At 33.6% G+C, this 115,343-nt stretch carries 102 protein-coding genes and 1 pseudogene; 23 read left to right on the plus strand and 80 right to left on the minus strand.

The window, feature by feature from the left end; all coding sequences use genetic code 11:
* Positions 1–115 precede the first annotated feature (115 nt).
* The 6 genes from HMPREF2864_RS05290 to HMPREF2864_RS05315 are packed head-to-tail and all read right to left on the minus strand — an operon-like array spanning position 116 to position 6,056.
* Positions 116–1,960, minus strand: a complete 1,845-nt coding sequence (locus tag HMPREF2864_RS05290; RefSeq protein ID WP_002459501.1) for a monovalent cation:proton antiporter family protein — start codon at positions 1,958–1,960, stop codon at positions 116–118.
* A gap of 10 nt (positions 1,961–1,970) precedes the next feature.
* A complete protein-coding gene (mgtE, locus tag HMPREF2864_RS05295; RefSeq protein ID WP_371089513.1) occupies positions 1,971–3,350 on the minus strand; it encodes a magnesium transporter in 1,380 nt (459 codons plus the stop codon).
* A gap of 31 nt (positions 3,351–3,381) precedes the next feature.
* Positions 3,382–4,236, minus strand: a complete 855-nt coding sequence (locus HMPREF2864_RS05300; protein ID WP_070544901.1) for an RluA family pseudouridine synthase — start codon at positions 4,234–4,236, stop codon at positions 3,382–3,384.
* Positions 4,233–5,042 (minus strand): NAD kinase, encoded by an 810-nt coding sequence (locus tag HMPREF2864_RS05305; protein WP_002478415.1) that lies wholly within the window; start codon positions 5,040–5,042, stop codon positions 4,233–4,235. Before HMPREF2864_RS05305 ends, HMPREF2864_RS05300 begins: the two co-directional genes overlap by 4 nt.
* 14 nt (positions 5,043–5,056) lie before the next feature.
* The gene (locus HMPREF2864_RS05310; protein WP_002478416.1) at positions 5,057–5,692 is read right to left on the minus strand and encodes a GTP diphosphokinase; all 636 of its coding nucleotides are present in this window, start codon (positions 5,690–5,692) and stop codon (positions 5,057–5,059) included.
* 16 nt (positions 5,693–5,708) lie between these two features.
* Positions 5,709–6,056, minus strand: a complete 348-nt coding sequence (locus tag HMPREF2864_RS05315; RefSeq protein ID WP_002459506.1) for a UPF0738 family protein — start codon at positions 6,054–6,056, stop codon at positions 5,709–5,711.
* A gap of 193 nt (positions 6,057–6,249) precedes the next feature.
* Between HMPREF2864_RS05315 and HMPREF2864_RS05320 the strand changes: the two genes are divergently transcribed.
* The 3 genes from HMPREF2864_RS05320 to yjbH all read left to right on the plus strand — a co-directional run bounded on the left by HMPREF2864_RS05320 (position 6,250) and on the right by yjbH (position 8,107).
* Entirely contained in the window at positions 6,250–6,822 is a 573-nt protein-coding gene (locus HMPREF2864_RS05320; protein WP_037544597.1) for a CYTH domain-containing protein, read from the plus strand.
* Between the two features lie 99 nt (positions 6,823–6,921).
* Complete coding sequence (locus tag HMPREF2864_RS05325) at positions 6,922–7,287, plus strand: truncated hemoglobin YjbI (RefSeq protein WP_002459508.1); 366 nt, start codon at positions 6,922–6,924, stop codon at positions 7,285–7,287.
* 22 nt (positions 7,288–7,309) lie between these two features.
* Positions 7,310–8,107: a protease adaptor protein YjbH gene (yjbH, locus tag HMPREF2864_RS05330; RefSeq protein WP_002459509.1), complete on the plus strand. Its 798-nt coding sequence runs from the start codon at positions 7,310–7,312 to the stop codon at positions 8,105–8,107.
* 587 nt (positions 8,108–8,694) lie between these two features.
* Here the strand turns inward: yjbH and pepF are convergent.
* From pepF to spxA, 4 genes are all read right to left on the minus strand, one after another.
* The gene (gene pepF / locus HMPREF2864_RS05335; RefSeq protein ID WP_002459511.1) at positions 8,695–10,503 is read right to left on the minus strand and encodes an oligoendopeptidase F; all 1,809 of its coding nucleotides are present in this window, start codon (positions 10,501–10,503) and stop codon (positions 8,695–8,697) included.
* Between the two features lie 51 nt (positions 10,504–10,554).
* A complete protein-coding gene (locus HMPREF2864_RS05340; RefSeq protein WP_070544902.1) occupies positions 10,555–11,526 on the minus strand; it encodes a competence protein CoiA in 972 nt (323 codons plus the stop codon).
* A 100-nt stretch (positions 11,527–11,626) separates the two neighbouring features.
* Positions 11,627–12,358: an adaptor protein MecA gene (mecA, locus tag HMPREF2864_RS05345; protein WP_002493121.1), complete on the minus strand. Its 732-nt coding sequence runs from the start codon at positions 12,356–12,358 to the stop codon at positions 11,627–11,629.
* A gap of 220 nt (positions 12,359–12,578) precedes the next feature.
* On the minus strand, positions 12,579–12,974 hold the full coding sequence (gene spxA, locus HMPREF2864_RS05350; RefSeq protein WP_002459514.1) for a transcriptional regulator SpxA: 396 nt from the start codon (positions 12,972–12,974) through the stop codon (positions 12,579–12,581).
* A 287-nt stretch (positions 12,975–13,261) separates the two neighbouring features.
* Between spxA and trpS the strand changes: the two genes are divergently transcribed.
* Together trpS and HMPREF2864_RS05360 are read left to right on the plus strand one after the other, a co-directional pair.
* A complete protein-coding gene (trpS, locus tag HMPREF2864_RS05355; RefSeq protein ID WP_070572125.1) occupies positions 13,262–14,251 on the plus strand; it encodes a tryptophan--tRNA ligase in 990 nt (329 codons plus the stop codon).
* 186 nt (positions 14,252–14,437) lie between these two features.
* Entirely contained in the window at positions 14,438–15,193 is a 756-nt protein-coding gene (locus tag HMPREF2864_RS05360; RefSeq protein ID WP_002493114.1) for a class I SAM-dependent methyltransferase, read from the plus strand.
* A gap of 208 nt (positions 15,194–15,401) precedes the next feature.
* On the opposite strand, the gene HMPREF2864_RS05365 is transcribed toward HMPREF2864_RS05360, so the two are convergent.
* The 5 genes from HMPREF2864_RS05365 to opp3b are packed head-to-tail and all read right to left on the minus strand — an operon-like array spanning position 15,402 to position 21,098.
* Entirely contained in the window at positions 15,402–17,054 is a 1,653-nt protein-coding gene (locus HMPREF2864_RS05365) for a peptide ABC transporter substrate-binding protein (protein ID WP_070544904.1), read from the minus strand.
* 25 nt (positions 17,055–17,079) lie between these two features.
* Entirely contained in the window at positions 17,080–18,021 is a 942-nt protein-coding gene (locus HMPREF2864_RS05370) for an ABC transporter ATP-binding protein (RefSeq protein ID WP_002459519.1), read from the minus strand.
* Positions 18,011–19,093 carry an ABC transporter ATP-binding protein gene (locus tag HMPREF2864_RS05375; protein WP_070544905.1) on the minus strand — a complete coding sequence of 361 codons (1,083 nt, stop codon included), beginning with the start codon at positions 19,091–19,093 and terminating at the stop codon, positions 18,011–18,013. Before HMPREF2864_RS05375 ends, HMPREF2864_RS05370 begins: the two co-directional genes overlap by 11 nt.
* Positions 19,094–19,107: 14 nt before the next feature.
* On the minus strand, positions 19,108–20,172 hold the full coding sequence (opp3C, locus tag HMPREF2864_RS05380) for an oligopeptide ABC transporter permease (RefSeq protein ID WP_002459521.1): 1,065 nt from the start codon (positions 20,170–20,172) through the stop codon (positions 19,108–19,110).
* Positions 20,169–21,098, minus strand: coding sequence for an oligopeptide ABC transporter permease (gene opp3b, locus HMPREF2864_RS05385; protein WP_002459522.1), 930 nt, complete (start codon positions 21,096–21,098; stop codon positions 20,169–20,171). The genes opp3C and opp3b overlap by 4 nt, the downstream gene beginning before the upstream one ends.
* A gap of 234 nt (positions 21,099–21,332) precedes the next feature.
* Between opp3b and HMPREF2864_RS05390 the strand changes: the two genes are divergently transcribed.
* A complete protein-coding gene (locus tag HMPREF2864_RS05390; RefSeq protein WP_002459523.1) occupies positions 21,333–21,707 on the plus strand; it encodes a DUF3899 domain-containing protein in 375 nt (124 codons plus the stop codon).
* A gap of 50 nt (positions 21,708–21,757) precedes the next feature.
* Here HMPREF2864_RS05390 and fabF read toward each other — a convergent pair whose 3' ends face one another.
* Both fabF and HMPREF2864_RS05400 read right to left on the minus strand, forming a co-directional pair.
* Positions 21,758–23,002, minus strand: a complete 1,245-nt coding sequence (fabF, locus tag HMPREF2864_RS05395) for a beta-ketoacyl-ACP synthase II (protein WP_070544906.1) — start codon at positions 23,000–23,002, stop codon at positions 21,758–21,760.
* 13 nt (positions 23,003–23,015) lie between these two features.
* On the minus strand, positions 23,016–23,957 hold the full coding sequence (locus tag HMPREF2864_RS05400) for a beta-ketoacyl-ACP synthase III (protein WP_002459525.1): 942 nt from the start codon (positions 23,955–23,957) through the stop codon (positions 23,016–23,018).
* A 237-nt stretch (positions 23,958–24,194) separates the two neighbouring features.
* Here HMPREF2864_RS05400 and HMPREF2864_RS05405 point away from each other — a divergent pair, with 237 nt between their 5' ends.
* Positions 24,195–24,389, plus strand: a complete 195-nt coding sequence (locus HMPREF2864_RS05405) for a YjzD family protein (RefSeq protein ID WP_070544907.1) — start codon at positions 24,195–24,197, stop codon at positions 24,387–24,389.
* A 153-nt stretch (positions 24,390–24,542) separates the two neighbouring features.
* On the opposite strand, the gene clpB is transcribed toward HMPREF2864_RS05405, so the two are convergent.
* Together clpB and HMPREF2864_RS05415 are read right to left on the minus strand one after the other, a co-directional pair.
* A complete protein-coding gene (gene clpB, locus HMPREF2864_RS05410; protein ID WP_070544908.1) occupies positions 24,543–27,152 on the minus strand; it encodes an ATP-dependent chaperone ClpB in 2,610 nt (869 codons plus the stop codon).
* Between the two features lie 228 nt (positions 27,153–27,380).
* Complete coding sequence (locus tag HMPREF2864_RS05415) at positions 27,381–27,689, minus strand: metal-sulfur cluster assembly factor (RefSeq protein ID WP_002459529.1); 309 nt, start codon at positions 27,687–27,689, stop codon at positions 27,381–27,383.
* A 109-nt stretch (positions 27,690–27,798) separates the two neighbouring features.
* Here HMPREF2864_RS05415 and HMPREF2864_RS05420 point away from each other — a divergent pair, with 109 nt between their 5' ends.
* Positions 27,799–28,617, plus strand: a complete 819-nt coding sequence (locus HMPREF2864_RS05420; protein WP_002478430.1) for a Cof-type HAD-IIB family hydrolase — start codon at positions 27,799–27,801, stop codon at positions 28,615–28,617.
* Between the two features lie 42 nt (positions 28,618–28,659).
* The gene (locus HMPREF2864_RS05425; RefSeq protein WP_070544909.1) at positions 28,660–29,982 is read left to right on the plus strand and encodes a CoA-disulfide reductase; all 1,323 of its coding nucleotides are present in this window, start codon (positions 28,660–28,662) and stop codon (positions 29,980–29,982) included.
* A gap of 186 nt (positions 29,983–30,168) precedes the next feature.
* Here the strand turns inward: HMPREF2864_RS05425 and HMPREF2864_RS05430 are convergent, their stop codons facing one another.
* The 8 genes from HMPREF2864_RS05430 to HMPREF2864_RS05465 form a co-directional block, all read right to left on the minus strand.
* The gene (locus HMPREF2864_RS05430; protein WP_002478432.1) at positions 30,169–30,558 is read right to left on the minus strand and encodes a YisL family protein; all 390 of its coding nucleotides are present in this window, start codon (positions 30,556–30,558) and stop codon (positions 30,169–30,171) included.
* A 486-nt stretch (positions 30,559–31,044) separates the two neighbouring features.
* Positions 31,045–31,947 (minus strand): fumarylacetoacetate hydrolase family protein, encoded by a 903-nt coding sequence (locus HMPREF2864_RS05435; protein WP_002459533.1) that lies wholly within the window; start codon positions 31,945–31,947, stop codon positions 31,045–31,047.
* 156 nt (positions 31,948–32,103) lie between these two features.
* The gene (gene addA, locus HMPREF2864_RS05440) at positions 32,104–35,754 is read right to left on the minus strand and encodes a helicase-exonuclease AddAB subunit AddA (protein ID WP_070544910.1); all 3,651 of its coding nucleotides are present in this window, start codon (positions 35,752–35,754) and stop codon (positions 32,104–32,106) included.
* The gene (gene addB / locus HMPREF2864_RS05445) at positions 35,751–39,218 is read right to left on the minus strand and encodes a helicase-exonuclease AddAB subunit AddB (protein ID WP_070544911.1); all 3,468 of its coding nucleotides are present in this window, start codon (positions 39,216–39,218) and stop codon (positions 35,751–35,753) included. Before addB ends, addA begins: the two co-directional genes overlap by 4 nt.
* A gap of 159 nt (positions 39,219–39,377) precedes the next feature.
* A complete protein-coding gene (gene lepB, locus HMPREF2864_RS05450) occupies positions 39,378–39,947 on the minus strand; it encodes a signal peptidase I (protein WP_002478435.1) in 570 nt (189 codons plus the stop codon).
* A 13-nt stretch (positions 39,948–39,960) separates the two neighbouring features.
* On the minus strand, positions 39,961–40,482 hold the full coding sequence (gene lepB / locus HMPREF2864_RS05455; RefSeq protein ID WP_002459537.1) for a signal peptidase I: 522 nt from the start codon (positions 40,480–40,482) through the stop codon (positions 39,961–39,963).
* Positions 40,483–40,486: 4 nt separating this feature from the next.
* Positions 40,487–41,062, minus strand: a complete 576-nt coding sequence (locus HMPREF2864_RS05460) for a TVP38/TMEM64 family protein (protein ID WP_002478437.1) — start codon at positions 41,060–41,062, stop codon at positions 40,487–40,489.
* Between the two features lie 159 nt (positions 41,063–41,221).
* Positions 41,222–42,553: a glucose-6-phosphate isomerase gene (locus HMPREF2864_RS05465; protein ID WP_002493127.1), complete on the minus strand. Its 1,332-nt coding sequence runs from the start codon at positions 42,551–42,553 to the stop codon at positions 41,222–41,224.
* A 330-nt stretch (positions 42,554–42,883) separates the two neighbouring features.
* Here HMPREF2864_RS05465 and HMPREF2864_RS05470 point away from each other — a divergent pair, with 330 nt between their 5' ends.
* Both HMPREF2864_RS05470 and argH read left to right on the plus strand, forming a co-directional pair.
* The gene (locus HMPREF2864_RS05470) at positions 42,884–44,089 is read left to right on the plus strand and encodes an argininosuccinate synthase (protein WP_070572127.1); all 1,206 of its coding nucleotides are present in this window, start codon (positions 42,884–42,886) and stop codon (positions 44,087–44,089) included.
* Positions 44,079–45,461, plus strand: coding sequence for an argininosuccinate lyase (gene argH, locus HMPREF2864_RS05475; protein ID WP_070572129.1), 1,383 nt, complete (start codon positions 44,079–44,081; stop codon positions 45,459–45,461). Before HMPREF2864_RS05470 ends, argH begins: the two co-directional genes overlap by 11 nt.
* A 215-nt stretch (positions 45,462–45,676) precedes the next feature.
* Here argH and HMPREF2864_RS05480 read toward each other — a convergent pair whose 3' ends face one another.
* From HMPREF2864_RS05480 to HMPREF2864_RS05510, 7 genes are all read right to left on the minus strand, one after another.
* On the minus strand, positions 45,677–46,042 hold the full coding sequence (locus HMPREF2864_RS05480; RefSeq protein WP_002478440.1) for a hypothetical protein: 366 nt from the start codon (positions 46,040–46,042) through the stop codon (positions 45,677–45,679).
* 296 nt (positions 46,043–46,338) lie between these two features.
* Entirely contained in the window at positions 46,339–46,620 is a 282-nt protein-coding gene (locus HMPREF2864_RS05485) for a hypothetical protein (protein ID WP_070544914.1), read from the minus strand.
* 28 nt (positions 46,621–46,648) lie between these two features.
* Positions 46,649–48,271 carry a poly(glycerol-phosphate) alpha-glucosyltransferase gene (locus HMPREF2864_RS05490; RefSeq protein WP_070544915.1) on the minus strand — a complete coding sequence of 541 codons (1,623 nt, stop codon included), beginning with the start codon at positions 48,269–48,271 and terminating at the stop codon, positions 46,649–46,651.
* 370 nt (positions 48,272–48,641) lie between these two features.
* A complete protein-coding gene (locus HMPREF2864_RS05495) occupies positions 48,642–49,886 on the minus strand; it encodes a Glu/Leu/Phe/Val family dehydrogenase (protein WP_002459545.1) in 1,245 nt (414 codons plus the stop codon).
* Between the two features lie 539 nt (positions 49,887–50,425).
* A complete protein-coding gene (locus tag HMPREF2864_RS05500) occupies positions 50,426–51,556 on the minus strand; it encodes an NADH-dependent flavin oxidoreductase (RefSeq protein ID WP_002478443.1) in 1,131 nt (376 codons plus the stop codon).
* A 197-nt stretch (positions 51,557–51,753) separates the two neighbouring features.
* Positions 51,754–52,134, minus strand: coding sequence for a S1 domain-containing post-transcriptional regulator Ygs (ygs, locus tag HMPREF2864_RS05505; RefSeq protein WP_002478444.1), 381 nt, complete (start codon positions 52,132–52,134; stop codon positions 51,754–51,756).
* A 282-nt stretch (positions 52,135–52,416) separates the two neighbouring features.
* Positions 52,417–53,010, minus strand: coding sequence for a peptidylprolyl isomerase (locus HMPREF2864_RS05510; protein WP_002459548.1), 594 nt, complete (start codon positions 53,008–53,010; stop codon positions 52,417–52,419).
* Positions 53,011–53,078: 68 nt separating this feature from the next.
* On the opposite strand from HMPREF2864_RS05510, the gene kapB reads away from it, so the two are divergent.
* The 9 genes from kapB (at position 53,079) to HMPREF2864_RS05555 (ending at position 60,645) form a co-directional block, all read left to right on the plus strand.
* Positions 53,079–53,459 carry a sporulation phosphorelay system protein KapB gene (kapB, locus tag HMPREF2864_RS05515; protein WP_037544620.1) on the plus strand — a complete coding sequence of 127 codons (381 nt, stop codon included), beginning with the start codon at positions 53,079–53,081 and terminating at the stop codon, positions 53,457–53,459.
* Positions 53,460–53,588: 129 nt separating this feature from the next.
* On the plus strand, positions 53,589–56,006 hold the full coding sequence (locus HMPREF2864_RS05520; RefSeq protein WP_070572131.1) for a Na+/H+ antiporter subunit A: 2,418 nt from the start codon (positions 53,589–53,591) through the stop codon (positions 56,004–56,006).
* Complete coding sequence (locus tag HMPREF2864_RS05525) at positions 55,987–56,415, plus strand: Na(+)/H(+) antiporter subunit B (protein ID WP_002459551.1); 429 nt, start codon at positions 55,987–55,989, stop codon at positions 56,413–56,415. The genes HMPREF2864_RS05520 and HMPREF2864_RS05525 overlap by 20 nt, the downstream gene beginning before the upstream one ends.
* On the plus strand, positions 56,415–56,762 hold the full coding sequence (gene mnhC1, locus HMPREF2864_RS05530) for a Na+/H+ antiporter Mnh1 subunit C (RefSeq protein WP_002459552.1): 348 nt from the start codon (positions 56,415–56,417) through the stop codon (positions 56,760–56,762). Before HMPREF2864_RS05525 ends, mnhC1 begins: the two co-directional genes overlap by 1 nt.
* Entirely contained in the window at positions 56,749–58,245 is a 1,497-nt protein-coding gene (locus HMPREF2864_RS05535) for a Na+/H+ antiporter subunit D (RefSeq protein WP_002478448.1), read from the plus strand. The genes mnhC1 and HMPREF2864_RS05535 overlap by 14 nt, the downstream gene beginning before the upstream one ends.
* A 2-nt stretch (positions 58,246–58,247) precedes the next feature.
* A complete protein-coding gene (locus HMPREF2864_RS05540) occupies positions 58,248–58,727 on the plus strand; it encodes a Na+/H+ antiporter subunit E (RefSeq protein ID WP_037543131.1) in 480 nt (159 codons plus the stop codon).
* Positions 58,724–59,014, plus strand: coding sequence for a Na(+)/H(+) antiporter subunit F1 (locus HMPREF2864_RS05545; protein WP_002459555.1), 291 nt, complete (start codon positions 58,724–58,726; stop codon positions 59,012–59,014). Before HMPREF2864_RS05540 ends, HMPREF2864_RS05545 begins: the two co-directional genes overlap by 4 nt.
* On the plus strand, positions 58,992–59,348 hold the full coding sequence (gene mnhG1, locus HMPREF2864_RS05550) for a Na+/H+ antiporter Mnh1 subunit G (RefSeq protein WP_002478451.1): 357 nt from the start codon (positions 58,992–58,994) through the stop codon (positions 59,346–59,348). Before HMPREF2864_RS05545 ends, mnhG1 begins: the two co-directional genes overlap by 23 nt.
* 127 nt (positions 59,349–59,475) lie before the next feature.
* Positions 59,476–60,645: an NAD(P)-binding domain-containing protein gene (locus HMPREF2864_RS05555; protein ID WP_070544917.1), complete on the plus strand. Its 1,170-nt coding sequence runs from the start codon at positions 59,476–59,478 to the stop codon at positions 60,643–60,645.
* Between the two features lie 31 nt (positions 60,646–60,676).
* On the opposite strand, the gene HMPREF2864_RS05560 is transcribed toward HMPREF2864_RS05555, so the two are convergent.
* The 19 genes from HMPREF2864_RS05560 to HMPREF2864_RS05650 all read right to left on the minus strand — a co-directional run bounded on the left by HMPREF2864_RS05560 (position 60,677) and on the right by HMPREF2864_RS05650 (position 88,708).
* Positions 60,677–61,051 (minus strand): PaaI family thioesterase, encoded by a 375-nt coding sequence (locus HMPREF2864_RS05560; RefSeq protein WP_002459558.1) that lies wholly within the window; start codon positions 61,049–61,051, stop codon positions 60,677–60,679.
* A 21-nt stretch (positions 61,052–61,072) separates the two neighbouring features.
* Complete coding sequence (locus HMPREF2864_RS05565) at positions 61,073–62,392, minus strand: Na+/H+ antiporter family protein (protein WP_002478453.1); 1,320 nt, start codon at positions 62,390–62,392, stop codon at positions 61,073–61,075.
* Positions 62,393–62,706: 314 nt separating this feature from the next.
* On the minus strand, positions 62,707–64,185 hold the full coding sequence (locus HMPREF2864_RS05570; RefSeq protein WP_070544918.1) for a M17 family metallopeptidase: 1,479 nt from the start codon (positions 64,183–64,185) through the stop codon (positions 62,707–62,709).
* Positions 64,186–64,400: 215 nt separating this feature from the next.
* Positions 64,401–65,609: an NAD(P)/FAD-dependent oxidoreductase gene (locus HMPREF2864_RS05575; RefSeq protein WP_002459561.1), complete on the minus strand. Its 1,209-nt coding sequence runs from the start codon at positions 65,607–65,609 to the stop codon at positions 64,401–64,403.
* Between the two features lie 283 nt (positions 65,610–65,892).
* Positions 65,893–66,930, minus strand: a complete 1,038-nt coding sequence (locus HMPREF2864_RS05580; protein ID WP_070544919.1) for a saccharopine dehydrogenase NADP-binding domain-containing protein — start codon at positions 66,928–66,930, stop codon at positions 65,893–65,895.
* The gene (locus HMPREF2864_RS05585; RefSeq protein WP_002459563.1) at positions 66,931–68,664 is read right to left on the minus strand and encodes an ABC transporter ATP-binding protein; all 1,734 of its coding nucleotides are present in this window, start codon (positions 68,662–68,664) and stop codon (positions 66,931–66,933) included.
* A gap of 24 nt (positions 68,665–68,688) precedes the next feature.
* Entirely contained in the window at positions 68,689–70,443 is a 1,755-nt protein-coding gene (locus HMPREF2864_RS05590) for an ABC transporter ATP-binding protein (RefSeq protein WP_002459564.1), read from the minus strand.
* Between the two features lie 23 nt (positions 70,444–70,466).
* Positions 70,467–71,927 carry an ABC transporter ATP-binding protein gene (locus tag HMPREF2864_RS05595; RefSeq protein WP_070572133.1) on the minus strand — a complete coding sequence of 487 codons (1,461 nt, stop codon included), beginning with the start codon at positions 71,925–71,927 and terminating at the stop codon, positions 70,467–70,469.
* Positions 71,927–72,652 (minus strand): energy-coupling factor transporter transmembrane component T, encoded by a 726-nt coding sequence (locus HMPREF2864_RS05600; RefSeq protein WP_062078763.1) that lies wholly within the window; start codon positions 72,650–72,652, stop codon positions 71,927–71,929. The genes HMPREF2864_RS05595 and HMPREF2864_RS05600 overlap by 1 nt, the downstream gene beginning before the upstream one ends.
* The gene (locus tag HMPREF2864_RS05605) at positions 72,649–73,227 is read right to left on the minus strand and encodes an MptD family putative ECF transporter S component (protein WP_002491936.1); all 579 of its coding nucleotides are present in this window, start codon (positions 73,225–73,227) and stop codon (positions 72,649–72,651) included. The genes HMPREF2864_RS05600 and HMPREF2864_RS05605 overlap by 4 nt, the downstream gene beginning before the upstream one ends.
* A gap of 16 nt (positions 73,228–73,243) precedes the next feature.
* On the minus strand, positions 73,244–75,997 hold the full coding sequence (locus HMPREF2864_RS05610; RefSeq protein WP_070544921.1) for a condensation domain-containing protein: 2,754 nt from the start codon (positions 75,995–75,997) through the stop codon (positions 73,244–73,246).
* 5 nt (positions 75,998–76,002) lie between these two features.
* Positions 76,003–76,695 (minus strand): VOC family protein, encoded by a 693-nt coding sequence (locus HMPREF2864_RS05615; RefSeq protein WP_002491932.1) that lies wholly within the window; start codon positions 76,693–76,695, stop codon positions 76,003–76,005.
* 2 nt (positions 76,696–76,697) lie between these two features.
* The gene (locus HMPREF2864_RS05620; protein ID WP_070544922.1) at positions 76,698–78,806 is read right to left on the minus strand and encodes a bifunctional Gfo/Idh/MocA family oxidoreductase/class I SAM-dependent methyltransferase; all 2,109 of its coding nucleotides are present in this window, start codon (positions 78,804–78,806) and stop codon (positions 76,698–76,700) included.
* A gap of 2 nt (positions 78,807–78,808) precedes the next feature.
* On the minus strand, positions 78,809–84,832 hold the full coding sequence (locus HMPREF2864_RS05625) for a non-ribosomal peptide synthetase (protein ID WP_070544923.1): 6,024 nt from the start codon (positions 84,830–84,832) through the stop codon (positions 78,809–78,811).
* Between the two features lie 28 nt (positions 84,833–84,860).
* The gene (locus HMPREF2864_RS05630; RefSeq protein ID WP_070544924.1) at positions 84,861–86,444 is read right to left on the minus strand and encodes a (2,3-dihydroxybenzoyl)adenylate synthase; all 1,584 of its coding nucleotides are present in this window, start codon (positions 86,442–86,444) and stop codon (positions 84,861–84,863) included.
* Positions 86,441–87,106, minus strand: a complete 666-nt coding sequence (locus HMPREF2864_RS05635) for a 4'-phosphopantetheinyl transferase family protein (RefSeq protein WP_002491926.1) — start codon at positions 87,104–87,106, stop codon at positions 86,441–86,443. Before HMPREF2864_RS05635 ends, HMPREF2864_RS05630 begins: the two co-directional genes overlap by 4 nt.
* Positions 87,107–87,128: 22 nt before the next feature.
* The gene (locus HMPREF2864_RS05640; protein ID WP_002459574.1) at positions 87,129–87,860 is read right to left on the minus strand and encodes a thioesterase II family protein; all 732 of its coding nucleotides are present in this window, start codon (positions 87,858–87,860) and stop codon (positions 87,129–87,131) included.
* Positions 87,861–88,099: 239 nt separating this feature from the next.
* Complete coding sequence (locus tag HMPREF2864_RS05645) at positions 88,100–88,459, minus strand: HesB/IscA family protein (protein ID WP_037540859.1); 360 nt, start codon at positions 88,457–88,459, stop codon at positions 88,100–88,102.
* 12 nt (positions 88,460–88,471) lie between these two features.
* On the minus strand, positions 88,472–88,708 hold the full coding sequence (locus tag HMPREF2864_RS05650) for a YuzB family protein (protein ID WP_002459576.1): 237 nt from the start codon (positions 88,706–88,708) through the stop codon (positions 88,472–88,474).
* Between the two features lie 324 nt (positions 88,709–89,032).
* Here HMPREF2864_RS05650 and HMPREF2864_RS05655 point away from each other — a divergent pair, with 324 nt between their 5' ends.
* Entirely contained in the window at positions 89,033–90,097 is a 1,065-nt protein-coding gene (locus HMPREF2864_RS05655) for an NAD(P)/FAD-dependent oxidoreductase (RefSeq protein ID WP_002492328.1), read from the plus strand.
* A 171-nt stretch (positions 90,098–90,268) separates the two neighbouring features.
* On the opposite strand, the gene HMPREF2864_RS05660 is transcribed toward HMPREF2864_RS05655, so the two are convergent.
* Positions 90,269–90,595, minus strand: coding sequence for a YuzD family protein (locus tag HMPREF2864_RS05660; RefSeq protein WP_002459578.1), 327 nt, complete (start codon positions 90,593–90,595; stop codon positions 90,269–90,271).
* 103 nt (positions 90,596–90,698) lie between these two features.
* Between HMPREF2864_RS05660 and HMPREF2864_RS05665 the strand changes: the two genes are divergently transcribed.
* Positions 90,699–90,941 (plus strand): NifU family protein, encoded by a 243-nt coding sequence (locus HMPREF2864_RS05665; RefSeq protein ID WP_002433501.1) that lies wholly within the window; start codon positions 90,699–90,701, stop codon positions 90,939–90,941.
* A 222-nt stretch (positions 90,942–91,163) separates the two neighbouring features.
* On the opposite strand, the gene dltD is transcribed toward HMPREF2864_RS05665, so the two are convergent.
* The 8 genes from dltD to HMPREF2864_RS05705 form a co-directional block, all read right to left on the minus strand.
* The gene (dltD, locus tag HMPREF2864_RS05670) at positions 91,164–92,354 is read right to left on the minus strand and encodes a D-alanyl-lipoteichoic acid biosynthesis protein DltD (protein WP_070544925.1); all 1,191 of its coding nucleotides are present in this window, start codon (positions 92,352–92,354) and stop codon (positions 91,164–91,166) included.
* Positions 92,351–92,587, minus strand: coding sequence for a D-alanine--poly(phosphoribitol) ligase subunit 2 (gene dltC, locus HMPREF2864_RS05675; RefSeq protein WP_002459580.1), 237 nt, complete (start codon positions 92,585–92,587; stop codon positions 92,351–92,353). Before dltC ends, dltD begins: the two co-directional genes overlap by 4 nt.
* A 15-nt stretch (positions 92,588–92,602) precedes the next feature.
* A complete protein-coding gene (gene dltB / locus HMPREF2864_RS05680; protein WP_002459581.1) occupies positions 92,603–93,817 on the minus strand; it encodes a D-alanyl-lipoteichoic acid biosynthesis protein DltB in 1,215 nt (404 codons plus the stop codon).
* Positions 93,814–95,271 (minus strand): D-alanine--poly(phosphoribitol) ligase subunit DltA, encoded by a 1,458-nt coding sequence (gene dltA, locus HMPREF2864_RS05685; protein WP_070544926.1) that lies wholly within the window; start codon positions 95,269–95,271, stop codon positions 93,814–93,816. The genes dltB and dltA overlap by 4 nt, the downstream gene beginning before the upstream one ends.
* A gap of 18 nt (positions 95,272–95,289) precedes the next feature.
* Positions 95,290–95,439, minus strand: coding sequence for a teichoic acid D-Ala incorporation-associated protein DltX (locus tag HMPREF2864_RS05690; RefSeq protein WP_002459583.1), 150 nt, complete (start codon positions 95,437–95,439; stop codon positions 95,290–95,292).
* 316 nt (positions 95,440–95,755) lie between these two features.
* Entirely contained in the window at positions 95,756–96,721 is a 966-nt protein-coding gene (locus HMPREF2864_RS05695) for a 2-hydroxyacid dehydrogenase (protein WP_070544927.1), read from the minus strand.
* Positions 96,722–96,748: 27 nt separating this feature from the next.
* Complete coding sequence (locus tag HMPREF2864_RS05700) at positions 96,749–97,528, minus strand: TIGR01457 family HAD-type hydrolase (protein WP_002459585.1); 780 nt, start codon at positions 97,526–97,528, stop codon at positions 96,749–96,751.
* A 2-nt stretch (positions 97,529–97,530) separates the two neighbouring features.
* Complete coding sequence (locus HMPREF2864_RS05705; protein WP_002459586.1) at positions 97,531–97,962, minus strand: DUF86 domain-containing protein; 432 nt, start codon at positions 97,960–97,962, stop codon at positions 97,531–97,533.
* Between the two features lie 101 nt (positions 97,963–98,063).
* Between HMPREF2864_RS05705 and HMPREF2864_RS05710 the strand changes: the two genes are divergently transcribed.
* Positions 98,064–98,330, plus strand: coding sequence for a DUF3055 domain-containing protein (locus HMPREF2864_RS05710; protein WP_002459587.1), 267 nt, complete (start codon positions 98,064–98,066; stop codon positions 98,328–98,330).
* Between the two features lie 151 nt (positions 98,331–98,481).
* Here HMPREF2864_RS05710 and HMPREF2864_RS05715 read toward each other — a convergent pair whose 3' ends face one another.
* The 18 genes and pseudogenes from HMPREF2864_RS05715 to HMPREF2864_RS05805 all read right to left on the minus strand — a co-directional run bounded on the left by HMPREF2864_RS05715 (position 98,482) and on the right by HMPREF2864_RS05805 (position 115,110).
* Complete coding sequence (locus tag HMPREF2864_RS05715; RefSeq protein WP_002492322.1) at positions 98,482–98,880, minus strand: YutD family protein; 399 nt, start codon at positions 98,878–98,880, stop codon at positions 98,482–98,484.
* 152 nt (positions 98,881–99,032) lie between these two features.
* Positions 99,033–99,956, minus strand: a complete 924-nt coding sequence (lipA, locus tag HMPREF2864_RS05720) for a lipoyl synthase (RefSeq protein ID WP_002459589.1) — start codon at positions 99,954–99,956, stop codon at positions 99,033–99,035.
* Between the two features lie 83 nt (positions 99,957–100,039).
* A complete protein-coding gene (locus tag HMPREF2864_RS05725; RefSeq protein ID WP_070544928.1) occupies positions 100,040–101,359 on the minus strand; it encodes a bifunctional metallophosphatase/5'-nucleotidase in 1,320 nt (439 codons plus the stop codon).
* Between the two features lie 20 nt (positions 101,360–101,379).
* Positions 101,380–102,207 (minus strand): sulfite exporter TauE/SafE family protein, encoded by an 828-nt coding sequence (locus HMPREF2864_RS05730; RefSeq protein ID WP_070572135.1) that lies wholly within the window; start codon positions 102,205–102,207, stop codon positions 101,380–101,382.
* Positions 102,208–102,219: 12 nt separating this feature from the next.
* The gene (locus HMPREF2864_RS05735) at positions 102,220–103,068 is read right to left on the minus strand and encodes a DUF72 domain-containing protein (protein WP_070544929.1); all 849 of its coding nucleotides are present in this window, start codon (positions 103,066–103,068) and stop codon (positions 102,220–102,222) included.
* A 79-nt stretch (positions 103,069–103,147) separates the two neighbouring features.
* Complete coding sequence (locus HMPREF2864_RS05740) at positions 103,148–104,221, minus strand: NAD(P)H-dependent flavin oxidoreductase (RefSeq protein WP_070544930.1); 1,074 nt, start codon at positions 104,219–104,221, stop codon at positions 103,148–103,150.
* 16 nt (positions 104,222–104,237) lie between these two features.
* Entirely contained in the window at positions 104,238–105,281 is a 1,044-nt protein-coding gene (locus HMPREF2864_RS05745) for a hemolysin family protein (protein WP_070544931.1), read from the minus strand.
* Between the two features lie 322 nt (positions 105,282–105,603).
* The gene (locus HMPREF2864_RS05750) at positions 105,604–106,257 is read right to left on the minus strand and encodes a DUF5079 family protein (RefSeq protein ID WP_002478476.1); all 654 of its coding nucleotides are present in this window, start codon (positions 106,255–106,257) and stop codon (positions 105,604–105,606) included.
* Between the two features lie 68 nt (positions 106,258–106,325).
* Positions 106,326–106,988 (minus strand): DUF5080 family protein, encoded by a 663-nt coding sequence (locus tag HMPREF2864_RS05755; RefSeq protein WP_070544932.1) that lies wholly within the window; start codon positions 106,986–106,988, stop codon positions 106,326–106,328.
* Positions 106,989–107,022: 34 nt separating this feature from the next.
* On the minus strand, positions 107,023–107,697 hold the full coding sequence (locus HMPREF2864_RS05760) for a DUF5079 family protein (RefSeq protein ID WP_070544933.1): 675 nt from the start codon (positions 107,695–107,697) through the stop codon (positions 107,023–107,025).
* An 89-nt stretch (positions 107,698–107,786) separates the two neighbouring features.
* Positions 107,787–108,437, minus strand: coding sequence for a DUF5079 family protein (locus tag HMPREF2864_RS05765; protein WP_080606616.1), 651 nt, complete (start codon positions 108,435–108,437; stop codon positions 107,787–107,789).
* 679 nt (positions 108,438–109,116) lie between these two features.
* The gene (locus HMPREF2864_RS05770; protein WP_002459600.1) at positions 109,117–109,323 is read right to left on the minus strand and encodes a hypothetical protein; all 207 of its coding nucleotides are present in this window, start codon (positions 109,321–109,323) and stop codon (positions 109,117–109,119) included.
* A gap of 85 nt (positions 109,324–109,408) precedes the next feature.
* Complete coding sequence (locus HMPREF2864_RS05775; protein ID WP_002459601.1) at positions 109,409–109,780, minus strand: cystatin-like fold lipoprotein; 372 nt, start codon at positions 109,778–109,780, stop codon at positions 109,409–109,411.
* A gap of 221 nt (positions 109,781–110,001) precedes the next feature.
* Positions 110,002–111,213, minus strand: coding sequence for a DUF5080 family protein (locus tag HMPREF2864_RS05780; RefSeq protein ID WP_070544935.1), 1,212 nt, complete (start codon positions 111,211–111,213; stop codon positions 110,002–110,004).
* A gap of 54 nt (positions 111,214–111,267) precedes the next feature.
* A complete protein-coding gene (locus HMPREF2864_RS11875; RefSeq protein ID WP_083300127.1) occupies positions 111,268–112,284 on the minus strand; it encodes a TIGR01741 family protein in 1,017 nt (338 codons plus the stop codon).
* 702 nt (positions 112,285–112,986) lie between these two features.
* Positions 112,987–113,481, minus strand: a complete 495-nt coding sequence (locus HMPREF2864_RS05795) for a TIGR01741 family protein (protein ID WP_070544936.1) — start codon at positions 113,479–113,481, stop codon at positions 112,987–112,989.
* Positions 113,482–113,582: 101 nt separating this feature from the next.
* Positions 113,583–114,389, minus strand: coding sequence for a DUF5084 family protein (locus HMPREF2864_RS05800; protein ID WP_070572137.1), 807 nt, complete (start codon positions 114,387–114,389; stop codon positions 113,583–113,585).
* A 228-nt stretch (positions 114,390–114,617) separates the two neighbouring features.
* Positions 114,618–115,110, minus strand: a pseudogene (locus tag HMPREF2864_RS05805) (TIGR01741 family protein).
* Positions 115,111–115,343 lie beyond the last annotated feature (233 nt).

Consider the following 115,343-nt stretch of genomic DNA (forward strand, 5'->3'; position numbering starts at 1 on the left):
AAATATTGGCAGTAGTTGACTGGATTGAAAATACATTGATACCACGTTTTTTCAATCCTAGTCAACCTTGCCGGGCCAGGACTACAAATTCACATTGAGTAACATTTTCACTCCCTTAATAATAAAATTCTAACTCGCCTTTAAGTTCATCTACATATTCCTTAGACCCTGTTACAATTAAACGATCTTTATAACGCAACTGTGTATCACCATGTGGCACGATAGACTCATTATTTCTAATTATACGTACAAAGATAACATCGCCACCAAATGGGAAATTACGCAATTCTAGATTTTCATATTTATGATTTAACATCTCAATTTCATATAAAGATGTTTCCACATTGCTTAGTAAATTAAGCATATTGGGTGTTTCAATAAGTCCTTTAAGAAAAATTTTATTGCTTAAAAAGTTGCTGAATATTTCTATGCCAGAATTTTTCATTCCCACGTCATCAGTCATTGTCTCTAAACGACAAATCACTCGATTAACACCGTGTTCTTCTGCCATCATCGCAACACGACGATTGATATCATCATCATTGGTTGCACATACGACAATATCATTATCAAATAAACCTAATCGAGTTAATATCGCCTCGTCATAATCATTGATTTCTAGTACAGTAATACTATCAGCCAAATGACGATGATCACTTAAATCTTTTCTAAAATATAAAGACACATTGTAAAGCTGTGATGTTAGATTTTGTGCAATTGGTATGGTTAGTTGGTTTTTCCCAATGAGCGCCACTTCAATACGTCGATTAACTTCATCTGGAATTGGGAATAATTTTTTAAAAACAACAGGTACAAAGACACAAGTAATCACGGCACTGAGGATTAAAATACCAGATGTCTCTGACGATATCGTTTTTAGCTGTTCTGCTATCTTCGCCGCCGCAATAACTAATGACAATGTTGAAGTGAGTAAAAATGCTGACGCAATGGTTGTTTTCGTATCAAACCATCGTCGAATAAATAATACTGGTAAGAGTTTTGATATTAAAAATGCACCTATCAATACCGGTATAATAATCAATAAAGCGGGTTCCTTAATAAGTGATGGTATGTCTAAATCTACACCAACCATAATAAAAAATATCGGTATAAAAAAGCCATAACCAAATGAATCTAATTTTTGCACAAGCTCCTCATCGGGTTTAAGTAATGAAACTACGACACCAGCTAAAAACGCACCTAAAATGTATTCAGCACCCACGCCTTCAGCCAATGCTACTAATAAAATAATTAATGCAAAAATCGCACGGATTCCAATTTGTGTTGTACCTGACATTAATTTTTGTAAAAAGGACATATGTTTGAACAGAATACCAATAATATAAAAAATAGCGGTAAAAACAACTAAAATCGCTGATAACCATATCGAACCGCCACCTTGACCATTTAATGCACCGTATACTGTCAATAACACCATAGTAAACAAGTCTGCTAATACTGCTACTAATAAAATAAACTGTCCAATCGTCGTGCGCATAATATTCATTTCCTTTAGCGTTGGCACGACAACACCTAAAGAAATTGTCGAAATAATAATGATCATCAATAGCACATCATCAACTAAACCTAGCCATTTAAAAGCATAAGCTAAAACAATAGAAATAATCATAATAAAGATAAAAACAGTTAACGCCATATTTAAATGGCTAGGCACATTTTTATCCTCTTGACTTTGCCCCTGACGATTGCGTGTGTCTTTTTTAAAGGCTGAAAAATCAATCTCAAGACCACTTAAAAACATTAAAAAGATAAAGCCAAGCGTTGATAAAATATTGAGCATGCTATCCTTTTCAACTAAATTTAGAAAAGAATTCCCAATAATCACTCCCATTAAAATTTCTGCTACAACAACAGGTAAAAAACTAATATTTAAACGATTTACTAATATCGGCGTAAAAAATGCCGCTACGACAACAATTACAAGTGAGAAAAACTCCATATGCGCCCCCCTAAGTTAAATATGACATAAATGATGTTGCTAATCCGAAATAAATTAACATACTAACAATGTCATTAATTGTAGTAATAAACGGACCGCTTGCTACTGCAGGATCGATGTTTATTTTATTCATTAATAATGGAATCATGGAACCTACTAAAGTACCAACCGTCATAGCTATAGTTAAACTTGCTGCAACAATTAAAGCTAAAAACGGCTGTTTGAAAACAACAACGATAATTAGAAATAAGATGATAGCGCAAACCGAACCAGATAACATGCCACTCCCCGCTTCACGTAATGCAACTCTAAACTTACTTTGTTCATCAATCTCTCCTGTCGAAATATTCCGAACTGAAACGGCTAGTGATTGAGTGCCTGAATTTCCTGACATCCCGCTGATAATTGGAATAAATGCTGCTAATAAAGCAACTTTAGATAAAGTATCTTCAAAATTGCCTAAAATGGTAGCTGTTATCATACCTAAAAATGTTAAAATAATGAGCCAAGGTAAACGTTTTGCTGCTGTTTTTACAATTGAATCATTCGTTGAATCAATGTCAGAAACACCGGCCAAACGAGAATAGTCTTCACTAGCTTCTTCATCCATAACATCTAAAATATCGTCAATAGTTATGATCCCAAGCAGATGGTCCTGATAATCAACAACTGGTAACGCAATAAAATCATAGTCTCTCATTTTTTGTGCAACATGCTCTTGGTCGTCTGCAACGTTCACACTAATTACACGCTCACTCATAATGTCCTCTATATAAGCATCATTTTCAGAAACGATTAAGTCACGTAATGACAGAACACCAACCAATTGTCCTTCTACATTCGTTGCGAAAATAACATAGATGGTCTCTGCATCAGGAGCTTGAGATTTGACAAGCATCAGTGCTTCTTTAACTGGTGTTTCAGCCTCTAATGATATATATTCCGTCGTCATAATCCCGCCGGCTGTATCTTCTTCATAATGCAGTAATGCCTTAATCTCATTGGCATCATCTTTATTCATCAATGTCAGCAAACTTGCTACTTTGGGTTTTGATAACTCATTTAATATATCTACCGCGTTATCGTAGGACATTTCTTCTAAAACTTTACTTGCATATTGTGCATTCATTGTGTCGAATAATTGCTCATAATCCTCATCATCTATTTCTAATTGATCGAAAAATCCAGCAACTTCTTGAGGTGATAACAATTGAAATATTTTATGTCTAATAACATTATCGCTATCCTCAAAATACTCGCTTTGCTCATATGAATGCATTGCGAGAAATTCTTTTCTAAAATCATCAATATCATTGTTATTTAATAATTCATCTAGTAGTGATTGGTTATATACCGCATGTTGATCATTGTCCGCTTTCTCTATCTCCATAGACAATTGGAACACCTCCATTACTGGTTTATTATAGCATGTTATACAGGCATATTAGTTGTTTATAATCAATAGTTATTGATATCGTTTGATGCAAAATAGGATGCTTAAATTGTAATGCCGTACATTGCAAACAATGGTTGTGAATCATACCATGATTTCCACCATATAACGCATCTCCTATCAAAGGATGTCCAATGTATTGAAAATGTACACGGATTTGATGTGTGCGTCCTGTATGTAATGTAACTTCACATAAACTAACGTTTTGTTTGCTATTAAGCGTTCGATAAGTTGATTTAGCATACTTACCAGTGGATGAAACTTGCCGCGTAATAATACTATCATTTGCACGGGCTATAGGCGCTTCTATAATTCCTTCTGGCTGAGTTGCGCCATGACACAGTGCTATATAACGCTTGTTTATTTTGATATGTGACAAGAGATGATGAATGTGACCATGTTTAGCTAATAACACTAAACCTGTGGTATTACGATCCAGTCTTGTCACAATATGTGGTGTAAAATCATTATCATTCTCGTGACAATAAGCTATCACTTGTTCAATTAAACTTTCATGTGGATGCTCCCTCGATGGTGCACAATTTTGTAAACTCGGTTTACATACGATTAATAGATAATCATCTTCGTAAACAATATCAAGTGGATGGTGAAAGGCTTGTAAATTAGCACTTGGAATTTCAGTAGGCAAAATAATCGTGAGCTTATCTCCCGGTTGCAATTGATAACGCACTGTGACCGGCTCATGATTAACAAGTAAAGCGCCATTTTGTTTAATGGCGCTTGTCGTTTTCTTGGAAAAACCTTGTTGTTGTAAAAATGACTTTAGTACATCAGGTGATTTGATTGCATAAGTGAATCTCATCGTTCGTCATCACTTTCAATAAAGGAATCATGGACACGTTTCCAAAATGGGAAAGGTCTAAAACGAGCAAACCTTACTTTTTCATTGGCAACTCTATATTGAATACCGCTGACATTTTTATGTTTAATGCTGACATGATCAATGGTTGTACGAATTGTATCATGGTTTACAGGTGTGATATAACATGTATGGTGCTTAGGCAAGACAAGTGGTGAACCGACCGTACGGAATACTCTATTATTGATTGAGGCAATTTCAGCAATTTGAATTGCTTCAAGGGAAGGATGAATTAATGCCCCTCCCAACGCCTTATTATAAGCAGTAGACCCAGATGGTGTAGAGATACACAAACCATCTCCTCTAAAGCGTTCAAAATGTTTACCACGAATATTAACATCAACAACCAGTGTAGAGCCATTATCCGTTTTCATCGTTGCTTCATTCAATGCCAAGTAACGCGTCTCATAACCATTATCATTATAGCGTACAATCATTTCTAATAATGGGTATTCAATGACTTGAAACTCAGAATTATTAATTTCTATAATTAATTTTTCCACTTCATGAGGTAACCAATCAGCATAAAATCCTAAGTGACCAGTGTGCACCCCTACAAAAGCGACTTGGGAAAGCATATGACTGTATTGATGAAATGCTTGAAGTAAAGTACCATCTCCACCAACAGATATAACTATTTCTGGATTCTCATCATTTTGTGTCATGTGAAAGTCCTTCATATGACTAATCATTTTATGCTTTAATGCATTCGACTTCGAGTCACCTTTGGATAGAATCGTATAACGCATTACTTTACACCTCATTAATTATTATCATGTTTTTTAGCTCGTTTTTGTGAATAATATTTTTGTGCTTCTTGTATTTCTTCTTTAATTTCAGACATTTCTTCATCAAGTAAATAAGCCGCTTCAGCAGCACGTTCTAATCGGTGCTGTATCTCATCTGGATAATCGCCATCATATTTATAACGTAATGTGTGTTCGATCGTAGCCCAGAAATTCATCGCTAAAGTACGAATTTGAATTTCAGCTAAAATCTTTTTCTGACCATCTAATGTCTCAATTGGATATTCGATAATTACATGATACGAACGATAGCCACTTTGTTTTGTATTATTAATATAGTCACGCTCTTCAATCACTCTAAAATCCTGTCTTTGTCGTAACATCTTAACGACAACATCAATGTCATCTACAAATTGACACATCATTCTTAATCCAGCGATATCATACATTTCCTGTTGCAAGCGATCAAAGGGTATACCTCTCTTATTCGCTTTATCGATTATACTAGTAATTGGCTTAACACGGCCGGTGACAAATTCAATGGGCGATGCATGTTCTCCAACTTCATATTGCTTACGTAATCCTTTAAGTTTTACTTTTAATTCATCTACAGCTTGCTTATAAGGTGTTAAAAATTGATCCCATTGATTCATATTACTTCACTCCGCTTCACTCTAGTTCAAAAGTTTTTTCTACTGCTGCTACAAACTCCTTACCATAATTATTATTGCCAACGATATTATCTAGTATAAAATCGAATTCTTCCTGAAAATGTTCTAATTTCAAATCATCATTTACAATAATGGTTTTATCTCTATTTTCATGCAACATTGACCATGTTTCTTCTACAAAAATGAGGTATGAATAGGACTGTCCATCATCTAATATGTAAGCAAATCCATAATTATCACTATCTACAAGCATTTGTCCTACTTCTTCCAAACCATCTGTTGGGTCATCTGAGTAGCAATAAATGCCATCATCTTTAACTTTAATTTCATTTACATAAATACGCATGCCTGTTCCTCCTTATTTTCGTTACTATTTTAACATAAATCTCATACATAACACATGTTTCAAACTAGTACTTGCAAAAGAAACCACAGTGGTTTAATAATATCCCAGCGCACACGTTTACTTTAACTTTTTGATGAATTACTGCATAATATTAATGTTATTATCACAGCATGTGTTAAAGGAGTGTCAATCCATGTCAACAAATCACGAAATTGAATTTAAACAGTTATTAACTGCTTCACAATATGATGATATCCGTCAAAAGTATTTTCAAAATGTTATACCTTTTTCACAAACAAATTTTTATATAGATACTAGCGATTTTAAACTGAAAGCTAACCATAGTGCTTTGCGCATCCGTGTCAAAGATGACAGCTATGAACTTACTTTAAAAGTACCTGCAACTGTTGGATTAACTGAATATAATCATTCCACCAGTCTTATACCTGAAATTGGTAAAACTTTGACATTACAACAATTTCCTGAAGATATTCAACATCAATTGATGCAATTCGGTATAACTGATGATGAATTAAACATTTTAGGTTCCCTAACAACACATCGCATGGAAGTATACTTTAAACATCAACTTCTTGTTCTTGACCATAGTGAATACTTGGGAACTGAAGACTATGAACTTGAATTTGAGGTTAATGATTACGAACAAGGCAAGCAAATCTTTCTAAATTTTCTTCAAGAATGTGCAATTGACTATGTTAAACCTAAGAACAAAGTACAGCGGTTCTTCGATTATAAAGCACAATGATTATATAAATATTAAAGCGTTGTACTGGAAGGCGAAATACTTTTAAATGTAAAAATTCATGTTATATTAGATATATAATTACAAGAAATAGGTGATTACATGACATCAACACCTTACGACATTATAGGTCAAGAAGCGCTATACAAGATGATAGATCATTTTTATACTCTCGTAGAACAAGACGACAGAATTAATCACTTATTTCCTGGAGATTTTCAAGAAACAAGTCGAAAGCAAAAGCAATTCTTAACTCAATTTCTGGGTGGTCCTAATTTATACACAGCTGAACATGGACATCCAATGCTTAAGAAGCGACACTTAAGATTTAAAATTACAACATATGAACGTGACGCATGGTTGGAAAATATGTATATAGCAATCCAAGCCGCACAATTTCCAGCCGGTGTTGGTGAATACTTATATGAGCGACTTCGCTTAACTGCGAACCATATGGTAAATGCTTAACTAGACATTGAAGGTGAAAAACATGGCTGAAGAATTAAAATTAATGCACAATGAGAGTCGTGAAGATGCAAATCTGTCACCTGTAAGCAAAATTGAAATCTATTCATTTTTTGACCCATTTGACTCAGATTGCTTTAAATTATCTGCATTGATTTCTAAACTTCGAATTGAATATAATCAATACATTAGAATAAGACATATACTAAATCCTTCATTACGCGTCTTGACCAAATGCCAAGCTCAAAGTACATCAGAGTTTGATAATATTGCTTTAGCTTATAAAGCTGCAGAATTACAAGGTCGGCTCAGAGCTGAACGCTTTATACATTTAATGCAAAATGAGATTGTCCCTAAATGCGATATTATTACAGAAGATATGATTTGTAATTGTATTAAAAATGCTGGGCTTGATTATGAAGTGTTCAAAGAGGATTTACAAACTAGTAAATTAACTGAAAGTCTGAAAGTAGATCTTCATATTGCTAGAGAAATGGAAATTGAACAATCTCCTTCACTTGTATTCTTCAATGAGAACATTCATGAAGAAGGTCTGAAAGTTGAAGGATTATATCCATACCATATATATACGTATATTATTAACGAATTAATGGGCACTCCGATTGAAAAGCAACTTCCACCTAAATTGGAAATATATATCCAGAAAAAACAACTTGTCACGATGGAAGAATTATTAACCATTTATGAATGGCCAGAAAAATTGCTTAATAAAGAATTGAAAAAACTCGTTTTACAACAAAAAATCGAAAAATTATATTATCCTGAAGGACATTTTTGGAAATCTAAAATGCCAAAATTGTAGGAGATTTTATACTTTATCTACACATATATAAAACCACGCATCTAATACTAGTTGATGTGTGGTTTTTGTATTTACTGATAATAATGTTCGGCTTTTTGCCAACAAAGAAATCAATTAACGCCCTGCTACTTTGATAACTCCCATTTCTGTACATAAAAATATAATTGTTTTTTAAATACCTTACTGGGGCACGTTTTTGTTGAAATACTTGGGCATTTCTCTTTGTTGGGGGCCCTGTTTCCCCAGCTTGCACATTTCTGTTGAATTTCTTACGTAATTTCTTTGTGCTGGGGCCCTGTTCGTTTTTTGTTTGTGTTTTTGGTTGCTTTGTTTGATTTTTTGTGTCTCGTTTGAATGGTTTGTTTTTGGGTATAAAAAAAACGCCGTGTCTGATTACACGACGCTAAACAAAGGGGATGGGAGAAATTTTTCACTTCAAACAAAGGGGTATGTTTGTTATGTGATTAATTTCATGTTCATAATATAACACGCACAACAAGGTGTTTCAATAAGAAATTCTTGTTTCATTCAATTTGTCACAAACTTGACAAATTGTAAGCGTGACCAATACGAACATTCACCACAGCCTATGCTTTTATTAATTTTTCAAATGCATCTAATTTTTGTTCAAATACTTCACATGCTTGTTCGATTGGTTTTGGTGAAGTCATGTCAACACCGGCATTTTTCAATATTTCAATTGGATAATTTGAACTACCTTTTTTCAAGAATTCATTGATATAGCGTTCTACGGCCGGTTTACCTTCTGTCAATATTTGATGACTTAAACTTTGAGCGGCACTATAACCTGTTGCATATTGATAAACATAATAATTCATATAGAAATGTGGAATTCTAGACCATTCTTTACTGATATCTTCATCTGTTTCCACAGTTTCTCCAAAATATTGTTTATTTAAAGCTGCATATTCTTCGTTCATGCGAGTAGGTGTCAATGGTTCTCCCGCTTCTTCAATTTGATGAATCTTGTGTTCAAATTCTGCAAACATCGTTTGACGGAATAATGTTGCTCTAAAACGTTCTAACTCTTGGTTTAATAATAGTAAACGACGTTCGTCATCAAGATGCTTATCCATATAATCACTTAAAAGCGCTTCATTACATGTAGAAGCAACTTCTGCCACAAATATTGAGTAATCACTCGCATTTGAAGGTTGATTTTGTCGACTAAAATAACTATGAGCTGAATGTCCAAATTCATGAATTAATGTATACAAATCCGATATAGTATCAGACCAGTTTAATAAAATAAACGGATTCGTCAAATGCGCACCTGAAGAGTAGCCACCTGAACGTTTACCTTTATTTTCATATACGTCTACCCAACGATTTTCTAAGCCTTCTTTGACGACATTTAAATATTCTTCGCCCATAGGTTCTAGTGCTTTAAGCATCCATGATTTCGCTTCTTCATAAGGCATTTCAAATTTAATATCTTTTACTAATGGTGTATATAAGTCGTACATTTTCAAGTCATCTAAACCTAGTAATTCTTGACGTAATTTAGTGTATCTGTGTAATAACGGTAAATATTTGTGAACTGTATCCACTAAATTGTCATAGACTTCTTCTGGAATATGATTGTTACTTAATGCACGTTGACGTGCAGATTTATAATGATGCGTTCTTGCATTAAATACATTCTTTTTCACTTCACCAGCTAATGTTGCGCCTAACATATTATTATGAGAACCATATGCTTTATAGACATTTTTATATGCTGATTCACGCAACTTCCGGTCATCTGACTCTAGATATTTAATAAATGTACCTTGTGTTAATGGGTGTGTATTACCATCTTTATCAATTGCATCTTCAAATTCCAAATCTGCATTTGAAAACATACCATAGACATTTGACGGTGTTGATAATGCATCTTGAGCTTCAGTTAATAATTTTTCCGTATCTGCATCTAAAATATGTTCACGCTTTTCATTGATTAATTTTAAATCAAACGCGTATCGCTTTAAATTATCATTTTCATCGATGAACGTTTGAATTTTAGCTTCATCAATTTGTAAAATTTCAGGAATTAAAAAGCTCCAAGCTGAGCTAAACTTAATAATTAGTTGATGCGCACGTGACTCGAAACCAGTATATTTATCATTGGCAGTATCTTGGTCCTGTTTTAAATGGGCATAAACATATACTTTTTCAAGTTGACTTCCTAGTTCATCTTCAAAGGCCAAAGCCTCATATAATGTTTGTGCATTATCACCAAGATGTCCTTGATATCGTTGCTCTTCTCCAATTTTATTTTCAACTGATTTAAACGCTTGTTCAAACGCTTCATCACTTTCAAAAATAGTAGTTAAATCCCAAGTATATTGAGGATATTGTTGTTCTTGTTCTTCGCGAGTTAGTTGTTGACTCATTATATATACCTCCTTGTGAATGTGATATTTCTAATTTTCTCACGTTCTAGCTTATTTTGCACGTTTAAACATCGAATCAAATGTTTGTTTATATTGTGTAATTAACATGTTTAAAATATCTTCCTCTGTTACAGTCGAAAAAAGTAAATTCCTAAATTTAACGCTTGATTTAAAGGAATTAAAGTTAATTTTATGTGCTAAATACAACAATAACTGTGCTTGCCATGCGATTGGATGAGAATTGATATAAATTTGATTGGGAAAAATATAACCTAAAAATTGAGTAGCTTGATCATCTGATAGTCGTAATTGATATATTGCACTTAAAGTTGGTTCTAAAACTGAATTTTGTCTTCGACATTGTTGAATATAATATTTTATATGATGATTAGCTAATTTAAAGGAAACTGACGGGCATGGTGATTGTAACTTTAATATATTAAGTGGAGAAGTCTGTGTTTTCCTTGCACTAAAGCGCTTGCCTCCAAGATGTTGAATGTGATGATAACAATAAAATGACTTTTCTCTATCATCCCATTCATAAAGTGTGCGCTGTTCTGGATGGATAAAACTACTTTGAAACTGTGTTAGAGTCAATTGATTTCGGCTAAATTGTAGACCTTGAAGCAACCAAATTACATGCTTTCCTACAGACATTAATCCTTTTGTACGCTGCTTTATGATATTAAATGGAATTGTAGAAAGTTGTAATTCAATAACAAATTTGTCATTTATTAAAAGATCAGGGTATTGCTGAATATCAGTTAAAAAAGGTTCTATTTCTACCTTCTGTCCATGCAAAAGATATGATTGAGCAATGTGATATTTCATTTGATAATGTAATTGTGATTCTCCTTTAGCATGTATACATAAACTGTGGGAACGATGGGCAAAATGTGCCTTGACTTTATAACCTCTCTTTAAAATCACTAACTCCCTACAACTGGGACAATAATAATGCTCGGAATTCATTGCGTCTACTGCCTTTATCAGTTGTCTTTTGTTATTAAATGCACTTAACAAATGTCAACACCTCATAAATATTAAACGTACATTATCTTCAAATTACTTCAACAAAAAAACCAAGACACGCTAACGTATCTTGGTAACTTATAACAACTCATTATTCAGCTGTATCTGGAAAATAACGACGTACTTGAGCAGTTACATTGTAACTCATAATAATTTTTCCATAATCATCTAAATATACTTCAGTCTTATCAGTAGGATAAGCATATTCTAATAATTGACTATAAAAATCATTGATGTCTTCTTGTTCAACCTTCTCATCGAAGTGAATTGCATAATAGTAATTAGAATCAAGCATATAAAGCAAGTCTTCATATGAGTCAGTCGCTTGATTATGATGATAAGCATAATCAATCACATGTTCCAAATCATCAAATTTAACAATAATTGTTCTCATATTGGCACGTTGACTTTGGACAGTATCTGATTTATTAGTAGATTTATTATTGGCACGTTGTTCAAACATATCGTCTGCTTTTTGGTCTTTATCTAACGCACTAGCTGCAAGTAATTCATTTAGCTGCTGGTCAAATTGATCATTTGCATCATCGTCAGACATGTTCATAGCTTCATCCATGGCTTCATCATTTTTAGATTTTGAAATAAGTACTTCTACACCTTTTTCAAATGCATGCACTTGAATCCACAATGGACCTTCGACCACAAATTCTTCTTCTTGATTAATTTCATCCATCATTGACCAAAAGAATTCTTCTCCGCGTTTACGGTTTGTCCATAAATCTTCACGACTAAAACCTCTAGCCTCAATATCACTATAAGTTATAAACAATTTAACAGTTGTTTCATCTACGCGTTCTATTCTCATATCATCTCACTCCTTACAGTCGATGAATCGTAATCATATTGTATTAAAACGTCTGTAAAAATACAATTGATTTGTTCTGAATAATCAAAGCCTCACTATCGATTCCCTATAATAACACATTCCCTAATTTAAGTACAAAAAACAGCACTACGTCACGCAGCGCTGTTGTACATTTAAAATATCATAATTAACACTTTGATAAGTTAAGACCGTTTAAATATTAATCTACTAAACGTTGAGCTTCTTTCAATTGGAAAGTACGAACTTTTCTTGGTAAGAAACGTCTAATTTCATCTTCGTTATAACCCACTTGTAATCGTTTGTCATCTAAAATAATTGGGCGACGTAACAATCCAGGATTATCTTGAATAATAGAATATAAATCTTGTAATGGTAAAGAATCGATATCTACATTCAATTTTTGGTATGTTTTTGAACGAGTAGAAATAATTTCGTCTGTTCCATCTTCAGTCATTTTTAAAATTTGTTTAATTTCATCAATTGTTAAATGTTCAGAAAAAATATTACGCTCCGTATATGGAATGTCATGTTCTTGTAACCATGCTTTCGCTTTACGGCAAGATGTGCAACTTGGTGAAGTAAATAATGTTACCATACATCTCACTCTCCTATAGAATGAATATTATTCATTGATTTTATAATTTAATGATTAAGATATTGCACTTTTTTATCTCTCTTAATCTTACAATACTTATTATAGACATCTAACATTAAAATTAAATGAGAAAATCCTCATTTTTCTGAGAAATCTTTAAATTCTTTCAATATGCCGAAACGTCTTATAAATCAGGTACGTACATAGTTTAACATAACTTTCATTTTAAAGAAATACTGTTATAATAGTTAAAAACGAAATTATTATTTTAGAAAGTAGGCATACATATGGAAACTTTATTTTCTGGAATCCAACCAAGTGGTATACCAACATTAGGTAACTACATTGGAGCCTTAAAGCAATTTGTAGAAGTTCAAGATGACTATGACTGTTTTTTTTGTATCGTTGATCAACATGCAATAACAGTCCCTCAGAATCGTTTAAAGTTACGTAAACAAATTAAACAATTAGCTGCGATTTACTTAGCTTCAGGTATTGACCCAGACAAATCAACGCTATTCATTCAATCTGAAGTACCTGCACACGTCCAAGCAGGTTGGATGCTAACTACAATTGCATCTGTAGGTGAATTAGAGCGAATGACTCAATACAAAGATAAAGCGCAAAAGCGCACAGATGGTATACCAGCCGGCTTACTAACTTATCCTCCATTGATGGCAGCAGACATTGTTTTATATAATACAAACATTGTTCCTGTTGGTAAAGATCAAAAACAACATATGGAATTAACGCGTAATTTAGTTGAACGATTTAACAGTCGCTATAATGATGTGTTAACTAAACCTGAAATTCGCATGCCTAAAATAGGTGGACGAGTAATGAGTCTTCAAGAACCAACTAAAAAGATGAGCAAAAGTGATGATAATCAAAAAAACTTTATTTCATTATTAGATGAACCTCATATTGCTGCTAAAAAAATCAAAAGTGCAGTTACCGACTCTGATGGTATTATCAAATTTGATCGTGATAATAAACCTGGTATTTCTAATCTTTTATCTATATATTCCAGTCTTACAGATGAATCTATTCAAGATATTGAACAGAAATATGAAGGTGAAGGTTATGGCAAATTAAAATCTGACTTAGCGGAAATTGTCAAAGATTTCCTTACTACTTTCCAAGAAAAATATAATGCATTTTATCAATCTGAAGAACTAGATATTATTTTAGATAAAGGCCGCGATAAAGCACATAAAGCGTCAATGAAAACATTGAAAAAGATGGAAAAAGCTATGGGATTGGGACGTAAACGTTAATAACTAAATATAATGTACCCGCTTCAAAGTACTTGAAAACAATCTTGCCGGAGAGAGACTACGAATTCATTATGAATTCGTAGTCTCTCTCCCTTTTATTTTTCATTAAATAGCCATAACCTTTATCAAATTAACGTGATAAAATTTGATTAATAGTAATTATCATTAAGGAGCTGGCTATACATCATGTCAAAAGAACCTGGACACACTTTTTTAGCAAAATTAGGTAAAACACGCTTACGCCCCGGAGGTAAAAAAGCAACAGACTGGTTAATTACTCAAGGACAATTTAGTTATAAAAAACAAGTGTTAGAAGTAGCTTGTAATATGTGTACGACCTCCATTTATTTAGCCAAAACATATCAATGCCACATTACAGCCGTAGATTTAAATAAAAAAGCACTTGATAAAGGTCGTTTAAATGTTAAAAAAGCTCATTTAGAACATCTCATACAGCTACAGCAAGCAAATGCTATCCGCCTTCCTTTCGAAGATAATCAATTCGATATTGTTTTAAATGAAGCGATGCTTACCATGTTACCAATGAAAGCAAAACAACAAGCAGTAGCAGAATACTTTCGAGTGCTAAAACCAGGAGGTATATTACTCACTCAAGATGTTGCTGTTATGAATGATGATAAGGAAAAAGAAGTAATTCAACACCTATCGTCTGCAATCAATGTCAATGTAACACCGCTTACACCAGAGCATTGGACACAACTTTACAAAGAAGCTGGATTTAGTAGCGTACATAATCACTATGGACCTATGACATTAATGACACCAAAAGGTATGATTTATGACGAAGGTATATTTGGTACAATTAAAATAATTAAAAATGCACTAAAAAAAGACAATCGCTCTATGTTTAAACGCATGTTTATCACATTTAAAAATCATAAATCAGATTTAAATTACATCGTACATGCAGCCACCAAATAAGTTATTTGTTGAATTAGCAAGTGAAATTTATAACAAAGAAAAAATGAGATATAATAGCCTTTTAAAACCTGGCATTACAGCTAATAATATAATTAATATGAAAAAGGCGATAATTTAGTCGTTATGACTATTCTCGCCTTTTTCATATTAATTTCACAACTTTTCCTAGTAGAACTTCAATTTATAGGTAATGGTAGGTAAATATTATTTATTTCTTCTTACCTGTTTCTCTATCAATCGATTTATCAATATATACATGTTTTAATGAATAGTTTGGGCCAACTTTGTGGAAGTAAAAGTTTTTCACTTGAGGATTCATCAAGTGTGCTTCTCCTTTTTGATATATTGGTGCTACTGGCGCATCATCTAACAATAATTCTTCTGCTTGCTTCATTGCTTGATATCTTTCATTTGTTTTCTGCAATAAATCACCTTTAGCCGATTTTATCAAACTATCATATTTTTTATTACCCCAGTCTGTATTGTTTTGTGCGTTTCCTGTCGTCATAATTTCTAAATATGCGGTTGGATCGGGATAATCTGCAGACCAACCACCTAATGATGCTTGGAAATTCTCAGTTAATTCTAAATTTACTCTTTGTTTAAATGGCAATTGTTTTATTTTTAGTGTTACACCTGGCAAGTTTTTTTCAACTTGTGATTTTATATATTCAGCTGCTATTTTAGCATCTGGTGTATCCTCTGTGTTCATTGAAAAAGCAATTTGATTTTTTCCTAATTCTTTTTTAGCTTTATCCCAATGTGACTTAGCAGATTTTGGATTATATTTTAATTCTGAATTTATAGTACTTGCAAAATCTTTATTGTTTGGGGATTTTGCAACGCCTTTAGCAGTAAAAGTATTAGCAGGTGTAGAACCGTTGTTTTTAACTGAATCTACAAAGCCTTGTTTATTAATAGATTGTGCGATAGCCAACCTTAAATTTTTATTTTTAAAAGCTGGAAATTCTTTTTCATTCATTTTAATAAAAAAGGTGCCTGAAGTTAAACGATATTTTAAACCACTTGATTTTTTATATTTATTAACTTGATCAGCAGTAATCGTTGTATCATCTATTGAACCCGTATCGTATAAGGAAGCACCAGCCTGTTGATCCTTAAGTACTTTATAATTTACTTTATCTAGTTTAACCTTATCTCTATCCCAATATTTATCATTTTTTGACAACATTATTTTATCTTCTGGTTTCCATTGATCAACTTTAAAAGGTCCGTTATAAACTGCTTTGTTAGCTTTTGTTCCATAACTTTCACCATATTTTTTGGCAATTTTTTCATTTTGTGGATCGAATGTGTTTAAAGCTAATAATTGGTTAATATATGGAATTGGTTTTTCTAAATCTATCTTTAAAGTATGACTATCTAAAGCTTTAATCCCTAAGTCTTTAACTGGCTTTTTTCCTGTATTAATCTGTGATGCATTTTTGATATCATTCATAATATACGCAAATTCTGACCCTGTTTTAGGATTAACTACCTTTCTCCAAGCATAAACAAAATCTTGCGCCGTGACAGGATCTCCATTTGACCATTTCGCATCTTTTTTCAACTTAACTGTCAATGTCTTTCCGCCGTTTGATTTTTTAGGAAAATCTTGGGCTACCCCTAATTCTGCTTTGTCTCCACGTCCAAGTACATATAATCCTTCAAAGGCTTGCGCTGTAACTTCAAATGATATTTCTTCTGTAATTAATCCTGTATCTAGTGAAGACATATCTTGAGTTAAAACTTTTCTAAACACATTTCCTTTGTCGGAATATAAACTTTCTTTATTGCCACACCCAGTAAGTGCAGTGCTTGTAACTAAGAAAAATGCAAGTATCGACATCAACTTTTTCATGTTCTTATTCCCCCTTCCCCTAAATTTAAGTATGACTAACCATTGACTGTGTCTTGAGCTGTTCTGCTTCTTCATTTGTCACAAAAACATAATGTTCTGGCCGTATTTCCATTAATGTTCTATCATTATCAAGGTTATCATCAGCGATATAAGCAACACGTTCTCTTGTTCTTTCACTTTCCGGATCAGGTTGAGGAACAGCTGAAAGTAAAGATTTTGTGTAATCGTGTAGTGGATGATGATATATCTCTTCAGAAGGTCCTAATTCAACTATTTTCCCAAAATACATGACAGCAATACGATCTGAAATATATTTAACCATCGATAAATCATGTGCAATAAATAAGAATGTAATACCTCGTTCTTGTTGTAACTTCAGCATTAAATTTACGACTTGTGCTTGAATAGATACGTCCAGTGCTGATATTGGTTCATCGGCAATAATAAATTCTGGTTCTACTGCTAATGCACGAGCAATGCCGATACGTTGGCGTTGACCACCAGAGAATTCATGTGGATATCTGTTCGCATGTTCTTTACTTAACCCTACCGTTTCAAGCAAATCATAGACACGTTTCTTGCGATCACGTTTATTTACTGCCATTTTATGAATATCTATGCCTTCTGCTACGATATCCATAACTTTTAAACGTGGGTTTAATGATGCATATGGATCTTGAAAAATCATTTGAATTTTCTTATTGAATCGTAGTGAGTCTTTCCTATTTTTTATTTTTTGAATATCTACGCCATCATACATAATTTCACCACTGGTAATTTCATTTAATTTAATAATTGCTTTTCCAGTCGTTGATTTACCACAACCTGATTCTCCAACAAGCCCTAATGTCTCACCCTTATAAATATTAAATGAAATATCTTCTATGGCTCTTACTTCATTTCGTTTACCCTCATTGAAATATTGTTTAAGGTGTTTAACTTCTAGTAAAATATCTTTATTTTTCATTAAACGACACCCTTTCTACTTTTAGTGGCTTGTCGTAATTATTAGGCATGTTATGAGCCCTTTTCTGAACCATTTCTGGTGGTTCAACTTTAGGCGCGCGCTCATCTAACAACCACGATTTCACAAAATGCGTAGGAGAAATTTTAAACCATGGTGGTTCGGCTTTGAAATCAACATCTAATGCATATTGACTACGACGCGCAAACGCATCGCCTTGTGGTGGATTTAATAAGTCGGGTGGAGTGCCTGGAATTGCAACCAATGGTGTATCATTTTTAGTATCTAAATCTGGCATTGATGACAACAACCCCCATGTATAAGGATGTTTAGGATCATAAAATATTTCATCCACATCCCCAGTTTCAATCATTTGACCACCATACATCACGGCAACTCTATCAGCAATATTCGCTACAACACCTAAATCATGAGTAATAAATATAATTGACGTATTAATTTTCTGTTGTAACTTTTTCATTAAATCTAAAATTTGAGCCTGCATTGTTACGTCTAAAGCCGTTGTTGGTTCGTCGGCAATTAATACTTTAGGCTCACATGCTAAAGCGGTAGCTATAACAATTCTTTGTCGTTGTCCACCTGAAAATTGATGAGGATATGCTTTAAATCTTTTTTCTGCATTTGGTAATCCAACTAAATTGAGTATTTCTAGCGCGCGTTTCTTTGCCTGCGATTTACTAAAATGCTTATGCTTAATTAGTGGTTCCATGACTTGTTTGCCTATTTGCATTGTAGGGTTCAGTGATGTCATTGGATCTTGAAAGATCATCGAAATATCTTTACCTCGTAATTTTATCAACTCATTTTCTGACTTTTGTGCTAAATCTTCCCCTAAGAAAATAATTTCGCCCTGTTTAATTCTTCCGGCATCCCCTTGGAACAATTTCGTAATTGCTTTTGTAGTCACAGATTTTCCAGAACCTGATTCACCTACGATGGCTAAAGTTTCGCCCTTATTCAAATAGAAATCTACACCTCTAACGGCTTGCACTTCCCCAGCGATAATATCAAAGGAAACATGCAAATCATTCACTTCTAATACTCTTTCTGACATCTCATATGCCTCCTTTATTTACGCATTTTAGGATCAAATGCATCACGTAATCCATCGCTGAATAAATAGAAGAATAAAATCAATAAACTTAGTACTGTGGCTGGTATGAATAATTCATGTGGATGTATGAGCAACATCGCACGACCATCATTGACTAGTGAACCTAGTGACGTTTGTGGGGCAGGCACTCCAATTCCTATAAAGCTTAAAAATGCTTCAAAGAAAATAGCACTAGGAACTGTAAACATTGATGTAACAACAATAGCTCCTAATGTATTAGGCAAAATATGTTTGAATATTAAGTTGAATTTTGAAGCACCAAGTGTTCTTGAAGCCATCACAAATTCTTGATTTTTTAATTTTAAAAATTCTCCTCGCACAACCCTACTCATGCCTAGCCATCCTGTAATCGACATTGCTAAAATAATCGTCCAAATAGAAGGCTCAAAAATCAATACAAACAAAATAACTACGATTAAATTAGGAATAGAAGCAACAATTTCAAGAATACGTTGCATAACATTATCTACTCTACCGCCAAAAAATCCCGAAATGGCACCATATACAACGCCTATGAAAATATCTAAAATAGCAGCGACAATCCCAATAAACAAGGAAATTTGGGCACCCTTCCATGTACGGGTCCATAAATCACGACCGAGTTGGTCTGTACCAAACCAAAAGTTTTCGTTCACTTTTGCCTTATCATATGCATTTGACCCGTCAGAACCTGTGCCATCAAATGGTAAAAAAGATACTTTATCTAACACTGGAATTTTAGCTGGTAGATTACGGCGATTAACATCTTGTTCCGCATAATCATGATGACTTAACATCGGTCCAATAAACGCAAGTATAACAATGAGAATCAGCCCAATCATTCCTACAATCGCAAGTTTATTACGCTTAAGCTGTGCCCATGCATCTTGCCAAAAATTCTTACTCTCGCGTTGCATTTCTGGTTCTTTGTTCAAGTCGATGTCACGCATAACAAAATCAGTGGCCATAATACCTTCTGACGTATGCGTCATAGCAGCATTAGATTGATCATCAAGTGACTTGTCTATATTTTGTGTCATTGTTTTTTACCCCCTTGAACACGAATTCGTGGGTCTATCATTCCATATAAAATATCCACAATAAATATTGATACTATAAATAGTGTACTAAATAGAATAGTAGTGGCCATAATAACTGAGAAATCATTTGTAGTTATAGATCTAACAAATTGATCCCCTAATCCAGGTACCCCAAAAATATTTTCTATTGTAAGTGTGCCAGTTAAAATCCCAGCTAACATTGGCACAATAATCGTGATAATCGGTATTAAAGCATTGCGTAATGCATGTCCGAAAAGCACACGCATAGATGAATTACCTTTTGCTCGCGCTAACAATATGTAATCTGAGCTTAATACTTCAATCATTTCTGCTCTAATATAGCGCGCTACTGTTGCCATCACACTCGCAGATAATGCAAGAGACGGTAATACGGCTGTTGAAAATCCTTCCCAGCCTGCAACTGGAAACCACCGCAATCTAACTGCAAAAACGTATTGAAGTAATACAGCCAGCACAAAAGAAGGAACTGATACTGCAATAACAGAAATAACTGTTGTTGTGTAATCAACCCATGTATTTTGCTTTGTTGCTGCGGCTACACCTAAAATAAGACCTAACAGTACACCAATAATCATAGCTGTTATCCCCATTTCCATGGATGGAATTAATCGTGGCCCTATTAAATCCCATACAGGCTGATTATGATATTGAAATGAATAGCCAAAATCGCCAGTAACAACATTTTTTAAATAATGTAAATATTGCACCGCTACTGGATCATTCAAACCATATTTTTCATTTAAAATCGCCTTCTGTTCAGCATTTAATTTAGCATCATTAAATGGTGAACCCGGCATTAATTTCATTAAGAAAAAGGTAATCGTGATAATAATAAAGAGCGAAATAAACATATACATTAATCGTTTTAATACATACTTTGACATCTAATCCCCCCTAATTAATTGTCGAAATTAACATTCCCTTCAAAATATTCAGAAATATTTAATAACATTATATATACTTTTTTCATATAATTGCAATATAGTTTCACAATTTATTAAGAAAATCTTTTAACTGGTAACTTTAAATAACGTTAGCTTTTCTAAATATGGATTATGTATTTATCTTTGTGAATAAGTGCGGTAAACTGATATAACATACGAAAGCGGAGTGAAAAGATGAAACAAAAATACACTTTTGGAATGGGACTATTACTTATTCCTTTAATTTCATTCATTGTCTGGTTATGTCGTCAGCACACACTAATCAATTATTTAAATAATTTATTCATCATTGCTACCATATGTTTTATCACGCTATTTCTTCTCTTAATCATTCAAGAAGGCATTTTTGATGCAACAAGTTTTGGATTTAGAAGACTAAAATACCAATTATCTTCGAAGAAAAAGCGTACAATGATTGAAGATGATGAATTTTTCAATCCACAGCACGTAAAAAAAGAAGACTACCCAATATTTGATTGGCTCGTCCCTCTGTTAATCATTTCCCTTATTTATATTATTATTTCAATCATTATATCGTTATTACTATAAAAAGCTTTCTTGCTATTATCTCATAACAAGAAAGCTTTTTATTTTAATTTTTATGCTTCGAATTTTTTAAATACAAGTACAGCATTATGGCCACCAAATCCAAGGCTATTACTCATAGCATGCGTAATTTCTAAATCTTGTGCTTCATTTGGTACAAAATCTAAATCACATTCAGGGTCAGGTGTCATTGCATGAATTGTTGGTGCAACTATAGAGTCTCTAATAGACAACGCTGAGAATATTGCCTCAATGCCACCCGTAGCACCTAATAAGTGTCCAGTCATTGACTTAGTTGAACTTACTTTCAAGTTGTTCACAGCGTCACCAAAGGTATTTTTAATTGCCTGAACTTCAAACAAATCACCTACTGGCGTACTTGTACCATGTGCATTTAAATATTGAACATCTTTTGCTTCGATACCTGCATCATCTAATGCAGCTTGCATTGCTCTTGAACCGCCTTCACCTTGAGGTGCTGGCGCAGTAATATGATAAGCATCGCCAGTTGTTCCGTAACCTACAATTTCTGCATAAATATTTGCGCCACGCGCTTGTGCAGATTCTAATGATTCAATAAACAGAATGCCTGCACCTTCACCCATGACAAAACCATCGCGCCCTTCTTGGAAAGGTCGGCAAGCAGTCTCTCTGTCATTATTTGTTGATAATGCACGGCTAGCGCTAAATCCTGCAATTGCCATGTCAGTTATTGGCGCTTCTGTACCACCAGTAATCATTGCATCTGCATCACCACGTTGGATAATTTTGAATGCTTCACCAATTGAGTTTGTACCTGTAGCACATGCGGTCACTGTTGAACCGTTAGGGCCTTTTGCACCAGTATCAATCGAAACTTGTCCAGTAGCCATATCCGGAATTAGCATCGGTACGAAAAATGGGCTTACACGTCTAGGACCTTTTTCTAATAATTGATTATGCGCATATTCAAACGTTTCCATACCACCGATACCCGAACCAATCCATACGCCAATACGCGCCGCATTATCATCGTTAATTTCATATTGTGCATCTTCCAATGCTTGACGTGCTGCTACAACTGCATATTGGGTGAAGCGATCCATTCGACGCGCTTCTTTGCGATCTAAGTAGTCTTCTATATTAAAATCTTTTAATTCTCCAGCCAATTTCACGTTATACGGGTCGGTATTAATTCGAGTAATTTCATCGATACCGTTTACCCCTTTAAGTGCATTATTCCAAGAAGTATGTGCATCATTACCAATTGGAGATAGTGCACCTATACCAGTGATGACCACTCTATTTTTCTCACTCATACATTATTTCCTCCTATTTTCCCCATTTGATAACCATAGCGCCCCAAGTTAGACCGCCACCGAAACCAACTAATACTAATGTATCATCGTCTTTAATTCTGCCATTTTCTAATTCTTGATTAATACTAAGAGGTATGGAAGCTGCGGAAGTATTACCAAATCGATTAACAGATACACTCATTTTGTCTTTATCGAGACCTAGACGTTCTCGTGCTGATTCCATAATTCTAATATTTGCTTGGTGTGGCACAAACATATCAATATCTTCAGATTTTAATCCTGCTTTTTCAACCACACGTTTTGACGCTTCACCCATAATTCTAACCGCAAACTTAAATACTTCACGACCATTCATTACTAATTTACCATTTTCTTGGTTTAGGTATAAGTATTTTCCACCGCTACCATCTGAACCCATTTCATAACTGATAATGCCTCTACCTTCAGAAACTTCACCAATAACGGCAGCACCGGCACCATCTCCAAATAATACAGCTGTTGAACGATCTGTTAAGTCAGTAATTTTTGATAGCTTATCAGCACCTACAACTAAGATATTATGATAATCTCCTGATTGTATATATTGTTTTGCGGTAATCATTGAATACATAAAACCAGAACAAGCAGCTAATTGATCCATAGTTGGTATTTTACCTGTTTCTAGTTTGTCTTGCAGTATATTTGCTACAGATGGAAAAGGCATATCCCCCGTAGCTGTAGCTACGATAATCATATCTATATCTGACGGTTCTAAACCTGCATCTGCAATAGCTTTTTTACTTGCTTCATATGCTAGATCAGATGTGTCTTGATCTTCTCTAGCCCAACGTCTTTCTTTAATACCTGTCATTTTAGAAATCCATTCATCTGATGTTTCTAAGAATTGCTCAAAATAGGCATTGTCGATTACTTTTTCAGGATAGTATGTCCCAAAACCTTTGATACCCACGTTCATGGATGACACCCTCTTACTTCATTTTTTAATACCAGGTATTAATTTAACATTTGTCTCTATTAAACTCAAGCAGATACCTTTTAAATCATTCAAAATGCGATTATTGCTATCACGTTATATCGAAAATTACATCATTTTATTCAAAAAATGCAACGGTATCATATGATTGTCACTATACAAATAATCAATGATAGACTACAATAGTATTATATATTAAGAGTGGAGGTAAAAACATTCATGAGACACCTCGTAACATTTATTTGGTCTTTAATTTTATTACAAATGGTTAATTTTGTATTGAATAGTTTAAATGGTGGTGGTACGCTAAATTTCATTACACCAGTAATTATTGCAGTTATTTTCACTTTATTTGTAATTCTTATTAGCTCTATGAATGAAGCACCACGTGAAGTAGAACATTCAAAAAAATAATACCGTTATATCTCAATTGTCGACAAGGTTCTGGACTTTGTCGTTTTTTTATACATTATTATTTAAAACTAGCAAATCATCTAATTAAATCTATAATAAAAAAGTCGAGGAAGTGACTTAATTTTCACTTTCTCGGCTTTAATATTTAACTCTTTATTTATCTGTTGGTCGTTGAACATCGAATGTTAATTCTTGTTGGTCATTGATATCAACGTACACGTTTGTACCTTCCGGCATGTGTTCTTTAATCATCATACGTGCTAAAGGTGTTTCAATTTGCCGTTGGACAAATCGTTTTAATGGTCTAGCACCAAACTGTGGCTCGTATGCTTCTTCTCCTAACCATTGTTTAGCCGCATCTGATACTTCGATTGAAATGCGTTGATCCATTAAGCGAATGTTTAATTGCGTCATGATTTTATCAACAATCATACTCATATCACTAACTGATAATGGTTTAAATAATACAATATCATCCATTCTGTTTAAAATCTCTGGTTTAAAGAAAGCATGCAAGCTATCCATAACCGCTTTTTCAGTTTCTTCAGTAATGCTACCTGTGTCTTTTACATTTTCAAGAAGAATTTGGGAACCAATATTACTAGTCATGATAATAATTGTATTTTTAAAATCTACGCTACGTCCTTTAGAATCAGTTAACCGACCTTCATCTAAGATTTGCAATAACACATTAAAGACGTCACTATGCGCTTTTTCAACTTCATCTAATAAAATAACTGAATAAGGATTACGTCTAACCGCTTCTGTTAATTGTCCACCTTCATCATGTCCTACATAGCCTGGAGGGGCACCAATCAATCTAGATACAGCATGTTTCTCCATATACTCACTCATATCAATACGAATCATATGTTTTTCTGAGTCGAATAATGATGCTGCTAGTGATTTAGCTAATTCTGTTTTACCAACACCAGTAGGTCCTAAGAAAAGGAAACTACCAATTGGTCTATTAGGATCTTTAATACCTGCACGTGCTCTTACAACAGCATCTGATACCAAATCAACAGCTTTATCTTGACCTACAACACGTTCATGCAAGATATCACTTAAACTTAATAATTTTTCTCTTTCTGTTTCTACTAATTTAGATACCGGTATACCTGTCCATTGACTTACTATATCGCCAATTTCTTCATCAGACACAACCTCGCGAATCATGCGCTCGCTATCGCCTTGTTCGTCTTGGAAAGCATCTTCAAATTCTTGTAATTCTTTTTCTAGTTGTGGTATTTTACCGTATTGTAATTCGGCAGCTTTTTCAAGATTACCTTCAGTTTGTGCATCTTCTAAAGCTTGACGACTACGATCTAATTCGGCACGTTTTTCTTGCACTTTGGCAATTTTTTCTTTTTCTTGTTCAACACGTGATTGTAATGACGCTTGTTTTTCTTTTTCATTTGATAATTCTTCTTGTAATTCTTCCAATCGCTGTTTACTTGCGTTATCAGATTCGTTTTTTAAGGCACTTTCTTCAATTTCTAACTGCATAACACGGCGATTCACTTGATCTAATTCAGTCGGATTTGATCCCATCTCTGTGCGAATTGTTGCACATGCTTGGTCGACTAAATCTATAGCTTTATCTGGTAAGAAACGATCTGTAATATAACGGTCAGACAATTCCGCTGCAGCTACAAGTGCACGGTCTTGGATTCTAACACCATGATAAACTTCATAACGTTCTTTCAAACCACGTAAAATAGAAATTGTGTCCTCTACGTCTGGTTCGCTCACGCCTACTTTTTGGAAACGACGTTCTAATGCTGAGTCTTTCTCAATATATTCTCTATATTCATTTAAGGTTGTAGCACCAATACAGTGTAATTCGCCTCGAGCTAGCATTGGTTTCAACATGTTACCAGCATCCATGGCGCCATCTGTTTTTCCAGCTCCAACAAGCATATGAATCTCATCAATAAATAATATGATACGTCCATCTGAATCTTTTACTTCTTTTAATACAGCTTTAAGACGTTCTTCAAATTCACCACGATATTTTGCCCCTGCAACTAATGCGCTTAAGTCTAACTCAAAAATCGTTTTATCTAACAAAGATTCAGGTACATCTTTTTTGACTATTCGTTGGGCAAGACCTTCTACAATAGCAGTTTTACCTACCCCTGGTTCACCAATTAATACCGGATTGTTTTTAGTTTTACGACTTAAAATTCGAATTGTATTACGAATTTCTTCATCTCTACCAATAACAGGATCCATTTTACCTTGACGAACTTCTTCTACAAGGTCACGACCATATTTTTCTAATGCTTCATAATTTACTTCAGGATTTTGAGAAGTCACGTGATTTCCCCCTCTAATTTTTTTTATTATTTCTTTAATGACAACTTGTTTATTCTCTATTGTTTGTTGCATGATTGTATCTATATCCATAGCGGCTCTGAGTACATGTTCCATAGAGATATAGTCATCTTCGTATGCTTTCATATAATGTTCAGATTTAGTCATTAATTCATTGGCTTTTGCACTAATATATTGACCATATTGTATATTGTCACCTTGTACACTTGGATAGCTTTGTAACTTTTCAGCATAATCTGCTTCAAGCTTATCAACATCGATATTTGCACGTTCTAAGATGCTTTTGATTAAACTGTCCGGTTGTTCTAATGCGCCTTTTAAAATGGCTTCTATTTCAATATTTTGTAATTCATGTGTTTTACTTAATTCAACAGCACGTTGTAACGCACCTTGAAGTGCGTGTGTCATTTGGTTAATGTCCAATTATTTCACCCCTACATTATCAGAGTTGGCCAAATTTTGACTTTGACTTTCTTTGACCTTAACTATATTATAGTCGCTCTTTTGCCTTTACGCAACTATTACACTCAACTTTTTGGTTTTAATTTTTGCTTGTAGCGTTTGATATCAGTTTTACTAGTATTTAAAGAAAAAGAACACTAACTTCATAACATCAAGAAATTAGTGTTCTTTATTTAATTTATATCTCAATTAACCCACACCAAGGGCAATCTTGGCATAGCGAGACATCATGTCTTTATTCCATGGTGGATTCCATACAATATTAACTTCAGTATCTTGGATTTCTGGAATTTCTGCTAACACGGTTTTAATTTGATCAATAATCTGTGGCCCTAAAGGACACCCCATCGATGTTAAAGTCATTTCAACTGTACATAATCCTTCTTCATCTACATCTACTTTATATACTAAACCTAAATTCACGATATCAATACCTAATTCAGGGTCGATTACCATTTCAAGAGCACCTAGGATACTATCTTTTAAAGCTTCTTCCACGAGTATCACCTCTCAATATTTGTCTGTATACTAATATATCAAATATCCGACAAAACGCCAATAAAATGCTATGATACTAATAAAATGAAAAATGTTTGAGGAGAACTATATGCAACCTTATTTAATATGCCTCGATTTGGACGGCACATTACTAACAGATGATAAAGAAATCAGCCCTTATACAAAGGAAATTTTAACGGAATTGCAAAAGGCTGGACACCATATCATGATCGCGACAGGTCGTCCCTATCGCGCAAGTCAAATTTATTATCATGAACTTAATTTAGAAACACCTATTGTTAATTTCAATGGTGCTTTCGTACATCATCCAAAAGATGCTCAATTTGACACAATTCATGAAGTTTTAGATTTAGACATCGCTAAAAGTGTCATCGAGGTACTACAACAAGCAAACGTAACAAATATTATTGCCGAAGTACAAGATCATGTTTTTATCAATAATGAAGATCCTCGATTATTCGAAGGTTTTTCTATGGGTAATCCTAAAATAAAAACGGGTAATCTATTAAATTCTCTTGACACACCGCCAACATCTCTACTTGTGGAAGCTGAGGAAATTCATATTAATCGCATTAAGCAAATGTTAACACGGTTTTATGCTGAAAATATTGAACATCGTCGTTGGGGTGCACCATTCCCTGTCATTGAAATAGTAAAACGGGGTATAAGTAAAGCACGTGGCATTGATGTTGTTAAAGACTATTTGAATGTGCCAACATCTCGAATTATCGCTTTTGGTGATGAAGATAATGATTTAGAAATGATTAAATATGCGAAATTTGGTGTTGCCATGGATAATGGACTAGATGAATTAAAACATGTTGCAAACCACGTTACTCATGACAACAATAGCGATGGCATTGGTCGTTATTTAAATGAATTTTTTGATTTAGGATATAACTATTAAGGATAATGCATTCAGTACATTATATTTAAGGAGAATGAAGACATGCAAAAAATGATTGTAGTAGGTGCTGTAGCTGGTGGCGCTACCTGTGCAAGTCAAATTAGAAGATTAGATAATGACTGTAAGATTACAATATTTGAGCGAGATCGTGATATGAGCTTTGCTAATTGTGGCTTACCCTATTATCTAGGTCAAATTGTTTCATCTCGAGATCAATTATTACCTATTACCCCAAGCTCATTTAAAGAAGATAAAAACATTGATGTTAAAACATACCATGAAGTTGTCGCCGTCGATACGCAACGCAATATTGTAACCGTCCGAGATCGACAGAAAAATCAAACCTTTGAAGCAGCGTATGATAAATTGATTCTCAGCCCAGGTGCAAATGCTAACAAACTCAACAGCGATAGTCCTATGGTTTTTACACTTCGCAATATGGAAGATACTGACCAAATAGACAAATATATTAAAAACCATCACGCACAACGTGCACTTATAGTTGGTGCGGGTTATATTGCTTTAGAAATTCTTGAAAATTTATATCATCGTGGTTTAGATGTCACATTAATCCATCGCTCTGAACATATTAATAAACTGATGGATAGCGACATGAATCAGCCAATTTTGGAAATGCTGAACAAACATAAAATACCATATCGATTTAATGAAGAAATCGATGATATTGACGGCTCAATCGTTCACTTTAAATCAGGTCACTCTGAACAATATGATATTGTTATAGAAGGCGTAGGAACACATCCAAATTCTAAATTCCTTGAGTCTTCAAATATCCAACTAGATACACAAGGTTTTATTCCAGTAAATGATAAATTTGAGACAAATATTAGCAATGTTTATGCGCTTGGAGATGTGATAAAATCACATTATCGCCATGTAAATCTCCCTGCACAAGTCCCATTGGCTTGGGGAGCCCATCGTGCGGCTAGTATTATTGCTGAACAAATTGCTGGGAATTCAAATATTACTTTTAAGGGCTATTTAGGCTCAAATATTGTTAAATTTTTTGATTATTCATTCGCCAGTGTAGGTATAAAGCCTAGTGAATTGAAGCATTTTGACTATAAAATGGTTGAAATTACTGGTGGAACACATGCTGGCTATTACCCAGGAAATGATAAATTGCATCTACGTGCCTACTTTGATACAAATAATCGTAAAATCATTCGTGCTGCTGCAGTAGGAAAACAGGGTGTGGATAAACGCATCGACGTGCTGTCAATGGCCATGATGAATGACTTAACAATTGATGCACTTACCGAATTTGAAGTCGCCTATGCGCCACCTTATAGTCATCCCAAAGATTTAATAAATATGTTGGGCTACAAAGCACGTAATCTTTAAAAATTTTAGGCAACGATTAATTAAATCTAGCATATAAAGCGAGCCATTATTACGAAGTATTGAAGCTAAAAATAAGCACAAAGATGATGTTGAATTTCAAACCATCTTTGTGCTTATTATCTTGAGATTTATATCCTATCCTGTTTTCTAGAGATAATGTACCAATCTCTTCTATCAAATGATTATTTAACTTAATCCGAACATTTTGGTTAATGGACCAAGTGGTAAAATAATTCCTAAAATGATTGTAATCACAATTAATGCAATTGTCGTCCAAAATAATCCTTGTGTTGATTCATGCTTTTTACGTTTTATGATCGTTACTTCCATTAAAGCAACTACTGCTATGCCACATACCATTTTGAGTGTCAATAACATGTGGTTGCCTCCACCACTTGCAAATTCTTTAATAATTATCCAAAATCCAGAGATTAACGTTAGCAAAATAACAACCCTCAACACCATATGTAATGGTTTAGCTGTAGGCGTCCCACCTTGTGTTTTTGAATAATTAAGATATGTCACTATAAACATTATAATCGCAAGCACCCAGCTTAAAATATGTACATGTAACAAAACTTTATCCCCCCCACTAAAAAATATCAATAATTACTTAAATAAATATAACATATTTATCACTCTACTGTATTCATCATCATTTACATTTATAACAATACATGTGCATCAAATCATAATTAAAAAGGTCTGGCACCTGCAAAACAGCGGAAACAAGCCTTTGAAATCATAGACTAAAGTACAATATTCATGGAACCATTCATTCTACAATTCATCACTAAATACAGAATATGAATTTTTCACGTTAAAACGATAATTTCAATAACAAAAATGTGAGCGGGACACAATTCATAATGAATTCGTAGTCCCGCCCCAGCAAGTTGACTAGGATTGAAAAAAGCTTAGTATAAGCGTATTTTTAATCCAGTCAACGACTGCTAATATATATTTCATAGCCTAAAACATAATGATGTCCCAGACTGATTTGTTATTAAGTAAGAGACGATTTATATCTTAACCTCTATAACTATATGTTTACACACTAACTTATTCTGCAATATATGTTGTTAACGTACCAATATTGTCAATTGTTACTTTTACTTCATCGCCAGGTTGTAAATATTGTGGTGGCTCCATTCCAGCTCCAACCCCAGCCGGTGTACCAGTTGCAATAATGTCACCTGGATGTAATGCGACATATTTTGAAATTTCTTCAATTAATTCATCAATTTTTAAAATCATTTCTCCTGTATTACCATCTTGACGGATATCATTATTTACTTTAGTCACTATATTTACATTTTCCGGTGTTGGTAATTCATCTTTAGTCACAATAAATGGTCCCATAGGGCAACCACCCGTTAAGCTTTTAGATAAAAATGCTTGGTCTTGAGCATCCTGCGCTTTACGATCTGTAATGTCATTGATAATAGTATACCCATAGACATAATCTAGCGCTAAAGCTTTAGGAATTTTCTCACCTGATTTACCAATAACAATACCAAGTTCACCTTCATAATCCAATTGATCTGTAATATCTTTATGATTCGGAATTGTAGCATTATCGCCGATTAACGATGAAGCTGCTTTTGTAAATACATAGAGGCGTTGGACTTCATGATTAAGTTCGCTCGCATGATCTTGATAGTTTCTCCCAAAAGCAATAACATTATTTGGCGGTGTCACTGGTGGTAAAAATGTAATATCTTTGAATGCTATTTTATAATCCTCTGCTCTGCCACTATCTTCTGCAGCAACAACAGCTTTTCGTACTTGTTCTTGAAAATCTAACGTTTGGTTTTGTTGTAAGCCCGCTAATAATGATTTAGGATGAAAATCCCCTTCTGCAAAATCAGCAAATACTTTTGTTAAATCCCAAACCGCATCTTCACGTTTTACTTTCACGCCGTAAGATGTGACGTCTTCATGTTTGAATGACAAGAATTTCATTCATTATCAACTCCTCATCTATATCTTAACTCATATTATAACTATAATTTTCTTAAAATCACAAATATATATGTCCGAAAATTTCAAAAGTTAGCTCATACATTATGACAAACCTTGTTCAAATAATTTCGCTTTAAAAATCTTGATTGGACTGAACTATATGGATAATCTACCAAACTGGAAGAAATATAAAGAACCTTTTACTTCAGTATGGAGCATGGTTTCTAAAGCATTTTTATAATATTGCATTTGAATGCGATATTTTTCTTTAAGTTGTTCTCCTATTTCTTCATCTGTCATACCTTTTCGTCTATTAAAAGCATCTGTCTTATAATCAACAAAGTAATATTGATTATCTTTCTTATAAATTAGATCAATCATACCCTGAATAATCGCTACGTCTTCATGGTTATCTGATATATTATCAACTTTTGCTTGATTTACAACAAAAGGTAATTCACGATAAATTTGTTCAGCTTCTGCGATTTCAAGATATAAATCACTTTGAATAAACGTCATTATTTCTGGAAATTTAATGTCTTTCTTAGCATCATGTTCAATAATTTGTTGTGTGATTAAATGATCAATATATTGCTCCAATGCTTCCTCTGTCATACGCTCAGGTTTGAAAGGCAAATGTTGCATGACAGTATGCATTAATGTTCCTACTTCGTTGGCTTTACGCTTCGTAACATGACGCATAAATCTTGGCCGTTCATATGTCGCAACACCAATGCGATATTGTCGAACGCGATCGTAGTTCGTATTGCTTTCTTCAGTTTCCAGTTGTCGTTTTAATTCAGATACGGATTGCTTAGAAGGCTTAGTGGTATTAATCACGTTTGGATATTTAAACTTAAGCTTTTGCGTAATTTTCGCCTTAATATCATCGTTGCCTGTATCCAACGTATTAAGATCCGAAATAGAACGCTGCTCATTCATATCTTGATGATTAGCTTCAATAATATCTTCAAAATAATCAATAATGATATTTACGTTTGGTCTTATGTTTTCTGCTAAATTTGCAATATCATTTTCGAACATTAAATCCGGTGTCAGTTCATAGGACTTATGCTTCGACAAAATACCATAAATAAGTTCAAAAGGATGTTCTGCCGTCAAACGCTCATTAATAGCTATATGTGAACCTGAAATAGCTAATTTTTCGTACTCTTCAAGTTTTTTTGTGGATTTAAGTCTGCCAATTAAAATAAGTTGTTCCTTTGCACGTGTCAATGCCACATAAATTAAACGCATTTCTTCTGATATCATTTCTTTTTCTGTTATTGCTTTATAAGCAACAGATGACAGTGAAGGATATGCCATATTTTTATCAATATCATAATAATCGATACCTAAACCATATTTTTGGTTTAAGATAACTTGTTCCCGTAAATCTTTCTTATTAAATTCTCTTGTTAATCCTGAATAAATAACAAATGGAAATTCTAAGCCCTTACTGCTATGAATGGTCATCATTTTAACGACGTTATCATTAGGACCTACGATATTTTCTTCGCCAAAATCTTGGCCGCGGTCAATCAGTTCATCTATAAAACGAATAAATTGATAAAGTCCTCTAAAACTAGAATTTTCAAATTCGATAGCCTTATTAAATAATCCATAAAGATTGGCCCGTCGTCCTTTACCACCAATCAAACCACTGAAATATTGGATAACATAATGGTCATGATAAAACTTATCTATGAGTTGGTAAACTGGATTACTTTGACTATAAATCTGATACATTTTAATATCAGCTATGAAATTTTGTAGTTTCTTTACTAATTTTTTATTAGCCAAATCATGGTTAATATAGTTCACAATAGATTGATAGAAATAATCATCATTAGGACTGAAGACACGTATATTAGCTAATTCATCTTCGGTAAATTGATAGATGACCGAACGCATCAATCCTACTAAATAAATATCTTGTAAAGGATTATCTATTGTTCTTAAAAATGATAAAACTAATCGCACTTCCGTTTGTTCGAAATAGCCTTGTCTACTGTTCACGTGAAAGGGTATGTCATGATCTTTAAACGCTTGTTGCAAGTCTCTAGCTTGCGAAAAACTACGTTCTAAAATAACAATATCTTTATATGTTGGTTGACGATAGTGACCCGTTTTCATATCAAATATACGCTTATTTTCTAAAATATCTTTCACCTGTTTAACAATATATTCAGCTTCTTGTTCTGAGCCATTTAGTTCACTATGTTCTTTATTTGCTTCAATCAATGTACGCAGCTCTACTGGATGATCCACCTCATCAAATGGCGCACCATAATATAATTGTGCAGCATCATCGTAACTAATTTCACCAACTTCTTCGTCCATCATGTGCTTAAATAAATAGTTAGTGGTACTTAACACTTCTTTTCTAGATCGGAAGTTTTGCGACAAATCAATGCGTATACCTGTGCCGTTACCCTCTGCATTAAAACGTTGATATTTCTCAATAAATAGACTTGGGTCTGCTTGTCTAAATTTGTAAATAGATTGCTTGACATCCCCTACCATAAATAAATTACCGTCTGCTTCTGAACCGGTCTTAATGCAGGATAATATTTGTTCTTGTACGCGATTGGTATCTTGGTATTCATCTACTAATATTTCAGCAAACTGTTCGCGATACATCTCCGCGATATGAGAAGGTGAGCCATCATCATTTGTTAATATTTGTAACGCAAAATGCTCATAGTCAGCAAAGTCTAGGATATTACGACTTCGTTTTTTTTGACCAAATGCAGTTATAACGTCTTTAACAATGTCTGCTAATATATTTACTCGTGGTGCCAACCTTTGCATATCTCGCTTTAAATCTTGCGCACTGCGTGAGAAATAGTCTGCTTGGACTTTGGATACAAGCGATTTATATTTATCGTAATATGCTTTAGCTTCAACAAGTGCATCACCCATAGTTTCATTTACTTCTTTTATCTTTTTAGTCAATGCAGGAAATCTACTTACAAATTCATGATTTGCAATTACATCACTTTGTATCATATCTCCATCAAAGGCTTTAGTCATAAAAGCCATTTCATCTTCAATGACAGCTATTTGCTTGTCCGTATCTTCAGCTAAAGTAAATATTTCATAGCTTTTACTTAAAGCCTCTTGTGCAGCACGTAAAAAAATACGCGACAAATCTGTCAACAATTGTAACAAGTTGTCTTGTTGTGCTTCATTTTGGTATGGTTTCACTAATTGGGTTAACCATTCAAAAGGATTGGGGTTCGCAATACTAAAGTAATAAAGAGATTTAATGATTGTTCTAAAGTCATCGTCATTTCTATCCTTAGACAATTGCTCTGCTAGTTCAATGAAATCGCTGTTTAACACATCATAGTAGTGTTCTAAAGTTTCATCTATGGTCTGTTCTAACAGTAAGATGTTTTCTGCTTCACTACTCGTTCTAAAATTAGGATCAACATCTAACACATCGTAATGCTGTTGTATTAGCTTTAAACAAAAACTATGCAATGTAGAAATTTGAGCTTGGTGTATCTTTATGCGTTGATTCTTTAAATGCGTATTATTAGGATCTTCAAGTGCTGCTTCTTGAATGCGTTGTTCTACCCTATGTTTCATTTCACGTGCACTTAAATTAGTAAAAGTAACCACCAATAATCGATCAACATCAACATTGTCTCTGATGATACGTTGAATAATTCTTTCTACTAAAACTGCCGTTTTCCCTGAGCCGGCAGCGGCCGCAACTAACACATCTTGACCTTTAGCATATATACTTTGCCACTGCGCATCTGTCCAAATTACCCCTTCGGGCTTGACTGGTATCATGCATCGTCACCTCCATCTTTAACTGCCTCTTTGATTTCTTCAATAGGGTTAATTGTTTCATCAACTGTACGATATCGTTTACTATCAATCATGCCATCAACATGACAAACAGACTGATAGCTACAATATTGACAAGGTAAAGTTTGTTTATATTTTAATGGCGCCACTTCTGTATGTCCTGCCATAATATTAGATGCAGTTTCAATAAAGTTACGCTTATTATGCTCAATAAACTTCATGATTGTCGCTTCATCAGCGACTTGACTGCCTCGCTGATTTATAGTGTTTTTAGCTGTTTTTCCCACGGGTATGATATCAGACACAAATTTTGGTTCCATTCTTAAATCTAAAGCATTTAACACTTCTTCTGAGCTATTTACTAATCCACTCATTCTAAACGCTTTTTTAAAATCTAATTCTAACTGAACATCATCAATATCAGTCCAATGTTTATAATTGATGCGAGGTTCATGCACATGAAAATACAGCAATCCCCCTGGTTTAACTGTGTCTGATAATCCTAACCGTTCATGGTTCTGCAAGACAATATCCATATATGTCATCATCTGCATTTGTAAACCATAGTAAACCTTCTTTAAATCTAGCTTTGCACTTTCTTTTGACGATTTATAATCAATAATATTCACATAACTTTGATCATCTTCAGTGTAGGTATCTATGCGGTCAATTTGTCCTCTTATATTAATCGGAATGCCTTGAGTTGTTTGAAGTGATTCGGCCATAAGGTCATCTTGATGAGGCTTGCGACGAAATCCGGTTTCAAAGCGTTGTGGCTTAAATTTAGAATATCTACTTTGGTATTTTAATGCGCCAAGTGTTGTTTCTATAATGGCGCCAATACGCTGCGATAAATAGCGATAATAAGCTGTAGAATTTAATAAATTAAATTGAACTTTCGGTAAAATTTCTTCAAGTGCTTCAGAAGTCAGCTGTTTGATTGTCTTAGCGTTTAAATGTTTAAAATCACCATTAACTCTGTCAGAAATGTACTTTAATACAGAATGAAAAATGTCACCAAGATCAAAGTTTTGCAATTGATATTTCGTACGCTCATTTAAGCGTAACCCATGAGAAGCATAGTGTTTAAATGGACATTGTTGATATCCTTCAAAACGTGACACACTGGCATTAATCGCTTTACCATATAATTGCTGTGCCAATGGATCACTCAATTGTACAGTGTGATTATCATAAGTTAATGACGTTAATAAATAATCAAGTCCATCATTTAATTGTGCATCATCTCGCATGACTTGATACGTGTCTATCCATGTATCTGCAACGATTTCATCATCAAGCCATGCACGTAAAGCTTCAAATAAATGAATTTTAGTTTGATGGCCATGTTCAACGAGTAATAATGGTTGTTGCGCATGAACATAATTTAAATTATCTATCTGCATGTTTGTATAAAGCTGCTTAATTTGAGACAAAAATGGACTGATTTCTTTTTCATCGCCAGAATTACCCATTAAGCTGTACGAAAAAGTTACTTGTTGTGTCGCACGTGTCATTGCTATATAACATACAAATGCTTCATCCATCTGCAAAACATCTGATGTTGGACTCAACTCAATATGAGTTTGTGTTTCAAAAAATTTCTTTTCTTCATCAGATATTAAGCTCGTAGAAGCAATCGGTTGAGGTATCACGCCATCATTCATACCAACCATAAATACTTTAGCCTTGTTGTCTACTTTAGCTAAATCCATGCTCCCTATTGATACTTGATCTAGCGTTTGAGGAATCATGGCAAATTCTAACTGTTCTAAACCAATATCTAGTACTTCGTTAAAACGTTGTAATGACATCTCAGTCGTTCCAAATACTGTGACTAAATCATCTAAAATTTGAATGATGCCATTCCAAATTTGATCAATTTCTTCTGCTTCTTCATACCGATGATCAGCCTCTAACGTATCACGTATAGTCATTAATTGATTAGGCAGTTCAAAATATTCCATGCTTTCGTAAAATGCCGTAGCATAATCAATGACAGTATGCGCATCATTCATCGCCTGTTCGAAATAGAGAATTTTATGAACCACATCATCTTTTAGTTGCACAACCTTTTCAAAGGTTTCCTGTTCTTCAGGTGTAAGCTGATGTTCTTTACGCCCCATTTTCTGGAAATGTTCTATTTGAAATCGAGATTCATCAAACCAACGTTTCCCAGTGATACCGCGTTCTAATACAAAATTTTCTAATAAATCAATAAGATAACTGCTGTTTTTTATTTGGTATGTTAAGATATCTGTTTTAAATAAGCGCAGCATAGCATCTGTACTCCAATTTGTACGCATGACTTCTATTAATGAACGCACCATTTCCATGATAGGATGATGTGTCATAGATTTCTTTATATCAATATGAAATGGGATGTCAAATTGTGGCAGGACAGATGCTAGTAGATATGCATAGCTTTCATCTCGATACAGTATAGCTATGTCTTGGTACCTTAAGTGTTGCTCACGCGTCGCTTTAATAATTTGTCGTGCAACTTCATTGACTTCTTCTCGTATACTTGCTGCTTCAAGTATTTGAATGTGACCTTGTTGTTGGATTGGATTAATTTGTAAAGCATCAAATTCTTGTTCTAAGTGCACCAAATCATGATTAGTAAATCGATGTTGTTGGTTAAAATGTTTGCGATTTAAAGTTATATTTAATTCTGCTGCAATTTCTTCTAAATGTTGTAATACTTCAGATGGCTTTCTAAATAGACTAAATGGATCAGTATTTCCATCAGTTGTTAGAAGTACAGTTACCTTCTTAGCATACTTCACTAAATGTTTGATAATGTCGTACTCTAATGATGAAAAGTTATGGAAACCATCTATATAAATTTCAGCACGCTTCAACCATTGTGACTGTGGCATAACATTAATGAATTGCTTCAGCTTATCTTCTGATGTGATATAACGTCCAGCAATTTGACGCTCAAAAGCATTATATATTAATGCAATATCTTCTAATTTATGTTGCATGCGTGTAGGTAATGAATGTTGTGTCACAAGCGATTGCAAATCCTCAGGTGTTACAACATATTTCTTAAAATCTTGTATTTGTTCTGCTAATTTCTCACTAAAGCCATAATATTTAGCTTGAGAATGATAAAGCTTTAATTCCTGTTGGTGATTTTGAACAATATCATAAATCGTCATTTCCATGGCTGATTTAGATAAGCGTTCTTCTGATAAGCCACCTACTTCTTGAAACACACGATGGCTTAATCGCTCAAAATGTAGTACTTCTGTTCTAAGACTTCCATACAATTCATGGTCGCTTACAAAAGCTTGTTCCAACTGAAAGGTACTTTGAGTAGGGGCTATGAGTACAATCGGGTCTCCAAGAGGTTGGCGTTTCATTTCTGATTTAATGTCACTAATCATTTGATAGGATTTGCCGGTCCCAGCTCTTCCGATATATGTATTAAATTCCATAAATATAGCCACGCTCCTTTATTAAATTCATTTTAACACAGAACATACGTTTCTATATAGTGATTTTATGAGGTTGTTCGCAGATAATCGAAAATACTTTTTATGATAAATAAAAAGAGACGTTGCGCATTGAAATGCAATCATCTCTTGTCTATATCATTAGCTCATATCAGGGTTAAAATTAAATTTAAAATCAGTTAATGGCCAAAATCTTAAAGACACTTTACCGACAATTTGCTTTTCATCGATAAGGCCAAAAGCACGGCTATCTTTACTTACCTCACGATTGTCTCCTAACACGAGGTATTTATGTTGAGGTATGACATTAGAATTATGTTTTGCACCGGCCAAATCTTTTATATCTAAAGATCCAGTAATATACTCTCCTTGCTTACGTTTCATATTGTATTCGAGATAAGGTTCTTTTACTTTTTTTCCGTTTATAATAAGTTGATCATCTCGATAGTATACTTTGTCACCTGGTGTGCCTATAACGCGTTTAACATAATCATCCTTTTGGTTAGCATGGAAGACAATGACATTCCCCTTTTTCACAGTGCCTACTTTATAGCCGATAATATTGACCAGAACATGATCGCCATCTTTTAATGTTGGATTCATTGAGTCGCCTTTAATGGTATATGATTTCGCTACAAAATTAATGATTAGTATGACTAAAATAATACCTACCGCTATAGCTATTAACCATTCTGTCAATTCCTTTTTCACATAAACACCTCCTTTATCGTTCATAGTTATAACGAAAATGATGGAAAGGATAATAAGTTAAATTAACATCACCAATAATGTCTTTTTTATCTATAAGTTGATATGACTGAGATTGCTTATTTAATCGACTATCATCAGATAGTACAAGGTACTTATCAGGTGGAATGATATCTCCTTCTGAATGAGGTAAATTGCGTAACTGAAAGTCTGTTTTTATATTTTTAGCATATGGTGCTTTAATTTGTCTATCATCTCGATATAATTGCCCCTGCTTGACTTCAACTGATTCACCAGCCATACCGACAATTCGACTAAACTTTAAATCACCATGTTGTCGGAACATAACGACATCGCCATGTTGTAGTATGTTAAACGTCACTTTGACTTTATTAACAATGACACGATCATTTTTTTGTAAAACAGGTGCCATGTTCTGTTGCTTTACTACTGCACCTTGAATAATAAAAACATTTAAAATGAAAACAAAAATTATCGCAGCAATAAAAGCTATTATATATTGACTAACTTTTTGCACCTTGTCACTTCTCCTTTGATTGACCCATAAAATACTTTTCAACTTGTTTGCCAACAATCCATAATACAACTGTAACTAAAATCAATAATATGCCACGAATAGGATGCGTAAATAATGTTGTTATTCCTGTGCCCATCATGCCTAATAATAATATAGAAATCAATTTAGAGATTAGCAAAATAATAAAGTAATATTTAGTCTTAATATGGGATAAACTTGCAACAAAATTCACTAACGTAGTGGGCGTAAACGGGAAGCATAGTAAGATAAATATAGGCACCGGTCCTTGTCTATCTATAAAATGAATAAGCCTTTTCACCGCTGTTCTTTGCTGAATTTTAAGCATAAATTTGGAATGAATAAATCGTTTGCAAATAAGATAGACTGTAAATGTACCTGCTACAATTCCCAACCAAGATATAATAATTCCTACAGTAAATCCATAAGCATGAATAACAACTGTAATATAAAGAAATAACGGTAAGATGGGTACCATAGCTCTTAAATATAGAAGTAGAAAGCCAGCCAAATAGCCCAAATCTCGAAACGCATCAAACCATTGTTCAATTTGTTGTAACATGAGTGACCTATCCCTTCTATAAATAATGTCTGACATTGCTATTTACTTAAAAACATTGTAGCAAATAAACGCCTACAATACCTTATTGAAAGACTAAAAACCGATATGCAGCACTATTACCACATATCGGTTCAACAAACTTTAATAAACCATTACCTATTATAGGCGTGCTTCTAAATCAGCTTTTTTATCTTCATAACCTGGTTTACCTAATAATGCAAACATGTTTTGTTTGTATGCTTCAACTCCAGGTTGATTGAATGGATTAACGCCTAGTTGATAACCGCTCATTGCGCAGGCTAATTCGAAGAAATATACTAAATAGCCAAATGTTTCTTCATCTAATCTTGGTACATTAACGACAATGTTTGGAACACCGCCATCTGTATGTGCTAATAGCGTACCTTCAAATGCTTTAGTATTGACTTCATCCATTGTTTTGCCTGCTAAATAGTTTAAACCGTCTAAATCCTCGCTATCTTCTTCAATCGTGATATCTTGTTTAGGATGATTTACTTTAACTACAGTTTCAAATAAGAAACGACGTCCTTCTTGTACATATTGTCCTAAAGAGTGTAAATCAGTTGTATAGTTAGCACTTGATGGATAAATACCTTTGAAATCTTTACCTTCTGATTCACCAAATAATTGTTTCCACCACTCGTTGAAATATTGCATAGACGGCTCATAGTTAATTAACATTTCAGTTGTGTAGCCTTTATTATAAAGAACGTTACGAATCGTTGCGTATTGATATGCAATATTATCGTCTAAATTATCAGATGATAACTCTTTACGTGCTTTATTTGCACCTATCATCATTGCTTCAACATTAATTCCAGCTGCTGCAATAGGCAATAGACCTACGGCAGTTAGTACAGAATATCGTCCGCCAACATCGTCAGGAACAACAAATGTTTCATAGCCCTCATTATCAGCAAGTTGTTTCAACGCACCCTTTGCTTTATCAGTAGTAGCAAAAATACGTGTTTGTGCTTCTTTTTTACCATAACGTTGTTCAACTAATTGCTTAAATAATCTAAATGCAACTGCAGGCTCAGTAGTCGTACCTGATTTAGAAATTACGTTAACAGAAAAATCTTTATCAGCTAAATAATCGAGTAATTCTTGAGTGTATGTGGATGATAAATGATTTCCAACAAAAACGATTTCAGGATATTCTGTATTATTACGGAATGATGAGGTTAGCATTTCAATTGCAGCACGTGCACCTAAATAAGATCCTCCAATTCCAATTACAACAAGCACATCAGAATTAGCTTTAATGCGTTTTGCCGCTTCAACAATTCTAGAGAATTCTTCTTTATCATAATTTTCTGGTAAATCAAGCCAACCTAAGAAATCATGACCCGCACCTGTTCCCTCATGAATTGTACGATGAATTGATTTTACAATTTCTTGTTGTTGTTCTAGTTCATGTTTTTCAAAAAATTCTAACGTTTTACTATAATCTAATTGAATATGCGTCATTTAAAAAGCCTCCTGTGGGGTAGATTACTTTAATTTTACTAACTTTGTATACCTTATTCAAATTTCAAGTCCTTAAAACTAAATTTGAGCTATTTAAAAAATGATAATGATATCAAATTAAAGCAAAATCTACCATTACTTTTTTATGCATTTTTCATATTTTTTAGAAATTACAAAAAAGCTTTAAATGTGAACATATAAGGCTAATAAAGAAAAATGATAAAGTTATAAAATGTATAATTATGTAATAAAACGGTTTTATTTTCATTACCTTTCTGTTATGATAAAGTCATAATGATAATTATGAAAACAATTTGAGGTGACTATATAATGAAAGATAAAATCGTGTTAGCTTATTCTGGTGGATTAGACACTAGCGTAGCAGTTAAATGGCTTATAGATAAAGGATATGATGTTGTAGCTTGTTGTTTAGATGTCGGTAAAGGAAAAGATTTAGATACTGTACACTCTAAAGCTTTAGAAATGGGCGCAATTGAATGCCATATTATCAATGCTACGAAAGAGTTTAGTGATGACTATGTAAGCTATGCTATTAAAGGTAATTTGATGTATGAAAATAGTTATCCTCTCGTATCAGCATTATCACGACCACTCATTGCTAAAAAATTGGTAGAAATTGCTGAACAAACACAGTCAATTGGTATTGCACATGGCTGTACAGGTAAAGGAAACGATCAAGTACGTTTTGAAGTAGCGATCAAAGCTTTGAACCCTAAATTAAAAACATTTGCACCCGTGCGAGAATGGGCTTGGAGCCGTGAAGAAGAAATTGATTATGCATTGAAACACAATATTCCTGTATCTATCAATCATGATTCTCCTTATTCAATTGATCAAAATTTATGGGGCAGAGCAAATGAATGCGGTATTTTAGAAGATCCTTATGCAACGCCTCCAGAAGATGCATTTGATTTAACAACACCTATTGAAGAGACACCAGATACTGCTGATGAAATTATCCTATCATTTAAAAAAGGTATTCCAGTTAAATTGAACGATAAAGCCTATGATTTAGATGAGCTAATCTTAACTTTGAATGATCTAGCTGGGAAACATGGCATCGGTCGTATCGACCATGTAGAAAATAGACTTGTAGGTATTAAATCGAGAGAGATTTATGAAACGCCTGGTGCTGAAGTCATTTTAAAAGCACACAAAGCGCTTGAAACCATTACGCTAACAAAAGATGTGGCACATTTCAAACCGATCATTGAAAAACAATTCGCAGAGCAAACATACAACGGGTTATGGTTCTCACCTTTGACAGACAGCTTAAAAACATTCATTGATTCAACACAGCAACATGTTGAAGGAGATGTCAGAATTAAATTATTTAAAGGTAATGCCATCGTTAATGGCAGACAATCACCTTACACGCTTTATGATGAAAAATTAGCAACCTATACTAAAGAGGACGCATTCAATCAAGAAGCTGCTGTTGGCTTCATTGATATCTTTGGCTTACCAACACAAGTCAACGCCATGTTACATGGAGGCTATAGCAATGAGCAATAAAGCATGGGGTGGACGCTTCCAACAGCAACCCGAGGAATGGGTAGATGATTTTAATGCGTCCATCGATTTTGACCAAACCTTAATTGATCAAGATATTGCAGGAAGTATTGCACATGCCACAATGTTAGCAAATCAAGGTATCATCTCAACACAAGACAAAGCGGATATTATAGACGGGCTAAAAGCAATACAAGCTGATTTTCATCAGCATAAATTAACATTTAAACATTCATTGGAAGATATTGATTTAAATATTGAACATGAATTAATTGAGCGCATAGGTGCTGCAGGTGGTCGACTGCACACTGGTCGTAGTCGCAATGACCAAGTTGCAACGGATATGCATTTATATACAAAACAACAAGTTTTAGATATAACAACGTTAATTAAATCTTTCCAACAGACCATCGTTGAGCTTGCCAATCAACACGTTGATACGATAATGCCTGGATACACGCATTTACAACGTGCTCAACCTATATCTTTCGCACATCATATTATGACATATTTTTGGATGCTTGAACGTGATAAAGGACGCTTTACTGATAGCTTAAAACGTATAGATATCTCACCATTAGGTGCAGCAGCCTTAAGCGGTACAACATATCCAATTGATAGACATGAAACGAAGGACTTACTCGGATTTGCTAGCGTTTATGAAAATAGTTTAGATGCCGTTAGTGACCGTGATTATATTGTAGAAACATTGCACAATGTTTCATTAACAATGGTTCATTTATCACGCTTTGCCGAAGAAATTATTTTTTGGTCAACAGATGAAGCAAAGTTCATTACACTTGCGGATGCATTTTCAACTGGTTCCTCTATCATGCCACAGAAAAAGAATCCCGATATGGCTGAACTTATCCGTGGCAAAGTGGGACGTACAACAGGTCACTTGATGAGTATGCTTGTAACACTTAAAGGGTTACCACTAGCATACAATAAAGACATGCAAGAAGATAAAGAAGGATTATTTGATGCTTTGCATACGATCAAAGGTTCATTAAGAATATTTGAAGGTATGATTGCAACTATGACTGTTAATTCAGAACGCTTAGCACAAACAGTTACACAAGATTTTTCAAATGCAACAGAGTTAGCTGACTATTTAGTTACTAAAAACGTCCCATTTAGAACTGCACATGAAATCGTTGGAAAAATAGTATTTGAATGTATACAACAAGGTATTTACCTCCTAGATGTCTCACTAGAACGCTACCAGGCTTATGACGCACGCATTGAAGCAGATATCTATGACTACCTTAAACCAGCAAATTGCTTACAACGTCGCCAAAGCTATGGTTCTACGGGACCTGATGCAGTTAAACATCAACTTAAAGTAGCGCAAGCATTACTCGATGAATCATAAATCATTCATTAAAAATTGATTTCATTTTATAATGATTTCTTTTGGTTCTATAATAAATCGGACTGGTGATATAAAACACTAGTTCGATTTTTAAATTTTGAATAGAAAAATAGTGCAATTACCTCTATAATAATTAGCCTATTGGTTATTCGACCTACTTGCAGATAATCACTAATTTAAGCTGTAACATAAATATACATTTACCATAAAACTGCCTAAGACTTATCATCTTTTGGTGTGATTGTATAAGTAATTGCTATCGTTACCAGTATGATGATATGACTGATTATTCCTAAAAATATGGCATAACCAGATGCATAGAACGGTTTAAAATACCCTGATGTTTCATACAAATTCATAAAAACATGCGTACAAATGAAAGATATTACTATACCTATTGTTCTAATCATAAATGTTGAGACATAGCTCTTAAAGCTTTTAATAAACATTCCGAGAGCAATAGATATTATAACTAGCGGAATATATCCCCACATCACTTTATAATGATAATCTATAATTAAACCAAAATAATCTATTGGAAGAATGGATAGTAAGTAGATGGATAATTTAAATTTATTCACTGGTATGGTTCTCCTTTAACATGTGATGATTTCAAATAAAGTATTATTAATTATCTTTACGTAATATATTATATCTGCTAAGTTTTAAAATTTTATGAAGAATCGACATGCGTTTGTATTTAAACTTTGTTATTTACAGTAATATTTTATTGTGATAACTATGCTATTAATTTCTAATCATTTTTATAAAAAAACTTTCGCTAAGTTCACATTAAATCAATTTAGCGAAAGTGTTAGGTATCCTTCTCACAACAAGTCTTATTACAATAACGCATGAGATATACATTCTTATAATATTAACTAAAATATAGCAGCAGCGCATTAATATCAATATACATAAAATGTTTGCCCATTTTAAATAAGTATAGTAAAACAATAATCAGTAAAACAACAAACATTGCCGATTTGTATTTTTTCTTTTCCTGCTTCTCTTCTTTTTCATTAGTTTTATCCCTATTTAAATACTCCAGTAATTCTGCTTCTATTTCTTTATCTATTTTTGATTTGTTGTCTTCATAATCTTTACTGTGTTTTTCAGGAACTTTATTGTCATTCTTTTGATTATCCTTTCGAGTCATATCTTATACTCCTTTTTACCTACAAAACTTACGCCTTAAATACTTTCTGATATTGCACGTACCCTGACACATAATGTTCTATATCATCAATTCTTACACGATAACCATGATGTTTAATAAAGAAACTATTTAAAATGCGACCTGGCTTTTTAAAATACATCGCAATTTCAGGATAAAAGAAACCCGTGCGTTCATAATCTGCCCTTGTATGGATCGTATCAATAAATTTATCTTCGTCTAACCATTCTGCAACCAAATCATCATATCCCGAAGCTTTAGCCTTTTCAACTAAATGATATGTGGCCATCATCATTTCTAAAAACGTAGGGTATGTTGTTTCCCTCTGTTTAATATAATCCAAGTGAGAACTAACGTTTTGAATTCCAAAACGGTAATACTTTTCTTCCGATGAAATTTGAACTAACTCATTTGTGCAATAGCCTAACCAATGGTCATGATATTTCCAATAATCATTAGCAATAAAATACTCAAATAATATTTTTACCGTTTTTAACCATTGCGGCTGCTGATCGATTTGATATAACCGTAATAGCGCAAGTGCTGCTTCTCCATCATAATATACAATACGATATTTTTCTTTTACAGTTAAATCTGGATAATTTAAAATATGTACCGTTTCGCCTGTCGTCTGATTAATCATTTTTAACATACCTTGAGCAACTTGCTGCGCTACATTTAAATAACGTTTATTAAATTGTCCATATTTTAAATATTCACATACAGCAAAAATAAATGACGCATTTTGACCTAATTTAATTTCATTGATATCATTCGTACCATCAAAAACAAACATTGCTCCTGAGTTATCTTTGCATAAACAATAATCAATAATATAGTCAATTGCTTTCTCTGTTGATGTAATATCTTTCTGTTGATATGCTAAACCTTCAATTAATGCATACGTTGAGGAAGCGTGTCTAAGTACGTTATAAAAATTAATCGTTTTATCAAAATGTGGAAAATAACCATAAATATAGCGTCCATTCGGCATTAACATATTTTGTAAAAAGTCAGAACTCTTATCTATTAACTTATCAATTTCTGTATGTAAATTATTAACTATACGTAAGTTTTTTTGATATCCTCTTCCATGTAATTGATAAATACCTTCACCATCATATATAAACCCTTGTGTATAAAACTTCGTTACATTTTTATCTTTGTAAAATTCATAGCTAAAACCTTTTTTATGTGTCGTATATTTTTTAAGATAATTATTAATATTTTCTTCGGATAAAAATAAAGTGTTCGTACCTTTTTTAGGTCTAACAAATGCATTGGCATTAATTTCTTCTGGTAAAAAAGTTAAATTCCAATAATTATCCATTGCAATACCAAAATCAATATAATTTCTACGAGTAGTTATCAATTCTTCAGCTACATTATCAAAACGAATGGTTTGTGTATCAGTAACGATATCCAATTTTATCCATTGCGGGTAACTACCTGCTTGTTTCTTAAATTTTTGGCATCGCTTCATAACATCACGTTCAAGATTACGCTTATTTTTTAATAATTTGACTTGCGCTTTAATATTGGGTTTGCCCAAACTCACAAATATTTTATCAAATTCAGGATAGAAATTGTTGACTTGATCAACTAAGTCTTGAATTTTACTTTCTATATTCATAGGCTTTCTCCTTTAATAATAGGTTAACTTTACTTTACAAATATTTTATTTTTTCTGCAAATTTTCAATCAATTATAAAAAAGGACGGACAGACGCCCGACCTTTCTGTAAAATATAATTAATTTTCTTTACGATTTTTATGACGTTTGCTGAATAATAATAAGGAAAGCAATGATATCAAACCAAAATTAATTTATAATTCGAACACCATCGTAGGGCTACATCTTATCACCCTAAAATGATAACGATCTGTATATTATCTAATACATAAGAGAAAAGACAATTTCTATTAAAATTATTTGATAGAAATTGTCTTTTTTACATTGTTTAAGAACTTAATATCCTAGACCCTAAAAATTATTATTGTATTTTATGCCCAACCACGATAACGAGCAGCTTCGGCAGTACGCTTAATACCGACAATATATGCTGCTAATCTCATATCAATTCTTCTATTTTGAGATAATTCATATATTGTATCAAAGGCTTCAACTAATTTTTCACGTAATTTTTCATTAACTTCTTCTTCTGACCAATAGTAGCCTTGGTTATTTTGCACCCATTCAAAGTATGATACCGTTACGCCACCAGCACTTGCAAGCACATCTGGTACTAGTAAAATACCTCTTTCTGTTAGAATACGTGTTGCTTCAGGTGTCGTTGGTCCATTAGCTGCCTCAACAACAATATCAGCTTTAATATCATGTGCGTTATCTTCAGTAATTTGATTTGAGATTGCTGCTGGAACTAAAATATCACAATCTATTTCAAATAGCTCTTTATTCGAAATCGTATCTTCAAATAAATTTGTTACAGTACCGAAACTATCTCGACGATCTAATAAGTAATCAATATCTAGTCCATTAGGATCGTGTAATGCGCCATATGCATCAGATATACCTACAATTTTAGCACCCATATCGTATAGGAATTTTGCTAAAAAGCTACCTGCGTTTCCAAAGCCTTGAATCACTACTTTAGATCCTTCGATTTGACGTCCTCTTCGTTTAGCTGCTTGTTCAATAGCTATAACAACACCCAAGGCAGTAGAACGATCACGACCTTGTGAACCGCCTAAGACAATTGGTTTTCCTGTAATGAAACCAGGTGAATTGAATTTATCTAATGCGCTATATTCGTCCATCATCCATGCCATAATTTGTGAATTTGTAAATACATCAGGTGCTGGAATATCTTTAGTCGGTCCCACAAATTGTGAAATTGCTCTTACATAGCCACGAGATAATCTTTCAACTTCATGAATACTCATCTCACGTGGATCACACACAATACCACCTTTACCACCGCCGTATGGTAAGTTGACAATGCCACATTTTAAGGTCATCCACATAGATAAAGCTTTTACTTCCTCTTCATCTACTTCAGGATGAAATCTTACGCCACCTTTTGTTGGCCCAACTGCATCATTATGTTGTGCACGATAACCAGTAAATGTTTTTACAGTTCCGTCGTCCATTCTTACTGGAATACGCACTTCTAAAAATCTTAATGGTTCTTTAATTAAATCGTACATACCATCATCAAAACCTAATTTATGTAATGCCTCTTTAATAATACTTTGTGTAGAAGTTACTAAATTATTAGTCTCAGTCATGATCCTCTTCGCCTCTTTTTAACTAATGATTTCGCTTTCATAAACATTGTAACAATATGTCTTATGTTTTTAAAGGGGTTTCATACTAAATGTTACAATTTTTTGAACAGCCTTTAGTACTACCATTACAGTATGCCTAGCAATTTGTATAAACATCATATCAAAACTTTATATCCCAATGTTTGATTGCCGAATTAAACATTGTGTCACAATAATTTAATCAATTTTACATCATACAAATAAATCAAAACAACTCCTTTATATAAATAAAAGAGTTGTTTTGTAAGCCCTTACATTTATAATGCCACAACCCACCAACAAAATACAAGCCCAATTTAAGACGACACTCCAATAAAAAGGAGCAGAACATAATTCATTATGAATTCGTAGTCCGCCCCGGTAAGGTTGACTAGGATTGAATAAAGCTGAGTATAAGCGTATTTTCAATCCAGTCAACTACTGCCAATATTTGGTACAGAATATAATAGAGACATGTACTGTGTGTTTCTTTTAGTCCCGCTAGCTCGTGTTAATGACCTCTAATTCTCATCTGTTCTTGGTAGTGGATAAAAGCCATTATTAAATTTTTTCCACAAGTTCGGTGGTAATTCATAATGATCTTGTCGTGTTGAATCAAATGTAGAAATAATATCTTGCTCTTTGCCTTTTTCGATTTTTGAAATAAATTGATAATCGAGTGCAAGTTCACGTCCTAAAGCCACTAATTCGATATCTGCTGTTTCAACTGCATCTAATGCTTGGTCAGCCGTGAATATAGAGCCTATTCCAATCAATGGCATGCGACCATCTATCCATCTATGGATGAGTGGTAAGCGTTCTTGACCAGCGTATTTACCTTCTCGTGTTTCACCATGTACATGCATTGTTGATATATGAATGTAATCAATAGGTTGTTCTGCCAAAAGTTCAACCAATTGCTGAGTGATTTCCATTGTAATTCCTGGCGATTCTTGTTCTTCTGGTGATAAACGATATCCAACAATAAAGTCATCACTTGCATATTTTTGCTTTGCTTGAAGTACTTCTTGAACGACAGCTAGTGGAAATTTCATTGAATCTGCCCATTCATCATTGCGTCTATTATAGTATGGAGAAACAAATTGATGAATAAGATAATGGTTAGCTCCGTGAATCTCAACGCCATCAAATCCCGCTTCAATCACACGACGTGTTGCTTCACCAAAATCTTTAATCGTTTGTTCAATTTCTTCTGGTGTTATCTCTCGCGCGTGATGTTCTTGCTGCTCTCCAAAACTTTTCATTGAAATTGGACTAGGAGCTACAACATCACCATTAGGAGTCAAGTTTGGCAATGACTGTGCACCACCGTGATGTATTTGAACTAACGCCTTTGCGCCGTGTTTTTTCATCACTTTTGCTAAACGCTTTAAACCATCGATATCGGAATCATGTGCGACTGAAGGTTGACCTGGAAACGCTTTACCAAGATCATTAACATTACTTGCTGCATTAATCGCTAGACCAACATCTTTAGAACGCGTTTCACTAAATGTTATTTCACTTTCAGAAATTGTACCATCATCATTTGAAGTATTGTGTGTCATAGGTGCCAAAACAAATCGATTTTTTAGTTCAACACCGTTCGGTAGTTTAACTTTCTCAAATAACTTCGCATATTTTTTATTCATTGCAAATTTTCCTCCTTAATTTTGCACAAACTATAGCATGTGAACAACTTTAGTTCTAATTATTTGCTTGTTAATACATGTTGACATCCACTTTTTTTCTTCCCGAAAAACTAAATATCAATCATTTGTGAATTTTTATATAAAAAAACTAACGTTCCTTTTAATCAGCAACGTTAGTTTGACGTGTTCACAGTCATTCAATTGTTATGCATCGCACGTTTTGACTGTTTAATCCAGACCGGTAGGCGTTCTTCAAGCGTTTGAAACCCATACTTTTCTGTCTCTCTTATTTCATCCAAAACGGATTGTTTTTCTTTTTTACGTTCATAGTTTTTAAAGTAATCATTATCTTTAAGGGACAAATTAAGCTTTCCTTCATCATCAATTGATAAAATTTTAGCTTTAACTACCTGTCCCTCTGACAGAAATTTCTTTAAATTGTGGACATAGTCATCCATAATCTCTGAAATATGAATAAGTCCTTCAGTATGGTCAGGGGTCTCAACAAATGCGCCATAAGGTTGAATACCAGTCACACGTACCTTAATATGTTGACCTGCTCTATAGTGATTATTCAACGTGATAACCCCTTATATCTATTTTACTTAACATAATAATAGCACAAAACGATAATGTGGACTAATAATATTGTTAGGAACAGAGAAATCATGTAGTTTATAGACTAATTAAAAACCATGCAACTGATAACAATCAATCTACATGGTTTTAATTCTTGTTAAATCATATATTCTATTTATAAAAGTAGTGCTTGGGCTACCTATTAAATCCCAAAAAGCAACAACTCATACAGCTAAATATTTAAATCCTTGTTGGTCGTGATTATATCGCGTTCTTAGTTCTTATTCTGCTACATCGATACCTTCAATAACAACATCATGTACAGGTTTATCTTGAGGACCTACTTTAGTATTAGCGATATCTTCTAATGTAGTGTCTCCTTCAATGAGTTGTCCGAAAACCGTATGCTTTTGATCCAACCATGGTGTACCGCCATTTTCTTTATAAGCTTGAGCGATTTCTTCAGGCCAGCCACCATCAACAAGTTGACTAATCATTGATTCTGGGATGTCTTTCATTTGTACAACAAAAAATTGTGACCCATTTGTATTTGGACCAGCATTGGCCATTGACAAAGCGCCATATAAGTTAAATGCTTCTAATGAAAATTCATCTTCAAAAGCACTTCCATATATGCTTTCTCCACCCATACCAGTTGCTGTAGGGTCACCACCTTGAATCATAAAGTCATTAATCACACGGTGGAATGTAACACCATCATAATAGCCATTTTTCGCATGTGTCACAAAATTTTCAACTGTTTTTGGAGCAATATCTGGGAATAATTTAAACGTCATGTCACCTTTATTTGTATGCATGATTACTTTAATTTCATTATCTTGTATTTCTTTATTTAACTGTGGATAGTTAGCCATTTCAATTCTCCATTCATGTTATGATGATATACATATATACTAACATATTTGAAAGGAAGTCATATAACATGTTACATCGATTTTCACATAAAACTGGGACTTATGGCGTCTCCATTGTAGAACAGCATGGTGATGAGGTTCTTGTTCAAATTGAGCAAGTGATTAAACATCCAAAACAAGGTGATTTACATCATCCCAAAGCTACAGAAGGCGTGTTCTTTCACGAGCGTAAAGCGCTAAGCCACTTTGAAAAGCGTTATGCTAAGCAATCACAATTACGGGAATTTAATGTTGAACGTATGTCTTATAAAACATCATTGCAACAAGCACTCTCCGCATTAGAAGATTCACTTAAAGAACAAAATGATGATTATGCACAGCGCGCATTAGAAAATTTGTCACGCATAAAAGAGGATTATACCCTTCAATATAAACAAAATTTTTACTAAAAAAACGTGTTTCTTCTTATTTAAAAGTCTCGATAAATGTAAGCATAGTAGTGATTGTCACGTTTTTCAGAACAATATGATTCATGTATAATGAATAACATAAACAAATTTTTAAAGGAGGACAATATAATGAGTTGGTTACATATTGCGGTTATATTACCGTTAATATTTGCACTCATTATTCCAATCCTATATCGATTCGTACCACGTATCCATTTAGGATGGTTTGTATTACCTGTCCCTATCGTCTTATTTATTTATTTTTTAACCTACATACCAATTACGACGTCAGGTAATACGATAATGAGAACTTTAAACTGGATTCCTCATATCGGAATGAACTTTGACCTTTATATAGATGGCTTAGGTTTATTGTTTAGCTTATTAATTACAGGGATTGGTAGTTTAGTCGTACTTTATTCGATTGGATACTTAAGTAAGCAAGAACAACTTGGAAACTTTTACTGTTATTTATTATTATTTATGGGTGCGATGTTAGGTGTTGTCATCTCAGATAATATGATTATGTTGTACTTATTCTGGGAGCTAACGTCTTTTTCCAGTTTCTTACTGATTTCCTTTTGGAGAACACGTCAAGCTTCCATTTATGGTGCACAAAAGTCACTAATCATTACAGTATTAGGCGGCTTATCTTTACTCGGTGGTTTTATTCTATTAGGTATTGCTGGAAATAGTTTTAGTATTAAGCAATTATTTGAAAATACCATTGAAATTCAAAATAGCCCAATATTTAATCTTGCGATGGTTTTAGTTTTAATTGGAGCTTTCACCAAATCTGCACAGGTACCTTTTTATATTTGGTTACCAGATGCTATGGAGGCGCCAACACCAGTAAGTGCTTACTTACATTCTGCAACCATGGTTAAAGCAGGATTATATCTAGTGGCGCGTATGACACCATTGTTTGCTGTATCTCAAGGTTGGATTTGGACCGTGACACTCGTCGGTCTAATCACTCTATTTTGGGCTTCTTTAAATGCAACTAAACAAACTGATTTAAAGGGTATTCTTGCATTTTCAACCGTCTCTCAGTTAGGCATGATTATGTCAATGCTGGGTATTGGCGCAGTAAGCTATCATTTCGAAGGCGCTGATAGCCAGCTCTATATTGCAGCTTATACTGCAGCAATGTTCCATTTAATTAATCATGCGACATTTAAAGGTGCCTTATTTATGGTGACAGGAGCGATTGATCACGAAACTGGTACGCGTGATATCAATAAGCTAGGTGGTTTATTGACTATCATGCCGATGACCTTTACGCTTACGATTATTTCAGCATTAAGTATGGCAGGCATTCCACCGTTTAATGGTTTCTTGTCAAAAGAATCATTTATAGATGCTATGCTTTCGGTAACACATGCAAATATTTTTAGCTTAAACACATTAGGTATGATTTTCCCAATCATGGCTATTGCTGGAAGTATCTTTACCTTTGTCTACGCTATTAAATTTGTCATGCACATCTTTTTTGGCAAACATCGTCCAGATCGTTTGCCAAAACAAGCACATGAAGCACCAATTCTCATGCTTGTGTCACCTACTATTTTAGCGATTCTAGTGATTGCCCTTGGTTTATTCCCTGGATGGACATCACAAGCACTTGTTGCACCTGCAGCACAAGCAATCAGTCAGTCATCAAATGTAGTAGCAGAATTTGAACTATTTCACGGTCTGACCCTAGCTTTCATCTCTACGTTAGTGATTTATGCTTTAGGAATTGTCTTTATTTTAACGTTTACTTACTGGGTTAAACTATTGCAAGCTCACCCTCAACGGCTAACGTTCAATTATTGGTATAATCGTTCGGGCATGCTTTTACCTAACTATTCTAAGGCAATGACAAGTAGTTATGTAGATGGTTTCTCACGTAATCATTTAGTTATTATCTTCAGTGCTTTATTAGTCATCACTATCGCTACACTGTCAAGTGTGCCTTTCCACTTTGACTTTAAAGACGTAAATCGTATTAGAATCTTTGAAGCAGCTATTATTGTATTGCTTGTTGTTGCTGCGTTTATGGTCGTCTTAGCTAAGTCTAGACTCTTTAGTATTATCATGTTGAGTGTCATTGGCTATGCCGTATCGGTACTATTTGTCTTCTTTAAAGCACCTGATTTAGCTTTAACTCAATTTGTTGTTGAGTCAATCTCAACTGCATTATTTTTACTATGTTTCTATTATTTGCCTAACTTAAACCGTTATAACGAGACGCGATCATTTAAAGTAACGAATGCTTTGATATCTGCTGGCGTAGGACTTGTTGTTATCATTTTAGGTTTGATTGCCTATGGTAATCGCCATTTCACTTCAATAGCTGAGTACTATAAAGCGCATGTGTATGATCTAGCTCATGGTAAAAACATGGTCAACGTCATCCTCGTCGATTTCCGTGGTATGGACACTTTATTTGAATCGTCTGTACTTGGTATTGCAGGTTTAGGCGTATATACAATGATTAAATTAAAAAACAAGCATAAAGCCAATTCAAGTGAGGTGAAGCGTTATGAACAGACAGAAAAATAATTTAATGTTACAGTATGCTGCTGTCATTATCGCTTTGTTAATTTCACTTTTTGCTGTCACATTATTTTTAGCAGGTCATTATACACCTGGTGGTGGCTTTGTCGGTGGTTTATTAATCTCAAGCGCTTTAGTAATTATTACCATTGCTTTTGATATCAAAACAATGCGTCGTATCTTCCCTTGGGATTTTAAAATTTTGATTGGTATAGGTCTTGTCTTTTGTGTAACAACACCTATTGCAAGTTGGTTATATGGCGAAAATTTCTTTACACATACTGAATTTAATGTTCCCTTACCATTGCTTGCACCTATGCATATGAATACACCTATGTTCTTTGACTTTGGTGTGTTATGTGCCGTAGTTGGTACCGTAATGACGATTATTATAACGATTGGAGAGAATGACTAATGGAAATTATCATGATTATTGTCTGTGGCATATTAACTGCCATCAGTGTCTATCTCATCTTATCTAAAAGTCTTATTCGCATTATTATGGGAACAACAATTATCACACATGCCTCAAATCTCTTTTTAATCACAATGGGTGGTTTAAAAAATGGTGAAATGCCTATTTATGAAAAAGGTATCTCTCATTATGTTGACCCTATACCACATGCTTTAATTTTAACGGCGATTGTCATCGCCTTTGCAACAACAGCCTTTTTCTTAGTGCTTGCATTTCGCAGTTATAAAGAATTAGGCACTGATAATGTCGAACGTATGAAAGGAGCTCCTGAAGATGCTAGAAAGTAATTTATTAGTGGTAGCCATTATCGTGCCAATGATTACAGCGATTATACTAGTATTCTTAGGTAAGCGTCCTGTTATCAAACGTTATGTGGCTCTTATTGGATGTGTGTTAACGTTAGTAGCTGCGATTGTTAACTTTAATCATGTGGCACAACATGGTCCAATTAAAGTTGAACTCGGCTCATGGTCGGCACCATATGGCATTGTTTTTACTTTAGATTTATTTAGTGCCATGTTAATCATTACCAGCATTGTAATTACAATGCTAATTATTTCATTTTCAATTCCTACATCTGGCATACATAGAGAAACGTATTATTATTACTTCTCTATTATGTTTATGTTGACTGGTATTATAGGCGCATTTACTACCGGAGATATTTTTAACTTATTTGTCTTTTTCGAAGTATTTTTAATGTCTTCTTATTGCTTACTCGTGCTCGGTAGTACGCAAGTTCAATTGAGAGAAACGGTTAAATATTTACTCATTAACGTTGTATCTTCTACATTTTTTGTTATCGCAGTAGCAATTCTTTATTCTATTGTGGGAACGTTAAATATGGCAGATATCAGTCAAAAACTAGCACAACTATCAAACACTGAAAGCGGATTAGTTAGCATTGTCTTTATTTTATTCTTCTTTGTTTTTGCAACAAAGGCTGGTGCCTTTCCAATGTATGTATGGTTACCTGGTTCATATTATGCACCTCCATTTGCTATTATTGCTTTTTTTGGTGCATTGTTAACTAAAGTCGGCGTATACGCGATTGCTAGAACTTTGAGTTTATTTTTCCAAGATACCGTTGGCTTCTCACACTATCTTGTCTTATTCTTTGCATTACTAACAATTATATTTGGCTGTGTAGGTGCGATTGCATTTAATGATACGAAAAAGATCATTATTTACAATATTATGATTGCTATAGGCGTGATTCTGGTGGGTGTTGCCTTAATGACACAAACTGGTATGATGGGCGCAATATATTACACTTTACATGATATGTTGGTCAAAACTGCCCTGTTTTTATTAATTGGAGTAATGTATCAAATCACTAAAACTACAGATTTAAATCAATTTGGTGGTTTAATAAAGTCTTATCCTGTTTTAGGATGGACATTCTTTATAGCCGCACTTAGTCTAGCGGGTATACCACCATTAAGTGGTTTTTATGGTAAGTTATTAATTGTAAAGTCTACATTTGAAGAAGGTTTCTATATCAGTGGTATCGTTGTATTACTATCAAGTTTAGTCGTATTATATTCCGTTATGCGTATTTTCTTAAAAGGATTCTTCGGTGAGGCATATGGCTATAACATAGCATCAAATCAACAAATTACCACGATTACAATCATTTCAATTGTTGCTGTTACCATTACAGTTGTTTTTGGATTATCGGCAGAGGTGCTTTATCCTTATGTTAAGGAAGCTGCAATGACTTATACAGATCCTAGTATTTATATTAAAAGTGTATTGGGGGGTAAATGATGATTGCATTTCAATTTATTGTTAATTTGATTCTTTCTGTTATCTGGCTTTTATTAACTGGTAGCTATACCCTCAATAATTTCGTCCTTGGATTAATTCTTGGTGCCCTATTCGTATTTTTATTTTCAAAAGTATTACCGCAACATTTTTATTTATATCGCGTATATAAAATTATAAAATTAGCCGTAGTCTTTTTGATTGAATTAATTAAAGCAAATATTGATGTATTAAAGATCATTTTACGGCCTAAAATCAATAATCATCCTGGATTCTTTGTATATAACACAGACTTAAAAACAGATTGGCAAATCGTCTTATTATCTAACCTTATTACGTTGACACCAGGAACTGTCGTCCTTGGTATTAGTGACGACCGCACTAAAATCTATATTCATGCCATTGACTTTAGTACTAAAGAAGAAGAAGTCGCTAGTATTAAATCATCATTGGAAAAAGTAGTTAGAGAGGTGGGGAACGAATGATTCATATCATTATGATGATTGCTTTAATCATTGTCGCTTTATCAATGATTGCAATGTTTATTAGGGTCATTTTAGGCCCCTCTCTCGCTGATAGAATTGTTGCACTAGATGCGATTGGCCTGCAATTAATGGCCTGCATCGCACTTTACAGTATTTTTATGGGGGCAGAGTATTTATTAGTAGCAATTTTACTCGTTGCCATACTTGCATTTTTAGGTACAGCTGTATTTAGTAAATTTATTGATAAAGGTAAGGTGATTGACCGTGATAACGACGATCATCAATAGTATCGCTGTAATATTTGTTATTTTAGGTGCATTGATAAGTGCGTTTGCAGCCATTGGCATTATTCGTCTCGAAGATGTCTACTCACGCGCACATGCTGCGGGTAAAGCAGCAACACTTGGTGCCATGTTCTTACTATTTGGTACGTTTTTATATTTTTACGCCACGAAAGGTTATCCAAATATGCAACTACTATTAGGTATTATCTTTGTCTTTATAACTGGTCCCCTTTCAAGTCATATGATTATGAAAGCAGCTTATAATATTAAAACGCCATACACTAAGAACACTAAAATAGATGAAATTAATGATGATTTAAAAGATAAAAAATTATAACGTTAGGGAGCGGAACTACGAATTCATAATGAATTCTGTTCCGGCCCCTTTTTTGTTGCATTTATTTTGTTAAACATGCTATTATAAATCGTAACTATTGCGTTTTATAATAGAAAGTAGTGATTATATGCATTGGACAATTATTGGTGGCGGTCTTCAAGGAACCACAATTGCTATTAAGTTAAGACATCATGGCTTACCACTTGAAAATTTAACGATTATTGACCCATATGCTTCATTATGTGAACAGTTTAATCAATTTAGCCAGCGTATTCGCATGCCTTTTTTAAGGTCTCCGTTTGTACACCATTGTCATCCAAATCCATTTCATTTAAAACAATTTGCGAAATACCATCAGTATACGGGCGCGACTTATGGTAAATATAAACGTCCTCAACGTGACATGTTTATGGATCATACACATCAACAAATTCATGATTACAATCTTAATATGTGCCATCGCCAAGGCAAGGTTAGTCACATACGTAAACAGCAATCACAATGGCAGCTTGAACTACAAGATGGCACACTTTTTAATACAGATTGTGTGGTATTAGCCAATGGTTGCAATCATCAGCCGTACATTCCTGACATCTTTCAACAGCAACCAGATATCACACATATTTTTCAAACTAATATCGACGAAACAATTTATCAACATACCTCTCATGTTGTCGGTAGTGGTATTTCTGCTGCACATTTAACATTAAAATTAATTGATTTACAGCCAGATAATACGATTCATTTATGGATGAATAAGCAATTTGAAATACATGATTTTGACGCTGATCCTGGATGGCTCGGTCCTAAAAATATGAACCGGTTCTTACAAATTGAATCATCACAAAAACGTATGGCTATCATAAACCAAGAACGACATAAGGGTTCATTACCACATGAATTATATTTACGCCTTAAAAAATATGTATCTGAAGGTCGACTTATCATCCATCAGTCACCTATTAAACACATATCGGATCATCATTGTTATACGGAACAGGAGCAGCATCCATATAACCATATTTTATTAGCTACTGGTTTTAAGCCTACTTTGCTTCAACAGCCTATGGTTAAAAACTTGATTCAACAAGAACAAGCACCTATAACCATGAGTGGATTCCCTCAAATAACTTCAGAATTAGAGTGGTTACCACAATTATTTGTTGCTGGTGGATTAGCAGATTTAGAATTAGGCCCATTCGCTAGAAACATTATGGGTGGGCGTGATGCCGCAGAACGCATATATCAGGCATATCAACGTCTAACTCAAAAACCCTATAAAAGAGGAAGCGCATAATAACGCTTCCTCTTTTATAGGGGAAATTTTGTTACTTTATTGACTTGATTGCGATTGTACCACGCATAACACTAATAAGTTGTGCTTTGTCATCTGTAATTTTAATATCCCAAACTTGTGTTGTACTACCTTGGTGCAATATTGTAGCCGTGGCATAGACATAACCATCACGTGTAGATTTAATATGATTGGCATTCATCTCTAAACCAAGTGGAATGAATTTTTGGTTATCAATTAAATTAGCCGCACCAAGTGAACAGGCTGTTTCACCAAGTGCTAGGCTTGCGCCTCCATGTAAATATCCAAAAGGTTGTTTCACTTTATCACTCACTGGCATAGACAATACAACCTTGCCCTCTTGTTCGGACTCAATCTTCATATCCAATGTTTCTAATAAATTAGTCATATGAGACACTCCGTTTTTGTTTTATAATACCATAGCTGCAATTGTTCCAAAAATAATGAGCGGCACATTATAAAAGATAAAGTTTGGAATACATGTATCTCGTATATGATCGTGCTGTCCATCAATATCTAATCCTGCTGTAGGTCCCAGTGTTGAATCACTCGCAGGTGAACCCGAATCACCTAATGCAGCAGCGGTACCTACTAAAGCAATTAATGCCATCGTATCCAATCCAAGAGAAGCACCTAATGGAATAAATAACGTAGCAATGATTGGAATTGTTGCAAACGATGAACCAATACCTAATGTGACAATTAAGCCAATGACATACATGATGATGATGCTTAATAACTTATGTCCACTTGTCACTTGTGTTAAGTTACTTACCAAGTGTTGGATATCTCCAGTTTCATTCATCACACCCGCAAAGCCATTCGCTGACAAGATAACTACACCTATAAATGACATAATTTTAATACCTTCAACAAATTGACTATCTAACTCTGTCCATTTATAAACACGAGAAATGAAGAATACAAGCACCCCTGCAAGCGCACCAAAAATCATTGAATCTGTAAATGTTTGAACTAAAAATGTTGCTAAAATAGCTACAACAGTTACACCTAAGACATATGGTTTAATTTCAGTATTGCCTGCTTCGTTATCTGTATATGATTCACGCTTATAATCTCTGGGTTTACGATAGTAAATCATACCTAGTATCAAGCCAGCAATATAGCCCATTGAAGGTATTAACATCGCTTTCCAAATCATATTAAATTCGATAGGATGATGTGCTTTTGAAAATCCGCTTTGAATAATTTGGTGGAAGATTTGACCAAAACCATAAGGTAATAATACATATGGCCAACATAATCCAAAGCCAATGACTAAACCAATCAAACGTCGATCTATGCGCAAGTCATTAAATAAACTTAATAATGGTGGTATTACAATTGGAATAAAAGCGATATGAACTGGAATTAAGTTCTGGCTCATAATACTCATCGCTAAAAGTGCCACTATAATAATGACTTTAACCTTAATTCTTGACAATCGACTATTCTCTGAGTGGATTGCACGTATAATCTTATTAACTAAATAATCGGTAATACCACTATAAGAAATTAAAGCAGCAAAACCACCTAATAAAGCATAACTCAAAGCGACCTCTGCACCATCTACAATATTTTTAGCGAAGACCGCCACCACTTTATTTAAAGTCATACCTGAAATCAATCCACCAACAAGTGCACTAATAAAAAGACTAATGACTACATTAAGTCGACATAAACATAAAACAATCATTAGCACTACTGCAATAACAACTGCATTAATCATAAAAACACATCCTTTATCACTCTACCGAACTAAAGCGTTTTTGTATGACGTTTATAATAGCAGTTCAAATTACAGCTGTCAATATAAAGTTGCAAAAAAATTGTTTAAAAAAGAGCAGGACAGTATTCATTATGAATTCGTAGTCCTGCCCCGGCAAGGTTGACTAGGATTGAAAAAAGCTTGGCATCAGCGTATTTTCAATCCAGTCAACTACTGCCAATATATGGAGTTCATAGCCTAAAACATAATGATGTCCCCAGATCATTTATAACTTGATATAGTTGATTTCAGGAACTGTGTTCCCCCATGAATCTTTATGTTAATTGTTGTAACCACTTTACAATTGTTGGTATTAAATACCCTGTTGCACCTTTTGGACCATTATAGTTCTTATGAGCGATGGTAGCTGGACCCGCAATATCAAAATGTAAATGCGGCACGCTTCCGCTAAAATGACTGATGAAAGCAGCTGCAAATAAAGCTTTGCCTTGGCCATTCGTGTGATTGACTAAATCGGCAACATCTGACTGACGAATTAAACGTTGCTCTGTCGCAGTCATAGGTAGTTCAAATACATATTCTTCATATTGTTGTGCAACGGTTAAAATTTCTTTTAGTAGATTATCTGCTTGTGAATTAAATACAGCAGCCTTATCTTCTCCTAAAGCAGCAATCGCTGCACCTGTTAACGTTGCAAAATCAAGAATGGCACTTGGCTGAAATTGACTCGCATAAAAGACCGCATCTCCTAATACTAATCGACCTTCTGCATCACTATTGAGTACTTCAACTGTTTCACCACTAAGTGCCGTATAGATATCATCCGGCTTCATAGAGCTGTCGCTAATCATATTTTCAGCTGCCGCAATAATACCGACGACATTTATTGGCAGTTGTAAGCGTTCAATGGCATGCAACATGCCTACTACATTCGCTGCACCACACATATCAAATTTCATTGTTTGCATGCCTGCCTTTGACTTAATGCTATATCCTCCTGAATCATAGGTAATACCCTTACCTACAAGCATAATAGGTGCTTGCTCCTCATTTGTACCTTGATATGTCAATGTAATCAGTTGCGGTTCATGTGCAGAACCCTTGCCTACTGCGTGTAACAAACCAAAGCCTTCTGACAACAATTGTGTGCCATTTTTTATATCAATCTGAACAGCACGATCTTCAAAATGTTGTGTAATTTCATCGGCAAAAACTTTAGGCGTTAACAAATTAGGTGGCATATAACTGAAGTCACGTGCAACATTCACGCCTTCACCGACAATAACACCTTGCTCTAGGGTATGCTGTATCTCATCATCTATCTTATTCAAATAAATGGTTAAATGATATGGTACACGTTTATTTGATTTGTAATGATCAAATTGATAAATCGCTCGTGCACTTTGTAGTCCGAGCAATGTCGCGCAGTGTTGCTTGGACATTGTTTTAGATTGAAATGTCTCAAATAGTAGCTCGGCTTCTGCAATCATTTCTTTACGTAAATATTGAAATAATTGACCAAATCCACATAAATAATCAGCTGAAGTTAACGTTTTTAAATTACCTAAGCCAATTGTGATTAATCTTACTAGACGTTGATTAATATATAATGCTGTTGAAGAAATATGTCCTACATTAGCACTAATAATATGCTGATGCTTATAGCTCTCCAATAAACCTGTCAAATCGAGACCATCATAATCAATTGGCTCTAATTGATTCAGATGTGATGGTAATCCTATGATTAAAGTGTCCTTGGTACCTTGTTGTTGATTGAAAATTAATTGAACCATAGTATCATTCCTTTTATATAATTATTTAATTTTAAAATTTTCCTTATAAATTTAACTATATCATTTATAAATCATAACATAGTACCAATTAGGTATATCAATCATGTTAATATGTTGATTTAGGCACTAAAAAACCCCTTGCTCAATGCAAGAGGCTAAACGGTAGGTCAAAGTGTCCTATTAACTTTTTTTATGTTAATCGTCAGTCCATTATCTTAGAATTTACCTTTTTTGAATGCTAAACCTACGCCACCGATTTTGAATATTGCACGTGTATCGATCACTTTTTTCATGAAAGCAGCTTTTTTACCTGCAATGTCTCTACCGTATACAATACCAACACCATCATGTGAACCTAAAGAACATACTGTTCCGCGGTCAACATATTCAAAGTCAACTGTAGCTTCACCATTTAAGATATGTTTAATGTTTTTAGCCACGTGCTCACCTTGTTGCATAGCAATTTGAGCAGTTGTTGGTAATGGGCGTTCTTCACCAGCTGGAATAAACGCAGATACATCACCAATCACAAAGATATCATCATGACCTTCGATAGTTAAATCTTGTTTGTTCACGATACGGCCACGTTTAACACCTTCAAATGATGCTTCCATTAATTGACTACCGCGTACACCTGCAGCCCAAACTGAAGTACCCGCTTCTAATTGTTGTTCTTGATCATTGATTTTAACTACAAAACCTTTTTCGTTACAAGCAACGATTGGTGTAGCGATTTTAAATTCAACGCCGCGATCTTCTAAATACTTAACTGCGTAGTTAACTAACTCGTCTGAGAACATTGGTAACATTTTTGGTGCAGCTTCAACGCAAGTAATTCTAACCTTTTCTTGGTTTACACCATACTTATTACATAATTCAGGAATGCGGTCAGTTAATTCACCTAAAAATTCAATACCGGTGAATCCAGCGCCACCTACTAAAATAGCTAAGTCATTATCATTTTTCTCTTTTGAAGCTGCATAGTTGGCAAATTTATCTTCAATGTGACGAGATAAATGACGGGCAGTATCAACATTTTCAATTTGGAAAGCATAGTCTTTCATACCGTTGATACCAAATGTTTCAGTTTCAAAGCCTAATGCAACAACTAAAATATCGTAGTTAAAAATACCGCTATCTGTTTCTACTTTTTTCGCATTGCGGTCAATTTTAGTCACTTCAGCATTGACGAAGTTTACTTTGTCTTTTTTAAGTACGCTTTCAACTGGATATATTAAATCTTCGTAGCTAATAGTCCCAGCTGACGCTTCATGTAACCACGTTGATTCATAGTGATATTTATTTTTATTCACCAATGTAATTTCTGCTTCTTCAGCTGAAACATGCTTTTGTAATTTTGTTACAGTTTGTAATCCAGCATAACCTGCACCTAATACAAGTATTTTTTTCCGTTCTTGAGCCATTACTATTCACCTAAGCTTTCATTTGATTTAATTTCTACGTAGTCTAAAGTATGTGACAATAATACAATTCATAAGTTAATTCAATATGAATGTGTTGCAAAAAACAATTTATAGACTTTATACATACGTATCAATGTCTTTTTATAATCTTGATCAAGTCATTTGAGTTCACAAAAAAGACAAAATCTTCAATCCATGTTTAATTCTATAGTTTTTAGCTTACATTTTCAAGCGAATATAGGTTTAAAGTAAAAGTTGTTAATAGTTTGTTATTTTTTAACCATTAGTTATGAAAGTAGCAATGGCTTTCTTGTTGAAGCATATTTAGTAACGTCTCGGCGTCTATAGCTTCATATAAGTTTGTTAAACCATGTTGTTTAACATTCCCTTGTAATATCAATATCGCCGTCCAATATAATGTCAAAGCAGTTACATCATTCCAATCTTGTGACCACCGTATTGAAATTGTCTTGTTATCATTTAACAGCAAACTAATGCATGTAAATGGCTCATGGCGATTGGCATCAACTTCAAATTCATTGCGTAATATAGTGATGGCACTAGTGATATCATGTTGATCAAAGTGATATTTCGCTTGTGCCATTTTATAGATAATACTGTCGTCTTTAAAAGCATTAAAGAAATGTGCTTCGTTAATCGTTGTTTGCTTAATATAATTTATAAAGTGTTGATTAATAATAGGAATGCAATGATATGGTGGTGCGTCTGACTCAAGCTGACGTGTTGTCATCATATAATTTGTAGGCGTTAACTCTCCTTGTACTAAATACATTTGATTGTATGCATAAGGTGGATTAGATGTTGTCATCATTTCAAAGACAGCGGATTTAGATAGATGTCCTGTGCCTGAAAAATACATTTCTAAGGATTTTACTTCATTACGGCGATATGTATAATCAAGTAGGACTTCCGTTAATCCTGGGTTAACACCTGCAAATTGAATGGCATTGAGCTTTGCTCTACTTAGCTGGCTATACAATTCCGCTTCATTGTTTGCCCACTCAATGTCTCCAGAAGCGTCGATATAGTGCGTGTGATATGTGAGACAATATCGTAATAATTGTCTGATTGCCTTTCCAGTGCAATTTATAATCAAATCACATCGACGTATCAATGATATGATTTCATCCTCACGCTCTAAATGAACGGTTGTAAATGTAACATGTGGTGGTAACTCATGTTGAGGTTGTAGTTGTCTAGAAGTAATAATAACGTTGATATTCTGGTGGTTTGCTAATAATGTCGCAAGCTTATACCCTATTACACCATTGCCTCCGATAATACCAATACATTGTACCATTTATAATTTCCAACCTTCCGATTCACTTTTAATAGCTAAAAAGTCTTGATACATACCTGCTTCATTTGCAAGTGTATCATGCTGACCAAGTTGACAGATTTCTCCTTGTTGTAACACCACGATTTGGTCTGCATTTTTAATTGTTCCTAATTTGTGTGCAATCGTAATAACCGTTTTCCCTTTGCTCAGTTCATCAATCGCTTGTTGAATCAGATGTTCATTTTCAGGATCAATGCTCGCTGTTGCTTCATCAAGAATAATGATAGGTGCATCTTTTAGAATGGCTCTGGCAATAGAGATGCGTTGTTTTTCACCACCTGAAAGATTATTTCCTTTTTCGTTGACAACGGTTTGATAGCCTTGAGGTAAAGACATGATAAAATCATGACAACAGGCCTGTTTCGCTGCTTCAACCACTTCTTCTTGTGTCGCATGAGGTTTCCCAAATAAAATATTGTTTTCGATAGTATCATTAAACAAGTAAACTTTTTGAAAAACTGCACTAATATGTGACATCAATGTGCTTAGTGTCATATCTCTAATATCTACGTCACCAATACGTATACTACCTTCATCGACATCGTAAAATCTTAACAGCAAATGACACAGTGTTGACTTACCACTTCCAGATGGTCCAATAATCGCTGTTGACGTTTGTGCATCAATATTAAATGTCACATCTTTAATGACGGATTGTTGCTCATAGGCAAAGCTTACATGATCAAAGGCTATATTATAGTTGGTAATATTTTGGTTTGTTGCAGTTTCATTGAGCTCTGGAGCCGTTTTTATCTCGGCGATATCATCCAGTGTCACATCAATAATTTCTAACACATGTGCTGCATTATTAATATGCTCTACACTATCAAAGATGACAAATGAAAATATAGCCATCATAATGAGCATCGGTAGTTCAATTGTATGGTTAAAATATAATAAAGTTGCGACAAGCACAATAAGTACTGAAACAATTTTTAAACTTAATAAGTGAAGTAAATTAAACGGTGTATATTGCAGTTCTATTTTAGAATTTGTACGCTTACTATCGTCAACAGCACGATTGAAGCTATTTAAACTCGTATCTTCTTTAGAAAAAGCTTTAATAACTTGAATACCTCTTACAACTTCTAACACCTTCTCAACAAGCTGATTTTGTGCATAGTGATATTTCGGTGCATTACGATGACTTATTTTTTCTAAGATATAAATACTCAGTAATGATAGCAAGACACCGCAAAGTGCAACCAACGCAACCTGCCATGAGACAACGGCTAATGATAGAATAAGTACCGTGATTAGGATATATCCATTCACCACTATATCAATCATTTTCATGGCATAGTTTTCTAAAAATGTTAAATCTGAAGTTACGGTTGTTGAGAGCTCATTCGAATGATTACGCTCAAAATATCCTAAACGCACATTTTTTAATTTTTCACCAATGGTTAATCTCTCTGTAGCACTCATTTCATAGGCAATACTCTCTTGTAACCTATTTTTCGCATACGCAGTGATGAAACGTGCCAACACTAATACAATCATGACACCAAGCACCAAAAATATTTCATTACTTTCAATATCTTGATGTGTTAACATGCGATTAAACACATTGGCAGCTAAGAAGATAGGCATTGCAATAAAAATTGCATTCAGAAATGACATGACAAATCCTAAAATCATTCGAGCTTTGAAGGGTGCAGTCCATTTTAAAATTTTATTGGTTATTTGAAACATCGGAATCCTCCTTATCGTCTATCACTACGACGTGACGCCCCAGTCTTTAACACCTCTATGAATCGTCCACATTTTGTGATATGTACCTTGATTTTTAAGCAACGCTTCATGTGTACCTTGCTCAGCAATACGATGTTGATCTAACACTATGATTTGATCTGCTTGTTTAATCGTTGATAAACGATGTGCAATCACAATTAACGTTTTATTGTGTGTTAATGCATTTAAAGCACTTTGAATCTTTTGTTCATTGTCTGGATCTACATAAGCTGTTGCTTCATCTAGAACGATGATAGGTGCATCTTTCAAAATCATACGTGCAATCGTCACACGTTGTTTTTCTCCACCTGATAATTTATCACCAACAGCACCCACATATGTATCATAGCCTTGAGGTAACTGTTGAATAAAATCATGACATTGTGCTTGTTTAGCAGCAGCAATAACATCTTGATCTGATGCTTCAGGACGTCCTAATTTAATATTTTCTTTAAAGGTTAAGTTTAATAAAAAGTTATCTTGACCAACAAAACCGACTAAATCATTCAATTGTTTAGGGCTGATATTTTTAATGTTGGCATCTCCTATTAAAATGTCACCACGGGTTACATCCCAAAATCTCAATAATAATTTAGCAATCGTGGATTTCCCAGTTCCAGAAGGACCAACTATAGCGGTAAAGGTCTGGCTAGGAATTGTAAAGTTTAAGTGATCAAAAACAAGGTCTTCACTTTCACCTGTATAAGAAAAACCGACATCATTAAACGTAATATTGGTATTTTTAGGCTGTTGAAATTGTTCGGGTTGACTTAATTCTTCTAAATCTAAAATTGTTTGTACTTCAGAAATTGCATATTGAATCGACTTTAATTGATTCACATAATTAGTGAAGTTCTTAATTGGTGCAACGACACCTAAAGATAACACTAAACATAAGAAAAATGATGCTTGATCTAATTGATGTATGGCCACCAGATACATCCCCATAGGTAAGACCCCTAAAAAGGTTGATGGTAAGATGCTGGCACCTAAATTCATATAACCCCATGTTTGTTTAAACCAATTTAATGTATGTGTCTTATAATCATTGACGGCATCTTTATATTTTTGATAAGACTTTTGCGATTGATTAAATGTCTTAATTACCTCAATACCTTCGATATATTCTACAATTGAACTATTCATATAATTATTTGATGCCATTTGTGCAGCATACGTATCATTAAAGCCAGACATTAACTTTTTAAATGCAAAAAATGATATCGGAATTGTAATGAGCATTGCACATGCCATCCGCCAATCAATGACAATCATACAAACAAAAATCGCGAGTGATAATAATAAGTTGCCAATGACTTCAGGAATAATATGTGCTAGAGGTAATTCGATTGTTTCAACTTTGTCTACCATAATGCTCTTAAGTTCACCGATTTTTTTCGCTTCCACAACACCGAGTGGTAATCGCATAAGTTTCTGTGCCAATCGTTTTCTAATTGTTGACAATATGTCATAAGCTGTTACATGGGACAGCATGGTAGAACAACCGAAAAAGATAACTTGTAATACATAGGCTAAAAGCGCTATGCCAATGTAAAATAATACGTTGTGTATTTCTTTATGCCCAGCTACCACATACAGAATAATTCGATAGACTGCCCAATATGGAACTAAACCTGAAAACACACTCAAGATGGATAACAAGACCGATAACACAATTTTTCCTTTACTATCTTTACCGAAATTCAATAAAGATGTGAACCAATGTGAGCGATTTGTCATGTTTGTTACTCCTTTCTTTTACCTCATGATACTTGGAAATATGATGCCAATTTATCATGACCTGTATGATCTAATGGATAATGATCTATGACTTGTCCAGCTGCAAAATGCATGACATAACTGCATAATTCTAAAATCAAAGCATAATCATGCGTGATAATAAAAACGCGCTTACCTTGTGCATGGACCGTCTGAATATTCTGTGCGACTTGCTTCATGTGATATAAATCTAAACCTGACGTTGGCTCATCAAAAATAATAAAATCTTTATTGCTGATAAGCGCGGTCGCTATTGCAACACGTTGCTTTTCACCACCAGACAATGAGCGTGGATGCGCCTCTTTTTTAGCCAATAAATTCATGTGTTTCAAAATAGCATTAACATGTGTTTCTTCTATATCTTGATTGAGTAGTTTCATTTCTTGGTCAACACTTTCTGTAAACAATTGTGTGTTGACATCTTGAAATACCATATAGCTATGCTTTAATAATTGTTTCCTTTTTGCATGACATTGTTGCCATGAGACACTTCCTTTGAATCCCTTTGCTAAACCACAAAAACAACGTGCAAAGGTGGACTTTCCACTACCATTATCACCAATTATGGCAATCATTTCATGTTCAGGTATGCTGAAATCTGCAATATTTAGTTGTTTAGTTTGTCTCCATTTGTTGTAACCATAGCTGAAATCTTTAATGTGTATTGACGGTTGATTATCGTTATGAGGCATATCGTTTTTTATTGGGCAGGCTTGATATCTTAATCCCATTGTTTCATACTGTTGTTGTTCGAGCGCACGAAAATCATTCACCGTAAAACACTGTTGCAATTGTCCGCTATCGATATAATAGATATTGTCAGCCAAATCAAGCGCATAATCGAGACGATGATCTATAATGATTACCGTCTTCCCTTGTTGCTTCAAATAACGTATCATCTGCTGAAGCTTTTTAATACTATACATATCTAAATTGGAAGAAGGCTCATCCAAGACGACGATTTCTGGCTTACTAATTAGCACGGAAGCACATGCAATCATCTGCTTTTCGCCTCCAGACAACTCAAAGATATTCCGCTGTAATAAATGTGTTAACTCAAAATAATCCATGGTTTGTTCAATTTTCTGCATGATTGTAGCTGGTGGAACACCTTGATTTTCCAGGTTAAAAGCCAGTTCACTGGTTGTATCCACGTTATAGAATTGTGTTTTAGGATTTTGAAATACGCTGCCTACCATGGTCGAAATTTCATACATGGATAATTCAGCCATCGATTGTTGATTAAGATAAATGTCTCCCCCAATATCACCCGTTTGAACCTTTGGTATTAAGCCATTAATCAATTTTGCTATGGTTGATTTACCGCTGCCTGACTTCCCACAAAATATAGCAACTTCACCTTGTTTGATTTCTAAAGATAACTGCTTTAGTGCTGGATGTGTTGCTTCAGCATAAGTAAAAGATACGTTGTCAAATTTAATCATCAACTTAATTTCTCCTTATAATAATTCACCCACAATGCCAACATAACAATAAAGAACACCATATCTAACCACTTAAATTTGACTGTACATATATTTGTCCTTGCGTGTGGTGCATCAATGCCACGTGTCATTGCAGCAAAGGATAAATCATTGCCAATTTGTACGACTGATATAATCAGTGGAATGAGACGATACTCTAAATTTTTAAAAATATGTCGTCTTAACGTAATACCGCGCATTTTCATGGCATGATTAATATTCCTATACTCTTCTGAAATCGTTGGAAAAAAGCGAAAAATAACAGTGATTGGAATAATAACGTTGCGTGGCATTTTTATTTTTTCCATAGCGGCTATAAATTCGCTCACTTTAGTTGAATATAATGTAAAATAACCTACAATGAAACCAGGCAACATATTCATAAATATGCCTACGCAAGCCAACAAGATAAACTGCAGCATACCATGTGTATACGGCACAACATAAGCTTGTAAAAGCATCAGTATCACGAACAACATTGTAAACTTTAAAAAAGCTAAGTATTTATATATAGAAAGTAACAAGCTCAATGAACATAACGTAATCATAATACGTAAGATACTTTGTGAACTACCACTTGAAATAAGAATAGTGCTCACAGTAATTGTCAGTAAAATCTTAGTTCGAGGGTCTAATTGTGCTAACCGTGTTCTATCATCTTTAAATAAAGAACTTATTTTACTCACATAAGCCCCGCCTTTTTAAAATGTTTACTAAACATTTTCTTACCTAACCAAGCACCTAAGAGCCCACCAACGATTGTTAAAACAAACATAATTGGTAACGTCCATAATGGCGTTATAGATGCTAATGTTTGCACATATTCATGCCCATAAGATTGTTCTAACTCTTTAAAATACGCCTCTCTAGCTAAAAACATACGCAACACAAAGCCCATCATCCACAATGAAAAGACCGCATAACCCCATGCAATATTATTCCAAGCTTTGTAATCACCTTGTTTCATAATCAAATCACCAAGCAATCCACAAATCAATCCAGCTGGAATCATAATTAGTCCACTTCCCATGATGGTAAAAGCTAGCCCTAATATAAATCCAGTTAGTGTTAACATCCCAAACTTTTCAATTTTCATCACATATAAAATAAACGGTATACCACAAACGATTGGACAAATTAATCCTAAAAATGGAATTAAAAACGGTATATAACCTAGCATAAAAGTAACAAAAAAGACGACCAAATAAATGGCTGTAAAAATACCTACTGTAATTAAATCTTTAACGTTTAACTGTTTCATAAAAATGACTCCTTTACTAATGAGCTATTAAATTTGCTATTGCTGTGGCATTATCTTTATCTTCTACGCAATCGTAATGATTACCTGGAATATTTTTTTGTTCAAAATTACCTATGCAATATTGTTCCCATTGATCATTATCTTGTGCTGGCAATAAAGAACTATTTTCTTTTTGTTGCGCATTTAAATACGTAACATCCCCAATGTAAGTCGTGGGCACCATATGTGCGGATTCCCAACTTGCCATTTGAACTTGATAAGAAGACATTAAAAATGCTTCATTAATAGTTTCTCCATTTGTTTCCTCTATTACATTCGCATAAATCTTAAATCGTTCATCAAATGTTTTACGTTCAAAAAAATGTTTTAATTGTGTAACTAATTGATCTGATTCCCCATATTTATTTTCCAGGAAATCTAATAAATGATATTGTTTGTCTTGTTCTATGTTGCTATACATTTCTTTAATACTCTGAGTTAATTTATTGTATTCAATATCAGGAATGACATCAGAGATTGTTATAAAATGATTTTGTATATATGCCATTTCTGACACGATGTCATCTATTTGAGATATAGGTGATATCGATGTATCAATTAACGTCACATGTTCTACATCAATGCCTTGTAGTGTTAAAATATTAGCAGTTTCTAACGCTACCAATCCGCCCGAACAATATCCTACAAGATGAATCGATTCATAATCCGTTTCACTAATCATTTCAGCATAGGATTCACTAATTTTTTTAACAAGACTTTGACGATTGATATGACAATATTGCTCTTGATTGTTAATGGTAATTCCTGCCAATGCATCGCGATCAATAGCTTTTAAATCATCGATTAAATAACTCAAGCAATTCATCGTTCCTAAACCAGCATGAAATAGTATTTTTAGTGTCGTACCTTCCTTTTTAAAGAATGTCAACTTCCCGATTGATTGATTACTTTCCGACTCCTTCACATTTTCTACTTCAGCAATTTTGGTATTAATTGCATTGAATAGCATATTAATCGTGGGTTCGGCTAATAATTTTCGTAATAAACCATCAAAATTGATGATTTCATAATCATGTGATTTACACGATTCAACCACTTGAGTAGAAAGTCGTGCTAATACTAGTGAATCCGCACCAAAGTTATAAAAATTGTCATCATAAGATAGTGAATTGACTTGTAATATCGACTGACAATGGTCGATGATTTCTTGCTTTAAAGATTCGGGTACTAAATCTGCTTGAACATCAGATGTTTTATTATCTATTTGTTTGACGTCTTGCTGTTGTGACATGATTTGCTGATACGCACTTGTTTTTCTTTCAGTGTCATACCAAAAGCTAAGTGCCTTAGTTAAACTTTCACTAGTTGTATAATTCATGAGCATGTGTTCTAAATCCATAATAAACCTATTGATAAATGCTTCTTTAAAAATACCTTGTCTCGTATCAATATTAACGTTTAACTTACCGTTAATTTCCATGATTTGACAATCCATAAACACTTGTGGCGATTGACTTAAGCCTTCATCCCCAATTTTCAAATGCTCAAAGTGCATATCTCCAGTCCCTAATGAACTTGTAAAAACAATAGGATACAGACGATTTGAATTTGTTTTTCTAATCTCTCTAATTAAATCAACACCGGTAAAAGTGTTATGCTGTAAGTCCTCTAATAGTGTAGCTTGAATCTTTGAAGCGTTTTCCAAAAACGAACTATTTTCATCAACATTGATTGATAATAAGTTCGTAGAGGTGAAATCACCGACAATATGATCAATATCTTTATATGTTTCATTACGGTTCATCGTCGTTAAATTGACTACAAATGTCTGTTGATCAATCCACTTATTGACAACACAAGCAAATGCGGTTAGTACAAGTGTATTTGGCGTTAATCCATGCTGTTGTGCAAATGTTTTTAAATTTAACCATGACTGACGATTGACTACAAATGAATTTCTTACAAATAAATCTTTGGCATTATCAATAGTAATTGGTAATTGTGGATATTGTCCTAAATGTGGCAACTTATTTAACCAATATTGCTGATCAACCAAATATTTAGAGCTTGCCTTAGTTAATTCGCTTTGCATATATATATCTTTTAGCTCGTAGTCTTGAGATGTATCAATAACGTCATTTTCATTAAAATAGGCACTTTCAAACGCTTTAAGTAATATCCAAATACTTGTCCAATCTAAAATTAAAAAATCAAACGATAGGTGCAGTATGGATTGCTCATGTCGTTGCGTAATACCTATATCAAATAATGGCCATGTTGCTGGATCATATTGTTTATCTTGAAGTTGTTCTCGTATTAAACGACTGTCACCATTTTCATTATTTACTAATAATTTATAATCTAAGTCACCTGACAATATCGTTTGTGTCTCCCATGAGTCAATAATCGTCCTCAATGCTTGATGTTTCTTTATGAGTTTATTCCATACTTGATTAGCTCGCTCTATGTCTAATTTAGGAAATTTGACTTCAAAATAGACATGACTTGATACATCTCCAAATTTGCTTTGTTGCCCTATTAGATAGGCACTTTGAATGTCTTTTAAGGGAAAGCGTGTTGCACTTTGATAATAATTAACGTCACTATGTTTTAATAAAAGCTTTAAAATATCCTGTTTGTTTTGCTTCAAAAATACTAATATTTGTTCATTTATTTTTGCATTTTTACTTTTATAATGTAATTGACCGTCTTTCGTCCACAGCGTTATACCTTGCTTATATAACTCAATGAGTTGCTGCTCTAAATTCACCTTTATCACATCCTTTCTAAGGTAATTTTATTAGATAATTGATACGTTTCATTTTGATTATTTTTCAAAATAACTTTATCAATTTCTGTAATATTTCCTTGTTTTAATTGAAGTTTGTCATCATGACAAACCAATTGGCACATCAATTGATAATCTTGTGGTTGACACACGAAGATAACCTTATCAATTTCTGTGAATTGATTCGAATGAATTGTACTTGAAGGCCTCTGTGGCGTACTATAATCTGAAACCACAAACGGTAATGTTACAGGTAGAATTGGATAATAACTAAATGCTATCTTTTCGTTTTTTAAATTTTTTCTATACCACGTAATCACCTTTCTCCCTTTGATTTCAAATTGATTTAATATTGTTTTGTTTTTTGAAAAGTGCGCAATAGACCTTAAGCTAGCTTTTTGAGCTTCAATGGCAAAATCTATAAATCCTTGCTGACTACAACACCATTTTTTCCATCGCGCTTTCATTGCACGGCCATAAATCCATCTAAAAATATAAGCAAATGGCATTAATGTGCGATTCATTTCTATAAGTTCAATATAGGGACCCTCATTGAACCAAATAAATGCATTTTTAGATTTTTCACCGCCTCTTTCAATTTCAAACCCTAGCTGTTTGAACGCTTCCATCGCTTGTGCAAGATTTTTCACTTTATATTGTAAGTGGCCAATTTTATACATAATTACCTCTTTTCTAAAATAAATAATGCTTGCTTAAATGATGCTAATTCATCGCTTTGTTGTGGTTTTTTATCTAATAGTTTAAATCCCGTCTGATTAAATAGTTCATACCATTCATCTAGCGTGAGAAAGGTTGTATTTTTACTTTTTCTAATATCAGTTGGCTCAGTCATCATAAATGCTTGAGAAATTAACATAGGTGCCGATTCACCATAAGCTTCACCGATGATAAGTTTGCCTCCTTTAGTTAAAATCTGATGCACAGCCTTAAGTAATCTGTTCAAGTTCTTCGCGTTATTAATAACACCCACTGCGATCACAATGTCTATAGGCTGATAAGCATTTAATTTGCTATGATGAAGGTTATCTATATTTAGAAGTTGATATCGCATAAAGGTTTTATCAACAAATTGTTTTTTTGCCAACGAGATAAAATACTGCGAAATATCCGTAAAGAGATACGACCCCGTAAATATCTGCCCGATTTGTTTCAAAATGCACGTCGTAGTTGCACCTGTACCAGCGCCTAATTCTAATATATTGAGCCTTCTATGTTCTGCGCATGTTTGAACGTATAAAGCAATTTGTGTGTTAATATAGCGTGCAATCGCTGTATGGCGATACAACGCATTGGCAATGTCAATATCTCCATGTTCAAATAAAATTAAATTAACTGGTTTATCTCCTCTAACGATAGCTTCAATATGCTCAAAGTGTGCTTTAAAATATTGGAAGATTTTCTTTGGCATAATAGATGTTATCCATTGCTGCTCAAGATGATCCCATTCATGTTGCACGTTATCTTTAGTAAGCGTTTGATAATCAAAAATATATGCATCATCCATAGTTTTAATTACATAAAAATGATCTACTAAATAATTCAACCATCTGCTCATAATGTCTTTATTGTTAGGATGTACTTCTAATCTTTCAAATATGTCATCTAACATATAAGACTGTTTCTTATCTAAATACTTACCTAATACATAAAGCATGGTGAGCGCACATACACGTTCTAATCTAAGCAGTTGACCACTTATATCATCATCAGACGCAATGTCATATTTGAACTGACTGACATCAAAGTACGCATAAAAATCATTTTCTGTCTTTTGTGGATAACCAAATGCTTGCATAAGTTTTTTCCAAGCCATGGCATGATTGATGTGGCTCTGTGCCTTGGAATTAAAGCATTTTTTACTGTAATATTCTTGGTTTAAATATAAATTTATTTCTTCAAAAATCATCCGAGTCCAAAGTTCTGTAAATATTAATTGCTGTGTTTGTTCATAGCTTGAATATATCGTTTCTATGTTATTTTTTTGCATGCCAAGTGGTGGATGATCTTTTAATTTATAAGGCAACAAGTGTTCTTTTGGAAAATGAATATATTCTCTCCACTGCACATTACCGTGCGGATCGGTTAATGCTAGTTCGCCACCTTGAAATCCTATTTTTATATTGAATAACTGTCGCATAAATTGGTCAATATCATCACGAACTTCATTGTACGCACTTAAATTTAATTGAATACCATTTAAATTAGTCGAAAGTAAATGATACGGTCCATCATTATTTAATTTTTCAGGGAGGGGCTCATTTACAAACGCTGGTAATAATTTACATAGTATTTCTGCCACTGGATAAGATAACTGTGTTGCAAATTCGAAATTGATATATTTAACATCTTGTTCCTTTTTTATGATTTGATAATTTTCGATAAAATTTTGTACTGATGGCAATCTACTATATAAATTGCAAATTGCAAAATAACGTTGATTTTTTCGAGCGACCCCATATAACTCCGCATATTCCCTCTCAGAAATAGGTTGTTCAAATATGACATCTATCCCTTTTTGTAATAGCTTTTTGGCAATAATATTGCCTTGACCACCTTGAACTTCTGATTTAATTGCTACACATGCAAAATCAATATGACTCGGAATCTCATCGATATGCGTATATAAATTTAACTGATAAAATTCAGCACAGTCGACAGAGCGTTGACTACCATTTGCTAACAACCCACAAATATTTATATCATCATGTTTACGTATCGCCTCTATATAAAATTGACCAAATCTACTGCCACATATAATACAATTTTTCATATTTACAACACCCCTTCATCACGATTAATATGTTGTGAGCCTTCTATTTTAGCTGCAATATCAGCGACAGTAGGATTTGTAAATATAAAGGATAGTTCGAGTTCAACGTTAAATTGGTTTCTAATTTTATTGGTAAGTTCTATCGCTTTAAGAGAATCACCACCAATTTCAAAAAATCTGCTATTACTGTTAGAAACCTCTTGTTTAACAATATCCGTTAAAATATCTTTAACATCGTCTATGAAACTACTTACTTCGAGTTGATTATCATTTTCTAAAACGGAATCTATTTTTGTAAAATAAGTATCTTCATATCTATCACTTTCGTTTAATTCATGATTTAGAACATTTTTATTATGCGCAATCTCAAGTATCATCTTAATAAAATAATCAAACATTTTATCAAGGTTGTCTGTACCTATGCGGTGATCTACACTATCCCAATAAATGTCTAAACCACCATCTCGTTCAATCACTTGATTGTCTAACCAAACCTGAGGCGTTTGACTAATATTGTAAACAATTTCTCCTAGTAAGTTTTGGCTATTAAGTGCATGTATACCTAGACCACTTGTAAATACAAACGGCATGAGTATATAGTCATTAATTTCACAATATTTTCTTAAATCTCGTTGAAATTCAACACCGGAATACAGATGATGTTCTAAATCTTTGACGAGCTGTTTCTGAACATATTTAAAGCGATCTAACAATGTTGTGCTGCCATAATGTTTAATTTCTAATAAAGTTAATGTAGTGAAATCACCTATGACATGTTCAATATTAGGATGTACTGGCAACCTATTAAATTGTGTAATATTAAGTGAAAAATTATCGTTATGACTGACTTTCCTAATCGCTTCAGCATATATACCGATCAAGAGTGAGGTTGGCGTCAACTCTATGCCTTTAGCTATTTCTTTTAACTTTTGCCAACTTTGTTTATCAACATGATATGTTCTTCTTGTAAACTGATTTGCATCATCATTTGATACAGCCATTGTTGGTATTTCTGGTGCTGTTAAAAAGTGTCCGACTCGTTTTAACCAATAGTCTCTATCTTTGGTGTATTGCTCTGTTTGTTTAAGTTGATTTAGGTAGCATACATAATCTCTAAAGTTTAACGCTGTAAGTTGTTGGCTTATATCTTTGTTAAGATACAGCTGATTCCATTGACTTAGCAATGTAAACATACTCCAACCATCAAAGATCAAATTGTCGAAACTAATATGCAGTCTAACTTCTCTGTCAGATAAAATAGATACTTCAATATTAAAAATGGGCCATTGATTGATATCTAATACTTGATGAGACAATCTATTTCTAATTTCCAACAACGAACTTTGTTGCTGTTGTGAATTTTTATTTTCAAGATGGTTCGTTTTAAATTTATAATATGGCACTTCGCTTAATATTTGCTGTAAGCCATCATCAGTAATTATTGCTCGCATCATGCCGTGGCTATGGATTAGCTTGTTCCATGCTCTTTCTAGTCGTTCTAATTCAATATTCGTAGCATTAATTTCGAAATAGCAATGCGTCGATACATTATGGTGGCTTAATTCTTTTTTCCTGCCTATGAAGTAAGAATATTGAACATCAGTTAAGGAAAACGATTTATTTTCTTTTGCTGGATTAGTTTGAAATTCGATGGTTTCATCTGTATGCGCTTGGTTCTTATTCTTCTCAACTTGTGCAGCCTGCGCTTTGATTGTTGTGTTTTCCATGGCATCTTTAATAGTAAAATTTATATGAAATGCGGTTTCTATTTCTTTAGCTATATGTGTAGCAATTAGTGAATCGCCACCAATGTTATAAAAATTTGAATCGCTGTTAATAGTGTTATCGTTAAACTCTGCACGCCATATATTTAGTATCTTTTGTTCCATATGAGTTAAGTTGTCAGCTTTAACGCTGGAATCACTGTTTCTTTGTTTACGAGCTAACTGACTTAATTTTTTCTGATCAATTTTACCATTTTTATTTAATGGAAATACATTTAAGAAATAAATATGCGCTGGAATCATATAATTCGGTATAACATGCGTCAGTTGAGATGTAATATATTCAGATGTTATATCAGTTGGAGAAATGCAATAAATATTAGCATAAACCCTATCATTACCAACTTGTTGTATACGCTGACAATCAAAGTTATTTTCAGTAAACATGTTTTGCCAATCTCGTCTAGTTAATTTCCCCTTATAATCACCAATATAAGCATTTAATATATCAACCGTAATTTGTTCAATAAATAAACTTAGATTAGGTTCAACAATAATTATATGTCCATCTGGTTTCAACTTAGATTTAAGTTTCATCAACTGCTGTTGTATATTAAAACTTCTATGAAGCGCGTTAACAGCAATAATCACATCATAATGGTGATCTTTTAGCTGCTCAAAGTCGTTTTTTACTTCGATTCCAATGTCATGATCAATATACTCCCGATTTAATAATTTTGATTCATCTAAATAATGGTAATCTTTGCCTTTATGATTGATTTGATGCACAAGGTCACTGCTTAATGCGCTGTTTCTTGTCTCAAACTCTAAGACATTTATCGATTGATTGTTTAATTCTTGGATAGTTTTGAACAAATAGTCTTGTATCGCCATATTCCAAGGCATTAGTTCTGCAAGTTTAGATGGTGCTAACTCTGGTTCTTGCTGATAGAACAGCTCAATAGGATTCAGTTCTCCAGTAATCAGTTTAGGTAAATATTTTTCTAATTTATTTAAAAATTTGATGATGGATTTGTTTTCATCAGGGTATTGATAAGCATTATCTACTTTAGATGTACGCTTGTATTTGCCATCTTGTTCATTAATATAGCCTTTAGCTATAAGTCTATTTAGCCATTTGTTCACTATAGACTCGTACTTTTTATGAACGTTTAATGTTGTTAAAATAGTCTCAAACGAACGATAATTTAAGCTATCTAATGCATTTAAATTCTCAAACATTTTCATTAATACGTGATAGATCATGTTATTCATTCTAGATAATGTTTGAGGTATATCTTTAATACCATTTTCATCATTTAAGATGGTTGTATGACTTTTAGGAATAATAAATGCTGAAAGTGCATTATTAGTTTTAATAACCTTCACTTTACTGATGTCTATAGCGTTTGAGATTGCTTTTTCAATTTCACCGATTTCAATTCTATGCCCTTTGATTTTTACTTGATTATCAATTCTACCTAAAAATTCAATCGTGCCATCATTCCAAATACGACCTTGGTCACCTGTTCGATACCACTTAACATGATTGTTATCATAGTAGAATTTTTCTTCAGTTAGCTGTTGGTCACCAATATAACCTTTAGCCACGCCAAGTCCACCAATATGTAATTCTCCAACTACATTATTAGGGCATACTCTATCAAATTTATCTACTACTTTATACATTTGCCCTTTGAGTGCTGTTCCATATGGTATCGAAATCCAGTCAATAGGAAGTTGATGTGGAACATCGATATGGTTAGACCAAATGGATGCTTCCGTTGCACCGCCCATCGCAACGACTAAACTATCTGACATTGAACGTTCGTAAAACCGCTGTGGCAAGTTTAAATCTATCCAATCTCCTGACAGTAATACTTTACTTAAAGGAAGATGTTCATTTTTACCTTCTGCCATGGTAACAAGCATATCAAACAGAATAGGAACAGAATCCCAAACTGTCACATTATATTTATGAATGATTTCTAGCCATTTATTAGCATCTTTAAAATTCTCTTCGGTTGTGAGGATTAGCGTGCCACCTGCATCTAATATCCCAAATATGTCGTAAACAGATAAATCAAAGTCTATTGATGACACCATCAATAATGTATCTTCATTGGTGATATGATACTTACAATTAATATCAAGTATTGTATTCATTGCATTATTATGGGTAATTTCAACACCCTTAGGTACACCTGTTGAACCCGACGTCATAATGACATATGCAGAGCTATTTGCACTAACAGACTTAATCTTGCAATCTTTTGGCTTTGTAGTTAAATTAACATCAATCATTTTTTTATGACTACTTCTTAATGAACATGACTCAATATATTTGGTATTGCTAATAATGACATCTATCCCTACCTGCTTATAAATCTTGTCTCTCCGATCACTAGGTTGCTGAATACCAATCGGTACATAAGCAGCGCCGGCAAATAACACACCGAGAATTGACACCACTTGGTCGATTCCTCTAGGTAATGTTATCCCCACATAATCATGGGGCTTTACGCCAATATCTTCTAACATCTGTTTAACGGACATGGCTTTGTCAAACAATTCACCGTAAGTCATACGTTTACCATCATCTGAAGCTATTAATGCAATATTGTCTGGTGTCTGCTGATAATTTCGCACGAAACCTTCATATAGCATTGCATTAGGTTGTTTCAAGTCTGATAGCTGTATGTCTTCCACATATTCGCTTAATATGTCGTTCGTCTTATTCCAATTATCAACATCTGTTAATGATGCGAGCAAACGACGATAGTCATCTAACATCGCATCAACCGTTGTATCTGTTAGCAAATCATCCACCTTGTCCCAGCATAAATGCAAGTCGCCTTTAACAAGATAAGATTGAAAATCTAACCACACGCCTGGTGTTTGAGAAACCATATACGATATTTCTCCAAATGTTTGTCTTGTCTCATCGTTTTCAAGTTCATAATCAATATTACATGCGAATACGACTGGGGCGATATTTATACTTTCTCCATATTTTTTTGAAACATCACGTTGTACTTGTACACCGCTATAATCAGAATGGGATACATTCTCAATAAACGTTTGCTTTACTCTTTGTAACGTATTCGCAAAGCGTTCATTTTTATGAGGTATATGTTCAACTAATAACAGATTTGTAAAATCTGCTACTATATGCGTTACATCTTTTGTATCACTTTCTCTATTAAACAACGGAATATTGACATAAAAGCCTTCTTGATTGCTCCATTTCTCTAGTGTCAACATATAGCATGTAAGTAAAACAATAGATGGCGTTGTGTCAAATCGCTTTGCGTTCTCTTTAATTTTTTCCCATACCTTATTTTCAATTATTCTTTTATGTCTTGATACTTTTACCTGTTCTACCAATTCTGGCTTTTTTAAAATGGGTAATTGAATAGGATTCAACTGCAATTCATCTATTTTGTGTGACCAAAATGTTTTATCTTGTTCTACTTGTTCATCATCTATCTGCTTTTGTTCCAAATATGTCTTAAACGTGATTTGTTCTTCACTTACAGTATGACCATGATATAAATGCGCTAATTGTTTTATGATCATACTGATACTTAAAACATCTGCTACCAATAAATCGATATTTAAACTTATTTGCACCTTTTGCTGTGGCAATATAAAAGCAGTTAAGCTTGCCACTTCTCCACGATAAACATCTAATTTTTTGTGGGATAGTTCTGTTCTATATTTTGCTAATTCCACTGATAGTTGCGTTTCATCTAAGTTATCTAATTCGATTATATCGATGCGTTTTTTGATTGGTTCTTTCAGAAATTGTTGTTGATGGTTATCAATAAATCGGCAGCGTAACATAGGGTGAATACGTTGTAGCTCATTCCATGCTTGATTTAATTTTTCTATATCCACTTGATGCCCTATAATTTCAAAGTATGCATGACAGCCAACGCCACCCAACACTTGATCCTGTTCTCTACCAATGAAATACGCACTTTGTACATCTGTTAATGGAAATGGCTGATAGTTATCAACCGCTTCTATTGAATGATGAACAGTACTTTTTTTCTTTTTAAATTTACTGTTGTCAACAAGTAACATCCACTGGCTAAATGTAGGTTTTTCTATTAATTGAGAAAATTTTATCCTTAAACCTTCTCGTCGCAATTTACTGACTAATGCCATGATATCTATTGAATGAACGCCTAAATTAATAAGATTTTCGTGCGCATCAATGTGTGTAAGATTTGTTTTTTCAGTTAACCAAGACTTAATAAGCTGTTTTATTTTATCTTTCGAAAAAAGCACTTCCATTACTATAAACCTCCATGTCTTATTTAACTCATTCTTTTAATCTATTAACATCAATTTTCCCAAATGTAGTTAAAGGCCATACGGGTACTTTTTTTATTAAATCGGGCAATTTAAAATTTGCTATACCTTGTTGTTGTAGATAATTTCTCAGTTCATTAAGATTGATATTTGTATCCTCTTTAATGCAGACACAAATTTTCTCACCTACAACCTCATCTGGTACTCCTATTACTTTGACTTCGTCAACATTAGGATGGCCTAAAATGACATCTTCTAATTCATTAGGTAAAATTTTCTCACCTGATTTATTAATCATCTCTTTGATACGTCCAACAACTTTAAAGTTTCCATCAGGTTGTTGCTTCACTTTATCTCCTGTCATAAAATACATGTCATCATCTACACATTTTATGTGTGGCGCATGTTCATAGTTATATATTGTATAGGGGCCTCTGACGTAAAGCTCGCCATATTCACCTTGCTGCACTTCTTTTCCACTATCATCTAATATTTTAATTTCGTCATATTCAGAAATAGGTGTCCCTTGTGTGTGATAAGTGACTTCATTGCCATCTTGCTTATCAGTCATACAAATTAATCCTTCTGCAATACCGTATACTTGTTGTAATTTACACTCAAATTGTTCTTCAATTTTTTGCGCAGTAAATGAATCTAATAATGCACCTCCCACCTGAATTAATTTGAGAGAACTGATATCATCTTCATCGTTGTCTTTTTGATAATCTAGACACATTTTCGCCAATGATGGTACAAGCGCTAAATGAGTAATATCTTGTTCATCTATCAACGGGAAAATTTCATCAGGGCTCGTAACACTACAAATCACTATTGTGCCACCGACCGCTAATGTTCCAATGATTCCTGGACAACCTAAAGGAAAATTATGTGCGATAGGCAAAGCAACTAAGTAAGTCGAATGTTCATCTAAGCCACATCTTTGTGCACATTGTTTGGCAACATAAATATAGTCACAATGTCTACGAGGTATAAGTTTAGGTATACCTGTCGTACCGCCTGAAAGTAACAATAATGCAGTATTATTATAAGATGGCTTAATTAATTCCTCTGAATATCGATATTCATAATCATTACGATTTGCGGAATAAAAATTTTTATATTGCTTGGAATTTCCAAGAATATATTGATTAATCTGACAACCTAGTTCACCTTCTATTTCATTAATCAGCTGTGAATATGAAAAGCCTAAATACTTATCTTTAGCTATATATGCTACCGCACCAGACGCTTCCAAAACACCTTTGATCTCAACTTTTCGATGTGTCGCTAAAGCTAATACAGGTATCGCTCCTATTTTAAATAATGCGAATAAGACGAAAATAAATTCGAAGCAGTTTGGTAACTGGATTAACACTTTATCGTCCGGTTTAATGCCATCCTGATAAAATTTATACGCAAAATGATTTATTTCGTCATACATTTCTTGATATGTAAATTCAAACTCACGATCTATAAGTGCAATCTTTTCTGGGTACTGTCTTACTTTTTCTTGGATAAATTCATCTAGTGTTTGATGATCCCAAACTTGTTCATCATAAAATATTTCTAGTTGTTCTCTCTTTGTCCTTTTCATTTTGGAACCTCCATCATTGAAATACCTAAAATAAATTTTGAATCTATATCTTCCATTCTCACAATGGATTTTGTTGTATCTTTATTGTTGTATATTATAAAATGATTGCCTGAACGTTTTTGAACTTCTACATAATCCAATCCTTCCATCAAACCTGTACCAATACATTTTAAATATGCTTCCTTGGCAACCCAACACTGAAAGAAATGATACGGATTATCGCTAATATATAACGCTTCGTGCACATTAAAATAACAGTCAATAATATCTTTGAAGTCAATTTGTCTTGTTATATTTTCAACATCTACACCAATATCAACCATTGAAAACGCAACCACGCAGCAACCTTCAGTATGCGAAATATTAAAGCGAATATTATAAGCATTTTCTATATAAGGCTTTTTGTAGCTTGTGTATTGATAGACCAAGTCAGTTAACTCACACGTCAATAGATATTGATAAAACAAATTCACAAGTGCATGACTATAAATATAATTCACTTTGTCGCTTTTTCTTTTTAAATTTTTTAGTTTAGCAAGCTGTGATTTTGTTAAAAAACTGGATTGATTACCGCACTTGTTAACTCTGTCAGTCCTACCAATAACAATCACCGAATAACCATTTAACAAATGTTGCATGATGCGTTGTGATAAATTGTGCATGTTATCATTTAGCTCATATATTTTATATTTCATTTAAATATGCCTTTATCTTATTGATGGCTTCTTCGGAATTACCGTTAATAAACATATGTCCACCCTCTACATATTCCCATCTAAATGATTTGGTTGTGTATTGCTCCCATTCTAGTAACTCTTCTAGCGTCATTTGTTCATCTGAGGTACCCATCAACGCCAAGATAGGACTATCTAAGGGTTCTTTATTCATATCTTGGTATTCTTCATCAATGACAAAGTCGGCTCTTAGCATCGGTAAAAACATTTTGATTAAATCATCATTTTCTAATACTTCTTTAGGTGTACCACCATAGTCTTGCAAGCCCTGTTTAAAACCTGCATCATCAAGATGATATATAGGATCAGGTTCTTTAAAACACGGTGCTCTACCCGCTGAAATAATCACTGCCTTAGGATTATTTAAACCGCTATGTTTAATTTTTAATGCAAGTTCATAAACAATTTTAGTTCCCATACTATGGCCAAATAAATAATAGTCTTGTTCAAAATTAAATGTTTGGACTAATTCATCATAAATTTCTTGAACTAACTCACTAATTTCGGAAATGGGCGTTTCGCTAAACCGACTTTCTCTGCCTGGATAAAGCACTCGCATTACATTGGTTGCCGGAAAATAATCACTCCAATGTCGATAAATATTCGCCCCCCCACCTGCGAAGGGAAATAATATCAACGCTTCATCTCTATCTTTTTCATGATTTATTAGATAATTTGCCAAATACCTTTTTCCTCCTATAGTTATTTTATGATTTAAAATGATATTTACACTTTTATCTTACATTAATTGATAATGATTATCAATGTTGATTGATATTTAACGCAAAATTTATTGTTTCCCAAAAAATTCTATATAATTTTTATTTTTTATACTCTTTTTTGGGAAAACAAAAAAACCCTATGAGAGACTCATAAGGTTTTCTAACATATTTAATTCAATTTATATTTAACTACACGTGATTAACATTCTTCTGGTGTACCTGAAACTTTGGCTGTTTTAAATGAACTGCCACAGCCACAAGATGCAATCGCATTAGGATTATCGATTTGGAAACCACCACCCATGAGTGACTGTTTAAAATCGATTGTTGTCCCTTTTAACACCGGCGCATCATCTTTATCTACGAGTACTTTTAAACCATAGAACTCTAACACTTCGTCGTTATCCCCTGCTGTTTCTTCTGCAGACATACCATACGTTAAACCAGTACATCCACCACCATTAACTTTAATTTTTAAATAACCGTCTTCCATATCATTACTTTTCAACATATCTTTGACTTCATAAGCAGCAGCTTCTGTTAAAGTTACAGTACTCATCATCATGACCTCCTAAAAAATCCATGTTTCTTCTATATGTTTATATATATTATTTAATAACTCAGTTGGCGTTTCACCTTCAACAATATCACCATTAACCAATGCATACAACCCGGATGAACAGATACCACAATTTTGTAGACAACCATATTCTAACACATCGACATCAGGGTCCTCTTCAAGTTGATCGTATACATATTGTCCACCACGTGCCATATTGGAAATACAAAATTCCACGATTGGATTCATAGTACACCCTCTCAATCATTTTAGTCATATTATTATAGCAAATATACTTTCTATATGCATACGGTCAGCTCATTATCTTGATTTTTATATGCACTCCAATAAAACGTTTACAATATGATTGTGCCCAGTCGTAAATTTGTTTGTAGTCATCAAAAAAACAAGATATAATAAGCACATAAATAAAAATACTTCAATTTTTTGGGGAAATTGATGTTTTGTTATCGTAAATGCAGTTGACACAGTTTTTCACTCAATTAATATAACATCAGTTTAAGAAAATATGAGTGATGTGTGACAATGATTTCATATCAAAGGGGTATATTTATGAAAAATTTAGTATTACTAGGTGGCGGCTACGGTAATATGCGTATTATGTCGCACATTTTACCAAATGCATTACCGGCTGACTACACATTAACGTTAGTCGACCGCATGCCTTATCATGGCCTTAAGCCAGAATTTTATGCATTGGCAGCCGGCACAAAGTCTGATACAGATGTTCGCATGAATTTTCCAGAATCAGAGCGGATTAATACCATTTATGGAGAAATTACAGATATTAACTTAGATGACCAAATCATTTCGGTCGGTCAAACAAAAGTCGATTACGATGAATTAGTGATTGGACTTGGCTGTGAAGATAAATATCATAATGTTCCTGGCGCTGACGACTATACGTATAGTATCCAAACATTATCTAAAGCTCGTGAAACATTTCATAAAATCAGCGAACTGCCTGCTGGTTCCAAAGTTGGTATCGTTGGTGCAGGCTTAAGTGGGATTGAGTTAGCAAGCGAATTGAGAGAAAGTCGAAAAGACATTCAGATTATCTTATATGACCGTGGAGAACGTATTTTAAGAAATTTCCCGGAAAAACTAAGCAATTATATTGCAACTTGGTTCAAAAAGCACGATGTAACGGTGGTTCCAAATTCGACAATTGATGGTGTTGAACCCGGTAAAATATATAACAATGGACAGCCTGAAGACGTCGACTTAGTAGTATGGACGGCTGGTATCCAACCTGTTGAGATTGTCAGAAATTTACCGATAGATATTAATCGCAGTGGTCGCGTGATTGTAAATCAATATCATCAAATTCCTACATATACGAATGTATTTGTAGTTGGTGACTGTGCAGATTTACCTCACGCACCAAGTGCACAACTTGCAGAACTTCAAGGCGATCAAATAGCCGATGTCTTAAAAAAACAATGGGCAAACGAAGCGCTTCCAGATAAAATGCCAGAATTAAAAGTACAAGGTTTCCTTGGTTCTTTAGGTGAAAAGCAAGGTTTCGCCTATATCATGGATCGTACCGTGACCGGACGTCTTGCTGCTATTTTAAAATCAGGTGTCTTATGGCTCTACAAATACCATAATGGTTAATAAACGGTTCAATATAAAGTCTTGGACATCATTATATTTTAGGTTACGAACTCTATATTGACAGTAACTGACAGGATTGAAAATGCTTGATATCAACGTATTTTCAATCCTGTCAACCATACGGGAGCGAGACTAAGGATTCATAATGAATGCTGTCCCGCTCCCTACATATTATTTTGTATCCATAATATGATTATCTACAAAATTTGTGACTTGTTTTGTTTGTATATAGCCATCAGCTACATACGCATCATTCATCGTCACAAGAGGATAAAATAATTCATCCTCTTGCAATTGTTCAATAAATTGCACATCATGATCCGTTAAATTTTCTGTTTGGTGTTCAAAATCGATATATGTGAATTGAAAGTCAATTTGCGGATATTTTCTTTTTAATAATGGTTGTAACCATTCATACGTATTTTTAGATGTTGGCGCATTGACACAACTTGCGCATACCACATCTGCCCCATAAACGACAACACTCACCTTTGTCATATAAAAAATCCCCCGTTGAGTTGATAGATTTTTCTTTCACTATCCATTATAATAGAATAACAATCTAAATATGAAGTAATATACTTGAAAGGAGTCATCTCTCATGCCAACTGAGAATGCAACAATGTTTGATCAAGTAGCTGAAGTTATTGAACGTTTACGTCCGTTTCTCTTACGTGATGGCGGCGACTGTACATTAGTCGATGTAGAAGACGGTATTGTTAAATTACAACTACATGGTGCTTGCGGCACGTGCCCAAGTTCAACAATTACATTAAAAGCAGGTATTGAACGAGCATTACATGAAGAAGTTCCAGGTGTAATTGAAGTGGAACAAGTATTCTAGATATCTATAATATATACATCACTAGAGCTCCTACGCGCTCTAGTTTTTTCATTTGTAGTCACAGAGATAAAATGTATAACATTCAAGAACCAAAATACTGAGATATAAATCTCTAAAAAATGACAACATGGAACATATATCCCAAAATAAATAGCACAAAGACGATTTGAAATTAAAAACCGTCTTTGTGCTATTGTTATATTCAATACATCTTACTTATATTTATTGACGATCTTGATCATCGTGATGCGGTTTATGTGGTGCTTTGTAAGGTGCTCTCATATGCTTGTCGATTTGTCTATCCATGTCGACCCAGCCTTTCCAGCCTATATGAACGGCATCAGTAATGTAATGTTTCGCATATTCTTTGTCCGTCATATCATACAATTGACCACCATTATTAATTACTGTTTCACGAATTTTGTTGTAAACAGGTTGACGACGTTCATGTGGAATACCGATATGATCGTACCATTTGCCATTGGCAGGGATGCTGACGTATTGAACATCTGCACCTGCTTCACGCATCGTATCTACAAGTAATTTTAAGTCGTTAAATTCTGGAGAATTAATATTAAACTCCCAATCACGTCTTACTTTACGTCTATTTTCCTTAATTAGTTTCCAATATTCATCTTTAATGCCATATTTATTGGATTTCGAATGATCGATTGCAATTTTTGTCGCTTTGCGATTCATCTCGTTCCAAGAAGCATTCGGTGATGTCACTGGTTCAACATGTGACAACGGTGATTTGTCGAAACCAAAGTATAATTTGATGGCTTCAATCTTTTTGATTTGCTCACCTTTGAATTGAGAAATATAATTGCCATGATCTTGATTTGGGTGTTTTGCTAGTTGTTTTAAAAATGCTTTATTTTTAGCATGCTTAAATTGTAATAACCGTTTCGCGTAGCGTTGTTTCAACTCAGCTGGCATTTTAGATTGCTTGAACAATTGATCGATTTGGTTCGCAGACATACGTCCATCATAGTTCTTATTTGTTAAACCATGATCAGTGAACCATTGCGGTGAAATAATTAAACTAATTTTTTTACCTTTTAGTTGATCGTATTGTGCTGCTAACTCAACAGCGTTAATCAAGTCTGTTGAACCACCAGTTCCAAGTAAATATGCAGGTTTAGTCCCTTTACGACCATTAAGTGCAATACCTGGATTAAATGGATCTTCTTTGTTGAGTTCACTTGAACCATAAATTGGGTAATAATCGTTTGATTTAAATAATTTGTTTTGAATGAGCGTACCTTTAAGCACTTGATCCGTTGAAGCAAGTCTATTATTTGCCAGTGTTTTATTTGTCACCAATCCCGTAAACCAGCTTGACGGCATTAAGACAAAGATGATAAATATCACACCGCTAATTAAAATCGGTAAAAACGGCTTTAATTTCATCGTAATTCTTCTAATGCTTCCACAATTTTATTTGGTGTCGCCCACTCATCACGATCAAAATCCATAATTGAAACTTCAATACCTAATTTGTTTTGAATTTCTAATAACAGTCCTACAGTTTGGAATGAATCAATAATCCCCTCTTCGAAAATTTCTACATCAGGGTTTTCTTTGACGATATCATTTTCAGCAACTTCAGCTAATACATCTAATACTTGTTCTTTAAATTCCATAATTAATTACTCCTTTTATATCAGTTTTCCTGAGAAAATTAAAAATCCAAATGCTACAAAATGGAAAGTGATAACAATGCTTAAGGCAGTTGTAAATCCATTTTGCCAACGTGCAGGATGTTTCTTGCGCCAGCGTTCATAATAGCCGTAACCAATAAACATTAAACCATGATAGATACCATAGACGATATAGAATAATTCTAAACCGTGCCAGACACCCATGATAAAGAAGTTTAGGAAAAAGGCTACATTAGACATGGCAAATTGACTTTTTAATAATTTTTTCTTTGACATGTAGAACAGTGCACGCATGTAAATGCAATCTCTAAACCAGAATGATAGCGACATATGCCATCTATTCCAGAAGTCTTTTATATTTTTAGCTTTAAATGGTTGTTTAAAGTTTGGCGGTGTCATAATGCCATAGATATAGCTGACTGCTACCGCAAATAAACTGTAACCAGCAAAGTCAAAGAACAGATAGAAACTATACGCATACATATACAGCCATTTATGCGTAAATCCATGTAAATCCATCATCAATGGATTAATCGCATAGAATTGAATTAAATGCGCAATAATGTATTTATATAGGAACCCTAACATTATCATATGAATCGCTTTTAAAATCAACTCACGATATTGCTCACCTGTTGGAATCTTCTTATCATCTTTCACGTAACGTTTGTAACGGTCGATTGGACCAGATGATACCGTTGGGAAGAATGAAATAAATTGCATTAACTTGCCAACTTTTATTTCTTTAATCGAGCCATCTCGAATTTCCATAATTAATTGAACACTTTTAAAAGTTACATAAGAAATACCTAAGAACCCTACAAATTCAATTAATTTATGTTCATGGAAATGAATTTGATGACCACCTAGCCAAGAGCTTTGCAATATTTTAACCACTGCTAATGGCAAGATAGACAGAACCATAATTACAGTAAATTTCGCAAATGTATTATTTTTCTGTCTCGATTTAAAGTAAAACATAATCAGCGCTGTTTGATAAATTAAATACACAATAAAACATATTAACTGGACGCTAATATATTTCGTACCAAAGAAATGATACTTATCTGAAGCAAAGATAATGACAATCATAATGGCTGTACTAATGCCGTTGTATATATAACTACGCTTACCTAAAAATCCGAGTATAATCACTGGTAAGAGTACAATAAATGCAATTAAAAAGAACGTAAACGTACCATATGGAATCATCCGTTTACAACCTCCGCAATAACTTTACGATCTAATTTACCATTTGAAGTAAGTGGTAAATGATCCATCCAAACGAATTTTCTCGGTATCATATACTCGGGTAAACGAGATTTCAATTCGGATTTCAATGCGTGAGTCATAGCCATATCATCTTCAACGTGTTGCGTTGGAACAACAGCACCAATTAAGTGAACAACTTTATCATTGCGGTATACTGGCACTACAACAGCTTCTCTCACTCGATCAGATTGGCGTAATTGTGCTTCAATCTCTTCAAGTTCCATACGGTAACCATTCATTTTAATTTGGAAATCAATACGTCCTTGAATGAACCATAGGCCGTTGTCTTCTTTGGCTTTATCCCCTGTATAATAATGGCGAATGCCATCATCATATTTAAATGCAGCATCTGTTTTAGCTTTATTTTTTAAATAACCTAGGCTCACGCTGTTACCTTTAATAACAAGTTCGTCTTCATCAGTTATAGATAACGTCGTACCTGGACGTGCAACACCTACTGGAAGTGGATTATATTGCGCTAATACATCAGGTGTGATTTGAATACTTGTAACAGCTACAGTTGCTTCAGTCGGACCATATGTGTTGTAAATCACAGCGTGTGGATATCTATCAACTAAAGCCTTAGCTGTTCTATGTGCCAAAATTTCACCACAGAAGAAGAAATGATTTAAGCTTGGGTAATCATTTTCATTCAATGTCGGCAATAATAAGCACATTTCAATAAATGATGGTGTAGATACCCAAGTGTTAATTGGTGTAGCCACTAACATGTCATTTAATAACTTAGGCTTTTTAATCATATCTTTATCTACAAGATTTAGTGTGCCACCAGATGTTAAACATGGATAGATTGCCATCACTGATAAATCAAATGAAAATGGTGCTTGGTTTAACCATTCTTGGCCACCATCTTCTTGATGTAACGATACCATCCATTCAGCAAATTCAATCAAGCTTGCGTATTGAATTTGAACACCTTTAGGCTCACCAGTTGAACCGGAAGTAAAGATAGTATATACCGTATCTGTTTCAGTCATTTGACTATCGAATACGATTGGATTGTTTGATTCTTTGACATCTTGAGTCGTAATCGTCTTCGCCCCATCATATGTTAATGGTTCATCAACGGTATTAAAGATGAACTGTGGTTCAACTTTATCAATAATCATGTTTACACGTTCAGCTGGCACCGATGTATCAATCGGAACGTAGCCGCAACCTGCTTTGATAGCACCAAGCATACCAACAATCATGTACGGAGACATATGGCCGTATAAAATCATTGGTTGTTGACTGCCTTGTAATTGATGTGCTAGTTTACTTGATTCCTCAAGTAATTCCTTATAAGTTAATTCGTCATTCATATGTCTTACAGCAACTTGATTCGGCTGCGCTTGCTCAATATCGATTAATTTAGAAATGATATCGTTCATATGTTATATTCTCCCTCATTAAAATTCATTATAAATGAAGTTATTCTGTGTATCGCCAGTACCATAAATTAAATACAATGCTATGAATATAGCTAAATAAAGCAATGTTAATAAATATGGTTTAAGTTTTTTAAATGTTTCTGAAGTTTCTTTTTGTTGGGCTTTCATATCGCACCTCACTCATTCAAAATTAAGATGCACAGCTTATCTTTTGCTGCGCCACTTTTTATAATAAGTATAATTAGTTTCAGATTTATATATTATTTTTACAACTTATTATATCTATTTTTTGACAAGCCTGCAATGTTATCTTTAAAAACACTATTGCAAAGACTTGCACTACACTATTTGTAGAACATATTTTATTTTACGTCTTATTAACGAAACACACAATTACATATGACATAACAATTTTGTTATATACGCAAAAAACTTCTACATGCTATTAAATAACAACATGTAAAAGCTCTGCTTGTATCATAATTTAATGGCTAGTAACCGGTGTTAATGGCGCCTGTTGTTGTAAAACAGCCACGATATTATCAACGCATAATTGAATCATACGATTTCTCGTCTTCACTGATGCACTGCCAATATGCGGTAAAATGACGGCATTCGGCATAGATAATAATGGATGTTTCTCATTAATAGGTTCTTCACGTAAAACATCTAAGCCGCATCCTGCGATATCACCTTGTTCAAGTGCAAATACAAGTGCGTCTTCATCTACTATTGCACCTCGACCAATGTTGATAAAGATTGCATCTTGTTTCATCGCTTGAAATGCCTCAGCATTAAATTTGTTCTTCGTTTCCGCTGTCATTGGTGCTGTACATATGACAAAATCACTTTCTTCTAATAATGTGTCAAAATCAGCATATGTGACTTTTAATTCACGCTCAACATCTTCTCTTCTTGAACGATTATGATATAGCGTACGCGTATTAAAGCCACTTAAACGCCTTGCAAATGCTTGACCAATGGCACCCATGCCAAAAATACCAACAGTCGAACCGTACACATCTTTACCAGATAATAAGTAAGGACCCCAGCTAGTCCATCGACCATCTTGAACATATTTTTCTGCTTCAACAATACGTCGCGCAACACTAAGCATCAAGGTAAACCCTAATTCTGCTGTCGTTTCTGTAAGTACATCTGGTGTATTGGTTACCACAATATCGCGTGACTTTGCTAGTGAAATATCGATATTATCATAGCCAACTGCCATATTTGCAACGATACGCAACTGTGGCGCTTGTGCGATAACCTCGTGATCAATTTGTTCACTGAGCGTAATGAAACACGCTGTTGCATCTTTAATAGCTGTTAAAAACTGTGCTCTAGGCATTGGTACAAGTGCATTATCCCACATCTCTACTTCCCCAAATTGTTCTAATTGCTGGACAAAGTGGTCTGGGATTTTTCTGGTAACAAGTATTTTAGCCATCATTCAGCCTCCTTTAAGTGTCCCTGACTATTGTTGTAATTGTCGAATCACTTCATTTAAATCTTTTACCGAATAAGTTGGCGGAACATCTTTTTCTTGAATTTCAGCAAATGAGGTTACACCCGTTTGAACATGAATTGTATCCACGCCAACATTGATGCCAGACATAATATCTGTATCATATAAGTCCCCGACCATGGCAACATCTGCTTTATCTAATTTAAGTATATCAAGTGCAATATCCATTATAACTGGTTCTGGTTTACCAATAAATTGTGGTTGTTGCCCAGTAGAGACGCTAACGACACTTGTAATAGCACCATTACCAGGTAATAAACCACTTTCTTTAGGAATAGAAACATCCGGATTAGTTGAAATAAATGTAGCACCCTCACGTACAGCAAGTGTTGCAATCGCTAGTTTATCGTAGGTAACCTGTTCATCTAATCCTATCACTACATAATCGACATGTTTATCTCGTCTTAATGTTAAACGACGGTCTAGTAATGCTGCTTTCAAACCACTACCACCAATCATATATACAGAGGCATTTGCTTTTTCATTGGCAATAAAGTTTGCCGTAGCTAATGCTGAAGTCACAATCTCCTCAGGTTTAGCATCAATATGCATCTCGCGTAATTTAGCTGTTACTTCTTCAGGTGTCTTGGTCGAGTTATTCGTTACATATAAATGAGGAATGCCTTGCTGATTTAAATAATCAATAAATTGTGCTGCTCCGTCAACTTCCTCTGTACCTTTGTACATCGTCCCATCTAAATCTATCAAATATCCTTTATAGTGTTTCATTGTTAATTGTCTCCTTTTCCAAAAGCTGTCACTGGTACACTTTCCTGTTCTAAAAATAATGATACTTCATATATAAAGTTGTCATAATACGGTAGTGCATCATCAAACAGAGGTTCAAGTGTATCATGTTGTAAAGTAATATAATCATGTGCAAATTGCTTACGCACTTCGATTGTTTGATTGATTGCAGCTTGTGTTTCAGATGTAATCACACCCTCAAGTGCTAATATATCAATTACATCCTTGTAATTACCAGGATCTCTTAAAATAAAAGCATCGATAATCATATTACCAATATCAACAGATGCTTCAATTAGCATTTGTGCAATGCGCTCAAAAGCATAAGGATTATCTTTATGATCTTGATAATCTTGCGTTAACTGCCTTAAATAATTTAATTTCTGTGTTAATTTTTCTTTGTCTACAAAATACATGCTTAGTCACCTCTTAATGTCTTTATCATATCATAATTTTGCAGAACACTTCATTTGTAGTTATACTAAATAAATAACCTTAAATAAAGGAGCACCACTTTATGATAGATATGTATTTATATGACGATGAAGAACAAAGTCAAGTGCAATTTGTAGGCTTTGTCGGTGAACATAGTCGCTATGATTTGATGTTAGTTCAAACAGACCGTCATTATGGAAAGACATTAGTTTTGAATATGCAGACCAATAAATTTGGAATTATCGGCACAGATGACCTTGAAGAAGATGGTTATATCGCCTATATTCTTGGTGTTTCTGATGCAGAAGCCACTGAAATAACCGAATATTTAAATGAAGTCATACAATAACATGTTCATGATTCAATGCTGTGTCATAAACATGTTATCAAAGCATGAAAAAAGCGAGGAAACAAAAGTTGATGTTAACTTTGTTTTCTCGCTTTACTTGTGGACTTTCGTTTTGAAAGTTACTCTGTTGATGCTATGTTGTCTGTGCCAATTAATCTTTATTGGTTTCTATTTGTTGAGATTCTGCTGGTATGGATGGCGCTATTTTGACATCGTGTAGTTTGTCTTCGCTGTTAATTTGTGTGTCTGGCTCACCTAATCGAGTTTTAACCTCGTCTTCTGAAAGACGCTGTAGAACAAAATATGGGCAGCCAAAATTACAATATTCTAAGATATAATCTTGAATACTTGAAAATCGTTTTGAAATTTCAGCCTTTTTGTTACTATCTTTATAAAATCCTTTGAGTCTTAACAGTTCGTAACCAAAATCTCCGACAACAAAGTCATATTTATCGAGAATATCTGCATATTTAGCAGCAAATAATTCTTCATCAAAGCAGTCACGATAGTCCTCAATGATTTCAAAATATTGCTGGTTTACTTTAATCATAAATGACTCACCTTTATATGATAATAAAGACTTAGCAAATACGACAGTTAATCACTCTCGTACAAACTAAGCCCTTTTATTGATAAGAATGACCATAGCTGATAGTGGCTCACATAATACTTCTGCCAACTCACTTTCCACAGTCTATTCGATTATTGTTGATGATTTAACTGCTTTTCTCCTAAGCGATGACGTTCTTTAGCCGCTTCATTAACTTGTTCATCTGCGTGATATGAGCTACGTACCATTGGTCCAGCTTCACAGTGTTTGAATCCTTTATCCATAGCTGCTTTACGTAACTTACCAAATTCTAGAGGTGTATAATATTTTTGAACTTTTAAATGCTTACGAGATGGTTGTAAATATTGACCAATTGTCAAAATGTCTACGTCATTCGCACGTAAATCATCCATAGCTTGTAATAATTCTTCAGTCGTTTCACCTAAACCTACCATAATACTTGATTTCGTAGGAATATCTGGTTGTAATTCTTTTGAACGACGTAAGAATTCGAGTGTACGGTCATATGTTGCACGTGCACGTACTCTTGGTGTTAAACGGCGTACTGTTTCGATATTGTGATTTAAAATATCTGGTCGTGATGCCATTAATGTTTCTAACGCTTCATAATCCCCACCCATATCAGATGGTAAGATTTCAATCGTTGTGAATGGATTTCGTTCACGTACTTTGCGCACTGTTTCAGCATAAACATTTGAACCCGCATCTCTTAAGTCATCACGTGCTACTGCTGTAATAACCACGTGTTTTAAATTCATCAGTTCAACCGATTCTGCCACACGTTCTGGCTCATTTAAGTCTAATTCATTAGGTAATCCCGTCTTAACCGCACAGAAACGGCATGCTCTTGTACATACCGCACCTAAAATCATAAACGTTGCCGTACGTCTTGCTCCCCAGCATTCATGTATATTTGGACACTTTGCTTCTTCGCAAACGGTGTGTAGATTCTTTTCTCGCATCATTTTTTTGAGGCCAGTGTAGTTCTCATTCGTGTTAAGCTTAATTTTCAACCAATCTGGTTTACGTAAAATTTCTTCATTTCTTGTAGCCATAACAACGCTTACCCTCCTGAATAATCAATCTTCATTCATTATAACTAAATTTACCCTAAATTAAAACGTAATACGCAATAAATTTAATAATTTAATAACTTTTCTTTAAATATATCGCGTAAAAATTCTGGCATTAAATATTCTGTTGGCAATCCTTTTAGCATCGGGAAGTAACGGCCAAACGTGTACATATCAACCGTTCCCAACGTATAGTATTGCTCATCATCAATGTCTTCTCCATTGATAAAATAACGTGCTTCTGATTCTATAAAACCCAAATTATATAAAATATAACCGCCAAAGATGTCTCCTCTAAAGCCTAAACCTTGTGCATGCTCATGTAAATATTCTTGCTTTTGACTTTTTATAATCACATTTTTCAATTCTGTACCTGTGACTTTTACCCTTACTAAATTAATAGGATGTGGTAGCATACGGTGAATATCGTACTCAGTCACTTGGTCAGCCTGAATACCTTGAACAATCAATCCCGCATTGATGATCGCACAATCTGCATTTGTAAATTCAAAGACACTTTCAGCGAGAAGATAGGTTGTTTGGGTAATGACATCTGTTTTATTTTCTAAGTGAACTGGATGGTGAATCACAGGTTCATTTAGCAGTGCCTTACCTTCCTCATCAAAGTGTGTTTCGACAGTGGGCAATGTGTCGAGGGGATGTAGCATTGCTTCTTTCGCAATGACTTGATGTTGTTCAATGGTTAGCGTAACTTCACCTAAATAGTGACCATATTTTCCAGCGGCAGCCATCAGCACACCATTATTTATTTCACCATGTTCAAAATAGTGATGCGTATGGCTCCCGAAAATAACATCAATATCTGGTATTTCTTGACATAATTGTTCATCAAAAAAGACACCAACATGACTCATCACAATTAAGACATCATATTGTCCTTGACGTGATTGAATCTCATCTTTAATCGCTTCAAGTGGATCTGTCACAATCCAATCTAGCGCACGATAAAATGGTGTAAATGGTGCGGTTGCAGCAACAAAAAGAATCCGTGTCCCTTCGATGTTTTGAATATATGAAGTTGCGATATGGTTAGGCAATTGTCCATGTTCGTCAAGAACATTCGTACAAATCACCTTAAAATGCGCATCATCATATAATGTATTCAAAGCTTCATGCGAAATCGTCATCCCTTCATTATTACCAATGGTTGCAATATCACATTGTGCCTCGTTTAATAACGCAACATTCTTTTTCCCTAATGTTGCTTCTGTCACAGGGGCAGATAAATCGACATGATCCCCAATATCTATATAAAGAGAAGGATGTTGAAGCGCTGGGCGATGTGTCTGTAAATAAGCTTGAATGCGTGCATATTCGTGCAAATGACTATGTATATCATTCGTATGATAAATCGTCAACTTCACAGTACTACCCCCTTTGTAATTTACATCAATGATTTAAAAATAAGATAAATCCCCATGAATAACATGACAGTTCTAAGCAACATGACTACCGTTTCAGACTTAATAGAATGATTGATCTTCACTCCAATTTGTGCACCAATATAACTTGAGATAATTAAAATAATAGAATAACCCCAAGCCACATGTCCTTGAAAAATGTGACCAATTGAGCTCATCACACTAGAAAAGAAAATCATCATCATACTTGTGCCGACAGCAACATGTGGTGGAAATCTAAAGATAATCAGCATTAATGGCGTCATTAATGCACCGCCGCCAATGCCAAACAATCCTGTTAACACACCAATAGATAAGGTTGCGACAAAAGCCACAAGCGGTGGAACACTATAATGATAAGTTACACCTTCCGAATCCGTATAAGACTTACGATATTGTGGCTTATCAAATAGTTTAATTGGTTTTATTTTATGACGTACCATCAATATAATGGATACAAGAATCATAAAAATACCAAAATATAAATTGAATGACTCTAATGTTAAATAGCGACTAAGCAACGAACCCGCTAATGACCCAGGCAATAAGCCAAATAGGAAAATAGAGCCATTTTTAATATCGACTTGTTTCGTTTTCAAATAGCCTAGAGATGACGATAATCCTGTTACAATGAGTATCACGGATGACGTCCCAATAGCAATTTGAGGCGTAATGCCATGTAAAAGATGATGTTCCACACCTAAATAAACAAGCGTAGGTACAATGATGATACCGCCGCCAATACCTACTAATGAACCAATAACAGCAGAAAGTAGGCCAATTAAAATAAGAAAAATAAAAGTTAATACCATTGATTTCGCCTCTTAAAATAATTTTAGTTGTTGTGGTGCCAAACCTATATAATCTATTCCAAGCATCTGTTGATATGTTTTGGCATTTTTAGCCGCATGACCCCCAGAATTATTATTAAACACGACATATACTGTCTTAGCTTTTTGCGCTAATATTTCAACTTTATGCGCGAGGTCTTGCAATTCTTGTTGATTATAATCATATAAATACCGCACATCTCGCCATTCTTGGTCTGTCATATCCTTTTTAGTCCAGCCTTGAGTGTTGCGCCCATGATAACGTACAAAGGCGATATCATGAGTAATACGATTAACCATTGGAATCGAACCCATTTTCACCTGTGGTTCATCACAAACCGCATGAATAAATTGATGGTCGACAAGAAATTGTAATGTCTGTTCCTTATGTACCGCATCAAACCATGATTGATGACGAAATTCAATGCATACAGGAATATCTAATAATTGTTGGCGTACATACCGTAAATAAGTTACATTTTCCATCGAGCAATCAAACCAAGGCGGAAATTGAACTAACACCAACGCTAATTTATCATGTGTTTGCAGGGGTTCAATCATTGCTTTAAATTGCTCAAACAACGCTTTGCGCGATGTCGCAACATCTTTATAATCCGCATGTAACGTCAACGCTTGATGTATTTTGACAACAAATTTAAACGTCTCTGGTGTCTCTTTAATCCACTTTAATATATTTCTTTCAGGTTGAATCGCATAATAAGAGGCGTCCAATTCAACAATTGGAAAATGACCTGCATACGTTTGAAGTTTATCAGCTTGGCGTCCAATATCTTCATATAACGTCTCATGGTCACCCCAACCAGTTAAGCCAATGTTAATCATATTCATCACCAGTACAATCATACCACAATCGAATTTATTACTTCATTATATCAACTTAGATTTATCAATGATAAACGATTTAAAATTGGCAACGTAATGCTTCTATCTCTGTCAACAATTTATCAAAAAGTCCAGCTACATGACTATCTATAGCCAGTCGTGGTGCTTGTCCACTCCATAAGTGCGTCCATGCATCGTTATGCTTTTGTGCTGAATGTTGACGTATCGATGTTGTCAACTGATTTTGAATTGGATAATCAGGGATTTTACCATTATAATTCTTAAAGGATTGAATAAAATTGTTATTAATACCGCGCGCATATTTGCCACTAAATACATTTGTCACGACCGTATCCGTCTCTTTACTATTCAGAATGGCTTGCTTTAATACTGGGCGTGCACCACTTTCTTGCAACGTTAAAAAAGCTGTGCCCATTTGTACGCCAGAGGCACCTAAAATCAAGCTTGCCAAAATGCCACGGCCATCCATAATGCCACCTGCAGCAATAACAGGAATATCTACGTGATCAACGATTTGTGGTACAAGTGCCATTGTACCAATCATTGATTGTTGCCCTTGAGTTGTAGGTAAAAAGCTACTACGATGTCCTCCTGCTTCGCTACCTTGGGCAATTACGATATCTATACCTGCTTGTTCAATTGCGATTGCCTCATCTACTGATGTTGCAGTACCCATCGTCACAATTTGTGCTGCTTTTAGTCGTTCAATGATTTCTTGATTCGGTATGCCAAATGTAAAGCTACATACAGGCACATGGTATTGAAGCACTAAATCAATCGCAGCATTAAAACGTTGTTCCTCAGTAATATTTACAGTGGGTTCTTCTAGTTGAAGTGCACGACGATAAGGTTTCAGCCAAGCATTCATTTGTGCCACCTCAGCCTCTGAATACTGATAATCACTCGGAATAAATAAATTCACTGCAAATGGTTCCGAAGTTAATGCCTGAACTGCTTGGATTTCTTGTTCTAATCGCGTAGTATCAAAGTAGCCTGCACCAATCGTGCCAAGCCCACCTTGATGACTCACGGCAGCCACTAATTCGGGTGTAGTACTGCCAGCCATGCCTGCTTGAATGATAGGATAGTGAACGTTCAAATATTTTGTGAATTGCGTTGTCAACTGCTTCATCTTGTATCCTCCAAATTTACCGTCGTCTTTGAAATTGTTGATGCAGGTGCTGATGTTTTAAACGTTGTTGTTGTAACTTTTCTTGTTCTTCTTTATCCATTTCATCTTCAATATCCATGCCTAACATTTCTTCAATTAAATCTTCATGCGAAACAATACCATCTGTACCACCATATTCATCAAGCACAATCGCTAAATGTTTTCGACTTATCGTCATTTTTCTCAACACCCATTCTGCACGATTGTGTTCATTGACAAACAGTGGTTCAGCAATATATTCATCAATAGTATGACTCGGATCTTTGCTCCAAGACAGTAAGTATTTCGAATGAAACACGCCTATAATATGATCAATATCTTCATCATATACTGGATAACGCGTATAAGGTTCATTCATGACCGTTTGATAAACTTCATCATAAGGTGTGATGTTTGAAAAAGCAGTGACGTTTACTCTTGGCGTCGTATTAACATCTTTAATCTTTAAATTACTAAACGCCATAACCCCTTTTAAACGTTCACTTTCAATTTCATTCAATGCCCCATCACGCTGAGCCACTGCAAACATCATTTGAATCTCCGCTTTAGACCATTGCGCTTCTGGTTCACTTCCATTCGCAATAAGTCGATTCAACCCTTTCGTTATCGCATCCAATAATAAAGTGATTGGACGCAAGATTGTGACAAACACACGTACAACAGGAAAAATCATACGCATAATGCGATTAGCGAAATTTGCAGCAATAGATTTAGGTATCACTTCTGCAAATAAAATAACAAATACAGCATATATTGTAAGCGTGAGGCCTAAGTACCATTGTGCATGATAAGATACCGCTGCTACTAGCACAGTCAACAGCGTCATACTTATCGTACGACCAATGAGTAACGCCGTCATCGCTTCACTTGGATGCGCTAAAAATCGTGCAATACGATATGCTTTTTTATCATCTTGCTCGCCTTCAGTTTGAAATTTCGTCCGATGCACCGTACTTAAAGTGGTTTCACCAATAGAAAAGAAGAACGACAACACAACTAAACAAATAATTGCAATAATCATACAACATGCTCCTCTGCAATGAATAAAAATGTTATATTATATAAAATATTCCCAACAATTAAACACCATAAACGCATAAGTTCCCTTAGCCAATATACAAAAAACTTATAAGTGTTAGCGACGATGACGTGCGAATAACACATTATAAGTTTTAATTTAAATTATGTTATTACAAACTGAATAAAGTAAATTCAAATTTATTATGAAATAATCATATATTTTGGGTGACACAGTCTATAATGAGACTCGATAAGTTCAAATCATTTTTAAACTCATAGCTAAATTCACCATAAGTTGCTAACCGATGCTTATTTTCACTGGATTACTTGCTTTCAATCCTGTAACCCATTTCTTTACTCGTTAATATCTCACCAAATAACAAATAAAAATATGTACAAATATAGTTCATTAATGGAATCAATAATAGCAATCCAATCATTAAAAATCTATTACCTTGATGATCAGGTATAATAAAAAACTCTATTGCCTTTTGAACATATAATAAGATCGCAACAAATTTTAAAAACAGAATTAAGAGCGTCTTATCTTTAATAAAACTCGGCGTAATCGTCATAAAAATTAAACTTAAAATATGTGCAGAAAAACAAATAATGGCTATAACGGTTCCTAATATCCAATATATTCTAATTTCTTGAGTATTACCCTCGATAAAAAAGTAAATATTATAAAAAGATAAATAACTGCTATATGTAGAAAGTATGCCCACTATCATAAATATCAGGGCTCTCTTTTTTATCTTTTTTCGATCACTAGGAATTTTAGGGAAGAATAACTGCAACAAGCCACAAAAAATTATTAAAAGTTCTATAGAAGTTGCTATAATTAAATAATTAGCTGTTGCTGCTAAAGTGAGACCAACAAAATATTGTATAGAACTAAAAAGAATTGAGCCTAAAGCCAACATATTCATAGCTTGAGTTGCTGGTTTTCTCAATGCTTGATAAGTCTCTTCCATGCCATCATCCCTCCTATTAATAGTAGCTTCTACTTTTTAACAAATTAAGCAACATTAAGTATATATCTTTATCGATATTGAGCTATAACAATTGCGAAGATTATCATCCACCCAAACATAATAATGGGTCGAACCACATAGCCATGAAAGATGCCACGATTCACCCAAAAATAGATGTCTATGATAAAATAAATAAAAATCAAGACAAATACAATAGAAGTGATTGCAAATGCAATTGACATTGTGTCATTAAGTGAGCGTTCTACAAAATAACGTAAATCATCATTCGTGCGTTCGGTGGTTTGTTTAACTTTCATCGCTATTGACATAATAAAAATAGATGAACATATAGCACCTGCACGTGCAATATCTTTTCCGTATTTTAGATCAGTGCTTAAACTTTCAGCTTTTTCTTTATCATATTTATGTAATATTCTTGCCGTATTTTTGACCTCTTCCAATCTTATTCTGTTGGGTTTTAATATAGAATAATGCGCTGATAAATAGCTGCTTAGTAAGAACAACCAAAACACAATACTTGTCACATTATCCATCTCAACCATACCAATGTTATCAAAGTAAACATATGTTTCATACACTACCATATAACCTATAAATAATAATGCAGCTTTCACATATTTCTTCCTTTTAAGTAAATCTAAGCATTCTCTAACAATAAAATATGCTGCACAACTTAGAATGAACAGACCCACTGTAATAATTATAATCATAGGTATTCACCTTCTTATTTAAAATATAAGTTATTTACTTGCTAGTATGATGTTGCTCTTCTAATTCAAGTTCCTCTAACACTTGATATCTCATCAAATTAAAGTAAGAACGACCTATTAACAAGTTAATCATTAAAATGACGATAATAGACATCCATATAAAATCATTTTCTTCAGCTGTATAAGGCACAATGCGACTTAAATAAATCAAAATACCAAAGCCACATAAAGCTACAACAATGCCCATTATATTACCCGCAGAACCCGATAAAGACTGAATTAAACCAAATTCACTTATTACAAAAATATTAAAACCAATAAGCGAAATAATATTAGCTATAATAATTATCAGCCAATAATCAAATACATCATATCCATTTGTAGTAGCACCAAATACATACACTGAGGAACATGAAATTGATAAACTATAACCACACAATGTACTGATAATAATATATCTTATTAATGCCGCTTTATTTGTTTTAACCTTTTTTGATTTTTCTTGTAAATATGAAATGATATTTATAACAACCCAAAACACCAAAAATATATACATATATATAGGCAATTTGTATAATAAATGGGCGCTAAAAAATAAAATACAATAAAAGGTTAATGAGAATATAAACATAAAAATAGCAACTGGCGTAATGTACGGATTTTTTATGTTATGTGCAATTTCCTCTTTAGTTATTACTTCATCTTCCATTTAATATTCCTCCTTTGTAAGTTAATACGTAAAAGTGAAAACAATCTTTACAGAAAAAGGCATTACCAGCATTACTAGTTCCATTAATTTTACTCCAATCCTTCTTCCTCAATAATCTGATATTTCATTAAATTGAAGTAAGAACGACCTATTAACAAGTCAACCATTAAAATTACCAAAATTGATATCCATATAAAGTTATTTTCTTCAGCTGTGTAAGGCACAATACGACTTAAATAAATCAAAATACCCATGCCACCTAAAGCTACAACAATGCCAATGATATTACCCGCAGAACCCGATAATGACTGAATTAAACCAAATTCACTTATTACAAAAATATTAAAGCCAATAAGTGAAATAACATTAGCTATAATAATCATCAGCCAATAGTCAAAAACATCATCTCCATTAACTGTTGCACCAAAAACATATACTGAAGCAATAGCTATTGATACACTATAACCACATAATGTACTGATAATAATATATCTTATTAATGTTCCCTTATCTGTTTTAACCTTTTTGGATTTTTCTTGCACATATGAAATGACATTAATAATCAACCAAAATAATAAGAATATATAAATATACTTAGGCAATTTGTATAATAAATGCTGAGGAAAAAACATAATTGAATATAGAACAAGTGCTAGTATATTCATTAATATTGCAACAGGGGTAATGTATGGATTTTTTATATTATGAGCAATTTCCTCTTTAGTTATTTCCTTTTCCACTATCCATCTCTCCTCTATAAATGATGTCTTTTTAAGCTAGTTAGTTCTCAATTAAGCTCTAAAGATAAAAAATAGTAATGACATTATTCTTCTAGTTTAAAATCCGAGCCATGTTTAACTACTGTGTGGTCATGATTTTCTCCATGGACTTTATATCTATATCTTACACGCTGTACATTGTCGTCATTAGTGTAAAATATTGTTAGTGACCTACCAATTCGTTCTGGTTCAAATACATAATGAGGTTTATAAATAATATCCCTAGCCAAATTGTTCTATTTTCTTCAGAGTCAACAGGAATAATCAATGAAAAGTATATTAATCCAATAGTTGAAAGTATTATAGTGTTAATTCCTAACCATTTGATTAACTAAAAGCAAAGGTGATTAAATATGATTTCCTTATATTGTATATACACATAACTTGCATTTCTTTAGGTTTCATGGGCACTCTCCTTTTTCAAACATTGATATTACTTTAAAACTGTCAACTAATCTTAGCTATAGTTATACCAATTAGTGCTTGATATTCATTAAATAAATACTAAATTTTTTGTATGTTTCCCATGCAATTAAACGTTATGCCATATATTGTATTTTTTAAAAATAGGGATTAAACAAGTGCTATTTGCCTAATCCCTTATAATTATTATTGAAATCGAACTAAAATGTATTGTTCATTAAACAAAGAATTTACAAATTGTCATAGTAGTTGTAACAACGGTTACAATAATTGCGGTTTGTAATAATTTGGCGCCTTTTTCTTCATTATATTGTTTATATTTATAGCTACAGATGATTGAACCGATACCAAATAGAAAAACTACTAGAGATAAGACCATAAATACCCATGTCCATATTTTTAATGCCTTCCCGGTTTCTTCCATATCAATACTCCTCTTTATAAATAAAACAATATAATGTTATATAATTATTTTATAATATTTTCGCACAAATAATACAAGTATGTCGCTATTTTTCTTTTACTTCTACATTTTCTTCTTCATAATCTGCTTTATGGCTTTTCTTGTATTTAAGTGGGTTTTCATCCATATCTAATTCTGGTTTGCCGTTTTTCATTTTATAAGTAAAGTAATTTAATTCTTCAACTTTTTTACTAAGTTGTACACCAATCACAAATACTTTTCCGTCTTTATAAACATATGTATTACTATCATTTCTATCTACTTTTTTATCTACTTTTAAGCCAAATGCTGGTAACATTTTATTTGTTTCTTCTTGCTTTTTATAAACCTTATCGATATCTTTGTCGTACTTATCTCCTTTACCACAACCCGCTAACACAATCGCAAACAGTAATAACACAGTAATAATTCTTTTCATTTGTTTACCCCTTAATCTTTTTTATTTAGATTGATATTATCTTTTTCTTTTAAAATAAACACCAAGCTAACACAATTAATAATACCATAAGAAATCGTGAATTAATCGAAATGAATATAATTTTTTTATTTTTAATCCAAAACAAAATATCTGTTACAACATACGCAATCAAAAAAGTATCATTATCTTTACTTCGAGCATTTCATATTAACGCTTGATAATTAAGGCAACCATATGAATAAAAGGATGTATAATCCAAAAACAAATAAAGGTTTTATAGTGATGAAGACAAATTGTTTTCTTTTCAGCCATGAAATAATGTCTATTACCAAAAATACCACAGTTATAAAAAATAATAGCATCATTAATGCTACAATATCTATGCCCGCGATATCTTTCATAGCCGGTGTGACTAGTATTTTAGTTGCAGTAAATAATATGATTAATGCTACCATAGCAATGTAAAATTTATATTTTGATAATCTCAAACTAGTCATACGCTTTTTAGTTTGATTATAAATTTTAGCTGATATCAACGTATTATTATATTTCATTAATATCTTTAATTGATGTCGTAGTGGTCTCTTCCATAATGCATTTATCACTACCAATCCATATATAAGAATGCCAAGTATGAGTATAAATAAACTATTGTTGATTAATTTCTGATTGTGCTGCATAAATAGAAATGGAATGACAAATAAAGTGCCACTTATACTATATAAAATTATCGGTAAAATAATAGAATGATTAAACCACATCTCTGCTGTACTACAAAGTACGTAATAAAAACCAAAAACAACAATGGCTAATAATACAATTATCCATACGTCTTTTACTAGCAACAACATGGAGATAACTGCCCATAATGCAACACCTAGTGGCACAATTATTCTAACTAAATTTGCGCCATATTTTTCCATACGATAGCACTCAATGAGGAACGTAAGAACTATAACTGCAAGCCCAATTATAATGAAACGGTATGCGTAACCAAACTCAAATAATAAAACATCTTGCTCTATTTCTGGTGTAAGTCTTAGTTTAGCAATAGCAATCAAGGCGATGGCAATAAGAAAATGATATACAGCTTGTCTGCGAGTAAAGCGAAAATCATAAGCTTTATCCTTTGCGATTTTGTCATTAAATTGATTTTTCTTAGCATAATTATATTTATGTTTATTTAATTTGATAAAGTAATTTTTCAGTGCCAAATAAATATATATCAATGAACTTATATGCAGAAACACCACATATGCAATCAACCCACTATGATTTAAACCTCCACCAACAAAGTAAATTGTCATCAGTAGTGCTAAGATAACAATATCGACAAAATAACCGAAAATTGAGATTCTTTGAGCTTTTAACATACTTGCAAAAATCGCTAAAATAATAAGTAAAATAATTGAAATCAAACCTAAAATAACCAAAACATTTCTCCTGACTATATCAAATTGTTTATAACATGCTTTGCTGACTTTTATCTAAATTGATGTATCCTGCCGTTTTTGATATTCTTTCATATAACGCTCGAGTGCATACAGTTCTTTAAGCTCATAGTCAAATTTAGGTAATATACCAAATTTTTTATAACGATAATAATTAAAATAAGCACTTGATCCAAATTCTGTAGCATCCCAATCTATAAATTGATACAATACGTTTAATTTACCTTTAATCGTAAAATCAAATTCACATGTACTCCAGGCTTTGTGTTTATTTCTAATAAATTCATAACGTAATTCTTCAAACAAATCATATAATCCATCGGTTTGATGACTGAATTCATCATTTGACGTATGACAATTCTTAGGAATATCCATTGAATAAAACAGTTCATCACTATCAGGTATAGTATAATAAAAGTACACTGATCCTCCGCCATCAGTCATATATGCAACTGCATATACATTCTCCCACGATACTGGAATCATATTCATGATATGCTGTCCAATATATCGATATAAATAATTTATCTTTTCTTTAAATTCCATAGTTACAATTTCATTTTTATCGTCAATTGTTTTGGCATACCTATGAATGGCATACATTTGTTCAATGTCATATTTTTGTTTTGGTAAGTGACCAAAATTCTTATAAAAATAATAGTTTTTCATATGTTTAGATCTAAAATCTACCACATCCCAATCTGTATTTTCATATACAGCTTGCTTTTGTCCCTTATGATTAAACTCAATAACACATGTACCAAATGGCGGTCTGCCATTTACAACAAACAGATGCCGCAACTTCATTAATAATTCACATAACGTTTCAAACTGCTGATTAAATACTTCTTCTGATACATCAAAACTCCAGGTAATATCCATTGACAGTTGAGGATCATCTTCACCTGGGACCATATAATGGAAGTACACATACCTCTTATTGTCCCCAATAAACGCATTTAGACACACGTTTTCCCATCTTTCTGGAATCATGTCACTGATATGATTAGTAATTTCAATATATAATTCATCTAATCGCGCTTCAAAATTCATGATTAGTCACATCCTCCCATTCATTATGTAAATATTTTTGCGATAATTTTTAGTATTCAGATATCAAATGATTAAAGTAGTGTTCTGGATGATGTACCATATTTCATTTTATCTTAATCCGTCTTGCATGACTTCAATAATTTTCATATATTTCCAACCTGGTAATTTCAAATATACTTTTATTCTTTGAAACACCATCCTCTTTTATTTATAAATTGAAATAGCTATTTTACAGTCGGCGTTTGATTTTTGTAGTTCTTTATATTTATTAAATAAATCTCTAAACCATATTGACGTATATTTTCTTTTAAGCTTTAAATTGTAAAAACAGTTTAATTCTCATTTTAACTAATAGTTATGCTTTTGAAATGACTATATACAATATTGATTATATATTAATTTCTAAAATTGACATATACTATTTAGTAAAAAAAATATAATCATCGTTGATTTATTCTATCTATATTTATTATTTTACAGCGCCTCCGTCATTTAACTTTGATTTAAAACTCATTTATACCCACTGCTATTTATATTTAATACGTTTATTTTAGGTTTTTAAATTTAACTGGCATAGCAATATTAATAAAAATAACACTTATAATATCATCTAGATAACAATAATTAGAATTAAACTTAAAAAAAGAGATTAAACAAGGACTATTTGTCTAATCTTCTTTTTATAAATTCTTTTATCTAATTTTATTTTTCTTGACTTTCTTTTACATACTTTTCGACCGCATGAAGATCATCAATTTCATATTGAAATTTAGGTAATATACCAAATTTTTTATATCGATAATAATCAAATTTTTCACTTGGTCCAAATTCTGATGCTTCCCAATCTATATATTCAAAAGATACTTTTAACTTACTTTCAATGGTAAAGTCAAATTCACATGTGCCAAAAGGTTCTTGTTGATTTTCAATAAATTTATTTCTTAATTTTCTAAACATTCTATTCAATTCCATTAACCTTTTCATAAATTCCCTCTCAGAAACATCAAAATCCTCTGGTATCTCTAAAGCATAAAATAACTTTTCATTATTTGGAATATTGTAAAAGAAGAAAACCTCACTACTACTTTCTTTCATATATGCAACTAAATTTACTTTCTCCCATGGGCCTGGAATCATATCACTCACATGATTCGCTATTTTATTGTATTGTTCTCCTAATTTCTCTTCAAATTTCATTGTATATCGCCCCTGTCCATTCTGACTATAATTTCCAACTGGTTTCCATTTTTACCTATTTGGTTAAGAATACTTTAATAATTCATTAACTTATAGATATTCTATTTCATTTTTTGACTTTTTAGCCGATTACGCTGTATTTGAAAAACAAAATATGTACCAATCGCAAATAATATCAAACTCAATATAAGCATTGGCATATTTATTATATTAAATGTATTACCATATAATTTTATTCCTATATCTGAATTTCCATCATCCAACACCACGTAGTCAAGTATGTTCATTAAAACAAGTATTACAAAAATACCTATGATAGATGCGTATATCGTTGGTTTAGCCGTACTTTCGAAAGCTTGAGTATTATTCTTTGGCGTATACACAGTTAACCAAATAATATTCAAAACTAAAATGATTAGTGCGCCAAATCCAATTAAATACCCATGAACACTCAACAAACCTAGAACACCAGCTATAGCTAAAATAATCCACCATGCATTACCTATATTATTTTTCTCAATGACTATTCCTTTAAGTACTTCTTTATTTTTTAACAACAATACGCCACAAAATGTCCATGCAAAAATCGCAATCAAGTTAAGACTTACAAAACCACCAATAATATAAAGCACTGCACTCATCGTGGTTTTTTTAGTCATTATTTTTAAAGCTATAATACCAATAATAAATGAAATGATACTTACAACCATAAGTACACCCAAAATCCAATTATAGATTAATGATGACGTTTCAGCACTTTGCATTGTTGTTTCACCATTAACTGTAGTTTGAATCTCAGATTGAGACAAACCGGAAATTGACGTTGCGAAAAAAAGAGCGAACATTAACGATAGAAATCCTTCCAAAATAAGTCCGATAAGAGATGTTACTTTAATTGTTTTAATCACAGTATTCACCTTTACTTTTTATATAATTTTAACACAATATATGTAGCAGAACTCACTTTATTTAATCTTGTTATAGCTTTGGAACAGGTAATTGAAGTCTTTTTATAGAAAAATATTTTAAATAACAAATGATTATTATACATTAATATTTGACGTAGAGCCCATTGAAAAAGGAGATTAAACAGATAGTGTTTGTCTAATCTCCTTTTATTAATTTATCTAATTTTATTATTTCTCTTGGCTTTCTTTTACATATTGTTCAACTTCATGCATTCTTTTAATTGCGTATTCCATTTCAGGCAAAATACCAAACTTTTTATATCGGTAATAATCAAATTTTCCACCAGGTCCAAATTTTGATGCATCCCAATCTGTGTATTCAAAAGATACATTTAACTTACCTCCAATTGTAAAATCAAATTCACACGTGCCAAATTGTTCTTGACCATATTTAACAAAAATAGCGCTTAAATCATCAAATAAATCACATAATCTAAAAAACCTGTCTACATATTCTTTCTTAGACACACCAAAATCTTTTGGTATATGTTCTGAATAATAAAGTTCATCCTTCTGTGGAACTGTAAAAAAGAAAAACACTTCACTAGCATACCCTTCCATATATGCAACTAAATTTACTTTCTCCCATGGGCCAGGAATCATATCACTTACGTGGTTCGCTATTTTATTGTATTGTATTTAACTTTGTTTCAATACTCATTTTAATCACTCCTATTTATTTGGAATACGTTTAGATTGCTCAATGCCAGATTTTTTATGCTTGATTATCATGTCAATATTAATATAAAACAGATGATTATAGTATTCAATATAATTTAGATGCCAGTAAATATAATTAAGCTTTTAAAAAAGAGATTAAACAAAATTGTCTAATCTCTCAAATTAGCCTTACTAGTCCTATTTAACATAAAACCAATATAACACATTTTAAAA

This window comes from Staphylococcus sp. HMSC059F04 (assembly GCF_001812565.1).
GTDB lineage: Bacteria > Bacillota > Bacilli > Staphylococcales > Staphylococcaceae > Staphylococcus > Staphylococcus lugdunensis.

Excerpts from the sequence above, each read along its gene's own strand:
- HMPREF2864_RS05290 (WP_002459501.1), bottom strand. The coding sequence starts at position 1,960 with ATGGAGTTTTTCTCACTTGTAATTGTTGTCGTAGCGGCATTTTTTACG.
- mgtE (WP_371089513.1), bottom strand. The coding sequence starts at position 3,350 with ATGGAGATAGAGAAAGCGGACAATGATCAACATGCGGTATATAACCAA.
- HMPREF2864_RS05300 (WP_070544901.1), bottom strand. The coding sequence starts at position 4,236 with ATGAGATTCACTTATGCAATCAAATCACCTGATGTACTAAAGTCATTT.
- HMPREF2864_RS05305 (WP_002478415.1), bottom strand. The coding sequence starts at position 5,042 with ATGCGTTATACGATTCTATCCAAAGGTGACTCGAAGTCGAATGCATTA.
- HMPREF2864_RS05310 (WP_002478416.1), bottom strand. The coding sequence starts at position 5,692 with ATGAATCAATGGGATCAATTTTTAACACCTTATAAGCAAGCTGTAGAT.
- HMPREF2864_RS05315 (WP_002459506.1), bottom strand. The coding sequence starts at position 6,056 with ATGCGTATTTATGTAAATGAAATTAAAGTTAAAGATGATGGCATTTAT.
- HMPREF2864_RS05320 (WP_037544597.1), top strand. The coding sequence starts at position 6,250 with ATGTCAACAAATCACGAAATTGAATTTAAACAGTTATTAACTGCTTCA.
- HMPREF2864_RS05325 (WP_002459508.1), top strand. The coding sequence starts at position 6,922 with ATGACATCAACACCTTACGACATTATAGGTCAAGAAGCGCTATACAAG.
- yjbH (WP_002459509.1), top strand. The coding sequence starts at position 7,310 with ATGGCTGAAGAATTAAAATTAATGCACAATGAGAGTCGTGAAGATGCA.
- pepF (WP_002459511.1), bottom strand. The coding sequence starts at position 10,503 with ATGAGTCAACAACTAACTCGCGAAGAACAAGAACAACAATATCCTCAA.
- mecA (WP_002493121.1), bottom strand. The coding sequence starts at position 12,358 with ATGAGAATAGAACGCGTAGATGAAACAACTGTTAAATTGTTTATAACT.
- spxA (WP_002459514.1), bottom strand. The coding sequence starts at position 12,974 with ATGGTAACATTATTTACTTCACCAAGTTGCACATCTTGCCGTAAAGCG.
- trpS (WP_070572125.1), top strand. The coding sequence starts at position 13,262 with ATGGAAACTTTATTTTCTGGAATCCAACCAAGTGGTATACCAACATTA.
- HMPREF2864_RS05360 (WP_002493114.1), top strand. The coding sequence starts at position 14,438 with ATGTCAAAAGAACCTGGACACACTTTTTTAGCAAAATTAGGTAAAACA.
- HMPREF2864_RS05365 (WP_070544904.1), bottom strand. The coding sequence starts at position 17,054 with ATGAAAAAGTTGATGTCGATACTTGCATTTTTCTTAGTTACAAGCACT.
- HMPREF2864_RS05370 (WP_002459519.1), bottom strand. The coding sequence starts at position 18,021 with ATGAAAAATAAAGATATTTTACTAGAAGTTAAACACCTTAAACAATAT.
- HMPREF2864_RS05375 (WP_070544905.1), bottom strand. The coding sequence starts at position 19,093 with ATGTCAGAAAGAGTATTAGAAGTGAATGATTTGCATGTTTCCTTTGAT.
- opp3C (WP_002459521.1), bottom strand. The coding sequence starts at position 20,172 with ATGACACAAAATATAGACAAGTCACTTGATGATCAATCTAATGCTGCT.
- opp3b (WP_002459522.1), bottom strand. The coding sequence starts at position 21,098 with ATGTCAAAGTATGTATTAAAACGATTAATGTATATGTTTATTTCGCTC.
- HMPREF2864_RS05390 (WP_002459523.1), top strand. The coding sequence starts at position 21,333 with ATGAAACAAAAATACACTTTTGGAATGGGACTATTACTTATTCCTTTA.
- fabF (WP_070544906.1), bottom strand. The coding sequence starts at position 23,002 with ATGAGTGAGAAAAATAGAGTGGTCATCACTGGTATAGGTGCACTATCT.
- HMPREF2864_RS05400 (WP_002459525.1), bottom strand. The coding sequence starts at position 23,957 with ATGAACGTGGGTATCAAAGGTTTTGGGACATACTATCCTGAAAAAGTA.
- HMPREF2864_RS05405 (WP_070544907.1), top strand. The coding sequence starts at position 24,195 with ATGAGACACCTCGTAACATTTATTTGGTCTTTAATTTTATTACAAATG.
- HMPREF2864_RS05420 (WP_002478430.1), top strand. The coding sequence starts at position 27,799 with ATGCAACCTTATTTAATATGCCTCGATTTGGACGGCACATTACTAACA.
- HMPREF2864_RS05425 (WP_070544909.1), top strand. The coding sequence starts at position 28,660 with ATGCAAAAAATGATTGTAGTAGGTGCTGTAGCTGGTGGCGCTACCTGT.
- HMPREF2864_RS05435 (WP_002459533.1), bottom strand. The coding sequence starts at position 31,947 with ATGAAATTCTTGTCATTCAAACATGAAGACGTCACATCTTACGGCGTG.
- addA (WP_070544910.1), bottom strand. The coding sequence starts at position 35,754 with ATGATACCAGTCAAGCCCGAAGGGGTAATTTGGACAGATGCGCAGTGG.
- addB (WP_070544911.1), bottom strand. The coding sequence starts at position 39,218 with ATGGAATTTAATACATATATCGGAAGAGCTGGGACCGGCAAATCCTAT.
- HMPREF2864_RS05460 (WP_002478437.1), bottom strand. The coding sequence starts at position 41,062 with ATGTTACAACAAATTGAACAATGGTTTGATGCGTTTCGAGATTTGGGC.
- HMPREF2864_RS05465 (WP_002493127.1), bottom strand. The coding sequence starts at position 42,553 with ATGACGCATATTCAATTAGATTATAGTAAAACGTTAGAATTTTTTGAA.
- HMPREF2864_RS05470 (WP_070572127.1), top strand. The coding sequence starts at position 42,884 with ATGAAAGATAAAATCGTGTTAGCTTATTCTGGTGGATTAGACACTAGC.
- argH (WP_070572129.1), top strand. The coding sequence starts at position 44,079 with ATGAGCAATAAAGCATGGGGTGGACGCTTCCAACAGCAACCCGAGGAA.
- HMPREF2864_RS05485 (WP_070544914.1), bottom strand. The coding sequence starts at position 46,620 with ATGACTCGAAAGGATAATCAAAAGAATGACAATAAAGTTCCTGAAAAA.
- HMPREF2864_RS05490 (WP_070544915.1), bottom strand. The coding sequence starts at position 48,271 with ATGAATATAGAAAGTAAAATTCAAGACTTAGTTGATCAAGTCAACAAT.
- HMPREF2864_RS05495 (WP_002459545.1), bottom strand. The coding sequence starts at position 49,886 with ATGACTGAGACTAATAATTTAGTAACTTCTACACAAAGTATTATTAAA.
- HMPREF2864_RS05500 (WP_002478443.1), bottom strand. The coding sequence starts at position 51,556 with ATGAATAAAAAATATGCGAAGTTATTTGAGAAAGTTAAACTACCGAAC.
- HMPREF2864_RS05510 (WP_002459548.1), bottom strand. The coding sequence starts at position 53,010 with ATGGCTAACTATCCACAGTTAAATAAAGAAATACAAGATAATGAAATT.
- kapB (WP_037544620.1), top strand. The coding sequence starts at position 53,079 with ATGTTACATCGATTTTCACATAAAACTGGGACTTATGGCGTCTCCATT.
- HMPREF2864_RS05520 (WP_070572131.1), top strand. The coding sequence starts at position 53,589 with ATGAGTTGGTTACATATTGCGGTTATATTACCGTTAATATTTGCACTC.
- HMPREF2864_RS05525 (WP_002459551.1), top strand. The coding sequence starts at position 55,987 with ATGAACAGACAGAAAAATAATTTAATGTTACAGTATGCTGCTGTCATT.
- mnhC1 (WP_002459552.1), top strand. The coding sequence starts at position 56,415 with ATGGAAATTATCATGATTATTGTCTGTGGCATATTAACTGCCATCAGT.
- HMPREF2864_RS05535 (WP_002478448.1), top strand. The coding sequence starts at position 56,749 with ATGCTAGAAAGTAATTTATTAGTGGTAGCCATTATCGTGCCAATGATT.
- HMPREF2864_RS05545 (WP_002459555.1), top strand. The coding sequence starts at position 58,724 with ATGATTCATATCATTATGATGATTGCTTTAATCATTGTCGCTTTATCA.
- HMPREF2864_RS05555 (WP_070544917.1), top strand. The coding sequence starts at position 59,476 with ATGCATTGGACAATTATTGGTGGCGGTCTTCAAGGAACCACAATTGCT.
- HMPREF2864_RS05560 (WP_002459558.1), bottom strand. The coding sequence starts at position 61,051 with ATGACTAATTTATTAGAAACATTGGATATGAAGATTGAGTCCGAACAA.
- HMPREF2864_RS05565 (WP_002478453.1), bottom strand. The coding sequence starts at position 62,392 with ATGATTAATGCAGTTGTTATTGCAGTAGTGCTAATGATTGTTTTATGT.
- HMPREF2864_RS05570 (WP_070544918.1), bottom strand. The coding sequence starts at position 64,185 with ATGGTTCAATTAATTTTCAATCAACAACAAGGTACCAAGGACACTTTA.
- HMPREF2864_RS05575 (WP_002459561.1), bottom strand. The coding sequence starts at position 65,609 with ATGGCTCAAGAACGGAAAAAAATACTTGTATTAGGTGCAGGTTATGCT.
- HMPREF2864_RS05580 (WP_070544919.1), bottom strand. The coding sequence starts at position 66,930 with ATGGTACAATGTATTGGTATTATCGGAGGCAATGGTGTAATAGGGTAT.
- HMPREF2864_RS05585 (WP_002459563.1), bottom strand. The coding sequence starts at position 68,664 with ATGTTTCAAATAACCAATAAAATTTTAAAATGGACTGCACCCTTCAAA.
- HMPREF2864_RS05590 (WP_002459564.1), bottom strand. The coding sequence starts at position 70,443 with ATGACAAATCGCTCACATTGGTTCACATCTTTATTGAATTTCGGTAAA.
- HMPREF2864_RS05595 (WP_070572133.1), bottom strand. The coding sequence starts at position 71,927 with ATGATTAAATTTGACAACGTATCTTTTACTTATGCTGAAGCAACACAT.
- HMPREF2864_RS05605 (WP_002491936.1), bottom strand. The coding sequence starts at position 73,227 with ATGAAACAGTTAAACGTTAAAGATTTAATTACAGTAGGTATTTTTACA.
- HMPREF2864_RS05615 (WP_002491932.1), bottom strand. The coding sequence starts at position 76,695 with ATGTATAAAATTGGCCACTTACAATATAAAGTGAAAAATCTTGCACAA.
- HMPREF2864_RS05620 (WP_070544922.1), bottom strand. The coding sequence starts at position 78,806 with ATGAAAAATTGTATTATATGTGGCAGTAGATTTGGTCAATTTTATATA.
- HMPREF2864_RS05625 (WP_070544923.1), bottom strand. The coding sequence starts at position 84,832 with ATGGAAGTGCTTTTTTCGAAAGATAAAATAAAACAGCTTATTAAGTCT.
- HMPREF2864_RS05630 (WP_070544924.1), bottom strand. The coding sequence starts at position 86,444 with ATGAAAAGGACAAAGAGAGAACAACTAGAAATATTTTATGATGAACAA.
- HMPREF2864_RS05635 (WP_002491926.1), bottom strand. The coding sequence starts at position 87,106 with ATGCACAATTTATCACAACGCATCATGCAACATTTGTTAAATGGTTAT.
- HMPREF2864_RS05645 (WP_037540859.1), bottom strand. The coding sequence starts at position 88,459 with ATGAGTACTGTAACTTTAACAGAAGCTGCTGCTTATGAAGTCAAAGAT.
- HMPREF2864_RS05650 (WP_002459576.1), bottom strand. The coding sequence starts at position 88,708 with ATGAATCCAATCGTGGAATTTTGTATTTCCAATATGGCACGTGGTGGA.
- HMPREF2864_RS05655 (WP_002492328.1), top strand. The coding sequence starts at position 89,033 with ATGAAAAATTTAGTATTACTAGGTGGCGGCTACGGTAATATGCGTATT.
- HMPREF2864_RS05660 (WP_002459578.1), bottom strand. The coding sequence starts at position 90,595 with ATGACAAAGGTGAGTGTTGTCGTTTATGGGGCAGATGTGGTATGCGCA.
- HMPREF2864_RS05665 (WP_002433501.1), top strand. The coding sequence starts at position 90,699 with ATGCCAACTGAGAATGCAACAATGTTTGATCAAGTAGCTGAAGTTATT.
- dltD (WP_070544925.1), bottom strand. The coding sequence starts at position 92,354 with ATGAAATTAAAGCCGTTTTTACCGATTTTAATTAGCGGTGTGATATTT.
- dltC (WP_002459580.1), bottom strand. The coding sequence starts at position 92,587 with ATGGAATTTAAAGAACAAGTATTAGATGTATTAGCTGAAGTTGCTGAA.
- dltB (WP_002459581.1), bottom strand. The coding sequence starts at position 93,817 with ATGATTCCATATGGTACGTTTACGTTCTTTTTAATTGCATTTATTGTA.
- dltA (WP_070544926.1), bottom strand. The coding sequence starts at position 95,271 with ATGAACGATATCATTTCTAAATTAATCGATATTGAGCAAGCGCAGCCG.
- HMPREF2864_RS05690 (WP_002459583.1), bottom strand. The coding sequence starts at position 95,439 with ATGAAAGCCCAACAAAAAGAAACTTCAGAAACATTTAAAAAACTTAAA.
- HMPREF2864_RS05695 (WP_070544927.1), bottom strand. The coding sequence starts at position 96,721 with ATGGCTAAAATACTTGTTACCAGAAAAATCCCAGACCACTTTGTCCAG.
- HMPREF2864_RS05700 (WP_002459585.1), bottom strand. The coding sequence starts at position 97,528 with ATGAAACACTATAAAGGATATTTGATAGATTTAGATGGGACGATGTAC.
- HMPREF2864_RS05705 (WP_002459586.1), bottom strand. The coding sequence starts at position 97,962 with ATGTATTTTGTAGACAAAGAAAAATTAACACAGAAATTAAATTATTTA.
- HMPREF2864_RS05710 (WP_002459587.1), top strand. The coding sequence starts at position 98,064 with ATGATAGATATGTATTTATATGACGATGAAGAACAAAGTCAAGTGCAA.
- HMPREF2864_RS05715 (WP_002492322.1), bottom strand. The coding sequence starts at position 98,880 with ATGATTAAAGTAAACCAGCAATATTTTGAAATCATTGAGGACTATCGT.
- lipA (WP_002459589.1), bottom strand. The coding sequence starts at position 99,956 with ATGGCTACAAGAAATGAAGAAATTTTACGTAAACCAGATTGGTTGAAA.
- HMPREF2864_RS05730 (WP_070572135.1), bottom strand. The coding sequence starts at position 102,207 with ATGGTATTAACTTTTATTTTTCTTATTTTAATTGGCCTACTTTCTGCT.
- HMPREF2864_RS05735 (WP_070544929.1), bottom strand. The coding sequence starts at position 103,068 with ATGATTAACATTGGCTTAACTGGTTGGGGTGACCATGAGACGTTATAT.
- HMPREF2864_RS05740 (WP_070544930.1), bottom strand. The coding sequence starts at position 104,221 with ATGAAGCAGTTGACAACGCAATTCACAAAATATTTGAACGTTCACTAT.
- HMPREF2864_RS05745 (WP_070544931.1), bottom strand. The coding sequence starts at position 105,281 with ATGATTATTGCAATTATTTGTTTAGTTGTGTTGTCGTTCTTCTTTTCT.
- HMPREF2864_RS05750 (WP_002478476.1), bottom strand. The coding sequence starts at position 106,257 with ATGGAAGAGACTTATCAAGCATTGAGAAAACCAGCAACTCAAGCTATG.
- HMPREF2864_RS05755 (WP_070544932.1), bottom strand. The coding sequence starts at position 106,988 with ATGATTATAATTATTACAGTGGGTCTGTTCATTCTAAGTTGTGCAGCA.
- HMPREF2864_RS05760 (WP_070544933.1), bottom strand. The coding sequence starts at position 107,697 with ATGGAAGATGAAGTAATAACTAAAGAGGAAATTGCACATAACATAAAA.
- HMPREF2864_RS05770 (WP_002459600.1), bottom strand. The coding sequence starts at position 109,323 with ATGGAAGAAACCGGGAAGGCATTAAAAATATGGACATGGGTATTTATG.
- HMPREF2864_RS05775 (WP_002459601.1), bottom strand. The coding sequence starts at position 109,780 with ATGAAAAGAATTATTACTGTGTTATTACTGTTTGCGATTGTGTTAGCG.
- HMPREF2864_RS11875 (WP_083300127.1), bottom strand. The coding sequence starts at position 112,284 with ATGAATTTTGAAGCGCGATTAGATGAATTATATATTGAAATTACTAAT.
- HMPREF2864_RS05795 (WP_070544936.1), bottom strand. The coding sequence starts at position 113,481 with ATGAAATTTGAAGAGAAATTAGGAGAACAATACAATAAAATAGCGAAT.